This is a genomic window from Deltaproteobacteria bacterium, from assembly GCA_026129095.1.
Classification (GTDB): domain Bacteria; phylum JAGRBM01; class JAGRBM01; order JAGRBM01; family JAHCIT01; genus JAHCIT01.
In genome coordinates, this window is record JAHCIT010000007.1 from 1 (window position 1) to 115343 (window position 115343).

The 115343-nt window shown below is 60.2% G+C and carries 107 protein-coding genes and 1 tRNA gene (1 of these 108 running past the window's edge); 64 read left to right on the plus strand and 44 right to left on the minus strand.

Annotated elements, in window-relative coordinates:
- From KIT79_10810 to KIT79_10820, 3 genes are all read right to left on the minus strand, one after another.
- On the minus strand, nucleotides 1–1665 hold a 1665-nt coding region (locus KIT79_10810; protein MCW5829789.1), incomplete at its 3' end, for an NgoFVII family restriction endonuclease.
- Between the two features lie 951 nt (nucleotides 1666–2616).
- Nucleotides 2617–3705 carry a hypothetical protein gene (locus KIT79_10815; protein ID MCW5829790.1) on the minus strand — a complete coding sequence of 363 codons (1089 nt, stop codon included), beginning with the start codon at nucleotides 3703–3705 and terminating at the stop codon, nucleotides 2617–2619.
- 9 nt (nucleotides 3706–3714) lie between these two features.
- Nucleotides 3715–4809 (minus strand): phosphotransferase family protein, encoded by a 1095-nt coding sequence (locus KIT79_10820; protein ID MCW5829791.1) that lies wholly within the window; start codon nucleotides 4807–4809, stop codon nucleotides 3715–3717.
- Nucleotides 4810–5071: 262 nt separating this feature from the next.
- Here KIT79_10820 and KIT79_10825 point away from each other — a divergent pair, with 262 nt between their 5' ends.
- Genes KIT79_10825 through KIT79_10835 form a run of 3 tightly spaced genes read left to right on the plus strand, consistent with a single transcriptional unit; the run spans nucleotide 5072 to nucleotide 8203 of the window.
- The gene (locus tag KIT79_10825) at nucleotides 5072–6100 is read left to right on the plus strand and encodes a methyltransferase (GenBank protein MCW5829792.1); all 1029 of its coding nucleotides are present in this window, start codon (nucleotides 5072–5074) and stop codon (nucleotides 6098–6100) included.
- Between the two features lie 43 nt (nucleotides 6101–6143).
- On the plus strand, nucleotides 6144–6452 hold the full coding sequence (locus KIT79_10830) for a DUF4212 domain-containing protein (protein MCW5829793.1): 309 nt from the start codon (nucleotides 6144–6146) through the stop codon (nucleotides 6450–6452).
- Nucleotides 6452–8203, plus strand: a complete 1752-nt coding sequence (locus tag KIT79_10835) for a cation acetate symporter (GenBank protein MCW5829794.1) — start codon at nucleotides 6452–6454, stop codon at nucleotides 8201–8203. The genes KIT79_10830 and KIT79_10835 overlap by 1 nt, the downstream gene beginning before the upstream one ends.
- Here KIT79_10835 and KIT79_10840 read toward each other — a convergent pair.
- Together KIT79_10840 and KIT79_10845 are read right to left on the minus strand one after the other, a co-directional pair.
- Complete coding sequence (locus KIT79_10840) at nucleotides 8200–8880, minus strand: fatty acid hydroxylase family protein (GenBank protein ID MCW5829795.1); 681 nt, start codon at nucleotides 8878–8880, stop codon at nucleotides 8200–8202. The two genes, KIT79_10835 and KIT79_10840, sit on opposite strands and share 4 nt — an antisense overlap.
- Nucleotides 8881–8943: 63 nt before the next feature.
- Nucleotides 8944–9825, minus strand: coding sequence for a TetR/AcrR family transcriptional regulator (locus KIT79_10845; protein ID MCW5829796.1), 882 nt, complete (start codon nucleotides 9823–9825; stop codon nucleotides 8944–8946).
- A 230-nt stretch (nucleotides 9826–10055) separates the two neighbouring features.
- Between KIT79_10845 and KIT79_10850 the strand changes: the two genes are divergently transcribed.
- The 5 genes from KIT79_10850 to KIT79_10870 all read left to right on the plus strand — a co-directional run bounded on the left by KIT79_10850 (nucleotide 10056) and on the right by KIT79_10870 (nucleotide 15057).
- Complete coding sequence (locus KIT79_10850; GenBank protein MCW5829797.1) at nucleotides 10056–10631, plus strand: SCP2 sterol-binding domain-containing protein; 576 nt, start codon at nucleotides 10056–10058, stop codon at nucleotides 10629–10631.
- Nucleotides 10632–10686: 55 nt separating this feature from the next.
- Nucleotides 10687–11568: a metal-dependent hydrolase gene (locus tag KIT79_10855; GenBank protein ID MCW5829798.1), complete on the plus strand. Its 882-nt coding sequence runs from the start codon at nucleotides 10687–10689 to the stop codon at nucleotides 11566–11568.
- Between the two features lie 29 nt (nucleotides 11569–11597).
- Nucleotides 11598–12449, plus strand: a complete 852-nt coding sequence (locus KIT79_10860; protein MCW5829799.1) for a metal-dependent hydrolase — start codon at nucleotides 11598–11600, stop codon at nucleotides 12447–12449.
- 99 nt (nucleotides 12450–12548) lie between these two features.
- Nucleotides 12549–13619, plus strand: coding sequence for an LLM class flavin-dependent oxidoreductase (locus KIT79_10865; GenBank protein ID MCW5829800.1), 1071 nt, complete (start codon nucleotides 12549–12551; stop codon nucleotides 13617–13619).
- Nucleotides 13620–13644: 25 nt separating this feature from the next.
- Complete coding sequence (locus tag KIT79_10870) at nucleotides 13645–15057, plus strand: NAD-dependent epimerase/dehydratase family protein (GenBank protein ID MCW5829801.1); 1413 nt, start codon at nucleotides 13645–13647, stop codon at nucleotides 15055–15057.
- Here the strand turns inward: KIT79_10870 and KIT79_10875 are convergent.
- Nucleotides 15054–15950, minus strand: coding sequence for a class I SAM-dependent methyltransferase (locus tag KIT79_10875; protein MCW5829802.1), 897 nt, complete (start codon nucleotides 15948–15950; stop codon nucleotides 15054–15056). The two genes, KIT79_10870 and KIT79_10875, sit on opposite strands and share 4 nt — an antisense overlap.
- Before the next feature lie 40 nt (nucleotides 15951–15990).
- Here KIT79_10875 and KIT79_10880 point away from each other — a divergent pair, with 40 nt between their 5' ends.
- From KIT79_10880 to KIT79_10890, 3 genes are all read left to right on the plus strand, one after another.
- Complete coding sequence (locus tag KIT79_10880; GenBank protein ID MCW5829803.1) at nucleotides 15991–18384, plus strand: hypothetical protein; 2394 nt, start codon at nucleotides 15991–15993, stop codon at nucleotides 18382–18384.
- A gap of 245 nt (nucleotides 18385–18629) precedes the next feature.
- Nucleotides 18630–19574: a universal stress protein gene (locus KIT79_10885; protein ID MCW5829804.1), complete on the plus strand. Its 945-nt coding sequence runs from the start codon at nucleotides 18630–18632 to the stop codon at nucleotides 19572–19574.
- The gene (locus KIT79_10890) at nucleotides 19574–21241 is read left to right on the plus strand and encodes a cation:proton antiporter (protein ID MCW5829805.1); all 1668 of its coding nucleotides are present in this window, start codon (nucleotides 19574–19576) and stop codon (nucleotides 21239–21241) included. Before KIT79_10885 ends, KIT79_10890 begins: the two co-directional genes overlap by 1 nt.
- 68 nt (nucleotides 21242–21309) lie before the next feature.
- Here the strand turns inward: KIT79_10890 and KIT79_10895 are convergent, their stop codons facing one another.
- On the minus strand, nucleotides 21310–21975 hold the full coding sequence (locus tag KIT79_10895) for a DedA family protein (protein ID MCW5829806.1): 666 nt from the start codon (nucleotides 21973–21975) through the stop codon (nucleotides 21310–21312).
- A gap of 85 nt (nucleotides 21976–22060) precedes the next feature.
- Between KIT79_10895 and KIT79_10900 the strand changes: the two genes are divergently transcribed.
- The gene (locus KIT79_10900) at nucleotides 22061–23005 is read left to right on the plus strand and encodes a hypothetical protein (protein MCW5829807.1); all 945 of its coding nucleotides are present in this window, start codon (nucleotides 22061–22063) and stop codon (nucleotides 23003–23005) included.
- A gap of 3 nt (nucleotides 23006–23008) precedes the next feature.
- Here the strand turns inward: KIT79_10900 and KIT79_10905 are convergent, their stop codons facing one another.
- Together KIT79_10905 and KIT79_10910 are read right to left on the minus strand one after the other, a co-directional pair.
- Entirely contained in the window at nucleotides 23009–23377 is a 369-nt protein-coding gene (locus tag KIT79_10905; protein ID MCW5829808.1) for a response regulator, read from the minus strand.
- 93 nt (nucleotides 23378–23470) lie between these two features.
- A complete protein-coding gene (locus tag KIT79_10910; GenBank protein ID MCW5829809.1) occupies nucleotides 23471–24532 on the minus strand; it encodes a mechanosensitive ion channel family protein in 1062 nt (353 codons plus the stop codon).
- A 149-nt stretch (nucleotides 24533–24681) separates the two neighbouring features.
- Here KIT79_10910 and msrP point away from each other — a divergent pair, with 149 nt between their 5' ends.
- Complete coding sequence (gene msrP / locus KIT79_10915) at nucleotides 24682–25620, plus strand: protein-methionine-sulfoxide reductase catalytic subunit MsrP (protein ID MCW5829810.1); 939 nt, start codon at nucleotides 24682–24684, stop codon at nucleotides 25618–25620.
- On the plus strand, nucleotides 25611–26216 hold the full coding sequence (locus tag KIT79_10920) for a sulfoxide reductase heme-binding subunit YedZ (protein MCW5829811.1): 606 nt from the start codon (nucleotides 25611–25613) through the stop codon (nucleotides 26214–26216). Before msrP ends, KIT79_10920 begins: the two co-directional genes overlap by 10 nt.
- 3 nt (nucleotides 26217–26219) lie before the next feature.
- Here KIT79_10920 and KIT79_10925 read toward each other — a convergent pair whose 3' ends face one another.
- Together KIT79_10925 and KIT79_10930 are read right to left on the minus strand one after the other, a co-directional pair.
- Nucleotides 26220–27419 (minus strand): beta-lactamase family protein, encoded by a 1200-nt coding sequence (locus KIT79_10925; GenBank protein MCW5829812.1) that lies wholly within the window; start codon nucleotides 27417–27419, stop codon nucleotides 26220–26222.
- 33 nt (nucleotides 27420–27452) lie between these two features.
- Nucleotides 27453–28703 carry a beta-lactamase family protein gene (locus KIT79_10930; protein ID MCW5829813.1) on the minus strand — a complete coding sequence of 417 codons (1251 nt, stop codon included), beginning with the start codon at nucleotides 28701–28703 and terminating at the stop codon, nucleotides 27453–27455.
- A 181-nt stretch (nucleotides 28704–28884) separates the two neighbouring features.
- On the opposite strand from KIT79_10930, the gene KIT79_10935 reads away from it, so the two are divergent.
- The 3 genes from KIT79_10935 (at nucleotide 28885) to KIT79_10945 (ending at nucleotide 30405) form a co-directional block, all read left to right on the plus strand.
- On the plus strand, nucleotides 28885–29166 hold the full coding sequence (locus tag KIT79_10935; protein MCW5829814.1) for a hypothetical protein: 282 nt from the start codon (nucleotides 28885–28887) through the stop codon (nucleotides 29164–29166).
- Between the two features lie 164 nt (nucleotides 29167–29330).
- Nucleotides 29331–30011, plus strand: coding sequence for a hypothetical protein (locus tag KIT79_10940; GenBank protein MCW5829815.1), 681 nt, complete (start codon nucleotides 29331–29333; stop codon nucleotides 30009–30011).
- A 4-nt stretch (nucleotides 30012–30015) separates the two neighbouring features.
- Nucleotides 30016–30405, plus strand: a complete 390-nt coding sequence (locus KIT79_10945; protein MCW5829816.1) for a hypothetical protein — start codon at nucleotides 30016–30018, stop codon at nucleotides 30403–30405.
- A gap of 4 nt (nucleotides 30406–30409) precedes the next feature.
- On the opposite strand, the gene KIT79_10950 is transcribed toward KIT79_10945, so the two are convergent.
- Nucleotides 30410–31246, minus strand: coding sequence for a hypothetical protein (locus KIT79_10950; GenBank protein ID MCW5829817.1), 837 nt, complete (start codon nucleotides 31244–31246; stop codon nucleotides 30410–30412).
- Nucleotides 31247–31322: 76 nt separating this feature from the next.
- Between KIT79_10950 and KIT79_10955 the strand changes: the two genes are divergently transcribed.
- The 8 genes from KIT79_10955 (at nucleotide 31323) to sugE (ending at nucleotide 37883) form a co-directional block, all read left to right on the plus strand.
- The gene (locus KIT79_10955; protein ID MCW5829818.1) at nucleotides 31323–32174 is read left to right on the plus strand and encodes a crotonase/enoyl-CoA hydratase family protein; all 852 of its coding nucleotides are present in this window, start codon (nucleotides 31323–31325) and stop codon (nucleotides 32172–32174) included.
- A gap of 13 nt (nucleotides 32175–32187) precedes the next feature.
- The gene (rsgA, locus tag KIT79_10960) at nucleotides 32188–33270 is read left to right on the plus strand and encodes a ribosome small subunit-dependent GTPase A (GenBank protein MCW5829819.1); all 1083 of its coding nucleotides are present in this window, start codon (nucleotides 32188–32190) and stop codon (nucleotides 33268–33270) included.
- Between the two features lie 86 nt (nucleotides 33271–33356).
- Entirely contained in the window at nucleotides 33357–33788 is a 432-nt protein-coding gene (locus KIT79_10965; protein MCW5829820.1) for a M67 family metallopeptidase, read from the plus strand.
- Complete coding sequence (locus tag KIT79_10970; protein MCW5829821.1) at nucleotides 33785–34906, plus strand: hypothetical protein; 1122 nt, start codon at nucleotides 33785–33787, stop codon at nucleotides 34904–34906. Before KIT79_10965 ends, KIT79_10970 begins: the two co-directional genes overlap by 4 nt.
- Before the next feature lie 49 nt (nucleotides 34907–34955).
- Nucleotides 34956–35768, plus strand: coding sequence for a ThiF family adenylyltransferase (locus KIT79_10975; protein MCW5829822.1), 813 nt, complete (start codon nucleotides 34956–34958; stop codon nucleotides 35766–35768).
- On the plus strand, nucleotides 35765–36757 hold the full coding sequence (locus KIT79_10980) for a hypothetical protein (GenBank protein MCW5829823.1): 993 nt from the start codon (nucleotides 35765–35767) through the stop codon (nucleotides 36755–36757). Before KIT79_10975 ends, KIT79_10980 begins: the two co-directional genes overlap by 4 nt.
- Nucleotides 36758–36970: 213 nt before the next feature.
- Nucleotides 36971–37240, plus strand: a complete 270-nt coding sequence (locus KIT79_10985; GenBank protein MCW5829824.1) for a helix-turn-helix domain-containing protein — start codon at nucleotides 36971–36973, stop codon at nucleotides 37238–37240.
- Nucleotides 37241–37562: 322 nt separating this feature from the next.
- Entirely contained in the window at nucleotides 37563–37883 is a 321-nt protein-coding gene (gene sugE / locus KIT79_10990) for a quaternary ammonium compound efflux SMR transporter SugE (protein MCW5829825.1), read from the plus strand.
- A gap of 61 nt (nucleotides 37884–37944) precedes the next feature.
- Here the strand turns inward: sugE and KIT79_10995 are convergent, their stop codons facing one another.
- A complete protein-coding gene (locus KIT79_10995; GenBank protein MCW5829826.1) occupies nucleotides 37945–38832 on the minus strand; it encodes a MaoC family dehydratase N-terminal domain-containing protein in 888 nt (295 codons plus the stop codon).
- A 140-nt stretch (nucleotides 38833–38972) separates the two neighbouring features.
- Here KIT79_10995 and KIT79_11000 point away from each other — a divergent pair, with 140 nt between their 5' ends.
- Nucleotides 38973–40622 (plus strand): acyl-CoA synthetase, encoded by a 1650-nt coding sequence (locus KIT79_11000; GenBank protein ID MCW5829827.1) that lies wholly within the window; start codon nucleotides 38973–38975, stop codon nucleotides 40620–40622.
- Between the two features lie 9 nt (nucleotides 40623–40631).
- On the opposite strand, the gene glnD is transcribed toward KIT79_11000, so the two are convergent.
- The gene (gene glnD, locus KIT79_11005) at nucleotides 40632–43571 is read right to left on the minus strand and encodes a [protein-PII] uridylyltransferase (GenBank protein ID MCW5829828.1); all 2940 of its coding nucleotides are present in this window, start codon (nucleotides 43569–43571) and stop codon (nucleotides 40632–40634) included.
- A 116-nt stretch (nucleotides 43572–43687) separates the two neighbouring features.
- Between glnD and KIT79_11010 the strand changes: the two genes are divergently transcribed.
- Entirely contained in the window at nucleotides 43688–44980 is a 1293-nt protein-coding gene (locus KIT79_11010) for an N-acetylmuramoyl-L-alanine amidase (GenBank protein MCW5829829.1), read from the plus strand.
- A 3-nt stretch (nucleotides 44981–44983) separates the two neighbouring features.
- Here KIT79_11010 and efp read toward each other — a convergent pair whose 3' ends face one another.
- Nucleotides 44984–45547, minus strand: a complete 564-nt coding sequence (gene efp, locus KIT79_11015; protein ID MCW5829830.1) for an elongation factor P — start codon at nucleotides 45545–45547, stop codon at nucleotides 44984–44986.
- Between the two features lie 109 nt (nucleotides 45548–45656).
- Here efp and KIT79_11020 point away from each other — a divergent pair, with 109 nt between their 5' ends.
- The 10 genes from KIT79_11020 (at nucleotide 45657) to KIT79_11065 (ending at nucleotide 55737) form a co-directional block, all read left to right on the plus strand.
- Entirely contained in the window at nucleotides 45657–47189 is a 1533-nt protein-coding gene (locus tag KIT79_11020) for a long-chain-fatty-acid--CoA ligase (protein MCW5829831.1), read from the plus strand.
- A 119-nt stretch (nucleotides 47190–47308) separates the two neighbouring features.
- Nucleotides 47309–47590 carry a hypothetical protein gene (locus tag KIT79_11025; protein ID MCW5829832.1) on the plus strand — a complete coding sequence of 94 codons (282 nt, stop codon included), beginning with the start codon at nucleotides 47309–47311 and terminating at the stop codon, nucleotides 47588–47590.
- A gap of 23 nt (nucleotides 47591–47613) precedes the next feature.
- Nucleotides 47614–48276 (plus strand): class I SAM-dependent methyltransferase, encoded by a 663-nt coding sequence (locus tag KIT79_11030; GenBank protein MCW5829833.1) that lies wholly within the window; start codon nucleotides 47614–47616, stop codon nucleotides 48274–48276.
- 10 nt (nucleotides 48277–48286) lie between these two features.
- Nucleotides 48287–49447 (plus strand): hypothetical protein, encoded by a 1161-nt coding sequence (locus KIT79_11035; protein MCW5829834.1) that lies wholly within the window; start codon nucleotides 48287–48289, stop codon nucleotides 49445–49447.
- 57 nt (nucleotides 49448–49504) lie between these two features.
- On the plus strand, nucleotides 49505–50395 hold the full coding sequence (locus KIT79_11040) for an acyltransferase family protein (protein MCW5829835.1): 891 nt from the start codon (nucleotides 49505–49507) through the stop codon (nucleotides 50393–50395).
- An 11-nt stretch (nucleotides 50396–50406) separates the two neighbouring features.
- Entirely contained in the window at nucleotides 50407–51012 is a 606-nt protein-coding gene (locus KIT79_11045) for a DUF1232 domain-containing protein (GenBank protein ID MCW5829836.1), read from the plus strand.
- Complete coding sequence (locus KIT79_11050) at nucleotides 51009–52331, plus strand: family 10 glycosylhydrolase (GenBank protein ID MCW5829837.1); 1323 nt, start codon at nucleotides 51009–51011, stop codon at nucleotides 52329–52331. Before KIT79_11045 ends, KIT79_11050 begins: the two co-directional genes overlap by 4 nt.
- 6 nt (nucleotides 52332–52337) lie before the next feature.
- The gene (locus KIT79_11055) at nucleotides 52338–53816 is read left to right on the plus strand and encodes an anion permease (GenBank protein ID MCW5829838.1); all 1479 of its coding nucleotides are present in this window, start codon (nucleotides 52338–52340) and stop codon (nucleotides 53814–53816) included.
- A 107-nt stretch (nucleotides 53817–53923) separates the two neighbouring features.
- Entirely contained in the window at nucleotides 53924–55078 is a 1155-nt protein-coding gene (locus KIT79_11060; protein MCW5829839.1) for an acyl-CoA dehydrogenase family protein, read from the plus strand.
- A gap of 47 nt (nucleotides 55079–55125) precedes the next feature.
- On the plus strand, nucleotides 55126–55737 hold the full coding sequence (locus KIT79_11065) for a hypothetical protein (GenBank protein MCW5829840.1): 612 nt from the start codon (nucleotides 55126–55128) through the stop codon (nucleotides 55735–55737).
- On the opposite strand, the gene arsC is transcribed toward KIT79_11065, so the two are convergent.
- From arsC to KIT79_11100, 7 genes are all read right to left on the minus strand, one after another.
- A complete protein-coding gene (gene arsC, locus KIT79_11070) occupies nucleotides 55724–56074 on the minus strand; it encodes an arsenate reductase (glutaredoxin) (protein ID MCW5829841.1) in 351 nt (116 codons plus the stop codon). The genes KIT79_11065 and arsC overlap by 14 nt on opposite strands.
- Before the next feature lie 10 nt (nucleotides 56075–56084).
- The gene (locus KIT79_11075; GenBank protein ID MCW5829842.1) at nucleotides 56085–56960 is read right to left on the minus strand and encodes a methyltransferase domain-containing protein; all 876 of its coding nucleotides are present in this window, start codon (nucleotides 56958–56960) and stop codon (nucleotides 56085–56087) included.
- 325 nt (nucleotides 56961–57285) lie between these two features.
- Complete coding sequence (locus KIT79_11080; GenBank protein MCW5829843.1) at nucleotides 57286–57615, minus strand: sulfurtransferase; 330 nt, start codon at nucleotides 57613–57615, stop codon at nucleotides 57286–57288.
- 2 nt (nucleotides 57616–57617) lie between these two features.
- Nucleotides 57618–60137 (minus strand): CHASE2 domain-containing protein, encoded by a 2520-nt coding sequence (locus tag KIT79_11085; protein ID MCW5829844.1) that lies wholly within the window; start codon nucleotides 60135–60137, stop codon nucleotides 57618–57620.
- 24 nt (nucleotides 60138–60161) lie between these two features.
- Nucleotides 60162–60797: a uracil-DNA glycosylase gene (locus KIT79_11090; protein ID MCW5829845.1), complete on the minus strand. Its 636-nt coding sequence runs from the start codon at nucleotides 60795–60797 to the stop codon at nucleotides 60162–60164.
- 148 nt (nucleotides 60798–60945) lie between these two features.
- Nucleotides 60946–62286 (minus strand): bifunctional phosphopantothenoylcysteine decarboxylase/phosphopantothenate--cysteine ligase CoaBC, encoded by a 1341-nt coding sequence (gene coaBC / locus KIT79_11095; protein ID MCW5829846.1) that lies wholly within the window; start codon nucleotides 62284–62286, stop codon nucleotides 60946–60948.
- A gap of 10 nt (nucleotides 62287–62296) precedes the next feature.
- A complete protein-coding gene (locus tag KIT79_11100) occupies nucleotides 62297–62728 on the minus strand; it encodes a hypothetical protein (GenBank protein ID MCW5829847.1) in 432 nt (143 codons plus the stop codon).
- Between the two features lie 176 nt (nucleotides 62729–62904).
- Here KIT79_11100 and KIT79_11105 point away from each other — a divergent pair, with 176 nt between their 5' ends.
- From KIT79_11105 to KIT79_11115, 3 genes are read left to right on the plus strand one after another with little or no spacing between them, the layout of a single operon-like run.
- On the plus strand, nucleotides 62905–63726 hold the full coding sequence (locus KIT79_11105) for an NUDIX hydrolase (protein ID MCW5829848.1): 822 nt from the start codon (nucleotides 62905–62907) through the stop codon (nucleotides 63724–63726).
- Nucleotides 63723–64376 carry a hypothetical protein gene (locus KIT79_11110; protein ID MCW5829849.1) on the plus strand — a complete coding sequence of 218 codons (654 nt, stop codon included), beginning with the start codon at nucleotides 63723–63725 and terminating at the stop codon, nucleotides 64374–64376. The genes KIT79_11105 and KIT79_11110 overlap by 4 nt, the downstream gene beginning before the upstream one ends.
- Before the next feature lie 44 nt (nucleotides 64377–64420).
- The gene (locus KIT79_11115) at nucleotides 64421–66340 is read left to right on the plus strand and encodes a hypothetical protein (GenBank protein MCW5829850.1); all 1920 of its coding nucleotides are present in this window, start codon (nucleotides 64421–64423) and stop codon (nucleotides 66338–66340) included.
- Here the strand turns inward: KIT79_11115 and KIT79_11120 are convergent.
- The 4 genes from KIT79_11120 to KIT79_11135 form a co-directional block, all read right to left on the minus strand.
- On the minus strand, nucleotides 66337–66732 hold the full coding sequence (locus tag KIT79_11120; GenBank protein ID MCW5829851.1) for a hypothetical protein: 396 nt from the start codon (nucleotides 66730–66732) through the stop codon (nucleotides 66337–66339). The two genes, KIT79_11115 and KIT79_11120, sit on opposite strands and share 4 nt — an antisense overlap.
- Nucleotides 66733–66740: 8 nt before the next feature.
- Nucleotides 66741–67175 (minus strand): hypothetical protein, encoded by a 435-nt coding sequence (locus tag KIT79_11125; GenBank protein MCW5829852.1) that lies wholly within the window; start codon nucleotides 67173–67175, stop codon nucleotides 66741–66743.
- Nucleotides 67172–68608, minus strand: a complete 1437-nt coding sequence (locus KIT79_11130; GenBank protein ID MCW5829853.1) for an SPASM domain-containing protein — start codon at nucleotides 68606–68608, stop codon at nucleotides 67172–67174. Before KIT79_11130 ends, KIT79_11125 begins: the two co-directional genes overlap by 4 nt.
- 84 nt (nucleotides 68609–68692) lie before the next feature.
- Nucleotides 68693–69052, minus strand: coding sequence for a cytochrome c (locus KIT79_11135; protein MCW5829854.1), 360 nt, complete (start codon nucleotides 69050–69052; stop codon nucleotides 68693–68695).
- 222 nt (nucleotides 69053–69274) lie between these two features.
- Between KIT79_11135 and KIT79_11140 the strand changes: the two genes are divergently transcribed.
- The 4 genes from KIT79_11140 (at nucleotide 69275) to KIT79_11155 (ending at nucleotide 74452) form a co-directional block, all read left to right on the plus strand.
- Nucleotides 69275–71068: a long-chain fatty acid--CoA ligase gene (locus KIT79_11140; GenBank protein ID MCW5829855.1), complete on the plus strand. Its 1794-nt coding sequence runs from the start codon at nucleotides 69275–69277 to the stop codon at nucleotides 71066–71068.
- Nucleotides 71069–71959, plus strand: a complete 891-nt coding sequence (locus tag KIT79_11145; GenBank protein ID MCW5829856.1) for a YihY/virulence factor BrkB family protein — start codon at nucleotides 71069–71071, stop codon at nucleotides 71957–71959.
- Nucleotides 71960–71981: 22 nt separating this feature from the next.
- Entirely contained in the window at nucleotides 71982–72953 is a 972-nt protein-coding gene (locus KIT79_11150; GenBank protein MCW5829857.1) for an NAD-dependent epimerase/dehydratase family protein, read from the plus strand.
- 233 nt (nucleotides 72954–73186) lie between these two features.
- On the plus strand, nucleotides 73187–74452 hold the full coding sequence (locus tag KIT79_11155) for an outer membrane beta-barrel protein (GenBank protein MCW5829858.1): 1266 nt from the start codon (nucleotides 73187–73189) through the stop codon (nucleotides 74450–74452).
- A 70-nt stretch (nucleotides 74453–74522) separates the two neighbouring features.
- Here the strand turns inward: KIT79_11155 and KIT79_11160 are convergent, their stop codons facing one another.
- Genes KIT79_11160 through rlmN form a run of 3 tightly spaced genes read right to left on the minus strand, consistent with a single transcriptional unit; the run spans nucleotide 74523 to nucleotide 76993 of the window.
- The gene (locus tag KIT79_11160) at nucleotides 74523–75380 is read right to left on the minus strand and encodes an MBL fold metallo-hydrolase (GenBank protein MCW5829859.1); all 858 of its coding nucleotides are present in this window, start codon (nucleotides 75378–75380) and stop codon (nucleotides 74523–74525) included.
- Nucleotides 75381–75386: 6 nt separating this feature from the next.
- Complete coding sequence (locus KIT79_11165) at nucleotides 75387–75842, minus strand: hypothetical protein (GenBank protein MCW5829860.1); 456 nt, start codon at nucleotides 75840–75842, stop codon at nucleotides 75387–75389.
- A complete protein-coding gene (rlmN, locus tag KIT79_11170; GenBank protein ID MCW5829861.1) occupies nucleotides 75839–76993 on the minus strand; it encodes a 23S rRNA (adenine(2503)-C(2))-methyltransferase RlmN in 1155 nt (384 codons plus the stop codon). Before rlmN ends, KIT79_11165 begins: the two co-directional genes overlap by 4 nt.
- A gap of 348 nt (nucleotides 76994–77341) precedes the next feature.
- On the opposite strand from rlmN, the gene KIT79_11175 reads away from it, so the two are divergent.
- From KIT79_11175 to KIT79_11190, 4 genes are all read left to right on the plus strand, one after another.
- Nucleotides 77342–78886, plus strand: coding sequence for an acyl-CoA carboxylase subunit beta (locus tag KIT79_11175; protein ID MCW5829862.1), 1545 nt, complete (start codon nucleotides 77342–77344; stop codon nucleotides 78884–78886).
- 28 nt (nucleotides 78887–78914) lie between these two features.
- Nucleotides 78915–80426, plus strand: coding sequence for an acetyl-CoA carboxylase biotin carboxylase subunit (gene accC, locus KIT79_11180; GenBank protein ID MCW5829863.1), 1512 nt, complete (start codon nucleotides 78915–78917; stop codon nucleotides 80424–80426).
- A 36-nt stretch (nucleotides 80427–80462) separates the two neighbouring features.
- On the plus strand, nucleotides 80463–80981 hold the full coding sequence (locus tag KIT79_11185; GenBank protein ID MCW5829864.1) for a biotin/lipoyl-binding protein: 519 nt from the start codon (nucleotides 80463–80465) through the stop codon (nucleotides 80979–80981).
- Nucleotides 80982–81133: 152 nt separating this feature from the next.
- Nucleotides 81134–81403, plus strand: a complete 270-nt coding sequence (locus KIT79_11190) for a hypothetical protein (protein MCW5829865.1) — start codon at nucleotides 81134–81136, stop codon at nucleotides 81401–81403.
- A gap of 84 nt (nucleotides 81404–81487) precedes the next feature.
- Here KIT79_11190 and KIT79_11195 read toward each other — a convergent pair whose 3' ends face one another.
- The 3 genes from KIT79_11195 to KIT79_11205 all read right to left on the minus strand — a co-directional run bounded on the left by KIT79_11195 (nucleotide 81488) and on the right by KIT79_11205 (nucleotide 84097).
- Nucleotides 81488–82063, minus strand: coding sequence for a hypothetical protein (locus tag KIT79_11195; GenBank protein MCW5829866.1), 576 nt, complete (start codon nucleotides 82061–82063; stop codon nucleotides 81488–81490).
- Nucleotides 82064–82159: 96 nt separating this feature from the next.
- Complete coding sequence (locus tag KIT79_11200) at nucleotides 82160–83359, minus strand: geranylgeranyl reductase family protein (GenBank protein MCW5829867.1); 1200 nt, start codon at nucleotides 83357–83359, stop codon at nucleotides 82160–82162.
- A 21-nt stretch (nucleotides 83360–83380) separates the two neighbouring features.
- Nucleotides 83381–84097, minus strand: a complete 717-nt coding sequence (locus KIT79_11205) for a histidine phosphatase family protein (protein MCW5829868.1) — start codon at nucleotides 84095–84097, stop codon at nucleotides 83381–83383.
- 82 nt (nucleotides 84098–84179) lie between these two features.
- Between KIT79_11205 and KIT79_11210 the strand changes: the two genes are divergently transcribed.
- The 12 genes from KIT79_11210 (at nucleotide 84180) to KIT79_11265 (ending at nucleotide 98762) form a co-directional block, all read left to right on the plus strand.
- Nucleotides 84180–86033, plus strand: a complete 1854-nt coding sequence (locus tag KIT79_11210; GenBank protein MCW5829869.1) for a GNAT family N-acetyltransferase — start codon at nucleotides 84180–84182, stop codon at nucleotides 86031–86033.
- A 59-nt stretch (nucleotides 86034–86092) separates the two neighbouring features.
- Nucleotides 86093–88366, plus strand: coding sequence for a hypothetical protein (locus KIT79_11215; protein ID MCW5829870.1), 2274 nt, complete (start codon nucleotides 86093–86095; stop codon nucleotides 88364–88366).
- Between the two features lie 137 nt (nucleotides 88367–88503).
- Nucleotides 88504–89520 (plus strand): 3-deoxy-7-phosphoheptulonate synthase, encoded by a 1017-nt coding sequence (gene aroF / locus KIT79_11220; protein MCW5829871.1) that lies wholly within the window; start codon nucleotides 88504–88506, stop codon nucleotides 89518–89520.
- 98 nt (nucleotides 89521–89618) lie between these two features.
- Nucleotides 89619–90161 carry a ribosomal protein S18-alanine N-acetyltransferase gene (gene rimI / locus KIT79_11225; protein ID MCW5829872.1) on the plus strand — a complete coding sequence of 181 codons (543 nt, stop codon included), beginning with the start codon at nucleotides 89619–89621 and terminating at the stop codon, nucleotides 90159–90161.
- Entirely contained in the window at nucleotides 90158–90955 is a 798-nt protein-coding gene (locus KIT79_11230; GenBank protein ID MCW5829873.1) for a dihydroorotate dehydrogenase electron transfer subunit, read from the plus strand. The genes rimI and KIT79_11230 overlap by 4 nt, the downstream gene beginning before the upstream one ends.
- A 191-nt stretch (nucleotides 90956–91146) precedes the next feature.
- On the plus strand, nucleotides 91147–92061 hold the full coding sequence (locus tag KIT79_11235) for a dihydroorotate dehydrogenase (GenBank protein MCW5829874.1): 915 nt from the start codon (nucleotides 91147–91149) through the stop codon (nucleotides 92059–92061).
- A gap of 3 nt (nucleotides 92062–92064) precedes the next feature.
- Nucleotides 92065–93015 (plus strand): SMP-30/gluconolactonase/LRE family protein, encoded by a 951-nt coding sequence (locus KIT79_11240; GenBank protein ID MCW5829875.1) that lies wholly within the window; start codon nucleotides 92065–92067, stop codon nucleotides 93013–93015.
- 125 nt (nucleotides 93016–93140) lie between these two features.
- Nucleotides 93141–93995 (plus strand): zinc metalloprotease HtpX, encoded by an 855-nt coding sequence (gene htpX / locus KIT79_11245; protein ID MCW5829876.1) that lies wholly within the window; start codon nucleotides 93141–93143, stop codon nucleotides 93993–93995.
- 111 nt (nucleotides 93996–94106) lie between these two features.
- Complete coding sequence (gene clpX / locus KIT79_11250; GenBank protein ID MCW5829877.1) at nucleotides 94107–95219, plus strand: ATP-dependent Clp protease ATP-binding subunit ClpX; 1113 nt, start codon at nucleotides 94107–94109, stop codon at nucleotides 95217–95219.
- A 34-nt stretch (nucleotides 95220–95253) separates the two neighbouring features.
- Complete coding sequence (locus tag KIT79_11255; protein MCW5829878.1) at nucleotides 95254–96501, plus strand: hybrid sensor histidine kinase/response regulator; 1248 nt, start codon at nucleotides 95254–95256, stop codon at nucleotides 96499–96501.
- Nucleotides 96494–97093, plus strand: coding sequence for a chemotaxis protein CheB (locus KIT79_11260; protein ID MCW5829879.1), 600 nt, complete (start codon nucleotides 96494–96496; stop codon nucleotides 97091–97093). Before KIT79_11255 ends, KIT79_11260 begins: the two co-directional genes overlap by 8 nt.
- Nucleotides 97094–97154: 61 nt before the next feature.
- Nucleotides 97155–98762: a response regulator gene (locus KIT79_11265; protein ID MCW5829880.1), complete on the plus strand. Its 1608-nt coding sequence runs from the start codon at nucleotides 97155–97157 to the stop codon at nucleotides 98760–98762.
- A 7-nt stretch (nucleotides 98763–98769) separates the two neighbouring features.
- Here KIT79_11265 and moaC read toward each other — a convergent pair whose 3' ends face one another.
- Entirely contained in the window at nucleotides 98770–99252 is a 483-nt protein-coding gene (gene moaC / locus KIT79_11270; protein ID MCW5829881.1) for a cyclic pyranopterin monophosphate synthase MoaC, read from the minus strand.
- Nucleotides 99253–99391: 139 nt separating this feature from the next.
- On the opposite strand from moaC, the gene metH reads away from it, so the two are divergent.
- On the plus strand, nucleotides 99392–102883 hold the full coding sequence (metH, locus tag KIT79_11275; protein ID MCW5829882.1) for a methionine synthase: 3492 nt from the start codon (nucleotides 99392–99394) through the stop codon (nucleotides 102881–102883).
- A gap of 3 nt (nucleotides 102884–102886) precedes the next feature.
- Here the strand turns inward: metH and fsa are convergent, their stop codons facing one another.
- The 11 genes from fsa to KIT79_11330 all read right to left on the minus strand — a co-directional run bounded on the left by fsa (nucleotide 102887) and on the right by KIT79_11330 (nucleotide 113174).
- Nucleotides 102887–103531 carry a fructose-6-phosphate aldolase gene (fsa, locus tag KIT79_11280; GenBank protein MCW5829883.1) on the minus strand — a complete coding sequence of 215 codons (645 nt, stop codon included), beginning with the start codon at nucleotides 103529–103531 and terminating at the stop codon, nucleotides 102887–102889.
- A gap of 112 nt (nucleotides 103532–103643) precedes the next feature.
- Nucleotides 103644–104630: an SGNH/GDSL hydrolase family protein gene (locus tag KIT79_11285; protein MCW5829884.1), complete on the minus strand. Its 987-nt coding sequence runs from the start codon at nucleotides 104628–104630 to the stop codon at nucleotides 103644–103646.
- 2 nt (nucleotides 104631–104632) lie between these two features.
- Complete coding sequence (gene mnmG, locus KIT79_11290) at nucleotides 104633–106516, minus strand: tRNA uridine-5-carboxymethylaminomethyl(34) synthesis enzyme MnmG (GenBank protein ID MCW5829885.1); 1884 nt, start codon at nucleotides 106514–106516, stop codon at nucleotides 104633–104635.
- Between the two features lie 60 nt (nucleotides 106517–106576).
- Complete coding sequence (locus tag KIT79_11295) at nucleotides 106577–107389, minus strand: hypothetical protein (protein ID MCW5829886.1); 813 nt, start codon at nucleotides 107387–107389, stop codon at nucleotides 106577–106579.
- 87 nt (nucleotides 107390–107476) lie between these two features.
- On the minus strand, nucleotides 107477–107887 hold the full coding sequence (locus tag KIT79_11300; GenBank protein ID MCW5829887.1) for a hypothetical protein: 411 nt from the start codon (nucleotides 107885–107887) through the stop codon (nucleotides 107477–107479).
- Nucleotides 107888–107889: 2 nt separating this feature from the next.
- Nucleotides 107890–109815: a Fe-S protein assembly chaperone HscA gene (gene hscA, locus KIT79_11305; protein ID MCW5829888.1), complete on the minus strand. Its 1926-nt coding sequence runs from the start codon at nucleotides 109813–109815 to the stop codon at nucleotides 107890–107892.
- 47 nt (nucleotides 109816–109862) lie between these two features.
- The gene (locus KIT79_11310) at nucleotides 109863–110561 is read right to left on the minus strand and encodes a DnaJ domain-containing protein (GenBank protein MCW5829889.1); all 699 of its coding nucleotides are present in this window, start codon (nucleotides 110559–110561) and stop codon (nucleotides 109863–109865) included.
- Nucleotides 110562–110592: 31 nt separating this feature from the next.
- The gene (locus KIT79_11315; protein ID MCW5829890.1) at nucleotides 110593–110916 is read right to left on the minus strand and encodes an iron-sulfur cluster assembly accessory protein; all 324 of its coding nucleotides are present in this window, start codon (nucleotides 110914–110916) and stop codon (nucleotides 110593–110595) included.
- 20 nt (nucleotides 110917–110936) lie between these two features.
- Nucleotides 110937–111335 (minus strand): Fe-S cluster assembly scaffold IscU, encoded by a 399-nt coding sequence (iscU, locus tag KIT79_11320; protein MCW5829891.1) that lies wholly within the window; start codon nucleotides 111333–111335, stop codon nucleotides 110937–110939.
- 44 nt (nucleotides 111336–111379) lie between these two features.
- A complete protein-coding gene (locus KIT79_11325; GenBank protein ID MCW5829892.1) occupies nucleotides 111380–112615 on the minus strand; it encodes an IscS subfamily cysteine desulfurase in 1236 nt (411 codons plus the stop codon).
- A gap of 64 nt (nucleotides 112616–112679) precedes the next feature.
- A complete protein-coding gene (locus tag KIT79_11330) occupies nucleotides 112680–113174 on the minus strand; it encodes an Rrf2 family transcriptional regulator (GenBank protein MCW5829893.1) in 495 nt (164 codons plus the stop codon).
- Nucleotides 113175–113475: 301 nt separating this feature from the next.
- On the opposite strand from KIT79_11330, the gene KIT79_11335 reads away from it, so the two are divergent.
- The 3 genes from KIT79_11335 to KIT79_11345 form a co-directional block, all read left to right on the plus strand.
- Nucleotides 113476–113560, plus strand: a tRNA-Leu gene (locus KIT79_11335).
- Between the two features lie 141 nt (nucleotides 113561–113701).
- Nucleotides 113702–114913 (plus strand): efflux RND transporter periplasmic adaptor subunit, encoded by a 1212-nt coding sequence (locus KIT79_11340; GenBank protein ID MCW5829894.1) that lies wholly within the window; start codon nucleotides 113702–113704, stop codon nucleotides 114911–114913.
- 32 nt (nucleotides 114914–114945) lie between these two features.
- A protein-coding gene (locus tag KIT79_11345; protein MCW5829895.1) for an ABC transporter ATP-binding protein crosses the window boundary here: on the plus strand, nucleotides 114946–115343 show its 5' portion. 265 nt of this gene lie beyond the right edge of the window; 398 of the gene's 663 nt are visible here — the first part of the coding sequence; it begins with the start codon at nucleotides 114946–114948; the stop codon falls past the right edge of the window.

Here is a 115343-nt window from a genome sequence, read left to right on the forward strand (position 1 = left end):
TCCCGCACGCGAAAGATCATCAAGGAGCCCTTCCTCTGCCTTGCTGGCCTTCCGGCTTCCGTCCTTCACATAGGCACCAAGTCCGTACCGGGGGAGTTCCAGCTTATTGATGATGTCGACGATTTTTACCGAATAGAGCTGGGCGTACTGATCGTTGATCTCGAACTTCTGTGTTTTTGGCATCCGGTCCGGGAAATACGATCTCGTGCCGTCACCCATCTCCAGATACTTTCTGCCGTTCTTGGGATCGGTTTTGGCGTAATGCTCTTTCACGAACCCGCGAGTACGGCGAATCAGGAACAGCCGCATGAGGTTGCGCCAGTCTTCGGAATACTCGCTCTTGTCGAACGCCTTCAGCGTCGTCGGATGGCACGAGTGCCTGGCGACAAATGCCTTATCGCCGCCGATCTGCCGGATCGCCCGCTCCGGCCGGATACCAAGATCATCCGTCTCGTTCATGAACAGACCGAGTTGGCTGGAAAGATCCCGGTATTCCTTGTTGTATGGTGTCGCGGTCAGTAGAACGCAGCGGCTCCCGTTCTCATGGATATATTGCTGAAGCCTTTTGAATCTTTTGCCTTCTCGATTTCTCAGATTATGGCTTTCGTCGATGATGACGAGATCGTAGACGTGGTTGATTTCGTCCAGTTGCGTCAGGATTTCGCTCTGGGAGAGCACGCGCGCGGCAATCTTGAAATGCTCCGCGTACTCCTCCCACATTTTCTTCAGGTTTTTCGGGCAGACAATCAGAATTCTCGACCGCTGATCTTCCTGGAAGACCTTCGCAAGTGCCGACGCGACCATCGTTTTGCCGAGGCCGACCACATCCCCGATCATCACCCCGCCGTATTCGTTGACGTGATAGGCGGCTATCTGAACGGCTTTCTCCTGAAACGGCAGCAGGACCCCGCGGAATTCCTGCGGCAATGAAAACGTCCGGACGCCCTCACGCGCCAGCTCCGACAGGTGGTAGGCCATTTTGAGGTAGATGAAGTAAGGGGGGACGATCTCTTCACTCGCCCAGCTATCCTCGATTGCCTGAATCAGCTCTTCCGAAACATCAAAGCATTTCGGATCATTCCATCGATCATTGAACCACTGAAGAAGTTCGGCGCATGCGCCGTTCTCTTCGACCGTAACGTTTAACTCGCCCTGTTTCTCAAGCCCGGACCGGGTGAGGTTGCTGCTGCCAACGACGGCATGGAACGGCTTCACGGAGTGGTCATAATGGAAAAGGTAGAGCTTCGCGTGCAGCCGGTGAGGGTAAAGCTTTACCGAAACCTGCTTATTCTTGAGTTGCCGATAGAGCTGCCGAAGTCCCGCTTCGTCGACGTTGCTGAACGAACCGTAGGAAAGCTGCTCCCGTAAGCTCTTCGCCATCTCCCGACGGAGTTCTTTCAACTCCTCCAGGCCGAGCAGACTTTTCTTCGACATGCCATCGCCAATGATCTCGTCGATTTCCGCAGCGGCGCTGACGTGCATCCCGATCAGCAACCGGCATCGGTTTTCATCGGTGCCAGTCCATGCATCTAATGGTCCCGCGATCCCCCTCCATCCGCGCAGGTTAAAGTAACCCACACAAAAATCCGCTCGCTTTGCGGATTTCAGCCAATCGTTCAGGTTCGGGAGGAGCTTCTTGTCGATATTGTCGAGAATTGTCGGCACAGGTCCCCTCCAACCGCCCATTAACCATTTATGCCAGATCAGATTTTATAACCGAGTAACGCAATGCCTTCAACGATTTCGAAAATTCTTTGGGCTATCCGTTTTTGATTGAGACGGCGGGAGCATCACTTCCGCCCGTGACAGGAGGTGTGTCGGTAAAGACGGGCTTCCGCAGAAAATGGCCTGACCCGTCCAAAGCAACCGGCCCTAGTCTATCAATTAGGACTCGGCTCTAATGTTCGGTCCCAATAACCCGGAAGCGCGACAACCCATGCACCACCTCATGGCGGCTGCCGTGCCGTCTCATATGCCGCAGATAGGCCGGTGACGGGAGTCCGCCGCCACGGAGACGACCCGTCGCCGACAAAAAGCGGAACCGGAACCGGGCCGACGACGAATCCGAGAGGCAGCCTTCAATTTTATCAATCGGTTAAGGGCTAATCAGTGGTACCACCACCCACCACCGACGGAAGCGGCCAGATCCCAAGAAGCTTGGAACCCCTTGAAGCTGCAAGCCTTTCGGCGATCCTGGTTTTAGAGACTTCGGGGGAAAGCAATTTTACCGGCCAAAAGCCCCGACCTCAGCAACACCTGATACCCACCGTGCCCAAACCCAAGCCCCCACCCTCCAACCATTTATTTCTATTGGGGAAAAACTGAAAAGTGGGGGTTAGGTGGGGGCTTTGTGAGTTTTACATCCCTTGGACCCCGGAGTTCTATCGAAGCCGGAAGCCCCCGGACACAATTGTGCCCTTTTCAGGGACACTGATGTGCAAAGGGTCTGACGCTTGAGCGGCAGCTAACTTATGGAAATTACAAATCAGGCCGCTTCGTCAGCTGTCACAAGAAACTCTTTGATGAGTGCATCGGTTTCGTTGATTTCACCCTGATGATCCAGATACAGGGTTCGAAGGTCGTCACCGACGGCCCGCCAAAATTTCAGTATCGAAATCAGAACCCGGCGATTTTCTCCTCGCCCTGTTTATCGCGGAAGCCGACAGGGGTGCCGTCCTCGTCGATCTGGTCGAGAAACTCGGATATTCCAAAACCCGACCGCTCCGCCGGAGCGGAAACACCCGGAGTCACCTCGCGGCACCGGTATTCGGTGAGTCCTTCGGTGATGCGGGTAAGGTATTTCGTGCCGTCGGGTGCTGTCCGCCGGTGCCGCAGCGGGATGAGCGACAGCACCCTGCCTTCCATCTCGTATTCCCGGTCGTCATCGGTTCTTACCCAGACCTTGAGCGAGGTCTGGTAGAAGCTGCTGTCCCATTCGGGCAGAACCCGGGCCTGCCCGATCCGCTGGTAGATCCCGTTTTCGAGAACCATTCCGGTGGCGACCTTGGGCCCCGCGCCGAGCTTCACGACCGACACCATGGCGCCGAAATCGCCGCCGAAATTCATCGGCAGCCAGCGGTACCAGTGGATATTGGACCAGTGGCGCGGTCCCCAGGAGTGGTCCCGGAGGCCGAAGCCCTCGATCTTCCAGGTGCTGCCGCCGATCCGGACCGTGCCGGAGCCGGACATGTGCTGCTCGGTGTGCCCCTTTGCAAATCCGGCGACGTCCGGCAGTGGCGAACCGTTCGCCAGGACGCGGATGCCGCCGTGCATCGGGGAGATGCCGGTGAAATCCAGGCTGATTCCGGCGTCCTCGACCGGATTGTTCTTGAACGCATGGGAGGGGTCCGCCATTTCATGGGGCCGCTCCATGACGTAGAGCTTTCCCTGATAGCCCAGCGTGAGCCTCCTGAACGGCTCGACTACCTGGAACCGCATGCCGCCCGCATTGAACGATTTGTTGTCCGCGATCTTCGGCTTGTCGTGCATGAAGGCCACCCGGCCATCGGGCAGGTAGACGCAGCAGGACATCTCCGCGTGTCCCTCGTTCACCCGGTTGCCGAGCCGGAACCACCCGCCGATCCGCTGCCGCGGATCGATCAGGTTGAAATACATGCTTTCGTTGTAGTTGGGCTTGCCCTCGTCGGGGTGCATGAAATCGTCGTCGGGGTTGATGACGAACTTTGTGAAATGCTGCCGCGCCATGCCTGACTCCTAGTTTCCGATCCGGTCCGCTACCTGGCGGTAGGCCAGATCGGCGAGCAACCGGACCGCCGGGCCGAACATGGCCGCCCGCGACGAACTGGCGTTGCCGTCCAGATGCCGCCTGACGATGCCCTGGATGATCGCCGCCCCGCGAAACATTCCGAAGGCCATGAAATACCTGTAGTCAGGGATCGCCTCGAGCCCCATCTCCCAGGCGTAGAGACCAATGTATTCGGCCTCGGTCGGGATGCCGAGTTCGGCAAACTTCACGCCCATCAGCCCCGACTGGCCGCCCATCTTGCCGGCCATCGGGTTGTTCGGCACGTAGTAGAGCATGGTGTTTGCCGTGAGATCGACCAGCGGATGCCCCAGCGTGGAGAGTTCCCAGTCGAGCACGGCGACGATCTTCGGTTCCACCGGGTGGAACACCACGTTATCGAGCCGGTAGTCGCCGTGCATGATCGTGGTCCAGTCGTCCTTGGGGAGGTGATCCGGGAACCACGCCATGAGCCTGTCCATCGATTCGATGTCGTGGGTCTTTGTGCGGGTGTACTGGTCCTTCCAGAGCGCCACCTGACGGCCCATGTAGTTGGCCGGCTTGCCGTAGTCGGCCAGCCCCGCCGCGTTCCAGTCGATCCGGTGGAGCCTCGCCAGAACCCGGACCATGTCGGAATACATCTCCCGGCGCTCCTCCGGTGCCGCAACCTCCGGCATCGCGGGGTTCCGGAATATCCGTCCCTGTACCGCTTCCATGACGAAGAACGGGGTTCCGATGACGGAATTGTCCTCACAGAGGGCAAAGGTTCTGGGAACCGGCACGCCGCTCGACTGGAGCGCCGTGATGATCCGGTATTCCCGCTCGACGGCATGGGCCGATTTTTCCAGCTTGCCTGGCGGCTTCTTGCGGATGACGTAGTTCCGTCCAGGCGTCAGGGCGGCGAAGGTGGGGTTCGACTGGCCGCCTTCGAACTGCTGCACTTTCAGCGGACCGTGGTAGCCATCGACGTGGGCGGCCATGTACCGGTCCAGCGAGTCCGCATCGAATCTCTGCGACTCCCGCACATCGACCAGTTCTCCGGGCAAGCGTCCCGCCGGTTCTGTCATAAGGTGCCGTCCTCCGTCGCCGGGGAACCTATCATATTGACTGACATGTCAGTCAATCACGGAGCCAGGAATACGAGGAAAATCAGGCTAGGGGAAAAGGGCTGAAAATGGGCCCGTTACCAATTTTACTGCGGGGAACTCGGTTCCCGTGTTCGCAGAGGCCGTCTACCATTGATTTCCCCGCCGCAATGCAGATACACGGAGTCCACAATAATCAGGCCTGCTTGTCCGCAACCGGACGAAAACCACGGGGAATCACGGCATGACCGCACCTCTCGATCCTTCTCACATACTCCAGACCGGATTCGGATTCTGGCCCGCCCGGACGCTCTTGAGCGCCGTGGAACTGGAACTGTTCACGAAGCTGGGCGATGAGGCCCTGACGGCTCCGGAACTGGGCAAACGGCTGGGGCTTCACCCCAGGGGGTTCCACGATTTCTTCGATAGCCTCGTCGCCCTCGGCCTGCTGTCGCGGGATGGCGACGGGGAAAGCAGCCGCTATAAAAACACGCCCCAAACGGCGCATTTCCTCGACAAGAAGAAGGCCGAAAACTACGTCGGCGGAATCCTGGAAATGGCCGGGGCCCGTTTGTACCGATTCTGGGGCGATCTCACCGAGGCGCTCCGGACCGGCAAGCCCCAGAACGAGATCAAGCACACGGGCGCACCGATGTTCGAGGAACTGTACCGGTCGCCGGAACGGCTCGAACAGTTCATGTCCGCCATGGCGGGAATCTCCCGCGGGAACTTTCAGGCGCTCATGGAGAAGTTCGATTTCTCCCCCTACAAGACCCTCTGCGACGTGGGCGGAGCCACCGGCCTCCTGTCCATCCTGGCCGCCAGACACCACCCGCATCTTGAGTGCCTCAGCTTCGACCTGCCGGTCGTTCAGCCCATCGCCACCCGGCATATCGAAAAGGCCGGAGTCGCCGGGCGCGTGAAAGCCGTAGCGGGGGATTTCTTCAAGGAAGGTCTCCCGAAAACTGACGTGATCACGATGGGGATGATCCTGCATGACTGGAATCTCGAGGGTAAAATGCGGCTGATCCGGCTCGCCCATGACGCCCTGCCCGAAGGCGGTGCCTTCATCGCCATCGAAAACCTCATCGACGATGCCCGCCGTGAAAACGCATTCGGCCTGGGCATGTCGCTCAACATGCTGATCGAGTTTGGCGACGCCTTCGACTACACCGGCGCCGATTTCTCCCGCTGGTGCAGGGAGGCCGGATTCCGCCGGACCGAAGTCCTGCACCTGAACGGTCCCTGCAGCGCGGCCATCGCCTACAAGTAGAAGGTTGCCACGGGGCCTGCCCCAAGGTACGACCCTGTTCCTGATGACAGGCCAGCCACCTCCCGATACCCGCTCCTACTGGCGCGAGCATTTGAGACTGATCGCCCTGCTGCTGGCGGTCTGGTTCACCGTGTCGTTCGGATTCGGCATCCTGCTGGCCGACTGGCTCGACCAGTTCCGCTTCTTCGGCTTCAGGCTCGGATTCTGGTTCGCCCAGCAGGGATCAATCTACCTGTTCGTCGGCCTGATCGCCTTCTATGCCGTACGGATGAACCGCCTGGACCGGAAGCACGGCGTGGACAGGTTCGAAACGCCCGCCACACGGCCCCCTGACGGAGGCCCCGCCCACTGATGAGCGTCCAGACGTGGACATACATCATCGTGGGCCTGTCGTTCGCCCTCTACATCGGCATCGCCATCTGGTCGAAAGTCGCCTCGACCCGCGAGTTCTACGTTGCCGGCCGTGGCGTCCATCCCGTCACCAACGGACTTGCCACCGCCGCCGACTGGATGTCGGCGGCATCGTTCATCTCGATGGCGGGCCTGATCGCCTTCGATGGCCGGGACGGCTCCAGGTATCTCATGGGGTGGACAGGTGGCTACGTGTTACTTGCCCTTCTGCTCGCCCCGTATCTTAGGAAATTCGGCAAGTTCACGGTGCCCGACTTCGTGGGCGACCGGTATTACTCCACTACCGCAAGGCTCGTGGCCGTGGTCTGCGTGCTGTTCGTCTCCTTCACCTATATCGCCGGCCAGATGCGCGGAGTGGGGATCGTCTTTTCCCGGTTCCTGAACGTCAGCATCGACAATGGCGTCATTGTCGGAATGATCATCGTTTTTTCCTACGCCGTGCTGGGCGGAATGAAGGGGATCACCTACACGCAGGTCGCGCAGTATTGCGTGCTGATCTTCGCGTTCATGGTCCCGGCCGTTTTCATTTCGCTACTACTGACGGGCCACCCGGTACCGCAGACCGGCTTTGGCGGGAGGCTGCTTGGGAGCGGGGAGTATCTCCTCGACCGGCTGGACGGCCTCACCACCGAACTGGGCTTTGGCGAATATACTGCCGGCAGGAAATCCACCATCGACGTCCTGTGCATTACCGCCGCCCTGATGGTGGGGACCGCGGGCCTGCCTCATGTCATCATCCGGTTCTTCACGGTGCCGAGCGCCAGGGATGCCCGTGTCTCGGCCGGATGGACACTGCTGTTCATCGCCATCCTCTATACCACGGCTCCGGCTGTGGCGGCTTTTGCCCGCGTGAACCTGATCGAGTCGGTCAGCAACACCGCCTACACGGAAACCCCGGACTGGTTCCGCCGCTGGGAGACGACCGGGCTGGTCGCCTGGATGGACAAGGACGCCGATGGCCGCATCGCCTATGTCGCCGGTGACCCGTTTGCCGGGAAACCGGTATTCACCGGTGAAACCGGCAGAAACGGAGAGCGGTTGCTGTCCAACACGGCCAGTCCGGGCCGCAACGAACTTTATATAGATCCTGACATCATGGTGCTGGCAAATCCCGAAATTGCCCACCTGCCGGCATGGGTCATCGCGCTGGTGGCGGCCGGCGGTCTTGCCGCCGCACTCTCGACGGCGGCAGGGCTTCTGCTCGTCATCTCGACGGCGATCTCCCACGACCTGCTGAAGAAGGCGCTCCTGCCCGAGATCACCGACGAGCGCGAACTGCTGTTCGCCCGTGTGGCGGCCGGTGCGGCAGTACTCGCCGCCGCCTGGTTCGGCATTCACCCCCCGGGCTTCGTGGCCCAGGTGGTTGCCTTCGCCTTCGGTCTGGCGGCGGCGACTTTTTTCCCGGTGCTGGTTCTGGGGGTTTTTTCGAAACGGGTGAACCGCGAGGGCGCCATCGCCGGCATGGTAATGGGCCTCGTATTCACCTTCGGCTATATCGTGAAGTTCAAGTTCGTGAGCCCGGAGCTGAACACCCCCGCCCACTGGTGGCTTGGCATTTCACCGGAAGGAATAGGCACCGTCGGCATGCTCATCAATACGGCAGTCATGATCGCCGTCAGCGCCCTGACGCCGCCGCCACCGGACGATGTTCAGAAGATGATCGAGGAAATCCGGCTGCCCGGAGAGCGTTAGGACTCCTGCCCCCGCTTCCACGTCCCGTATATCCAGTCGAACACCGGATAGGTAATGTTGAAATTCCACCGGTGCATGAGTGTGGGATCATGGTGACGCGTGTGCATCTGGCGGAGCGTATTCATGAACGGAAGTTTTCTCAGCCATGAATCTTCCGGCAGATGATAGGCGAGGTGTAGCCACTCGTAGTTGAGGTAGTAAGCCGTGATAGTGAAGAGCAGCAACCAGCCGGCGTTCGAGGAAACAGTGAAGCCCGCCGCCAGCGCCAGTGGCACGCCGAAAACGACGATCACGACCACAAGAAACCACCAGGGGAACAGGACCATGTGGTAGTCCTGCGTCGATTCGGCCGCCATCGCATCATGCCGGTAGAAATGATGGTGCCTGACTGTATGGCGCAGGAAACCCGCCTCAAGGCACTTCGTCTTGTGGTGCATGGGACCGCGATGAAAATGGTACTCGCCATAGTTTCCGATCAGGAATCCGGCCGGGACGATCATCCATTCCCACCACCGGACATTTTCGAGCCGCGAGAGGCATAGGGCCATTGTCCCGAGCCCAATCGAATTGCTGATGATGAGATGCCGGATGCCCGAGTAGTTTTTCGGCAATACCTCGCGCCGGTATTCCTCGCGGAACCGGGCGACAGCTTCCGGGATGGCGGATAAACGCTCCACGGCTAGTATTCTATCAGCGCCCGCCGTCCCACTGGAAGCGGGAAAAGTGAACCGGTTTCAGGCTCAGCCCACCAGTATTTTCGTCACGACGTCCATCGCCTTCTGGAATTCGGCCGGCGGAGTATGGGAGTTGAGGCGTATCTCCAGTACGGCGCCCATGACGGCGATGAGCCGCACGGCGATCCAGCGTTTCCGCTCGGCATCGGAGAGTTCCTCCTCCGGTGCAGGCCGGCCCTGAAGCCGCTCGCGCTCGGCCAGCACCGGGGCCAGCATTTCCGTCACCTCGGACCGGAACTGTTCGTACAGAGGCGACAGTGGACCGGATGGCCTCAACGCCTCACTCACCACGACAAGCGCCATCCGGTCGATCACGGCCATGCCGCCCACGAGGATCCGCGCAAACCGCTGGAGCTTTTCGTCCGGTGAGCCCTCGCGCTCCAGGTCGCGGCGCATCAGTTCGAACACCACGGTCAGGAACAGCTCGCTGTGTGCGGCCAGCACCTCGTTCTTGTTCCGGAAGAACTGGTAGAAAGTGCGTGGGGATACGTCCCCCGCCTTCAGGATGTCTTCTATCCGGGCGTTTTCGAACCCTTTGGCCACGAACACCCTCGCCGCCCCGCGCAGGCTCCGCGCATAGCCAGATGAACTCCCCACTCCCTCCGAGAGGCGCAGCAGAAGGTCGAGCACGTCCGTGGCGTCCGCTTCACCCTGTCCGGTGCCCTCCCGCAGCCGGGGCTGGAGTGCCATGAATTTGAAGATTGCTTCCGGCCCCAGCGGCAGCAGACTGCCGAACGCGACAAGTGCCTGGTGCTTGAGTTCCTCAAGGTGCCGGGCACCCTCGCCCGCCCTGGGGCGCCCTGCAGCCCCGCCTTTTGCATCACGGTCACGCACCAGTTTTTCGCCGCGACGGGCAATATCGAGCAGGGGTTTGGGAAGACGGGCCATCGACCATACTTATAAGCCGATTTTACCTTCAGTTCCAGCCAGAAGGCATGTATAAAGTTAGATAACTAGCTGTAAATAAAAGGACTAATTCCGTCATACGAATTATTTGTCTATAAAGACAATATTGTCTTGACGCAAATTGGCATATTGGTAAAAATAGTTTTTACCTTAGGGTGCAGGAACTCCGCCGATTGCAGAGTCGTGACGCCCCGCTGGGAGGAGAAAGACCAATGACCCCGAAACAACTGCTCGATGAAGTGATCCCGAAGAAGATCGCCGAACTGGCCGGCATCGAGGTGCCAAACCTGGACGCCGAGATGCAGGTAACGATTGAAGGCGATAGCGGCGGCACCTGGACGCTGAGCGCCAAGGGCGGAAAACCGCAGGTAAAGTCAGGTGCGCCCGCCCAGCCGATCGTCGTCGTCAAGACCAACCGCCAGGCCTTCGACCTGGGATTCCAGCGCGGTGGCCAGCAGGCCCTCGAAATGGACATCACCGGACCGGTGCAGATGGCCCTGAAGCTGCTGCCGGACGGCGACAAGATCAACATGATCCGCGAGCAGATGTCGGGCACCCTTCTTTTCAAGGTGACGACAACCGGCGGGGAAGCCCTCATCGGCCTCGGTTTCAACGGCGATGCCGATCTCGCCAACCCCCGCTGCTCCATCGAGACGTCGGAAGCCGAACTGCTTGAGATGCGCGATGCGAGGATGCCGCCACAGCAGGCGTTCATGGCCGGCAAGATCCGCCTGTCGGGCGACCTGTCCCTGGCAATGACGGCCGGCATGCTGCTCGCCCCCATGTGACCTGGCCATCCCGTTTTCAGTCCCCGAGAGACACACGCTCCTTGGAGGAAGCCATATGAATACCCAGACCATGCAGTCCCGCTCCCGTCCCAAACCCCCGCCATTCGCCGGCAGCCCGGTCCGTCAGGCCAGCCCCCTTCCTGACGGCGTAGACATCACGGTTCGCCACCCGCGGTTCGATCTTGCCAGGGACCGCAAGCACTGGATGGACGGCGACCCGCTCATGAGCCGTGTCGTGGACGCGCTTTCCATGTTCTTTCCCGACGGCGAGAAGTTTTTCATCGACTCGGTTGTCCGGTTTCGCAATGAAATCACCGACCCGGAGCTGAAAAAGCAGATTTCCGCCTTCGCCGGACAGGAAGCCGCTCACACAGCGGAACACCGCAAATACAACGTCCATGCCGCCGGGAACTTCGCGCCGAAGGCGGAATACGTAGCCGCGTTCCTGCTCGGTATTGCCCGCCGGTTCGGTTCGCGCAGACGCCAACTGGCTGTAACCGTCGCGCTCGAACACCTGACGGCTACGCTGGCAGACATTATCCTGAACGATCCGGAAACCGCTGCCCGGATGGACGCCGAGCATCGGAAACTACTGCTCTGGCATGCCGCCGAGGAAACCGAGCACAAGTCGGTAGCATTCGATGTCTACAATGCCACTGGCGGCGGGTTCCTGCGCCGCACAGTGCTCATGATCGGGGCAACCGGATTTCTGGTTGCAGCCACCACCGGCGTCGCCGCCGTGCTCCTATGGCGGGATGGCGAACTGCTCAGGCTCCGCAATTTCAGCAGCCTTTATAACCTGTTTTTCGGTTCGCCAGGACTCATTCGCAAGGGAGCGAGAGAATATCTCCGCTACTTCCGCCGGGACTTCGAGCCATGGGGCCACGACAACTCGGCCCTGCTCGCCGCCTGGAAAAACCAGTACGCAAAAGCCTGAAATCCGGCAAAATCACCGGGGAGACCACCATGACTACAACTGCTGCCGCCACCATGCCCGCAAAACAGGCCACCCCGCTTCCGGAAGGCGTGGACATCAAGGTCCGCCACCTCAAGTTCCAGTTCCCCGAGAAGCGGTACTGGCTGGACAACGATCCGTTCGCCACACGGTTCATCGAATCCCTGTCGATGTTCTTTCCCGACGGCGAGACCTTCTTCGTCAAGTCGGTTCTCCACTACCGGGACCGGATTACCGACCCGGAGCTGAAGAAGCAGGTGGCCGCGTTCGCCGGGCAGGAACACATCCACTCGACCGAACACCAGAAGTACAATGCCCGCGCTGCCGGCAGGCACCAGAAGCAGTACGAAAAGGTCGCCGGTTTCCTGCTGAACGGCCCGCACTCCCGGTTGGCCTCTCCACTGGACAAGCTGGCCGTCACGACCGCATTGGAGCATTTCACTGCGATCCTCGCCGATGAGTTCCTCAAGAACCCCGCCTATTCCAGCAAGATGGAACCCGCCCATGCCAAACTGTGGCTCTGGCATGCAGCCGAGGAAACCGAGCACAAGGCCGTCGCTTTCGATGTCTACAAGGCCGTCGGCGGCGGCTATTTCCGCCGGGCTTTCTTCATGCTGGCCGCGACGATGTTTATCCTGCTCGCCGCGATCGGCGTGACCTCGGTAATGCTCTGGCGCGACCGGATGCTGTTCCGCCTCAAGACCTTCACCAGCTTCCTCATGTGGGGCTTCATCCGGCCGGGGCTGTTTGTCCGGGTGCTGGGCAACTGGTTCGACTACTTCAAACCCGGTTTCCATCCCTGGCAGCACAACAACGCCCACTTGCTCGCCGACTGGAAAAAGCAATACGCTGAAGCGGCGTAAGTCGCAGGATTCCGGCCCGTCCCACAGTGGAAACGCCCGCTCCTTACGCTCCTTGCGGGGACTCCAGCAAACGGGAGCCCCGACTGAAAGGGCCCGTCCATGAAGTTCTCCCTCTTTTTTGAAATGCAGATGTCGGACCCCACCCCGGAGTCGGAGGCACGGTGCTTCCACGACTGCGCCGACCAGGCAATTCTGGCCGACCAGATCGGGTACCATGGCATATGGGAAGTGGAGCACCACGGCCTGCGCGAATACTCCCATTCGTCGGCACCTGAAGTATTTCTCGCCTACGTCGCCGCCAAAACCAAGAACATTCGGCTGGGGCACGGCATCACGCTCACGCCCAAGTGCTACAACCATCCGATGCGGATCGCCGAGCGGGTGGCGACGCTGGATATCCTTTCAAACGGCCGGGCCAACTGGGGGTCGGGCAAGAGCAACTCGCTAACCGAACAGAAGGCATTCGAAGGCGACATTCCCAGGCTCCACGACCAGTGGAAGGAAGCCCTCCAGATCATTCCGCGCATGTGGCAGGAGGAAGTGTTCGAGTTCAGGGGCGAATTCTGGAACATCCCGCCGACACAGGTAGTGCCGAAGCCGGTCCAGAAACCCCACCCGCCCCTGTTCGCCGCCTGTTCAAAACCGGATTCGGCCGTCGAGGTCGGCAGGCAGGGAATTGGCGCGCTCAATTTTGCCGTCGGTAACGATGAATACCTGACAAAAAAGGTGAAGGAGTACCGCAAGGCGGTGGAGGGTTCCAGCCCAAAGCACTATCAGAAAAACAACTGGTTCGCCTGCACGCCAGTGGCGCACTGCCAGGACAACGACCGCACCGCCTGCGAAATCGGGATGCGCGGAGCGAGATTCTTCGCGCAGTCGCTCGGCATCTACTACACGCCGCTGAACCGGCCCATCGGAAGGCTTGCCGTTCAGAGAGGTGAGATACCTCCCGACGAACTCACCGAGGCGATGGAAGCGCGGCTCATGCCGGATGCCCCGGCCATGAACGTCGTGGGCGATCCCAGCCACTGCAAGGAGATCGTCTCCCGGTTCCGAGACGCGGGCATCGATGAGCTCATTCTCGTCATGCAGGCTGGGACAGTGCCTCACGAGGAAATCATGCGGTCTATCAAGACCTTCGGCGAAAAGGTCATGCCGCACTTCGCATGACGGCAGGGCCCGGGAGCAAGAAATCATGGCGGCAGCCGTACCGTTGAAAATCGCGATTACCGGAGCATCCGGAAGCCTCGGCGAGGCCATTCTCGACATTCTTCTTCCCGATGACGAAATCGGCGAAATCGTGGCGATCGACCTGGCCCCGCCCCGGCGGAATGCAAGCGCGGCGAAACTCCACCATGTCCGGATGGACGTGCGCGACGCGAAACTGGCGGAAACGTTCAAGGGCCTTGATGCCGTCATCCACCTGGCGTTCATCGTGGAGAAAACCGGCGGCAAGCCACCGGAAGAGGTGGAGTCGATCAACGTCGGCGGGACACAGAACGTGTTTCGCTGCGCTGCCAGCGCCGGGGTCCCTCATGTGGTGTACGCCTCGTCGGTAGCCTCATACGGCATTCATCCCCACAACCGGGGCAAGCTGCTCACCGAGGACACTCCCCGCGTAGCCAGCGAGAACTTCTACTACTCCCGGCACAAGACGGCCGTGGAACTGTGGCTCGACGGGTTCGAGAAAGAGCACCCGGAGATAGCCATCTGCCGCCTGCGTCCGTCGATCTTTCTCAGCGAACGGTCCCATACGCGCAAGGTCCAAACCCTGTTTGCCGCCCCCGTCCAGATCAAGATGACTGGCGTCGATGTGCGGATGCAGCTGACGCATGAAGACGACGTGGCACAGGCGTTTGTGCTGGCGCTGAAGAAGAAGGCGAAAGGTGCCTACAACGTCGCCGCCGAGGGGACAGTGCCGCTCGGTGATCTTGGTTCGGAACTGGGCCGCCCGTCGGTTCCCGTTCCGGGCAACCCGCTGAGACTCGCCAAGGTGGCGGCCAAGTCAGGCTATGCCCCCATGGATCCGGTCTGGTTCGACGTGATGGAAGACGGCGAAGTTACGGTGTCCGGCGCGAAAATCCACAAGGAACTCCGCTGGCAACCGCGGTTTGAGACTTCCGGGGATGTGCTCCGGCAGGTCGCCGGCCGGCCGAATGCGAAAGCCTCCCATGCCCTCAAGTGGTACTGGGGTTCCATGGCCCGCCTCTCGTCCGCCGTTCGCAGGATTCCCATGCCAGCCGACATCGCGGGGCAGGCGCGGGGCTTCGAGGGCGACATCAACCTGGTATTCACTGGCGACCAGCCGGGTGCCTACCGGATCCACATCGGGACCGGCAGCTTTTCCATTCATGAGGGAACGGTCCCGGATGCACGGGCGACAATTCTCATGAAGACGGAAACCTTCCACGACCTGCTGCTGGGGAAGTTCAACAGCCAGTCGGCCATGTTTACCGGAAAGATCCGTGTCCGGGGCGAGGGAGAAACCGTGCTGATCGCCATGGGCTCGATTGACACCTTCCGGCGGCTCCAGAGACTGAAAAGTCCGCTCGGCGCGGGCGCACGGATATACGGAAAATTCCTGCTCCGCGAACTGCCGGCATCCTAGGGCCCAATTCGCGCTTCCAACAGCCGGTAGGGGCAATACTGGAGTGGCGGGTGTCTGCCGGTCGTGTTCAGCGACGCCAGTTCCAGAACCTCCACAGAGTCAAAGCCACAGGAGACGGCAAACCGGCGCGCTTCGTCAATCGTCTCGAACAGCCGGTCGTCGAACCTGGCGCCCACCAGAAGTCCCAGCGCGGATGTGAAGAACCTCGCCATCTGGCGATATGCCCCGTAGAGCTCCCTCGCGTGAACCTCGAACAGGTAGCGGCCGCCGCCGTGCGCCCTGAACAGGCTGGCGATGTTGCCCATCGCCTTCCGCTTTTCGTCCATGCTGAGGTAGTCAGTAACCCCTTCGGTGATCGCGGCAATCTTCTGGCCAGCCCTGAAAACCGGCGGAAGCGTATCGAGAAACCGGCTTCCCAGCAGGTCTACGGTCCCCAGATGATAGTTCGGCGGCAACTCAACACCAGCCAGCGCACGCCGCTTGGCCGCCACCATGTGGGGCAGATCCCCTTCGATATAGATCAACCCGGGGTTCCGGCGGGTGAAGGAGAGGCCCCGTGGAGAGAGTCCGGCGCCGATCTCCACCACGACATCCGGCTGGAGTTGCCGAAGCCGCTCCTCGTATGCCGCGTGACGGATCCAGAGGTAGTCCAGATGATGCTGGACATGCGGCCCAAGTGCTCCCGCCATCGGTGTCAGCCGTTTTACCGCATTGAACATCACCCGGCCCTGGAATGTGTCGAAGTAGCCTGCATGCTCAAAGCCTGCCTGCACCCATGCCTGTGCAGTAAAATGGGCCGTCGGCGCGATGCGTGGATTTCCCTTGGGCTCCGCCATACAGGGAGTATGCACGCCGGCAAAAGCGGCTCCAAGCGCGGCGTTCGCCAATTTCACGGGAGCAGTCGCCTCTGGCCAGTTTCCGGAGTTAGAGTAAATGCCATCGATGGCTGGCACCGCTTCCCCCACCCCTCCGGTCACTGCCGGCGAACGGCTAATCCTGCTCCTTGCCGGGTTTGCAGCCATCAACTGGATGGCGTTCGGCCGCATCTACCTCGGCGAAGACGCCCTGTATTTCCGGGACGCCCTCATCAACCACATTCCGTACAAATCATGGTTCCTTCAGCGGATACTGGCTGGCGAACTGCCGCTCTGGAGCGAGAACATCCGCAGCGGCATACCCTATCTCGCCGATCCGGTTCAGGGATTTTTCTATCCGGGGCAGATCCCGCTGCTGTTTTCCGGCGGACTGCACCCGGTTCACGCCTACGGAATTCTCGCGGGCTTCCAGTTTCTCATCGCCCACGCAGGGTATCATCACCTCACCCGGACCCTCGGCGCGGGCCATTTCAGCGCTTTCACCGGCTCGGCGCTGCTTGCGTACGGACCGATTGCCCTTGAGCTCACCTCGGTAATCCAGTTCCTGTCGATGTTCGCGATCACCGGCTGGCTGTGTGCCGCCCTTGTGCGGCTGCTCCGGAATCCGGGGCGGCTGGCAACTATCAGGCTGGCCCTGTGGACCGCCATCGCCGTCACGACCGGCGACCTGCAGGGGGTTTACCTGTTTGGACTGGTCACCATTACCGCCGCCCGCCCCTGGCGGCGGGCCCAGTGGCGAACTATCGCCAGTGTTTCGGCCGCTCTGGCAGCCGGCATCTTCCTTTCCGCCTGTGCGATCCTTCCCGGCCTTGAACTGTCGGCCCACTCCTACCGGCGTTTTGAAAACACCGAAGACCTTGCCCTTCGCTGGTCATGGAATCCACGTCGCGTGATCGAGTGGGCTGCTCCCGGGCTGTTCGATCCTCCGGCCGAGATACCGGTTCCGTTTGGCAAGCTGGAAACCGGCCCCGGAAGCGGCCACCAGAAATACTGGTTCCCAAGGGGAAGCCCCGGCCTCCTGTTTACAGCACTGATCCCGCTCGCCCTCGCCGCTCTCCGGAGGCGAAAGGAAATTCTGCCACTTACAGGAATGACCCTGCTTTTTCTCATCGCTGCCGCGGGAACCCACACGGGGCTTTATCAACTGCTTCGTACGATACTTCCTGGATGGGACCAGTTCCGCTTCCCCGAGCGGCTTCTTCTCCCGGCTTTCATCTCGCTTGCCGTTGCAGGAATCCTCGCGCTCGACCAGTTGATTGAGCGGCAGAAATCGGATGAACCGGATGGCGGCTGGATACCCCCGCAATGGGTTCTCGCCGGGCCGCTCTTGCTGACGGCCGCCGCCCTGTGGGGAGCGGTCAACACCCGCGGTGCTCTGGCGATGGTTACAGGCATCAATGCCAACGGCGTCTGGGCTGGCTGGGCCTCGGACTGTTTCCGGCTGGCCCTTGCTCCCGTCGTATTGTGCCTGGCCGGGCTCACCCTCTGGCGGAACGTAAGGTGGGCGCGGGGGCTCCTGGCCGGAGCCGTGGCGGTTGAACTGCTCGTCATCTCGCTCCCCGGCCTTAAAACCGTCCCGCTGTCCACTTTCCGCGCCGAACCGGAACTGGTCCGTGCCATCCGTGAAATCCATGCCGCTGGCGCAACTCCCAGCCTCGCGCCCCAGATCCATGTCCAGCTTCCACCTCCGCCCGGCAATGGGGCATTCGAGGAAAACACGGCCCGTCACCAGTGGGAAACTCTTGCGCACAACATCGCCCTCGCCTTCGGCCTGAACAACCCGGAGGGCTACAACTCCTCCGCCCCCGCCGACCGGGAGATGGCAAACCGTCAGGTGCCCGCCCCGGTGATGGCCAGAATCCTCGCCCTTGATTTCGCTGTGCTCCCGCAGGCGGTTTCGCCGGGAAGCGGCTGGACCTGCGGGACTCTCCTTGCCCGTCTCGATGCCCATATCTGCCGCCCCAATGCCCCGCCGGGAGCCGTCCGAGCTCCGCCCCGCTGGGTATTCGAATCAGACCCGGACAAGCTCCGCGAGCGGATGCAGGAGCCCGGATGGAACCCTGCCTCGCTGGAGTTCATCGGCCGTTTTTCCGGGCCATGGAAAGACGCGCCGCCTGTTCCTTCGGGAGAAAGTGGCGAAACGGCTATCCGGGTCATTTCCTGGACACCCGAACGGCGGGTGATCGAAGTCGAACGGGAAAAGGAAGGCCCCACTGTCTTCCGCGACAACTTCTTCCCCGGCTGGAAAGCATTTACCGGGGGGCGGGAAATATCCGTCATCCCGGCCAACGGATTCCAGATCGCTGTCTGGACGCCAGCCGGAAAAAACACCATCGAACTCGTGTACCAGCCCCGAAGTGTTGCCGCCGGCGCTGTCGTAAGTATCGTCACCGCCCTTGGACTTCTGGTCTGGGCAGCCGCCGGGCATCGGCGGAAGGAAATCACCGCCTGACCGAAGGTTGTGCAGGCTCCGATCGAGACGAAGGCGGCAAACTACAATGACCAAGGTGGAAACCTCCAGCTGCATGCGCCACAATATCCAGAAACCGGATACTACCAGCGAGAGATGAAAATTCGCCGACGTTTCAGGGTTACTTCGTCTCTGGATACTCGCTGCGCTATATCACATCTTGTGTTATTCACTCCACGACGTGAAGAGGACATTGGTTTGACGATAATCCCACTGGAGGCAGAGGTATGAGTGAGGATAGAAATGAGCGGATAACCCATCAAAAACCAGATCCCCGAGCTGGCCTCCGGTCGCTACTCATTGCAATCGATTTCACGGCCGCATCTGATCGAATTATTGGTAGGCTTACGCGGCTACCTCTCGCAGAGGATGCGACCATTACGCTGGCACATGTCGTTCCGGTGGGCTTGCATCCGGGTGAACAGCACAATGCCGAACTTGACGCAAGGAAAGCCCTATCGGATGAGGTACGACACATCGCCGAGTTACTACCGAAGTCCATTCGAATCCGGTCAGTCATAAAAACCGGCAATGCAGCATACGAAATCACGCAGATCGCGAAGCGGCAGGCAGCCGACCTGATTGTCATGGGGCGCAGTAGCGGACGTGTCCTTAGAGACACGTTCTTAGGATCGACGGCGGAACGGGTTATCAGAACAGGAAAACTCCCGGTGCTGACGGTACGGTTGGCCCCCCGTACGGCTTACCGGAGACCAGCAATTGCAGTCGATCTCGACGAGACTTTACCCGGTATTTTTACGTGGCTACTGCGAATCCTGCCACCGCCACGCCCACCGGTCGAAGTCATTCATGCCCTTAATTCTCCGTACGAAAGCCTGGCGTACTCCCGCCTTCCCGACGAAGCAGTCACTGCACGCCGTATCCAGCTGCGACAGAGTGCCCTGCGCAAACTTGAAAGCACATTAGCTACCGCCATTACCAAGAAAGGGATTCCGGCGAAAGATGTACCGTGGCGGTTCCATGTCCAGTATGGTTCTCCAAGGACCGTAGTCACGAAGGCTATCAAGCACTGCAACACGGATATCCTCGTACTGGGTACGCACGGCTATTCAGGTCTCGCACATCTATTCATCGGTTCCATCGCCGGCAACCTTCTGCGGGAAGCAGGTTGCGATGTGCTGGTCGTACCACCTGGTTCCGAGTCAGCCTGATGGAGTACGGCGGACTTATCGTTCATCTTGTCACTGCCCTCGGCGCAGCGCTTCTTGGTGCGGCACTGGCATTGCGCCTTCGCCAGCCGCTCATCCTCGGCTACATTGTAGCAGGGATCGCAATCGGCCCTTTCACTCCGGGCTTTATTATGAAGACCGAAGCGATCGCCGAACTTGCCGAGATTGGCATTGTCTTCCTGATGTTCGTCATTGGCGTGCAGCTCTCCCTGCGTGAGCTAGTCCAGGCCAGCAGGATTGCCGTCATTGGCGGTCTTGCTCAGGTCATCACCATGATCGGACTTGGGTATCTGGTGGGGCTGGCTCTGGGCTGGAGCGATATCCAGGCGTATGCCTTTGGTGCAGTCATATCGAATTCTTCCAGTACCGTGCTCGGAAAGATTCTTTCCGATAGGGGTGAAATCGAAAGTCGCCATGCCCGTCTCGGGCTGGCATGGTCGTCCGTACAGGACATCTCCAGCGTTCTCCTCGTGGCGGTCCTTGCCTTCGCGTCTCCCAGTGCCCAGAAAATGGGGTTTCTGCTTGGCAAGACAGCCGTTTTCTTTTTTGTCGTTGTGCCACTGTCCTTCTGGGTACTGCCATGGATATTGCGCCGTGCGTCTGCATCCCGTAGCCGCGAATTCTTTGCACTCGCCGTCATTACGCTGGCACTCGCGATGGCGGGTGGAGCCGCACTTCTCGGAGTCTCACTCGCCCTCGGAGCATTTCTTACGGGTGTGGTTGTCGGTGAATCAGATCTCGCCCATCGTATCCTGGGTGACGCGACACCAATTCGGGATGTTTTTTCCGGAATCTTTTTCGTTTCGATCGGGATGCTGCTTGATCCCCATTTCCTGATCGATTCGCTGGCTCTTGTTCTTCTTACCGTCATAATGATCGTCGTCGTCAAGGGTGGTGTAACCGTTCTGATTGCACGGTGGATGGGATGTTCCCTGCGGCTGTCGGTACTAGTCGGTGCCAGTCTCGCGCAGTCGGCAGAATTTTCTTTTCTGCTTGCGCGCATCGGGCTGGAAGAAGGCGCACTTACCACACCCATCTTCAACCTACTCCTGAGTGCAACCGTGATCACCATCCTGCTGTCACCGCTCGTCAATAGTGCGGCGCCAGCACTGTTGAGACACATCCTGGCCAGACGGCCGGCGAGCGCGGACGATCAGCCTGTTCCACCCTTGGCTCCTTATGTAAATCACGCGATCGTTTGCGGGTACGGCCGTGTTGGCAGCATTGTCTGCTCGCTTCTCGAGAGGCACAAGAAGCCATTCGTGGTCATCGAAGAGGACTTGAGGATTGTCGAGTCCTTACGAGCACGGGGTACCAATGTGTTGTTAGGGGATGCTGGACTACCTGCGGTGCTTGATCACGCATATCTCCGTTCGGCCAGACTCCTTGTTCTCTGTATGCCGGAGAGAATGGCTGCCCGCCGGGCCCTTGAGCACGCACGCGTGACGAGTGAGGCCATCGTCGTGCTTGCGCGATCCCATAGCTACGAGGACCGCCGTTATCTTCAGGAAAAGGGGGCCAAGGAAGCCGTTATCGGAGAGCTTGAGCTGGCGTTTGAGCTTGGCCGTGCAGCTCTTGAACATTTCGAAATAGCTGGCGAAGCAATCGAAAACAGCATTGACGATGCCCGCCGCAGCGTGGACTCGTAAACAATTAGGCGTCTGGACAATTGAAGGGTTCTTTTCTGGACCTGGAAGAAGACGCCGGACGCAGCGACCTAGCCCTTCAGCATCTTGTAGAGGAAATAGAGTGCGACCATCGCCGCGCCGCCGCCCCAGACGATCCGGTTGAAGTGGCGGTCCATGATCGTCTGGACCTTTTCGCCGAACCAGTAGGTGATCCCGCCCAAGATGAAATACCGCGCCCCGCGGGAGGCCAGTGAGGCGAGGAAAAACACCGGCAGGTTCATCTGGACCACGCCGGAAGCGATCGTGAATACCTTGTACGGGATCGGCGTGAACCCGGCGAGCAACACGATCACCGCCCCGTTTTCGTTGTACATTCCGCTCACCCGCTCGAACAGCTCCGGCGTGAACCCCGGTATACGGAAGAAGTAGCCGCTCAGGGCGTCCCAGAACCAGTAACCAAGGAAGTAGCCAAACACGCCGCCGAGCGCGCTCATCACCGTGCTCACCCCCGCATAGTAGAAAGACCGCTTCGGCTGCGCCGTGCCCATCGCCAGAATGAGCAGATCCGGCGGCACGAGGAAAAAACTCGACTCGGTGAACGCGGTCGCAGCCAGAACCGGCACCGCGTATTTCGTTCGCGACTGGGCGAGCGTCCAGTCGTACATCCGGCGGACAATGTTGGGCCGCTCGCCACCCCGCGTGGCGACATGCGCGGGACTGGAGCCGGACTCTGCCGGGATTTCGGGTAGCGTCATGGGACCGGTGGTATAGCCGGTGGGCAGGTAACGGGGGAAGAGGCGCTTCCCCCTTCGCTTCCTCACCGGCTAGGATCGGCGCGCCATGAACGCACCGCGCGATCCCGATGCCATTTCAACCACCAGCGGCGAGGCCCACTATCTTTTCGAAGACCTGACCGAGCACGGCGCGGTCAAGCTGGACTCGCTGCTCCGTATCTGTGCGCCCGTGCACTGGCCGCTGTTCCAGAAGTCCCTGTTCAGCGCCGACTACCGTGCCCGGACCGGCATGGCGGGGATTATCTATTTCATGGAGCTGGAGGCGAGCGACCGGCGGGCCGCCATGCCGCGCTCGGCGCCGGCCACGGTGGATGTCACGATGACTCTCGGCCGCTCGGCGGGCGACGACCCGCGCATCATCAGCCGGGGCGAGATGGTGCTCACCTGCGCGGGCGCCACCGGACGGTTCGATCCGCGCCCAGATATCCGGAATCCCGTCACCGCCGGCCGCATGCGGCTCGACCATGTGCTGACGCGCATTACCGCCCCTCCCGACCAGCGGCGGGTAAGGGAACTGCCTCCAGACCTTGGATTCACCAGGAATCTTCCCGATCGCATCCTGCCGTTCCATACGGCCGAGGAGATTCTCCGCCCACCGGAGCCGTTCTCGTTGAAAGGCAGCGAATACCGGGATCTCCGGGCGAAGTTCTGGGCCTACAACCGCACCGATCCGAACGAGCATGTGCATGCGATGGATTACATCCGTGCCGCCGAAGACCTCGCCACAGACGCGCTGGCCCTGGAAGGCGAGCCGCCGGAAAAATGGTTCTTCAGCCGGGCCTCAGTTCTCTACAAGCGGCCCATGTTTACCGGGAATGCCCATATCCGCGTGGCGCAGGTCTGGCGGACACCGGCAAAAGAACCGGGCGTCTCGGCCGTGACGCTCGCGTTTTTCCCGCTGAAAGCCGCCCGCGATCTCGCGTCCCACGATCCCGGCAAGCCGTCCGTCTGTGTCCGGCTCGTCACCATGCCGAAGCAACCGGCGGCCTGACCGCTATTTCATCGCCAGGACGTGTTTGAAAGCGACGACAAAGCCATCGAGCGTGGATGGCTTCTGGAGGAACACCGCACAGGGGATCCGCGAGATATCCCGCTTGAGATCAAGTGCGCTGTAGAACAGCACTGGCGTCCGCTTGCCCCAGTCGCTCTTGCGGATTTCCTCAAGATAACGCCATCCGTCCAGCTTGGGCATCATGTGATCGAGCACAACTGCATCGGGGCGCCACTCGGCCGCCTTTGTCCGCGCATCTACTCCGTCGATGGCCGTATGCACTTCGGCGTCCGGAACGGCACGCTTGACCGCCATCTCCGCGAACCGCCGGGCCGAACTGTCATCATCCACCACCAGTACTTTCAGAGCCATGCCGGAAGTCTAGTCATCATCCGTGTCACGAACAGGGGAACCGCCCGGAAAAAACCGTGTGCCGGTTTGAAACGGCCTGCCTCCAGCCCCGCGTCAGGATGCCGCCACAGGTTCCCTGTGTACAAAAAGGGTCTGGGTCGGGAAGGCGAAGTCGATCCCCATCTCGCCGAACTTGCGGTAGAGCGCGAGATTGATCTGCTCCTGGATGTCGAGATAGATCTTCATGTCCCGGTCGAGCACGTAGTAGACGGCCTCGAAGTCGAGCGAGAAGTTTCCGAACGCCTTGAAGTGGGCCCGGTCGAACCGCGTCCGGGGGATCGACTCGACGATCTGCTGGATCACCTTCGGGATCTCCGCGAGCTTGTCTGCCGGGGTCGAGTAGACCACGCGGACGCCAAACACGGCGCGCCGCTCCTGCATCCGCCGGTAGTTGTTGATACGGCTCCCCACAAGATCGGCGTTCGACATCACCACTTCCTGGCCCTGCAGGCTTTTGATGCGGGTCGTCTTGATACCGACCTGCATGACCTCACCAGCAACATCGCCCACGACGATGAAATCGCCCACCTCGAACGGCTTGTCGAGCAGGATCGTGATCGAGCAGAAGATGTCACCCAGGATGTTCTGAAGGGCGAGTGCGACGGCGACACCGCCCACACCAAGACCCGCCACCAGCGCCGTGATATTGATGCCGAGGTTGTCGAGCGTCAGCAACAGGACGATCGACCACAGAACGATCCGGCCGATAACGCCAAGCACGCGGAATCCCGTGGCGCTCGTCCCGCCTGCCAGCGGCCGCCGGGACTTGGCGACCACCCAGTGCCGGATCACCATGCTGCCCCACAATCCGACCTGCAGGAACATGAGCAGCGTGGCCGCCGTCGTGACGATCTGCCCCACACGGTCCGGAACTGCTGTCGTCCGGATTGCCACGAAGGCGGAAAAGACCAGCAGGAACCAGTGCCGGGTGTCCAGCACGAGGTCGGCGACAAGATCGTCCCACTCGGTGTCGGTGTTCTGGGCCAGCCCCTTCAGGCGGCTGCCCACCATCTTGCGGGCGAACTCCAGAACGCTGAACAGAACCACCCATACCGGGACGGTCACCGCGAGGTAGTCGTGCTGGGTGCCGGGAAGCAGGTCTTTCAGGAAATCCATCGGTTATCCTCCAAGAATGCCGGGTGAATTGACCCTTACCCAAACAAGAGGCAACGGGCCCTGTCATGGACGTCCATTCTTATAGACAATACCTGTGAAGATGTCCGCAGTTTAAGGCCAGGCTCTCCCGGTATTAAGGAAACATCACGATGAGAAACAGCCGCTTTGGTATCTGTTCCAATGAAATCACCCCGGAACCGGTCTACCGCCGGAGACGCGATCTGCTGAAGGAAATGGGGCTTGCGGTGGCGGCCCTGGCAGCGGGGCTTCCGGCAATCGCCAGAGGAGTGACGCCGCTGGCCAGCGTGAAAAAGGGAGGTCCGTTCAGCACAAGCGAATCGCCTACCTCCTACAAGGACATCACCACCTACAACAACTTCTACGAGTTCGGCACTGGAAAAGGCGATCCGGCCGAAAATGCCCACCGGCTGAAAATCACTCCGTGGTCGGTCCGGATTGACGGGGAGGTGCACAAGCCCGGAACCTATACGCTGGAAGATATCCTGAAACCCCACGACCTTGAGGAACGCATCTACCGGTTCCGGTGCGTCGAAGCCTGGTCCATGGTTATCCCGTGGATTGGTTTCCCTCTGGGCAATCTCATCAAGCAGCTCGAACCCACTTCAAACGCCAAATTCGTTTCGTTCGAAACCAAACTCGCGCCCGAGGAGATGCCGGGCCAGAAACGCAGTATCCTCGAATGGCCCTACCGCGAGGGCCTTCGCATGGACGAGGCCATGCACCCGCTGACGATCCTGGCCGTCGGACTTTACGGGAAAACCCTGCCGAACCAGAATGGCGCGCCCATCCGTCTCGTCGTTCCGTGGAAATACGGGTTCAAGAGCATCAAGTCCATCGTCCGTATCAGCTTCACCGAAAGGCAGCCCTATACCAGCTGGTCGGCCATGACCCCCGGCGAATATGGCTTCTATTCCAACGTGAACCCCGATGTGGACCACCCGCGCTGGAGCCAGGGAACAGAGCGCCGGATCGGCGAATTTCTCCGACGCAAGACGCAACCGTTCAATGGCTATGCCGAACAGGTGGCGAACCTTTACCGCGGCATGGACCTGCGGAAATACTACTGAACGTGTCCGCCCCTTCTCCCGCGTTCCAGAACCGGCTCCGCTGGTTTATTCATGCTGGCTCGCTTGCCCCACTCATATGGACCGCCGCCGGCGCATTTGCCGGTTCGCTCGGCGCGAACCCCATTGAAACCATCACCCACCGGACCGGACAGTGCGCGCTCATTTGGCTCCTCCTGTCGCTGGCCGTGACACCAGCACGCCGGTTCCTCGACTTGCCGTGGCTGATGCGACTCAGGAAGTCTATCGGGCTGTGGGCCTTCGCATACGCTGCCCTGCACTTTTCCACCTACGTGGTGCTTGATCACTTCTTCGACATGGACCGGATAGTGAAGGATATCGTGAAGCGTCCATTTGTTACCGCAGGCACGGCAGCTCTTGTGCTGTTGGTACCGCTCGCCGTCACCTCAACCGCCAAGTGGATGCAACGCCTGGGGAAACAGTGGTCCCGGCTGCACCGGCTCACCTACCCGGCCGCGCTGCTCGGGGTCGTGCACTACTGGTGGCTGGTGAAGGCGGATATCCGCGGGCCGCTTGTCTATGCAGCGGCTCTGGCCCTGCTGCTCGGCCTCCGCATGCTGCCGCACAAGAACGCCTGACGGCTATTGCTGGCCTTCCCGCTTGAGGGCACTTTCCAGCACAGCGCCCCCCATCTGCGGCATCCGGAGGTCGGCCAGCAGGTTCGTCCCGACGCCGCCATTCAGGATCAGCGCGGCGGCGAGTTTCCGTTTCGGATGGGCAAACGCGCCCGATCCGCCAAATCCATAATGCCCGAACGCCCCGCGAGGAATCCCCTTGGTCGTTCCGGCCATGTGGTATCCAAGCCGCCACTGCATGTCGAGCGGCACCACCTTGTCGGTCCCGCGAACCTGAATCTGCGAAATCTTGCTGATGGTGTCCTCCGAGAGCAGGCGCACACCATCGAACTCCCCGCCGTTGGCGAGCGTGGCGTACAGTTTTGCCAGCGACCGGGCGGTGAACACGCCGTTCGCGCCGGGGATCGACGCCTTTACCGCCTCGGGCGAAGAGAAGTCGAACTTGCCGACGCCCCTTGGAGCCAGCGCCTGCGCCATCCGGACGACCTGTGGTATCCGGCCCAGTATCTGGCGCCGCAGATCGGGGCCTTTTTTCTTTCCGCGCTTCCCCTTGGGCTTCGGCGTGGCGGATTTCATGGCCGACACGAGCCGGGACACTCGCAGCAACTCTTCTTCCGGCACGCCGATATAGAGTCCATCGAGCTTGAGCGGATCGGCGATCTCGGATTTCAGGAACTCCGGCATCGTCTTGCCCGAAACGCGCCTGACCAGTTCCCCTACCAGCCATCCATAGGTGAGCGCATGGTAGGCGCTGCCCCGCCCCGGCTTCATCTGGGTTTCGGCGGCAGCGAGTTTCTCGACCATATGCTCCCAGTCGAGCATGTTTTCGGCCCGGTCGATAAGCCGCCGGATGCCGAACAGGCCGGCCTGGTGTGTAAGCACATGACGGACCGTAATGTCCTGCTTCCCTTTCTGCGAGAACTCCGGCCAGTACCTTGAAACCGGCGTGTCGTAGTCGATCAGCCCCCGGTCCGCACAGATGTGCAGCGCGGTCGAGGCGACTCCCTTGGTCGTCGAGAACGAGACCGCCATCGTATCGGCGTGCCAGGGAGTCCCCTTGTCGTCCATGACGCCACCCCAGATGTCCACGACCTTTTCCTTGCCGTGATAGACACAGACAGCCGCGCCGCCCGGAAAATCCTTCAGCATCTTCTCAAGCGTCTGTCCGACGCGCCAGAAGTCCGGATGCAGGTGTCCGTGAATCATGATTGTCTCCTCATTCCCATTGCCCGGTGGATTTCAGGCGGACTGCCTCAAGGCGCCCAGCCGGTCCTGATTCTCGCGCACGGACTGGCCGCGTGCCTTCACGCTCTCTACTGCCGCGCCGCCAATCCGGCCGATCCGCAGGTCGCCCAGCAGGTTCGACCCCACGCCGCCGTTTACGACCATGCCGACCGACAGCCGGCGCCGCGGGCACATGAATCCGCCCGACCCCCCGAAACCAAAGTGGCCAAAACCGTCGCTCAGGGTGCCCTTCGTCGTGAAAGCCGCGTGGTATCCGAGCCGCCACTGCATGTCGAGCGGGATCACCCGGTCCCTGCCGCGAAGCTGGATACGGCTGATCTTGCCGATTGTCTGGTCCGACAGGATCCGGCCGCCTTCCAGATGTCCCCCATTGGCCATCGCCGCATAAAGACGGGCCAGCGACCGGGCGGTGAACACGCCGTTCGCCGCCGGGATCTGGGCGCGGACGATCTCGGGTGCGGAAAAGTCGTAGTGGGCAACCCCCCGGGCAGCCAGCGCATGAAGTATCCGCCTGAACACCGGCACGCTTTCGATCAGCCGGTGCTGGATCGGTGGGCCGCCATCGCGCTTCACGCCGGGCCGGGTGTCGGGCACCACCTTCTTCATGGTGCCCATCGTATCCACCAGCCGGGCAACCCGCGGCAGTTCTTTCTCGGGGACTCCGATATAAAGGCCGTCGAGCTTCAGGGGTCCGGCCACCTCTGACTGGAGAAATTCGCCGATCGTCTTCCCCGATACCCGGCGCACCAGTTCGCCGATGATCCACCCGTAAGTGAGTGCGTGATAGGCGCTCCCCGCACCCGGCTTGATCTGGGTACCGGCGGTCGCCAGCTTATCGACCATGTGGTCCCAATCGAGCATGTGGTCCGCATGCTCAATCAAACGACGGATGCCGAACAGCCCTGCCTGATGGGTCAGCGCGTGGCGGACGGTGATTTCATGCTTTCCGTTCTGGGCGAACTCGGGCCAGTATTTCGCTATGGGAGCATCGTAGTCGATGAGCCCCCGGTCGGCGCAGACGTGGAGCGCCGTCGAGGCAATCCCCTTCGTCGTGGAGAACGACACGGACATCGTGTCCTCCCGCCAGGGCGTTCCCTGCACGTCCATCGTTCCGCCCCAGATGTCGGCAACTTTCTCGCCTTCATGGTAAACACAGACGGCCGCACCGCCCGGAAACTGCTTCAGAATCTTGCCAAGGGTTTCACCCACCCGCCAGAAGTCCGGGTGCAACTGTCCCTGAATCATGTTCGCCAACTCCCCGCTCCATACATGCCAGCCGGTCACCGTAACATCACCGCTGCATCAGCCCGCCTGTCGTGCTATTGTTAACCTGTATTGACGCGTCTCGGCAATCCAGAATTTTACGCCGTTTTACCAAGCAAAACGATTACTGGCTGGAGTCTGAAAGGCAGGAGCTACCCATAAAATGAGCAGTTCCGCAAAAGATTACTTCGTCTCACGGGTAAACACGCTGGCACTGGAACGGACCCGGGAAATCGAACGCAGGCACAACTCCTGCGTGAGCGCCGATGCCGGAGTGAAGGCTCTCGCCAGCCTGTTCCGCCCCGAGCGACTGCCCGCCTCAACCGGAGATCTGGACCGGCTGGCAAAGTCCCTCGTTGACTGGTCGCTTCCACTCGACCGCGATGCTCCGCCCATACAGCGCCCCTACCGCGATGAAGATATCGAAGGCGACTGGAACCAGTGAACTGTTTTTCATTTTGAAACGGCCTTTCCGGCAGTCACAATCCGAACACAACGACGATGCAACAGGCTCATACGATCTCCCCATGGCGGCTTTTCCCTTTTGCGCTAACGGCGCTCCTCATCCTGTCCGCCTGTGGTTCCAAGCCGGCTTCCAAGGCTCATGCCGTGCCAACGATTTCTACGCAGAAGCCCACCGATCTGAAAGGCGAGGAAACGCTCTCCATCGACGTGGAAGCGCCGCCAGTGACGGCTCCCCACGGCGGGTTTCTGTTCCATGCGGGTGGAGCCATGCTGGAACTGGTCCTCGCACCGGATATCCAGCGGCTCTATCTTCTCGACAAGACGGGCCAGCCGGTAAAGCCGCCCGATGACTGCATCCGGTTCTCCCTGATGATGGAATCGGGCGACGTGGCGGATTTCCGGCGCAAGGAGGGCACCTTCGAAACCAGGGAACTGGGGGCCGCAGCCTCCGACGGACTCAAGGGACGGCTGTTTTTTGCCCAGTGCCCCATCGAAGGCGTGAGTTCCGTTCCGGTCGAGATCAATCCGGATGTGCAACGGTTCGCCGCTCACGGCGGACGTATCTTTTACCTTTCAAACATCATCGTCGAGGTTGCTAGTGAGCCAGGCACGCTCAAGCTGTGGGTTTCCAGCCGTGAAACACCCCAGGGACCGGCCGTGCAGATCCGGAGCGTTTCCCTCACGGATGCAGGGGGCACCGACATCCCACTCAAACCGGCGGGCAAGGCGGCATTCACCGCCGTTCGCCCCGAATCCGGTACCGATGGCGTAATCACCGTGGGCACTGCCAGGGAGTCCGTGTCCATCGAAGTCGGCTGGGAATAGCGTGATGAGAAGCCGCACCCTCGCATTGTTATTCGGGCTCATTCTGGCCACTGCCTGTGATCGCGGCCAGGCAAAACCCCCTGAAACCTGCCCGGAACTGTCCCGGGCTCTCGCCAGTGAACTTGCCCGGCTCCAGTCCTGCACAGCGGACAGCGAGTGTGGCAAGCCGGTCCCGACCTTCGGGAGCTGCGGATGCACCTATGATCATGTGGTCCGGAAGGATGCCGACACCGCCACCTATGAGAAGCTCTATGGCGAAATGCAGGCAAAGGAGTGCGCCGAGTCCGGCCTCATGGGCATCTGCGACTGCAAGCCATCGAGCGGTTTTGGCTGCAGCGCCGGCAAGTGCGCCTGGAAGATGAGCGGCACTGCCGGGGGCCTGATCGCCAACTAGCAGCTCATCCGCCCGCGACTTTCTGCCTGAGCACCGAGATACCGTCAGATGGTCCGGCCCTGCCGCCTCCGGTAAGCATCGCCTCTATGTCGCGGTGATCCTGACGGACACCATCGTAAACCACGACGATCGATTCATCTCCCGGCACAAGGAAGTTCGTCTCGCCGAACTCCGTGTAACGGGTCGCCCCCGCCGAAATCACCGCCCACCGGGGCCATTGGGCGAGTGCCAGCAGATCGCCGATGCACTCCAGCGGACCTTCGTCCTGCTGGCTGTTCAGTTTTTCCACAAGCCACCGCTGGAGGCCTTCGTAGAAATAGCCGTAACCCAGGACCGGGCTGTCGATGCCATAGGTATGCAGCCTACCGTCCCGGTACAGGTACGAAGCGATCCGGTAGCTGTCCATCACGCCGCCACGCGCAAAGCGGTCTATGTCGATCCAGTCGCGGCTCAGGCCCTTGGTCGAAATACCCCAGTTCTTCTTCTCGCTGATCTTGCGTGCCCCCGGGCGGCGGATCGAACAGTCGTTGTAGGCGGCAAACCGGCGTGGCACGACCGCCGAAACCTTCTTACCCTCGTAAACGAGATCACAGATAAGCGCGACTTCCGGCTCGATCTGGACATTTCCGCCCCCTTCAGGAAGCACGATCCGGTCATGCGACACAGGGAACTGCCCCAGCCGGTGCCCCGGTGCCCCCGGCAGGTAAAAGGGGAAAACCCCTTTGGGGGAGTTTTCATCCGTTATCCTGAGGTGTGCAAAATCGGCCGCCTCACCCGCCTGCTTGAGGTGACCCGCAAAGTTCCCGGCCACACCCAGCCCGATCGCCTTTTCCAGTTCCATGTGAAAATGCTCCGCGCCTGTTATAGAGAGTCCTGCATGGGCCGTCCAACGGCCGCCAGTACAGGGAGCCCTGCCAATGCCCAATACGATCCAGACCGACCTGTCGGAACGCATTTTCACGATCACGCTTCACCGCCCCGAACGGATGAATGCCTTTACGCTTGAGATGGCCGATGAACTGATCGCCGCCTTCGACGAGGCAGATGCCAACGATGACGTTCGCGCCGTGATCGTCACCGGCAGCGGCAAGGCATTTTGCGCGGGGGCCGATCTCGGGATGGGCGGAAACTCCTTCAATTCCGCAGGCCGGGACACGCTGGAGACGCATCGTGACTCGGGAGGGCGAGTTACCTTGAGGATTTTCGAATCGAGAAAGCCCGTCATCGGCGCCATCAACGGTGCGGCGGTGGGCGTCGGCGCAACCATGACACTCCCGATGGACGTCCGGCTCGCCAGCCGCGACGCCAGATTCGGCTTTGTCTTTGCCCGCCGCGGCCTAGTGCCCGAGGCGTGCAGTTCATGGTTTCTCCCCCGCATCGCGGGCATCGCGCAGGCCATGGAGTGGGTAGCCACCGGGCGCGTATTCCCTGCACAGGAAGCGCTCGATGGAAAGCTCGTGTCGCGCCTTTATGACGCTCCCGACCTCATCCCGGCCGCAAGGATGCTGGCCAGGGAGTGCGCCGACAATACCAGTGCCGTTTCCATCGCCGTTTCCCGCCAGCTCCTGTGGCGGATGATGGGTGCCAGTCACCCGATGGAAGCGCACCGGATCGATTCGAAGTGTATTTTCCATATGGGCCAGACCGCCGATGTCGCCGAAGGCGTCACCAGTTTCCTCCAGAAACGCCCGCCGAACTTCCCCCTCAAGGTGTCCAGGGATATGCCGCCCTTTTACCCGTGGTGGAAGGATGAGCCATTCCGGCCATAATGCCCCTGGACCCATGACTGCCGGAAAATCACAACTCGAACCACTCGGATGGGGGCCGTTTTTCGCAAACGCGGTTCCACCCGCAGGTGTCCGCTTCGACCGGCCCGCCCGGATCACCGGTGTCGAAAAAGGCTACTGGTTCGCCGATTCCGGCGAAGGCGAGCCACACCTTGCCACACTGACTGGAAAATTCCGCGAAACTGCCGTGACTCAAGATGCCCTTCCCGCCGTCGGCGACTGGATCGGCATGGACATTCATCCCGGTGGCGCGAACATTGTCTGGCTTTTCCCGCGACGCACCATGCTCATCCGGAAAGCAGCCGGCAGGGATTCAGCTCCCCAGCTTCTCGCCGCCAACGTGGACACGGCCCTTGTCGTCACCTCGATGGATGATGATTTCAGCCCGGCGCGTCTGGAGCGCTATCTCGCCGTCATCCGTGAAGGCGGTGTCCGGCCGGTCATTCTCCTGAGCAAGGCAGATCGGTGCGATGACCCTGCACCTTTTGAAAAGGCTGCGAAGGAAGCTGCCAGGAACGTGCCGGTACATCTCATCAGTGCGAAAACCGGCTCAGGCCTGGATGACGTGGCAGTGTATCTCACACCCGCCAGCACTACCGTGCTGATTGGTTCGTCCGGTGTCGGCAAATCGACGCTGATGAACAGACTGGCTGGCTCATACATTGCAGCCACCCGCGAAGTGCGCGAGAGCGACCACAAGGGCCGTCACACCACCACCTCACGCAATCTGTACAAACTTCCTTCGGGTGCGCTCATCATCGATACACCCGGCATGCGTGAGCTTGCATTGTGGGAATCAGCCAGCGGGTTGAAGGAAACCTTCGAGGATATCGAACGGCTCGCCTCCGGATGCCGTTTCACTGACTGCACCCATGATACCGAGCCCGGCTGCGCCGTGAAGGCCGCCATCGAGAGCGGGGCACTGGACCGGCGGCGCCTCGAAAGCTGGCACAAGCTCCGGCGCGAGGCCGCCCGTTCCGGTCCGGACGCGAAACAGAAGGCGAAGCAACGTGAAAAGCAGATATCGAAACGGATCAGGCAATTCTACAGGGACCGGGACCAGCGTGACGAGGAGTAGCAGCACCCCTTCCTATCCGTTATCACGAAAGGATAGGTAACGGGTTTCGTTGTTCCTCCCGACCTCCAATCGGTTAGTCTCTTCCCATGACGCTCCACCTCGGCACCATTCCGGTCCGCGAGATGCGCACGCATGCGGAACAGGCCTATCCCCATGAGTGCTGCGGCGCACTCGTCGGGAAACGGAATGAAACAGTGGCAACGATCATACGCGCCGTTCCAATGCAGAACCTGGATACCGAGCGCGCCCACGACCGGTTCACGCTTGACCCCAGGGAACTGATGCAGGTCGAGCGGGCCGCCGACCGGGACGGCCTCGAATTGATCGGTTTCTACCACTCCCACCCGGACCACCCCGCCCGCCCCAGCCAGACCGATCTCGCTTTCGCCGGGCCCTGGCCGGGGTTAAGCTGGATCATCATGAGCGTCCAGAAGGGCACGATGGCCGATATCCGAAGCTGGGTAGTGACTCCCGGCGGAGACCGTTTTGAGGAAGAACCGGTGGAGGCCCCGAAGTGAGAGTGATCCAGCCGGTCCGGTGGAGATATATCGTCGAGGAACGCCCCTCGGCGAGCTGGTCATCGGCTGCCAGCGCCTGGCTTCTGGAACGGATGAACGAGGGGTCGCAGCCGGTGGTCCGCCTGTACGATTTCGCATCGCCCGTGTGCCTGCTCGGCCGTTACCAGCCGGCGGATGTCGAGGTGGACCTGGCCATCTGCCAGCGGAACGGCGTCGAGATCGGGCGCCGGCTTTCGGGCGGGAAGCTCCTGCGTCTTGGCCCGCAGGCAGTGGGCATGGCGATCCTCGTTCCACCGAAAAAGAAGGGTGGCCGGGGCCGGACGCCCCGTGAATGGGCCGAACGGGTATCTACCGAGGTCATCGGCGTCATGAATGGCGCGGGTCTGCCAGTAACGGCGGGTGAGCGGGGGCAAGCGGTGTTCGTCACAAAAGAAGGTGGCCGCGATATCCGCTATCCAGTGGCATCATTCGGCATCCTGGGGACATTGCCGGGCGGCCTTCTCATAGAGACATTCATCATCACGCGAACGGCGACCCCATCGCTATCGCCCAACCGCCGTGCCGAGATGGAGTCAATCGGTGATTTCTGGGGCGACCCGGCGGCGATGCCGCCCGCACTCCAGAGCCGTCTTGATACGCTGGACCGGCCGGCATTTCTCTCGAACCTCGCCCGCGCACTGGAACGTATTCTCGAAGGACCGCCGGACGCCCGCCCCTGGACCGGTTCCGAGCGCGAAGCAGTGCAGCAGATGGAACGGGAGCAGTTCGACTGCGACAACTGGCGGATCGGCCGCAGTGCCCCGGCAAGCGTGAACGGCGTCGTCACGGCGCTCACCCGGTCCGGAGCGCTCCGAGCAGCCGTCGAAATCCGCGAGGGCCGCATCTGGGATATCGTCGTGTCAGGTGAGTTTCGCCTGCCCGAGGGAACTATCGAGAATCTTCACCGGGCACTACGGGGAGAAGCGGCACAGCGGGACCGTGTTGGCCGTATCGTCCATCGCGTTCTCGATCCTGTACCCGATGGCTACAGCGATCTTGAGCCCAACGAAGCGATTGACGTCATCACTCTCGCCTGCGAACGGGCGCGTCCCGTCCCCGTGCCACGGGGAAGAGAATAACCCACTCTTTTCGGCCAGCCCGGGACGGTGTGCTACGCTCCCCTCCGGTATGTTGCCGCGTCCCCTCCACGATACCGCTGAAACGGCCCTGCCGCTGGCCGGTCTCGAAAAGCGGCTCGCGGAGAAGTCGGTTTTGCTGGTCGGCGCGGGTGGCCTCGGGAGCCCGGCTGCGATGCTGCTCGCCGCTTCCGGTGTGGGCCGCCTCGGCATCGTGGACAGCGATGTGGTGGACCGCTCAAACCTTCAGCGGCAGATACTCCATAAGGACTGGCTGGTAGGACGGCCCAAGGTGGAGTCGGCCCGGCAGATGCTCACCCGGCTCCGCCCTGACCTCACGGTGGACACCCACAACCTCTGGCTCAACGCCTCGAACATCGGCGGGATTATCAATGCCTACGATGTGGTCATCGAGGGGTCGGACAACTTCGCCACCAAGTTTCTCGTGAACGACGCCTGTGTCATCGCGGAAAAGCCGTTCGTCATCGCCGGTATCCTGCGCTTTCACGGCCAGCTCATGACCGTCCTGCCGCACCGGTCGGGGTGCTACCGCTGCCTGTTCGAGGCACCGCCACCTCCCGGCGAAGTGCCCGGCTGCTCGGAGGCCGGAGTCTTGGGCGTCGTGGCTGGCCTGATGGGCGCACTGCAGGCGACCGAGGCGGTGAAGCTGCTGCTCGGCATGGGTCAGCCGCTCGCCGGAAGGCTCCTTACCTGGGATGCCCTCCGGGCGAGCTTCCGCGAGGTCCCGGTTCCACGCAACCCAAACTGCGCCGTCTGCGGCGAGAGCCCCACGATCAGGGAACCCCGCGATTCCGAACTTCACTGCGAAGTCCTGGCGGCGCGGATGGGAGAAACAGCGACGTGAACAGAACTCCGAAAGCCCGTGTCCGTACCGGTACCCTTGCGAGCCTCCTCGTCTTTTTTCTGTCTGTAGCGCTTTTTTCCGCCGCCGCGGCAAGTCTGAGCGAGCCGAGCGGACAGGGCTCGATCGACTGGACGGGCGGCTTCATTCACGCGGGCGGCATGGCATTTCCGCCAGAAACCGCCGCCAATGCGGCACAAGCGCGGCTCATGGCCATCCGCGCAGCCAAAAACGATGCACAGCGGAACCTTCTCGAAGTAACGCAAGGGGTGCGCGTCTCCTCCGGCTCCACGGTGAGGGAGTTCATGGCCGAGAGCGACAAGGTAACAGTGACAGTCAATGGCGTCGTGAAGGGCGCGATCGTCCTGGAGGAAACTGTCACTGATGACGGTGCTGCCGTCGTCCGCCTCAAGGCCCCCATCTGGGGGAACATGGCCGAAGCCCTTTACGATCACCTTTCGGGCCGCAAGTCCCGCCGATATCCGCTACGCGACGAAAAAACGGAACCGGGCGAGTGGCCACTGCTGCGCGATCTCGTACGCCACGCGCTCCTGCGGCTGGTTGGCCCCGCAACGGCGCGGGCCGACGTGCCCCCACCCGGCGGTACGCCAGTTCGCCCGGAGCCACTTCCGGGCACCAAGACCGGGATCGTGCTCGACCTTTCCGACATCATGGTGAAACCGGAGCTTTATCCCGAGATCAGCGACCAGTCAGGGCAGCCGATCGTTTCCCCACGGCTCCTTGACAGGCAGGTGGCGGTGAGCCGGGGCGGCGTGTCGTATATCCACAACATCGGGGATGCGGCGAATCTGGGGCGCTCCGGGGACGACCCGCTGGTCATGAAAGCCGTTAATTTTGCCGCCGGCACTGAGGCCGGGATCAAGGTTCAGCTTGCCGATGGCATGGGGATGGAAACAGCCCGCAAGGCCCTCAAGGATCCTACCCAAGTGCTGAAAAGCGGGATCACGGTAGCCTACCGCGTGACGTGGTAGCCGCCACGGCTGAACACGCTTCACCACGGCTCACCACGCCTCAAAACACTCCGCAACGCAAGGCCCACCTCAACGCACCGCATTATAAAGCGCCCGCCACCAAGGGCTGGCCGAACCTATTAATTCTTTCTAATATACTGATATTATTAAACTTTACTCACCGCGTCGAATCTTTATTGACGCAGTTGACGCGACGTGTTAGTGATTCATTACATGAGGTCACCGGATACAGAGACATCACTGGCCGAAACGGCCGATGACTCCGTGCCGGAGCCGATCACACCCCCCGGTTCCGCCATCTTCAACACCAAGCAGTTGATGGAGAAGCTGGACCTGGAAGTGACTCCCGACTTCGTGACCGAACTGGCCCGTGACCACCGTATCCCGGCCTTCAAGGCAGGGGCCCGCTGGCGGTTCCGGAGCGAGGATATCGGCAGGATCCGTCAGGAAATCCGCAAATACCTGGAACGCCAGGGCGGCTGACGGGACCGGCAAGAGGACTGATATAGCGGCAACCCGGACTTGTCCGGACCGGCCGCGAACACAAGTTAAGCCTGTGCGGGGTGAATGGCCCGAAATCCCCACTACCCAGCCGGGGGCCAAAACCCCCGGTCCCACATCAAACCCCGCACAGGGCCGGCTGCCGCAAGGCGCGCCGGACCCGCCATAAAACCGCAGGACCCCTCACAGGGGATCTGCCGGATCAAAAACCAAGCACACCTGTAAAACTGTCTCCGGGCCATCTCATGTCTGGCGGATGCGGTGGATATCTACGAAGATGTCTCCCCGCTAAGGAGCACAACTCATGGCCTGGACCTATCTGTTTGTCGCCGGAATACTCGAAATAGCGTGGGCCGTCGGCCTCAAATATTCGGACGGCTTTACCCGCCTGAACGTGACCATTCCCACTGTGACCGCCATGGCAGCCAGTTTCTATTTCCTCGCACAGGCGATCCGCGTGCTCCCGATCGGCACCGCCTATGCCATCTGGACCGGCATCGGCGCCGCCGGGACGGCGGTGGCGGGCATGATCCTCTGGCAGGAGTCCCGTGAAGTGGCGCGCCTTCTGTGCCTGCTGCTCATCATTACCGGGATCATCGGACTGAAACTGACGGCGAAGGGATAAGACAGAAAACCCTCCGGGCCGTTTCCGGCGCGGAGGGTTTTCCTTGAAAGAGCAGCGGTGCTTACGCGAAGAGCTGCACGCGGGCGTTCGAGACGACGACAAGCTCGCCGCCGTCGGGGCCCTTGCGCTCCTTGATCTTCGCCTGGCAGATGATCTCGGTGGGCGATTCCTTCCACATTTCGACCTTGATCGTCTCGCCGGGGTAAACGGGCGAGGCAAAGCGCACCTTGATCGACTTGAACTTCTCCGGGTTGTTGTCGGCGCAGGCCTCGATCACGGCTCGGCCCACGTTACCGAAGGTGCACAGGCCGTGGAGGATCGGCTTGTCGAACTTGCCCATCTTCGCCATCATCGGGTCGATGTGCAGCGGGTTCTTGTCCCCTGACAGCCGGTAGAGGATCGCCTGGTGCCCCATCGTCGGGTATTCGATCACGGCATCGGGAGCACGGTTTGGCGCCTCATTGCCGGGCTCCGGGCCCTTCTCGCCGCCAAAACCGCCTTCGCCGCGGATGAATGCCGAGAAGGTGTTTTTGAGGATTTCCGTCCCGCTCTCGTCCTTGGTGATCGCGTCAAGGACGAGCAGCGCGCCCTTGCCCTTGTCATAGACGCCGGTGACCGTGCCGATCGTGGTCGTCTTGGCCTTGACGGGAAGCGGGGCCTTGAGGATTTCAGTGTACTGCTCGCCGTGGAGCAGCATCATCGGGTTGAACGACAGGCCGGGCATGCCCATGAGGCCGCCCATCGCAGGGAAGGCCGGGACGACGCCGTAGGTCGGCAGCACCTTGAGGCCGTTCTCGTAGGTGTACTGGAGAACCTTCTTCTTGTCGACCGGGTCCTGCTGGTAGCCTACCCCCACACCGAGGGCGTAAAGGATGATCTGGTCCTGACCCCACGAAAACTCGACGGGCTTCGTCTGGGCGCCTTTCACTTTGGCTGCATCAATCGGCATGAGCGGTTCCTCCAGGAATGTTTTTTGGTGCCTGATTGCTGCCGGTCGATATTGACTGGCGAGTCAATCGGCGGGCATGGTCATACCCCGTGACGGGGAGATTGTAAAGCAGTTTCCCCGCCCGGTCTGGAGGAGCCCCCATGTCCCAGTTCAACTTCGCCAACACCTGTGAAGCCGTCGCCGATGCCTTCCCGGAGCGGGATTTCATCCATTTCCGCGACCGGGTGGTCACTTATGGGGAGTTCCGCAGCCGCTCGCGGAAACTGGCCAACTATCTGCGTTCCAGGGGTCTCGGGAAGGTCCGCGAGCGCAAGGAACTCCAGCTCTGGGAGTCCGGGCAGGATCATGTCGGGCTCTATCTCTATAACGGCAACGAATATCTCGAAGGAATGGTTGGTTCCTATATGGCCCGGTGTGCGCCATTCAACGTGAACTACCGTTATGTCGCGGACGAACTGGAATACCTGCTCAATGATTCACGGGCAAAGGCGCTCGTCTATCATGCCCGGTTTGCCCCGGTGCTCTCGCAGGTACTGCCGAAACTGCCAGACCTGAAGGTCCTTCTTCAGGTTCCTGATGACAGTGGCAACAAGCTCCTGTCGGGAGCCGTTGATTACGAAGAAGCGCTCGCCCTTGCACCGGACACAAAACCGGACTGCACTCCATCGCCGGATGACCTGTACATCCTCTACACGGGCGGCACGACCGGCATGCCCAAGGGCGTCATGTGGCGGCAGGAGGATATCTTCTTTGCCGCGATGGGTGGCACGCTTCCCACCGGTCAGAGAATCGAGTCGATCGCCCAGATGGTCCAGCTTGCCAAGGGACTGGGCCCGATGCTCCGGGCCCTGCCAGCACCACCGTTCATGCACGGCGCTTCCCACTGGGTCGCCTTCACGACCCTGCATGGCGGCGGGACCGTGGTCATTCAGGATAGCCCGGAGCGTTACGACCCAGACGAGATCCTTACCCTGATCGAGCGGGAAAAGGTGACTGTGACGCTCATCATCGGCGATGCCTTTGCCGTGCCACTGGTCGAACAGATGGACAGGAAAGCCTACAACCTGAAAAGTCTCAAGATCATCGGCTCCGGCGGGGCTATTCTTTCGCCGAAGTGGAAGGCGGAACTGAAAGCCCGCTTCCCCGGCACCATGATCCGCGATGCAGTGGGATCTTCCGAAAGCGGAGCCCAGGGCATCGTGGTCGAATCGAAAAACCCCGAGGACGGAAACCGCTTCCAGCTCGATCCCCTGTCGGGCATCGCCAGCGAGGATCTGAGTCGCATCCTGACCCCCGCTGACCGGGAAACAGGCTGGATGGTACGCAGGGGTCTCATTCCGCTCGGCTATCTCAACGACGAAGCCAAGACGAAAAAGACCTTCGTCACCATCAACAATGTCCGCTGGTCGGTGCCTGGCGACCATGCTGCCTATGAGCCGGATGGCACGGTACGCCTGTTCGGCCGCGGATCCCAGTCGATCAATTCGGGCGGTGAAAAGATCTATCCCGAAGAGGTCGAAAAGGCCCTGAAATCCCATCCCGCTGTCTACGATGCCGTGGTGGTTGGAACTCCACACCCCAAGTGGGTCGAGCAGGTGACCGCCGTTATTCAGCCTCGTGGCGACGGGCGCCCCTCTGTGGATGAGCTCAATACCCACTGCGCCAGCCAGCTTGCCAAATACAAGCTGCCCAAGGCCGTTGTTTACGTGAACGAAATGGTGAGAAGCCCCGCAGGGAAAGCTGACTACCGCTGGGCGAAAAAAACCGCCCTGGAAAAACTCGAGACCTGACTGGGCGGCCTACAGCTGGTCCATGTCGCCGGGAAGAGCACTTTCCGTCCGCACACCCGCCGGACGTACAAGGCCGGGGCCGAGTGCCTCGCCACCCTGCCCCCCGCTGTCCTCCAGCACGAACTTGAGCTGGTTCATGATCTTCGTGATCCGTTTCTGATCCCGTATCTTGTGTCCAAAGATGTCGGTGACATAGAAAGCGTCATCCACCCGCTCTTTCTTGGTGGTGATCTTGGCAAGGTGGATGGACAGCCCCAGATCGGTCATGGCCTGGGCAACGGCATGCAGCAGCCCCAGCCGGTCGCCTGCCGTAATGTCGATGATCGTATGCTCACGGGATGAGTCATTGTCTATTTTTATCTTCACCGGAATCTGGAACGGTATCGGGCTTGATCTCATCCCCTGCTGGCTCTGCGAAAGCATGCTGGCCACGCGCCTGCGGCCGGTGATGGCCTCATCTAGCATCGTTTCCAGCCTGTCCCAGCGTTTTGGATCACCCGCGTATTTTCCATACGGATCGCGCACCCAGAATACGTCGAATACGGTGCCATCCCGGCGGGTATTGATGTTTGCCGTGAGAATCGACAGCCCCGCTGCCGAGAACACGCCCGTCACTTTGGCAAACAATCCCTTGGCATCCAGCGTAAAGATGGCGACCTCAGTATATGGCGTGCCAGCGATCTCCTTGCGGTATAGCCAGAAACTCCGTTCGCGGAATGGCGCACCGGGATTTTCATCTCCGCGGGCACTTGCCCTTGTCTTGGCATCCAGCACGAACTGGACATGCTCGGCGATCTGCTCGGTCCCGGTGGCAAAAAAATACCGGGTCGGAAAGAGCCCCAGTTCCGTTTCAACCTCCGGACCCGAAAACTGCTCATGCAGAAGGTTGAGCACGGCGGATGACGTGCGGGCTATCTCGCGCTGCACGTCCGATTCGTCATACCGGCCCTTGTCGATGGCAACCGCCGTAATGTCGTGGAGACGTTTGGTGAGCTGGTGCTTCCACTCGGTCCACAGGTCTGGCCCGGTACCCCGGATATCACAAACCGTCAGCACATAGAGCATGTCGAGCATCTCGCGCCGCCCGCACATGGCGGCAAAAAGCGAAATCTGGTGCGGATCGTTGATATCCCGCTTGAGTGCCACATGCGGGTAATCCAGATGCTTGAGAACAAGCCACTCGATATCATCCACGTCCTGAGGCGGCAGGCCCATGCGACTGCATGCCGCGCGGGCTTTCGCCGCCCCCTTCACGGCATGGTTTCCACCCATATTCTTGCCAATGTCGTGGAAAAACAGGCCCAGCGACAGGACATGAGGCCGCTCACAGGACTGGGCCAGTTCACACAGCTCAGGATAATCCTGCCGGTAATGACCAAGCGTGAAGTGGCGCAGATCCTTCATGCAGAACAGCGTGTGCACATCGGTCGTGTAGACATGATAGGCGTCATGCTGGACGTGACAGGCGATAGTTCGCCACTCGGGCAACACGCGGCTTAGCAGCCGCAACATGTGCATGTCCTTCAGGATGCCGTGAAGCCGGGTTTGTCCGGTAAACAGGTCGCGGAAGGCATACTGCGCCGCCTGGTTCATCGAAAGGTCCGCTCCGCCGGTCAGCGAGTTGAGATAGATCATCTCTTTCGCCACTCGGGAAACGTCCTTGTTCAGCAGCTGCGAGTGCCGGAAAATCTCGATCATTGCCTCCGGCCTGCGTTCGAGCACATCACGGCTGGTAAAGGATAGCTCTCCGTTCACCAGATGGATGCCATCAGCAATATCCTTTGGCCGGCTCAGCTTGGCCTTGAGACGGGAGCGTATGGTGGGGGTACGGCCATATTCGGCAATCCGTTCCACCGTTCGACTGACAACGTCGTTCACCGTGTTTGCCATGAGGTAGAAGCGGCGCATGAACCGTTCCACCCCCCGCCGTCCGTCCTTGTCCGAAAAACCGAAATACCGGGCGACGCCTTCCTGGAGTTCAAAACCGAGACGGTCGGATTTCCCGGAACCACTTAGGTAGTGAAGTTCGTTACGTGTCCGGAGCATGAAATCATAGGCACGCTGAAGCTGGACCAGTTCTGTCTGGTTGAGAAAACCGCGCCCGGCCAGTTCTTTCAGGGTATGGGTTCCAAACTTCACAAAGCTGAGCCACGAAAGCACCTGAATGTCCCGCAGCCCGCCCCGGCCCTCCTTCACATTGGGCTCCAGCAGGAATACCGAATCTCCGAACTTCTCATGCCGCTGCCGCATCAGATCAATCTGGCGCTCCACGAACTTGTCAGGTGCCTCACGAAGGACTTTCTGCAGGATTCTGCTTTCATACTGCCGGTAACAATTCGGATCGCCTTCCAGAAACCGCGACGCACACAATGCCGTCCGCACTGTCTCATCGGATCGGACCATCTCTTCGCACTCGGTAATCCGCCGGACCGAGTAACCGACCTCGAACTTCAGATCCCACAGCCAGAAGACGATCTTTTCGACCAGTTTTGCCAGGGGGCCGCTATCCTTGTCGGTACCGACAAACTGGATATCAATATCGGAAAGCGGGCTCCGTTCGTTGCGGCCATAACCACCAATCGCCATCAGGCACCATGACAGGGGGGGCTCCGTAACGGTTTTTCTCGCCTCGGTCACCAGAAAACCCAGCAACTGGTCGATGGTTTCCGCGTGGAGACGGGTGACAAAGCGGCCCGAGGCACCTTCATCATGTGCCTTGCGAATCAGCATCCGGCTTTCCTGCAGAAACCGGCTCACGACCGGAACCGGTCCGCCGCCATTCAGCTCACCCGTCTCGATGGAAGGCAATGCGACCTGCGGATCAGAGGCCGACCGCTCGGGATCATCCTGATCGAGATCCCGCCAATCGATCGGAAGGCCAACTGCGGTATCTACCGGCAGATCGGCCTGCACCGCTCCGGAACCACTGATTTCTGTTTTTTCTTTCATTTCCTTAATGCTGGTGACCCATCTGGTCGAACCCAGTGTGGTACCGGCAAGGCTCGGCTGTCCATGAGCCGGAAAACCCTGTCCTGACCATTCAAACATTCTACACTGTTCATTCAATGGCATCGGACCGGCGACAAATCCTGAAGCTGCTGGGGTTCTCCAGCGCGGCATTTGCCTTCCGGAATGGACTCTGGACACCACAGGTCCATGCCCAAACACCCTCGGCAACCGGGAAATCTGGCGGCCCACCCCGCCCAGTTTCGGTGGAAAAGCTGACCTATACCCAGTCGGCCGGGTATTCACGAATCGTCATCGAGTGCAGTGGCGAGGCGGAGCTTGCCATGCAGGAACTCCCCGCCGACCCTGAACACCAGAAGTCCGACCGTGTGCTCGTGGATATCAAGCCCGCCAGACGCGGGAAGGCCCTTCCCGCCGAATTCAAGATCGAAAATGGCATCCTGCTGGGAGTCCGGACCGGTCAGTTCGACCGTGATACCGTCAGGGTTGTGCTCGACTTCCGGACACTGAACAGGGTCGGCATGACCAGGATGTTTGATCCGTTCCGCGTGGTGCTCGATATCGACGGCCGCAACATGGAGGATTTGCTCGCTGGCCCCGCCAGTCACGAACCACCGGCCGACATGGACGGCGAGGGCCTCTCGGCCCTTCTGGGTGGAAGCGGAAAGGCCATCTCTCCCGCAGCAACCGGGAGCGCCCGCCCTCCCCGGATCATCCTGGATCCCGGTCACGGAGGGAAGGATCCCGGTGCAGTCGGGCCCGCAGGACTCCAGGAAAAGGAAGTCGCTTTGCGTGTGGCTGACGAGACGGGCGAGCTGCTCACCCGTGCCGGGTACCGCATCAACCTGACACGCGAGAATGACCGGTTCCTGGAACTCACCGAGCGCACCGCATTCGCCAACAAGCAGGGTGGGGACCTGTTCGTTTCCATTCACTGCAATGCCGCCAAGAACCGCGAGGCCCGGGGTATCGAGACCTACTACCTGAATCCCAAGGTGGACAAGTCCCGGGCGCTTCTCATCGCCAAGGAAAACTTCACCAGCCTTGATGCCGTGCAACGGACCGGGAACAGTTTCGCCGATGCCATTCTCTCCGACCTCGCCTTCAGCATGAAGGAAGGTGAGTCCAGGTCGCTATCGGAGCAACTGCTCGAAACGCTATGGGACAAGGCATCAGGGTTCCCCGGGACACAGAACCGCGGTCTTGGACACGGGCCGCTATATGTTCTGATCGGCGCACGGATGCCGTCATCACTTGTGGAGCTGTCGTTTATCTCGAACCCGGCCGAGGAAAAACTGCTCCGCAGCACGACTTACCAGAAGGCACTCGCCGAAGGGCTCGCCAGCGGGATCAGAGGATATATGGATGCAAACCCGGTAAAGGGCGGCTGAAACCTACGCCCGGTCCAGGTATGTCCCCTCGCGGGAGTCCACGGTAATCACGTCATCCACATTGATGAACTGCGGCACCTGGACAACGAGGCCGGTTTCCAGCTTGGCCGGCTTCTTGGATGCCGAGACAGTGGCGCCTTTCAGCGGCGGGTCAGTTTCGATCACCTTGAGGTTCACCTTGTTGGGGGCACTGACCTGGATCGCCTTGCCCTCGTGAAGGGCCACCTGGACCTTGATGCCCGGAAGGAGGTAGTTCACCACATCACCCAGGGTTTCCTTGTCGAAGGAGAACTGCTCGTAGTTCTCCGAGTTCATGAAGTGGTATTCGCCCTGATCTTCGTAAAGGAACTCCGCTTCGATACGGTCAAGAAAAACCTGCTCCATCCGCTCATCGGGACGGAACCGCTGTTCAAAGGAGTTGCCATTCACGACGTTGCGAAGGCGGGTCTGGATCATCCCGCGCAGGTTGCCGGGAGTGTGGTGGTGGGTCTTCATCACCAGGCACAGGTTCCCCTCAACCGTGACCAGCATTCCGGGTCTCAGATCGATCGCTGCGATTACCGACATTGCTCTTTTCTCTCCGCTCCGGATAATTATCCGGCCTGGTAAAACCGGCGGTGCCCTTAGCCCCCGGCGGCGGGGGGCGTCAACCCCCGCTGGAAGGAGCCGTACGCGCATGCTTCTCAGCGAACTTCCCAGGCGCAGTGCCAGGCTGGAGCCCAACATCGCAGCCGGGCTGGACCGGGGCCGGCAGATCACGAACCGTCAGTGGCGGGAACGGATGCTCGTCCAGGCCGCATGGCTGCGGGCGCATGGGTCAGGGCCGGGGAAGCGGGTCGCGGTTCTCTCCTACAACCGTATCGAGATGCTGGATCTCTACTTTTCGATCCCGGCCATCGGCGCAGTTATCGTTCCAGTGAACTACCGGCTCAAGGCGTATGAACTGGAATACCAGTTCTCCGATGCCGAAGTGGACATCCTGTTCGTCGAGAAAGCACTGTGGCCCGAGGCAAAGACCGCTCTATTAAAGATCCCGCGCAAGGTGACTGTGATTGGACTCGATTTCAGCGGAGATGGCGTGCTGCCATATGAGAATACGGTTTCCGGACCACCGCTCACCGATCTGCCCGTATTCAGCGAGCATGAGACAGCACTCCAGGCATATACCTCCGGGACTACCGGGAGGCCCAAAGGTGTGTTGCTTACCCACCGGAACATGCTGGCCAACTCATGGACCGGATGCATCGAAAAACGCATCTATCCCGGCGAAAAACTCCTGCACTCGGCGCCACTCTTTCATCTGGCCGCCATTTCGTCATTCTATTCGACTGCACTTATCGGCGGAACCCATGTCTTTCTGCCTGCGTTCGATCCCAAAGCCGTCGTTGACACCATCGAGAAAGAGCGCATCACCTTCTGCCTGTTTGTTCCAACAATGATCAACATGCTCCTGGAAATGCCGGGCATCGAGAAGCGCGATTTTTCGAGCCTCAAGATCATCAGCTACGGAGGATCCAGCATCCCGGTGGACAGGCTCCGCAAGGCGATCGAGGTGTTTGGTTGCGGCTTCGTGCAGGGCTACGGGCAAACCGAGGCTGCCCCGATCCTGACCACGCTCCGCCCCGAGGAGCATGTTCTGGATGGCCCGCTGTCGAAACGGCTGGCTTCTGCCGGCCGCGAGGCGGTGGGCTGCGAGGTCCGTGTGGTGCGGCCCGACGGATCAGATGTCACTCCCGGTGGTGAAGTGGGCGAAGTCGTCGGCCGCGGCGACAACATCATGAAAGGATACTGGAAGCAGCCGGAGGCGACTGCCGAAACGCTCCGTGGCGGCTGGCTCCACACGGGCGATCTCGGCTGGATCGACGAGGACGGATACATTTACATCGTTGACCGCCTGAAGGACATGATCATCTCGGGGGGAGAAAATATCTACCCTCGGGAGATCGAGGAACTGCTCTACACTCATCCGAAGATACTGGAAGCCGCGGTCTATGGAATCCCCGACCCCAAGTGGGGCGAAAAAGTCATCGCTGCCGTTGTCCCGCGAGCGGGACAGTCCCTGACACCGGAAGAAGTCGGCAGTTTTTGCAAGGACAACCTCGCCAGCTACAAGAAACCCCGCGAGGTGCTGATCACTGATATCCTGCCACGCAATGCCGCTGGCAAAGTGCTCAAGACGGAACTTCGGGCCCGGCATGGCGGTGGCTGACGGCGGGTTGCCGGTATTCCCTTGCCCCGGCCATCCGGTCCCGATAGTGTACGCCCTCAAGCTATCACTGCCTGCCGCCGTACCAGACGACTGGCAGGAGGCTGAAAGGAAATCACCCCATGGCGCGCTTTGACGATCTCCTCAACGGTTTCATGGGACAGGGTGCGGACACCGGAGCCCCCGGCACTGACGCAGGAACGCTTGGAGACCTGTGGGAACGGATCCGGAGACTGACTCCGGCCAAGGCCATGCTGGCCGCCCCTCTTTTGTTTGCGACTGCCGGCATTGCCGTCCTGGGCCTGCTCGCTGCGGCGATTTTCGGTGCAGCCGCACTTGTTCTCCTGGAAACGCTGCTTGGGAACAGCCCGGCTCCGGGCCCGGCAGCCCAAACCGTTCACTAAGCTTCTGAAATAACAGTCAGCCATTGACCTTTGCCTCCCCTTATCCCGGCCTCCAGCCGGACCTGATTGCCCGGCATATCCCGTTTGCCGGGAACGAGCCTGTGCTTGTGCTGGAGCTGTGCAATACCACGCCGCTCTGGGCGCCAATGATTTCCACGCTTCAACCAGAAGCACGGTTCGTGATTTTCACCCGGCAACCGGAAGCAGAAACCTCGGCTCGCGCATCCGCAGACAGTATTGCCGGGAAAACCCGGTTCCTTCGTGCTGACTGGTACACCGGAAGCTGGGAAACGCGGCTCCCGCCGGAATCTTTTCACGCCATCTGGGTTCCATTCGTGACAACCGGTGCGGCCGTCGCAGCACAGGAGCGTCTGATTGGCCGCCTTGCGTCCAAACTGCGGCCCGGTGGTGTTCTGCTCTGGGGTGCAGAACTCCGTGCCGCCACACCGGAGCTGGAGAGCGATTACGAGCGGCGGCTGCATGAGTGGCGGCAGGTGCATATGAATATGCCGGCGGATCACGATCCAGCCGCCAAGGGAACTGGCGAACATCTGGCCGGGAGCGAGGTCTTCCGTCCCCGCTGGGAGCAACTCCGCCATTGGATCGAGCAGACAGGACTCTCGAATGTCGAACTGCTCTGGAAACAGGAACTGGCTGCCGTCGTCACGGGCATGAAAAGGGTATAAGGCCAAGGGCATGACACGGATCGAGCGGTTGTATGCGGCGGTTGGACTCGCCTGGCTTCTGGTAGCAGCGCTGCTGGGCTTTGCCATTGCACTGTTCGGTCCTGAACTGATCCCTTATCCCGTTCTCAAGTTCCATATTCATGCAGCCGTGCTCGGCGGAATCCTTCACCTCTGGTTTGCGCTCCTGTCCGAACGGATGGGGGGGCTGTTTCCGGGCCATGGAGCCGGCTTTACGCTGCTGGTGCTGACACATGGGGCGATTGGCGCATTCACAGCGGGCCTTGTGTGGAAAACGGCCCTCCTTGCACTGGCGGCCATCCTGATAATGGCTGCACTCCTTGCTGTTCTTCTGCTCTCATGGCGGGCTTTCCTGAAGCACGGCGGATTCCGGCCTGAAAACGGTGGTCTGCGTCCCCATGCCGGAGCCCTGCTGCTCGCCACCGGTGCGATTGCCGCATTTTCGGGCGCCGCCTGGATGGGCTGGCGCATGTCGCAGGAAGGTTTCCTGTTTCCGCTCAAAACCGCCCATACGATGCTCGGGGTATTCGGTGGCCTTGTCATGGCCGCCCTCTCTATTGACCATCTCCCCTCTCCCGGCGATCCGCCCCATGTATGGGGATGGCAACCGGTGACAGAACTGGTAATGACCGGTCTTGCCGCCGCCAGTGCCGCCGTGCTTGGCCTCTACGGACAGGCTGGCCGGATGGATATTCCGTTCCTGATGCTCGGCGGGGTGGCAGTGCTTCATTTCGTATCGCTGCTTCCGCGCAAATCGAGCGAACAGATCACCGCCTGGGCGATCAGCATACTTCTGCTGACCGGAGTCATCCTGCTCCACCGCTTCCACGACGGCGGCGGCGAGGATGTCCGCCGCGCAGCCCACCATGCGATCGTGACCGGCTTTGTGCTTCCACTGCTTCTGGGACACGCTTTTGGCGCTGCAGGAGCATTCGGCCCATCAGCCGTGGCATCCATCCGGCTTGTCACGGGCGGTGCGGGACTCCTCGTCATCGGATTTATTGTGCGTTCCGCCGGTCTGGCTGGAGCCGAGACCCTGCTCATGGCAGCCGGTTTTGTCACCGCCGCTTCGGTTGCCTTTGGCGCCAAGGTATTTTTCGAGGCCCCCGGAGATTCCGCGGAGCATGATCTTCCGGCCAGCCGGGGAGCCTGATATGGCTGGTTCCGGCACCTGCGGACCGCTAGACTTTGCCGGCGGAAAGGTTCGCCCATGAATGACGACGATCCAGTGCGCGACGCCTTGGGACGCCTGAAAGAAATGGCTGGCAAGTGGCTGTCGCCGGAAGTTCCGGTGGATGACAAGCTGCGCGAGTTCAGCGAAATCCTCGGCGCTCCACTGAATGAGGCAGACGATTCCCGGACCGATCTTATTGACCCCGACTTTGTGAAAGAACAGTACGGCCGTCTTGAAACCTGGGGGCGTATCTGGTTCCGGCAGGAGCTTTCCGGAACGGAACACATCCCCCCGGCTGGTCAGGGTGCTGTACTGGTATCAAACCACGCAATTCTCGCACTTGATTCGCTGTTTCTGTTCGAGCGCATTTACCACGAAACCGGCCGTATCGTCCGGCCCACGGTAGACAAGAACAGCATCCGGGTGCCCTATTTCCGCCAGTGGATGCAGAAGCTGGGCGCGGTTTATGGATCCCGCGAGAACGCGGTCCACCTGTGCAAGTCCGGCGAACTGACCCTCTCCTACCCCGGAGGCGCCCGCGAGGCACTCAAACCCACACGGGACCGCTATGCCCTTTATTGGGAAAAATCACTTGGATTCGTCAAGGTGGCTGTTGAAGCAGGGGTGCCGATCATCCCTGTGGCGAGCATTGGCGGTGACGATGCATATGTGAGCCTGCTCGAAGACAATGTGCTGGTGCAGCGGCTGCTCGGCACCGACAAATACAAAATGCCGCTTTATCTGGGACTGGGCCTCCTGCCGTTACCTGTTAAACTCCGTTTCGTCGTCGGCGAACCTGTCTATCTCAATCTCCCGCCGTGGAAGGCTGACGACGACGATGCCCTGTGGGAAATCCAGAACTCCATCAAGGAGAAGCTGGAACTGATGATTGAGGAAGAACTGGTCAGAAGGGGCAGGGGCATCTAGCCTTCTGATATATGACTACCAAAACCCGTAAACCGGCTTCCAGGCGGCCCCACAAGGGTCAGGTGGTCCACACAACGGCACTAACTGTTGAGAACGAGCCACTACCACGACCTGCGGCCGAGGAAACCGGAGCTGTGGCGGCTGGCGGAGACTTCTATCAGAAATGGCGGGCGAATTTGCGCCAGTGGGTTGCGAAGCGAAATACACCACCACGCCTCGCTGATGTCATTCTCGTTCTGCCCGATTTTGTTCATCTTCTGGTGAGACTGATGGCCGACGAGCGGATGCCCCTGAGGGAAAAGCTCATTATCGGCTCGGCACTGGCTTATTTCGCCCTGCCGATTGATCTGGCTGCCGAGATCGTGCTGGGACCAATCGGCTACCTGGATGACATCCTGCTTGCCCTATTCATCCTCGACCGCATGGTGAACAAGATTGATGCCAGTATCCTGCGCGAGCACTGGGCTGGCGATGGCGACGTTCTGCTGGCGATCCGCTCGGCTACCGGAAATGTACAGGAAATCATCGGCCCCGGTTTCCGGGGGAGATTCGCACGGATATTTTCCTGGATCAGTTCCTCTGAAAGGAACAATGGCAGCCGAAAGGAGCCCGCGTGAGCCGGCATGCATTTTCCGGGGTCGTGGTTTTTCCCATTCTTCTCCTCGCCTCCGGCTGCATTCTGGGGTCGGCACGGCCACCACTCGGTGTCTGGGTTCCGGCCGAGGGGGAAAGCCGCCCCCTCAACTCGGCCGATGAAACGGCACTGCTCGCCGAACGGGCCCGCGAGTCGGGGATTACTGACCTTTTCGTCCAGGTGTTCCGGGGCGGCCGGGCATGGTGGCCATCCGACCAGTTTGAACGTGGACCATACGCCGGCCTTGATCCGGTCGCCGATCTCATCCAGCGAACCCGGCCCCACGGAATCCGGGTACACGCATGGATCAATGTCTACAGCCTGAGTACCCGGCCATCGGCAAAAGCCCTGAAACGCTTACCTGAATCCGCCTGGACCCGCGACAACCTTGGCCGGAGCGTCGTCGCCTACAGCGGCGAATCGCGGGAGTCGCTGGAGGCCGATATCGATTCACCCGGCCTCTGGCTGGACCCCGCCTCACCTGACGCACAGGCATTTATTCTGGCCGCTGTGGACGAATTGACAGCACGCTATCCGCAGCTCGCCGGTATTCACCTTGATTTCGTGCGCTATCCCTATGCCCTCCCCATGAAGCCAGCCGCGAATCTTGCGCGTGGCATCGAATTCGGATTTGGTGATGCCGCCATCGAGAGATTTGAGAAAGAGACTGGAATGGAGGTTCCATTCCAGGGAGTAACCGGCGAATCCGCCCGGAAGTTTGCCGACTGGCGACGCGAACAGATCACTCAGCTGGTTCATGAAATCCGCAAGCGTACAAAAAAGAAGATGCGGCTGTCGGCTGCCGTACTTGCGTGGCAGGACCGGGCATATCTGTCGTCATTCCAGGACTGGCGCCGGTGGCTGGAGGAAGGTGCAATCGATTTTGCCGTGCCGATGGCCTACTCCCGCGACGACCGGTTCTTCCGGTACCTTGCCACATCCTCCATGGCGACCCGTCCGCCGGGGGAGCCCCCGCATGCACGGGTCTGGGTGGGGCTCGGCGCATGGGATATCGGTGCTGACCCGGACGCCTTCCACACGCAACTTGATATTGCGGCTGCGGTGCAGCCCGACGGTGTGGTGCTGTTCTCTTATGACAACATTGCGAAGAGCCCGGCGCTGATCGAAATACTCAGGCGATGGAACCGGGGCGAATCTGCCCCTCCCCCACCCGGCACCCCAGAGGAACCCAAGTCCCTCATTGACTACATTGATTGGGACCAGCGGCAATACCGCAAGCAGCAGGAAGCAGAACGGGTAAAATCGGGCAGCCCGCCATCCAGCCACGAGACACGGCCCTAACCGCCCATGTACCCTGAAGAAACCAGCACTCCGGCGGCCAATGCGTCACTCCGGGTGCTGGTGTGCATGGGAGCCGGAATGTCCGTGTGGCTGCTGGCAGCCACTGCACTTGAGCCATCGGCTGCAAAAATGGCTGGGATCCTCGCTGCGGTCATTCTCCTGTGGATTACGGAATCGGTTCCGCTGGCCATCCCGGGAATCGTGGGAACCGCCTTCGCCGCCAGCATTGGCATCGTCCCGGTCCGCGATGCCTTTGGCCCTCTAGCCGACCGCAATCTCCTGCTTTTCATAGGCAGTTTTCTGTTGGCACATGCCGTCGAAAAGCACGGCCTTTCACAGCGCATCGCTTACGGAGCCCTCTCCCTGAACATTGTCGGCGGATCGCCACGCCGGGTGTTCTGGACGATTTCGGCAGTCAGTTTCCTGCTGTCAGCCTGGGTGTCGAATACCGCCACCTGCGCCATGATGCTGCCCATAGCGGTCGGGATCATCACCCGCATCCGGGCCGGCAAGGGAACCCCCGCCGCACGGGACTTCGCCTTCGCACTTGCATTTACCTGTACCTTCTCGGCCAGCATCGGCGGCCTCATGACCCCCGTCGGCACACCGCCAAACCTCATCGGGCTCGCCCAGCTCGAACGGGTCGCGGGGATCACTGTCACCTTTCCGCACTGGTTCGCCACGGTTTCGCCGCCCGCAATTGCCATCTGGATGCTCGGTATGCTTGTACTCGAACGGTCATTCCTGAAAAGCCCGGAAAAGCTGGAGTTGCACCCTGCGTATGCAAGGGAAAAGTTCAACGAACTGGGCCCGATGGGTTCCGGCGAGCGGTGGACGCTTGCCATGCTGCTCTGCACCGTCTCGGCTTGGGTGATTCCACCCGGGATTGTGGCCACAGGCATCGGCGGCAAGGAGTTCGGGGAGTCGCTTACGCGACTCCTGCCCGAGGCATTTGTCCCGCTTCTTTTCACATTTCCGCTGTTCGCAGCCGGCAGCCGGCGAGACAGCCTGGGTTCCAGGCGGCCGGTCCTCGACGCCCGGGATTTCGGCTCGCTCGACTGGAATACCATCTTCCTCTATGGCGGCGGCTTGTGTATCGGTGCGCTGATCGACAAAAGCGGACTCGCCAGTGTCATCAGCACCGGGTTTACCCGGCTGCCCATTTCGTCGCCCCTGCTCATTCTTCTCGCCGGAGTGACTCTCGCGGCCGTTATGAGCGAGTTCGCCTCAAATACCGCATCAGCCAATATCATCGCGCCGATACTTGCCGTTGCTGCTGGCGCGTTCGATATCCCGGCAGATCACCTGATGCTGGCCGCCACTGCCGCCTGCACCCTCGGTTTTCTGCTGCCGGTATCCACCCCGCTTAACGCAATGATCTATGCGACGGGGGAAGTCCCCTTGAGACGGATGATCAGGTACGGTCTCGTCATGGATATTATCGGCATCGTGGTACTGACCGCCTGGTTCCGGCTGATGATGTAACGGTCTGAATGATCTTCAGCCTCGCCAGAGTTCCCGCTTGCCTTGCTCCGGCTGAATAGTCATTCATTCAGGGGCATAACCGGCCCGTCCAAGGAGTTTTCAAGAAGATGCACCACCCCCTGCTGACCCCCGACCATGAAACCTTCCGCCAGACAGCACGGCGATTCATCGAGAAGGAAATCACCCCCTTCGCCGAGGAGTGGGATGAGGCGGGCTGGTTCCCTTCTGAGATATTCCAGAAACTCGGTTCACAGGGGTTTCTCGGTGCCCATTATCCGGAAAAATTCGGCGGCTCTGGACTCGACTTCAGCTACTCCCTCGTGCTGGGAGAAGAGCTAGGAAAGGCAGGACTTGCAGGGCTCTCGATGGCTGTCGCTGTCCATGTCGGCATGGCAAGCCCACCGATCTACAAGTTCGGCTCCGACTATCTGAAAGAGAGATACCTTCCTCATGTTTGTGCCGGGACCAAGATAGCATGTCTGGGGATATCCGAACCGGACGCCGGTTCCGACGTGAATGGTATCCGGACCTTCGCCAGGAAGGACGGCGATGATTACGTCATCAACGGCACAAAAATGTGGATCACCAACGGAGTCCGGTCGGACTTTGTGCTGCTGGTAGCCCGTACCGAGCAGACGGACAGCCACAAGGGACTGACCCTGTTTGTCGTGGACAAGGACTCACCGGGGTTTACCGTATCAAAGCAGATCAAGAAGGTCGGGATGAAATGCTCCGACACGGCGGAACTGGTGTTCGATAACGTGCGCGTTCCCAAGACCCATGTCGTTGGCGAGGTCGGTAAGGGATTTTACCAGATCATGTGGGAACTCCAGTCCGAACGGATCATTGCCGCCGCGACATCGGTGGGCCGAATGGAAAAATGCTTTGAATACGCGATCCGGTACGTGAAAGAGCGGAAAGCCTTCGGCAGGCAAGTCATTGACTACCAGGTGACACGCCACAAGCTCGCCGACATGGCGACGAAGATCGAAACGCTGAAGAACTTCACCTACAACGTTGCACAGGCATGGATAAAGGGAGAATATCCCGTCAAGGAGATATCCATGATCAAGCTGCTGTGCGGGACGTGGGGCTTCGAAGTCGCCGACATGGCCCTGCAGATGCATGGGGGAAATGGTTATACGATGGAATACCCAATCCAGCGTTACTGGCGGGATTCACGCCTCACGCGAATCGGCGGCGGTACCGACGAGATCATGCACGAGATCATTTCCCGGGAAATCCTGAAGGAATGGGAGTAACCGCCGCTCCCTTCCTTTCCCTTCTGCCGCCTATACTGGTCACCGGGATGAAGAAACCGATGCTTCTTCTGCTCTGCCTCATTGCAATCCGGCCCGTTGCCGCAGCCGACGGGACATTGCTGCAGGGGAATGGGGTAGACCTTACGCTCCGTCAATCCGAAGCGCCGCTGACCGACCCTCAGCCGCCGGGCGCACAGGCCCCGAACCTGAGCTTGCGCATGCAGACGACGGACCGTTTTACCCTTGGGCTCCGTGCGGAACTGGAACGGCTTAACTTCATCGCCCCTGCCACTACCGAGAATCTGGGCTCCAGTTTCACGTTCATCGAATATCGCCCGCAGTGGACTGAACACAGGCTGTGGGAACATTCCGTGACGCTGCTGGCCGGGAGCCATATCCGGAGCAGTTCACTCTCACTTGCCCCAGCGCTGAGAGCTGAAACTGGGCTCAACTACCTGGTGTCCGAGAACTGGCGGATCAAAACCAGGCTGGATTGGGATATGGCAGGGGGAAGCCGCTACAACGGCCTTTTCGCAACCGACCGGATCACGTTCCGGATCGGGGTCGGTTACCAGTTCTCGCAGCCACCGCCAACGACTCCCCTGCCCGTTACCGGCAGCGGGCCGCCAGCAGATAACGGCGGTCCTACAATACCTTGAGCGCGTCTTCCGGCTTCGGCCGTCCCAGCGCCGCCTTCTTCCCGTTCACGACGATCGGCCGCTGGATGAGGCGCGGGTGCCTTACCATCGCGGCGATGAGTTCCTTGCGGGTTTTCTTCGGATCGGCAAGCCGGAGTTTCGTGTACTCATCCTCCTTGGTCCGAATGGCCTCGCGCGGCTCCATGCCAAGGAGTTTCAAAAGGCTATCCAGTTCGGTTTCGGTCAGCGGCTCCTTCAGGTAGTCACGGATAACGGGGGCAGCCCCTTTCGACCGGAGCAGGTCCAGCGTTTTCCGTGACGTGGAGCATTTGGGGTTGTGGTAGATCGTGACCGGCATGATCACTCCTTTATGCTGCTGGCTTTCTTGCGTGTTGCGCCCTTGCCTCGATCATCAGCACAACCGGCCCGTATTGCTTGCGTTCACCGGGGACAAGCCCAGACGCCCGGAACATGCCGTCCAGTTCGCTCTCGTCAAAGAACCGGAGGCCGGAGAACCTGCTGGATAGCCGTTCAGCGGCACGGATCCACGGTGTTCTGGAAGTCCGGGTAGTAAGCAGACAGAAGGCGCCGCCTTTCTTCAGCAAACCACCCACAGCCTGCGTAACGGCCGTTGGATCAGGGAAAAGATGGAATGCCGCCATACAGGTCGCATGACTGAACTGGGCCCGCTTCCGGAACGGCAGGTTCTGGACGTCGGCACGAATGTAGATGACGTTTCCAATACCATCGGCCGCTGCCAGCTTGACGGCTTCCTTCAGCATGGGACCGGAAATGTCCACACCTATTACGTCACCTGTAGCGCCCTTGGCGCCGTCCCCGGCCACCAGTTTGGCCAGCGGGCGGGTATACAGTCCCGGCCCGCAGGCAAGATCCAGCAGACGATCCCCCGGCTCCAGCCTGAGCCAGCGGGTGACAGTGCGAAGCTCTTCGTCGAACGTGAGCCCTGGCGATACAGCCCGGACCAGTTGCGGACGCCACTGTTCTTCATAAATCCGGGTAATAGGTGCCATCTCCATCAGCCGCTGCGACGGTGATGGACGACGTCTGCCATTCATGACGAAATCAGGCACCCCATCCCGTACCGGATAGGCCCGGCTGCAACTGGAGCAGCGAAGCTCTCCGTCAATGAGGCGGCCGTTCCGGGGGAGAGGCGACGGACCCGCAGCCAGTTCCTGATGCCCACAAGCGGGACAGGCGAATATATCCAGTAGAGAGAGTTTCATGGCGCTAAAAGTGTGACCCCGCTTACAACCGGCCTCCCTGCAACTGTTTCATTCCTGTCATGCAAAAGAAAAGCGCCTGGCACGGGTTTTACCGGCCCTTTACGCAGCCCCCGTAAAGGGACGTAACCTTGCACTGCCTGTAAGTTGGCTCACAGGGTATCCGGAATGGCCGCGCTAGACTGTAAGCAAGTCCGGGCACGAGTGCGGAAGGAAGTCCGCCCACGCAGATACCCCAAGGCACTCCGGTCCGGATGGTACCCAAACCCTTCTTCCCTCTACCCGAGCGGTCGTGTTGAGCCACACGGCCGCTCACCTTTTCGGCTGATCAGTACCGGGGCATATCGGGATCAATTTCCCGGGCCCATCGTTCCACACCGCCAGCGAGAGACCATACTTCCTTCATGCCCAGTTGCTGCTTCAGGAAAGCGGCCGCATTCAGCGACCTCACCCCATGATGGCATATGGTAACAACCGGCAGGCCGGGCGGGATATCCGGCGCGACATCTTCAAACCGGGAAAGCGGGAACAGGCTGGATCCAGGTATCCGGCAGATATCGAACTCATGCACTTCGCGCACGTCGCAAAGGAATAGTGGCCGCTTTTCCTCAAGCCACGCCTTAAGCTCGGCTGGCGTGATTTCCCATCCTGAGGCCATATCTATTTCGACTTCGCCACGTAGGCGCCGTCCCAGTTCTCGGGCGGCGGGGAAACGAGATATTCCTTCGTACGCTTCAGGAAAACGCCAGCAGGCCCATCCTTGGGGTTCATGGAGAGAATCTTCTCAAACAACTCGATCGCGCCGGGGAAATCACGCCCCATGTGCCGCTTCATCGCCTCATCCCAGATTGGCATTATGTCAGCCAGGACTCCGGTTGTCGTTCCCTTTTTCCCAAACAGCTCGTAAACCTTCACCGGCTTGGTCTTCCCCTTGACGACAAGAAGATCGAGGAACCTGCAATCAATAGCGTCCTTGGCCTGATTATAGGTCTCCTCGCCAATCATCAGATAAATCCCGTACGCCTTGCACTGGGATTCAAGACGTGCGGCGAGGTTCACCGTGTCGCCCATCATCGTGTAGTTAAACCGCGACTGGCTGCCCATGTTACCGATGACCATCGGACCGGTATTGAGCCCGATCCGCATCCGGACCTGAGGGAGCCCCTGCTTGACCCATTCTTCGCGGAGTTCCGCCAGCTTGACCTGCATGTCGATGGCGGAATGGCAGGCGCGGACGGCGTGATCCTCGAACGGGATCGGGGCGCCGTAGAACGACACGATGGCATCGCCGATATACTTGTCCACGGTCGCGTCATACTGGTAGGCGATATTGGTCATTTCAGTCAGAAAGACGTTCAGGAAACTGACCAGCTCTTCTGGCTGCATTTTCTCGGAAAAAGTGGAGAACCCCTCGATGTCCGAGAAGAACGCTGTCAATATCTTCTTTTCCCCGCCGAGCTTCAGCGCACCGGGATCGTCGGCGAGCTTGGTCACCATCGCCGGGTGCAGGTAGTAGCCAAAGGCGCTCTTGATCTGGCGTTTCTCCTTCTCCTCCGTGGCATAGCGGTAAATCGTAATGGCCGAGTAGCTCGCCACCACCGAGAACAGCGGGAAAATCAGGTTGAGCCACACGCCGCGCTGGAAGACATAGAAATTGAGCCAAATGACCCCCGCCATGACGAACACCGTGATCAGGGCGCCCGAAACCGCCGACAGGCGCGGGACAATCACCGCCATCAGGATCGCGATCACCAGCATGATGAACAGGTCCTGGACGTAGGTGACCGGATTCGGAGCGAACTTGAAATCCTGGTTCAGCAGGTTGTTGATCACCGCCGCATGGATCTCGACACCTGGGAGCGCCTTCTCGAATGGCGTTGTCCTAAGATCGTACACGCCGATAGATGTCGCCCCGAACAGGACGATCTTGTCCTTGAAGGTTCCTGGCGGGTAGTTCCCCGATACGGCGTCGGCGAAGCTGATGTGCGGATATGTCCCTTTGCCGCCGTAGTAGTTGATCAGAAGCCGGCCGCGATCATCGGTTGGGATCAGGATATACCGGTCATCCTGATCGGGACCGATCCCTACCTGCGAGATCAGGTTCCCGTAGTTGTCATATTCAAACGCGATCGCCGCCTCCGGACTATATCGTTTCAGATAGGTCAGGGTCGTCTCTACAGCCAGCGATGTGAACACATCCTCGTCGTGCCGGAGGAATACCTCATGACGGCGAATGATTCCGTCCTCATCCTGTTCGGCATTGAAATACCCGAAATGGGCACCCTTGCGTGACAATATTTCCAGGTTCGGAAGCACACCGATGGCGGACGGTATGGCGATATAGGGGTCGTTCGCGGTGCGTTCCCCCCGTTCGATCGCATTCATCACCCGGCTGGGGTACTGGAGCTCAAATCCCTTGACGATCTGCTCCATCGGCAGATCGCCGATTTCGGCCTTGTCCTTGAACATGACATAGCCGAGCACAATCCGGTCACGGTATTTCTCAATGATCTGGGCGAATGCCTCGTCCGATCCAAAATTGGCTGCTTCCTCGATTTCCTTCTGGAGCCGTATCCGGGATTGTTCTACCAGCCCCTGCTGGCGCCTGAGGTCTGCCATCAGCGCCTCGAACTGGCTGCGCGGCGTCTCATCGGGGAGTTGCTCCAGCAGCCGGTTCATCCGGGCATCCAGGTCGGACGGGAGCAGGATCTTGTCCCTGAAGTAGGTTTTTTCCAGCCGTGTCACCAGCTCATGGAATACCGACTTGACCGTCTGGTCATTGGGATCAGGTTCGGCGAATACGGCGTCGAACCCCAGCACGGCCGCGCCATCCTCCATGATGTTCTCGATGCCCCGGCCGATCACCCGGCGCTGCCAGGGCCACCGTCCCAGTTCCTTGTTGGCCTTCTCGTCGATCGTCACGATCACGATACGCGGATCGGCCGGACGGGTACCGGTCATGAGGAACCGGTAGTCGTATGCCTTGCTCTCAATCTGGTTGATGAATGAAAGCCCCTGCGTCTGGAACAGATAGTGAAGCGTGTTGACGGGGTGCATCACCTTGAGCACATAGACCGCCGCCAGAACCAAGAAGACAAAAAATGAGAGTTTGGCGGGAGACAGTCCCAGCCACTTGCGCAACACACTCCGGCCGCTGCTGCCGCTACCCTTGTCTGCCATTTCCCCGTATCCCCTTGCCGGTGCCTATTGTGGCGCCTTGAGCCCCAGTTCCCGCATGACTGCCTTCAGATCCTCCCACGCGAACTTCTTCTGGTTCGGATCCCTGAGCAGGTAGGCGGGATGAAATGTGGGCATCACTTTAATACCCCCGTCGAACTTGTGCCACCGGCCCCGGATCTTGGTAATACCTTCTGCTGTATTGAGCACGAACCGGGTGGACGGCGCCCCCAGGGTGACAATCACCTCGGGACCGATGGCCCGTATCTGCCTCAAGAGGAAGGGGGAACAGGCCGCCGTTTCATCGGGCTCTGGGGGCCGGTCCTTCTGGAACCTGAGATCGACCGTCGGACGGCATTTGACGATATTGGCAATATAGACATCTTCGCGTTTTAACCCCATCGCCTCGATCATTTTGGTCAGGAGCTGACCCGCCTTGCCAACAAAGGGGCGCCCTTGCAGGTCTTCGTCCTTGCCCGGACCTTCACCGATGAACATGAGCCGGGCGCGAGGGTTGCCCTCGCCGAATGCTATCTTTGTCCGTGTCCCGGCAAGCTTGCACCGCTGGCAATCACCCAGGTCAGTCTGGATATCCTCCAGGGTTTCTCCTCTGGTAGTTGCTCCCGATTCAGTAGATGTCTCCGGCTCGCGCAACTTGTCCATCGTTTCTGGCTGCCCACGCCCGTCAGATACGGCTAGCCCTGATCCGGACCCGGCTGCCAGCGGAGCCACATGAAGCCAGTCGATGCCGATCGACTGATAGTATTCAGCCGTTGCGAGAAGACGCTTTCGGTCAGCGGTCACCGGTCCGTCAGCTCCTATTCCGGCGCCGGCCGGACACCGGTCGCCGCGAAACCGGAGGCTTGCTCCGGGCAGGAGCATCCGGCTTCGCCTGCTGCCGGGAAGCAGGCTTCTGATAGTGGCGCAGGATGCGCTGCCATATCCCTGCTGCCACTTCCAGCTTGGAGCCGAATGGAAGTTCTTCCACCTTCCCATCAGGGCTGAACAACGTGACTGCATTGGTGTCTGTATCAAAACCCGCATCGGAACGGGAAACATCGTTCGCCACCAACAGGTCCAGGTTCTTCTCCCTGAGCTTGGCGCGGGCATAGTCAGCAAGGTCGTGTGTTTCGGCCGCAAAACCGACCAGGTACTGGTCCCTTTTCGCCGCACCGATAGCCTTGAGGATGTCAGTTGTCGGCTCCAGATCGATAACCGGCATTTCCTTCTCGCGTCGTTTGAGCTTGCGCCTGGCAGGTTCTGCCGGACGGTAGTCGGACACCGCCGCTGCCTTGACCACGATGTCAGCGGAAAGAAAACCGGCCATGACCGCCTCGTGCATCTCGGCGGCCGTGGTGGTCTGGACCAGTTTCACGCCAGCAGGAGGGGGTATTGCGACCGGCCCGCTGACCAGCGTCACCTCGGCACCATGGCGCGCCGCCATCTGCGCCATCGCGTAGCCCATCTTCCCCGATGACCGGTTCGACAGGAACCGGACCGGGTCAATGGCCTCACGAGTCGGCCCGGCCGTCACCAGCACACGTACGCCCTTCAGGGGCTTGGCGGTCAGCGATGAAGCAACCGCTTCGACAATTGCGTCCGGCTCGGCAAGCCGGCCGGTGCCAGTTTCGCCGCAAGCGAGGTCGCCGCTCCCCGGCGAAACCAGGATAATACCCCGGCTTTCCAGTGTCCGGCAGTTGGCCTGGGTCGCCAGATGGTTCCACATCTCGACGTTCATGGCCGGGGCCATGACCACCGGCACCGTAGCTGCAGCCAGAACTGTTGAAAGCAGATCGTCGGCAAATCCCCAGGCCGCCCGTGCAATGCGGTTGGCCGTGGCCGGAGCAACCAGAATGAGATCCGAATCCCGGGCCAGCCGTATGTGGCCTATCTGGCTTTCCTCGGTGAGATCAAAGAGGTCGCTGGCAACGGGATTTCCCGACAACGTTTGGAATGTGAGTGGACGGACGAATTCCTGGGCGCTGCGTGTCATCATTACCTGCACCGATGCACCAGCCTTCTGGATAAGCCGCATGATTTCGACCGCCTTGTAGGCGGCAATACCGCCCCCCACGGCGAGCAGTATCCTCTTCCCCCGGAGTGCGGGATCACCGGTAATGGCAGCGGCCGGGGAAGCTGGCTTGGATTTCATCGGGCCCCGGCTAGCTCTTCACCCGTTCGGCGATGGAGTCGAAATAGCTTTGCACATGGTCGGTGCTTTTCTGTTCCAGCGCACGGCGTATCTGTGACACCGGAAAGATGAAGCCCTCCTGGGGATGGGCAATACAGAGTTCCTTGAAACCCTCGTTATACCGCCAATCACCGCCGAAGGTCCGCCTGATCACTTCGCCCAGGTAGAAACCCATTTCCTCAATTGTCGGATCTGAAAGGGTATTCTTGGCATAGTTGCGTTCCAGCACGGTGTCGATCGCTTTCAGGGTCGCCCGGCCGAAGTCGAGTTTTTCACCTGTCGCCTTTTCGTGATCCCGGGCGTAGGCATCGGCTTTCTCTTTCGCATGGGTGGCAAGCCGTTCCGGGCTGGCGGAGGCGAGATCATGCGACTTGCGGCTGAACATGACTGCCAAAACAGCCACTACCGCTACAATTCCAACCAGGACCAACAGGGTCGTCATGTCCATAACGGCGAGTTACTCTCCCTCAACTCCTTGTATCACTGGCCATTTTCACGGGCAATGGGCGTTGGCTACCATGGGCGGGCACCAAAACCGGCCTACCCGCAACTCGGCATGGGAGGCCAGGAGATACAACCATGCCTGAATCCATACCGTTTGCATCCACAGTGGTTCTCCTGAGACCGGGAATGGATGTGTTCCTGATGAAGCGGCACGGCAAAAGCGGCTTCATGGGCGGGGTGCATGTATTTCCGGGCGGCAAGGTGGATGAGGATGACCGCGCTGCGGACTGGACTGAAGTCATCGGGGCGGCAGCCGTCAGCCCGCTCACCACAAAAGTTCCCGGCCTCACTGAAACCGACGCACGGGCACTCATTGTCGCCTCCATACGGGAAACCCTGGAGGAAGCGGGAGTGATTCTGGGCGGACCGGCTCCGACGGGACTGGAGGCAGTCCAGCAGAAACTGAACGCCAGCGAAATGCGGTTCCTGGACTGGGTACGCGAGACAAATGTCCGCCTCGACACTGATCGACTGGCCTTTTTCGACCACTGGATCACACCACCCATTGAAAAAAAACGGTTCGATACATTCTTCTTCGCCGCTGCCATCCCTGAAGGCCAGACGGCGACATCGGTCAGCCGGGAAACCACCGAAGGAGTCTGGATGCAGCCAGCCGAGGCCGTGGACCGCTATCGCGCCGGAGAGATCACGCTGGCACCCCCCACCTGCACGACACTGCTGAGACTCTCCAGGTTCCGTGACCCCGGCGAGGCCATTGAAAGCCTCCGCCGCCGCCCCGTCGCCACCATGCTCCCCAAGGTATCGCAGGAAAATGGCCAGATGATTCTCATGCTGCCGGGCCACCCCGGCTATGGCCCACATGAAGGCGAACTGGATCCCGAAGGGCCATCCTGCGTCCGCATGAACGGCGGGAAGTGGTTCCCGGAAACCCGATGAAGCTCCAAAAACTCCGGGTGGCACGGAAACCCCATCCGCTCACAAGGCCCGGTTCCTTTTTCACCGTGGAAGGCTACCGCCTCGTGAACGACTACGGCGGCGGCAAGCGGTCGAAAAGTTATAATTGCGAAAGCGTCCACCGGCGGGGGACCGACGGTGTCGCGATTCTTATCTATCGCCGGGGCCGCCGTGGTCAGACCGAAATTCTCCTCAAGGAATGCATCCGGCCGCCAATACTGCTTCGCGCCCCGCGCGTTAGGAAGAACCGACCCAATCCCCCGCTCCTTCTGGAAATTGTGGCTGGCTCAAGGGAACCGGGCGACCAGACACAAACAGATCTGAAAAAGCGGGCCGCCGCCGAAATTCTCGAAGAGGCAGGCATACGGGTAAAGCCGGCGCTGGTTATGCCTATGGGGTTACCGGTTTTCACATCTCCCGGCGGCCTCTCCGAGGAAGTCCACATCTTCCAGTGCGATGTGACGGGTCTTCCTCAATCGGGAGCGCAAATGCACGGTGCCCATCCGCTCGAACTCCACGCCCCACTACACTGGATTCCCCTGGAAACCGGACTCCAGTGGCTCAGGTCCGGAAAAGTCACCGACGCCAAGACCGAAATTGCAATCAGACGATTTGTGGAATGGGCGAGGTAACTGATCCGTCGCCTTTATAACCGCCTCCGGTTATTAGGTACGGAATGGACCTGATCGTCGGGATGTTCCGGCTACTCCGAACACCGTCGGCTTGGCTGTTGGCGGCAGCCTTGGGGCTTACTGCCCATGCGATTCGCTTCAATCCGGCATCCGGGTTTGTCACCGGCATTGACAACAATCACCAGATTGCCATTCTCGAATGGTTCTACCGGTCGGTCGCCCTCAGTGCCGGTCCGCTTCACTCGCCCGACTTCTACTATCCTGAACCGGGGATGCTCCTGACCTCGGAAGTCCCGGTGGTGCAGGGACTGGTTTACACAGCCCTGCGGACTGCAGGCGCCAACAATTTTCTTGCGTTCAATCTGGCACTTGCATTGCTGCTGTACGGAACAATGGCCGCCGCCTATGCGGCCTTCCGCTACGAGCGGTTTTCCCCCGAAGCATCAATTATCGCGGCGATATTCTATGCGAATTACGATGCCTGGCTGGTCTATCTTCCGGGGTCCATGTGGTATGGAGGCGGATTTGGTCTGCCGCTCGCCTGGATGGGTCTGACCTGTTACCGGCGAGGCGACCACCGCGGAGCGTGGTGGCTCGCCGCATCTCTGGTAGTCCAGTTCCTTGCAAGCATGACGCTGGCCATGGCGGCCCTTCTGCTTGCCGGCACCAGGGCAGTTTCAGACCCGTATTTGCGCCGCCGTTTCCCGGCATTTTGCGCCGCCTGCATCCCGGTCGCCTGGTGCGGGCTCGCTTATGCCAACGCAGCCAGCCAACTGGCGCCATACCCTGCAAGGCTCGGCCTTGGCTTTCTCCTTTCCCAGCAGTTCTTCTACCGGCTCGATTTGTCCAATTTCGTCCCGTGGATTGGCGACTGCTTCGCCTCCGGGTTCAGTCACTTCATTCGCTGGCCCAGTTCCCACGATGCCTTCTCACCGTTCCTTATTCTCTGGACGGCATTTGCATCCATCGCGTGCTGGCAACACCGGACAAGCCGGCAAGCGACCAGCCATACGCTGCGAGTAACAGCCGTAGCCCTAGCCTGCCTGATCGCATTATCTGTGACCGTGCTGATACACTGGAAGCTGTCTGCACAGTTTGGCCTCCCGATCTGGTTCTGGATTGCGACGTTTTGTTTCTGGACCGGCATTCTCTGGACTAGCAAGCGGCTAACAGCTGCGGCGACAACCGGTCCTGCCAGTGAGCTTCTTACACTGAACACAATAATGGGACTGTCGTTTCTCACAGCATTGGGCCCAGTGATTTTCGTGTCGGGTGCGCCGGTCGCAGCCGGACCGGCTGCATTCCTTGATCTTGTGGTTCCGGGCTTTGCCCAGATGCGTGTCACAGCGCGCACATTGCTGGCCGGCGGCTTTGCCCTGTGCATGTTGCTGGCGATGGCCGTGCACAGGTTCTTGTCCCATCGTGACTGGGCCAAAACAGTCGCCACACTCTTGGCCACCGGGCAACTGCTCATGGTTACCCACCGGCTACCATGGCCTGACCCTGCTGGCCGGACGACTGATATTCGTATTCATGCAGAAGCCTGCCCAAGCTGCTCCGATATCGCACTCGGCACCGTACCGCTTCCGTACCAATGGATACTGGCGCACGGGAAAGCCCCACTGCTGGAACTTCCCGCCAGCCAAGGATTCGTGGATGATCCTGATCTCAACCATGACACCATCTACCTGTTTTACTGGCTTCTTGATGGAATACCCCGGCTCAATGGTGTCACTTCAAAAGCGCCTCTGTCTTACCGGCGTTTCGCTGAACAACTGGGCCATTTCCCAGACACCACGACCCTCTCCAGTATCCGCGAACGTGGCGCACGCTGGCTGGTCGTTCATGGAGACCGGTATCCACTGAATGAATGGAAACGGATTCAGGCCGCACTCGATCCGCCGCCTGAAGGGCTCCGCGTGGAACAAAAATGGGGACCGGTCTGGCTCTTTCGGGTAGATTAGCCGTTGCCAGGACCGGGGCCGAGCCGCCGTTCCAGCGCTTCGATCCGCTCCAGAATCCGCGTCATAACGGCCCGATCAAGGCGAGGTTCCTGAAAAACATTACGGATATCCTTGATCGTACGCTGAAGCTCCAGCGCGTCTTCCTCGAACCGGACGACGTGACGGGCCGTAAGATCGTTCTGGTTCATGACGTGCCGGAGCTGGCCGAGCACATCGTCGCGGATTCCTTCGGTAGTGGTGTGATATTTTTCAAGCCGCTGCTCAACCCCATCCAGCCGGGCGTTAAGGCGCGTCTCGGCCCGGCCGATACGGGAGATCGCCCACAATGCCGCTCCCGCTGCCACAACCGACATGGCCCCAACCGACGCCCCCAGCAGAAATCCAGCCTCCATTTGTTTCCCTATCGTTCCGGAGAATGGTCATCCGGGTCGAGACGCCGCTCAATCACTTCAATGCGCTCAAGAATCCGGTTCATAACAGCCCTATCCAGACGGGGTTCCTGGAACCCATTGCGTACATCCTTGATCGTGCGTTGCAGGGCTACCACGTTTTCCTCGAATCTTGTGACGTGCCGCAGAGTCTCTTCTTCCAGCTGGCTGATCCGACCGACAATCAGGTCATTCTGACCCATAACATGGCGAAGCTGGCCAAATACATCATCGCGAATACCCTCGGTCGTGGTGTGATACCTTTCGAGCCGCTGTTCGACACCATCCAACCGGGCATTCAGACGTGTTTCAGCCCTGCCGATCCGGGAGATCGCCCACAGTGCCGCTCCTGCTGCCGCGGCAGCGAGCGAAACCAGAACGATGAATATCATCGTGGCCAGGCTCATACGCGCCCCCGGAAAATACACACAGTCGGCGCAGTGAGACACGGGTCAGCAAATACCCGGTCCAGCATCTGCTGGCGGACCTGGATCGCTTTTGGTGAATTCCACACCGTCTCGAATGGATCACGCGAGAGGTCCCCGATATATTCGCTCAGTTCGTCATGGTAGTAACACATACGAACCTGCCCATCCTCGGCCACCACCGCTCTGGACCACGGAACCATGCATTTCTCCGGGTGCTGGTGGCGCTCGTTCATATGGGCGGAGATTACCTTCTGTTCATCAGTCAACTGCTTTGAGAGAAACCCCTGCCCCACGAAATTGACAGGCAGCGAGTAAAGCTTGGCCCGGCGATAGGCCTCAGTCAGCAAACGATCATGTTCGACAGGATCAATTTTCAGCTGGGCTGCATAATCGAATACATATTCGCCGCCGCCCGGCATCACCCGGCTGGCAGTCCAATCGAAGGTGGGGCCGGGGTTCATGTGAAACAGGTCGACACCGTCCACACCCAGCCGGGCGGCCAGATCAATAAACTCGGGCAGTTCAGGCAATGCCTCGCGCGTAATACACATGTTGACTATGAGGGTCGGATACTTCCGTCCCATGCTTTTCTTCAGCTGCTGAAGATTCCCTATGTTTTCGACAATCTTGGCGAACCCGGGCCCCCGGAGTTTCGCATGTGTTTCGGCGCGGGCAGCATCGAGACTGACATTGATGCAGTCCACACGGCGGCCTTCGATGAGGCGCCGGGCCAGTGGTTCGTCCAGCGTGATGCCATGAGTATTGAACCGGACTTTCGTGGGAGGATCTACCAGCCCTAGCACGTCATCAAAGTAGCGCGCATAAGTCGGCTCGCCCCCACAATGAAGGTACAGGATGTCCAGGTGCCGGAAGACCGGCACGAGATTCACCAGCACGTTCGGACTCATGTCGAATTCATCGTTTTGAGTTCGCTTGTTCCGCTCGCAGATGCCGCATGGGGGATTGATGTTGCAGCGGGTGGTAAGCGCCAGCGTCATTTCTTCCGGATACGAGGTGACACGCGTGATGCCAGCCTCGAACTCTTCCCGCAACCGGCGCCGGTTCTGTTCAGGAGCGGCCAGGCGGGATTCTGCGCTCACCCCGATGCTGCCAGCACGGGTCTGCCAACCGGCAGTTTCATCCAGCTTCTGCTCCAGCTGGTCCAAACGTTCCATCATCTTGGCCAGATGTGGCCGCAGGAAGGCACCCGGTTCGTCTGGTCGTGTGCCGGTTTCCGCCGCCACTGAACTACCAGTATGATTCAGGGATTCCCTAACCTGCTGATGGACCTGATCGAACCGGTCGTGCATCCGGGTTTCAAACCGCCCCACGCGTGAAATGATGAACAGCGCGGTCCCCAGGATCAGGAGCACCAGTCCGAAACCGGCAGTAACGATCAGCAACTCGTTCATCTGTAGCAAAGCGTAACGCCCCCTGCACAGCCGAAACAACCGGATTGGTGCAGACCCCGCTTTGACAACATTGTGATACGTGATTCAGGGGGTCGAAGCGCCTTCGGGACTGTCCTGGCTAGTAGCATTCGCGGCCTTTTCCGCTGCCTGGGCGAACTCCTCCGCCGTGCCGCTCAACGAGCGGATAAAGTGGATGATCGACCATGTCTCCCGGGGCCGCAAATGCTTCCAAGAGGGCATCCCCTTCATGGGACGGCCCATCTGGATCGTGAGATAAAGTTCCGTGTCGGATCTCGATCGGCTCCACTCCGGCCGGTTGAAGTGTGGAGCCGTCGGCCGCATGGCGATCGTCGGGCCAGGTGCTCCAGTGGCGCTGTGGCAGGCCATGCACGCAAGCTGATACGTTTTCTTCCCGGCATCGAGGCTTTCCTGCGTAAGGGGCACGGGATTGTAGCTGCTGCCCAATCCCTGCGATGGAACTCCATGCTCCGCAGCATCCCCCGAAGCTAAAGGCTCAGGGCGAGGCTGGCAGGCGAAGAAAAGGGAAGCCGCAATCAAGAAACCAAGAGAGGGGAACCGGTTCATGGCACATTTACATAAAGCCTGACTGTTATCCCGTCAAAACAGGTATGGCCCTGCCCAGCGGGATTTGATACGTTAACGCCCATGTCCGGAACCCTTACGGAACTGATCATCGAACGGCACTCGAAGTCGGGCGAGCAGCCCGCCATTCGTTTCTGGAACGGCAAGGAATGGATCTCTCTTACCTGGTCGGAATTTATCTGGCGGGTGGCAGAGATCGGTCTCGGCCTTGAGGTGACAGGTCTCAAGCGCGGCGAAGTAGTGAATATCCTCGCGGCCACCGGCTTCGACTGGGCAGCCATTGATCTGGGAACGCTGGTCGCCGGAGGAGTTAGTGTCGGCCTGTATCCGACCCTCACTCCTGAACAGGTACGCTATCAGCTCGATCATTCGGATTCCGTCTGCCTGTTTGTCGAAAACCAGGCACTCTATGACCGGATCAGGCCCATCCTCAGGGAGCTTACCAAGCTCCGTTACATCATCGCCATCAATCCTGTCACCGATCCTGCCGAATCCCGGCTCATGCCGCTGGAAGCGGTGCTCAGCAAGGGCGCGAACATGAATGCCCGGGACTCAACAACCTGGATGCACCGGGCCAACCAGGCATCACCCGACGATCTGGCTGTCCTGGTCTACACGTCAGGAACCACCGGCCCGCCCAAGGGGGCGATGCTCACGCACCGGAATATCCGGGCCTTCGTGGACCGGATTCCCGAAATGCTGCCAATCAAGGGAACCGATCACACAGTCGCTTTCCTGCCAATGGCACATGTGGCCGAACGCGTAGTGGGCCACTACGGCCGGCTGAATACCGGGGCATCGGTCACCTTTGCCCGTTCGCCGGAGACACTGGTGGAAGATATCGGCCTCGCCAAACCGGACTTCTTTGGATCAGTCCCGCGCATATTCGAGAAAATCCATGGGAAATTTGTCGAGGGACTGGAACGGATGCCACCGGAAAAACGGCGGCTTGCCGAATGGGCCGTGGATATGGGCCGCCAGCACAGTCGCGTTATCCAGCGGCGGGGAAAGCCGGGCTTGTGGCTCTCGATCCGTCACCGGGTCGCCAAGGCTCTCGTTCTCGGCAAGCTCAAGGACAAGCTGGGCGGCCGGGTCCGGTTCCTGATCTCAGGAGCCGCTCCCATCAGTTACGACCTGCTCGAGTTTTTTCATGCTTTCGACCTCTTGCCACTGGAGGTTTATGGACTGACCGAATCGTCGGCCATTTGCACCGCCAATACTCCGGATGCCTACCGGTTTGGATCCGTTGGGAAGGCCATACCAGGCATCGAAATACAGATTGCCCCGGACGGTGAAATCCTCATCAAGGGCGATCTGGTATTCAAAGGATATTTCAAGGAGCCCGGAGCGACAGCCGAAACGTTTCGTGACGGATGGCTCTGCACGGGCGACATCGGTGAGCTGGATTCAGATGGTTTTCTGAAGATCACCGATCGCAAGAAAAACATCATCATTACCGCTGGCGGCAAGAACATAGCCCCGGCGGGCATCGAGAACCTTCTGAAATCCCATCCGCTGGTGGGACAGGCCCTCTACCACGGCGACCGGCGCAAGTTCCCGAGTGCGCTTATCGTCCTGGACCCGGAAGCTGCTCCGGCCTGGGCGAAATCCCGGAACCTGCCTCCCACTCTAGCCGAACTTGCCCGCCACCCCGATCTGCTGGCCGAAATCGGCACACACGTCGAAAAGGTGAACCAGTCGCTTGCCCAGTACGAACAGGTCAAAAAATGGATGGTTGTCCCCGAAGAGTTTACCGTTGACAACGGCCTGCTTACCTCGACCCTCAAGGTCAGGCGCAAGGAAGTGGAAACCCGGTACCGGGAAGTGCTGGACGGCTTCTATCAGGGCGAACACTGAATGAGGCTGGTCTCATTTGATGTAAAACGCCGGGCAGCACTCAGGCGGGCTGGCTTCTGGAAGGATTATCTGGTCGCCGGGCACCGCAACGATCTGGTGGGCGAATCAGGCAAACTGGCATTCTTCATGGTTCTGGCTTCGCTCCCGTTCGCGCTGCTGGTATTCACCGTCATCAGCCTTCTCCCCACCGAGGGGATGGAAACCGTGCTCGTCGACACGCTTGCCCGTCTGGTCCCCCGCCCGGCAGTGCCCGTTCTCAAGCAGAACCTTGTCAATACGCTGTCAACGAATGCGGGAGCTACTGTCTGGGTAGGGGCTCTTGGGTCAATCCTGATCGCCGCACGTGGAGTTGCTGTCTTTGAAACCAACATCAACCGCGCCCGCGGAACCACCGACGAGCGTTCCTATCTGCGGGCCTGGTTTGAGCGCATCGTCATTTCCGCAGTTCTCGGAATGCTCATGTCTGCGGCACCCTTGATCCTGCTCTCCGGCTGGCGGATAACGGAGTTTCTCGCTTCCCAGCTTCATACACCCCAGCTCACGCTGACACTCTGGCATGTGACACGTTATGCGGTCGTCATCCTGATGGTGACACTGGCAGCGTCGGTCCTGTATGCCGTCGGTACTGCCAATGACCGGCCCTGGCGATGGTTTACCGCCGGGACACTGATGGCTACTGCCGGCTGGCTTTCGGGTTCACTGATATTCAAGGCCCTGCTCGGCCGCTTCCGCGACTATAACGTGATCTACGGATCGCTGGGCTCGATATTCATCACCATCACCTGGATATACATGAGTTGCCTGTTCTTCATTGCTGGCGCCTGGCTGGATGGTTCGCTCGACAAGGCCGTCAACGGCGAGACGGCCCCGACCCCGGCGGCAATTGCCTGACGGGTATGCTATCGGAACCACCGTGGCCAGAAACCATTTCGTCACCGGCGCGGCCGGTTTCATCGGGTTCCATGTCTGCGAGCGGCTGCTCAGGCGCGGCGACCGCGTGATCGGTTTTGACAATCTGGACCCGTTTTATCCGCGGATCGTCAAGGAAGAAAACCTCAAGACACTCGAGCGGCTCGGGGACTTCCACTTCTGCGCAGGTGATATCCGAAGCCACGAGGATCTCGACGACGCCATTCGCGGCCAGCCCAAGATCGATACCATCGCCCATCTGGCCGCCCGTCCCGGCGTGTCCAATTCGATCCTGAACCCGGCCGAATGCATGGATATCAATGTGCAGGGCACGGTTCAGGTATTCGAGCTGGCCCGACGGGTCCGCCCGGATGTTTGCGTGGCGGCCTCCTCGTCCTCAGTTTACGGCAACCAGACGAAAATGCCGTTCGAGGAAGAGGATACCGTAGACCGTCCCATTTCGCCCTACGGTGTCTCCAAACGGGCCTGCGAACTGCTGGCCTATACCTACTGGCTCAATTTCGGGATTCCCTTCACGGTCATCCGCCCGTTCAGCGTGTATGGCCCGCGTGGACGGCCCGATATGGTGATATACAAGTTCGCCTGGCGGATGCGTGAAGGAAAGCCCATTCCGGTCTGGGGCAATGGCAGCCAGAAGCGGGATTTCACCTTTATCGGCGACTTCGTCGACGGATTTGTGGCAGCCCTCGACAAGCCGCTCGGCTATGAGATCATCAATCTCGGCGAAAACCGGCAGGTCGTATTGAACGATCTGATCACGGACATGGAGAAGGCCCTGAACGTGACAGCCATACGCGAGCACCAGCCAGCCCGGACTTGGGACATTCCGGCTTCATGGGCATCGGTGGACCGGGCCCGGAAGCTACTCGGTTACGAACCCAAGACAGGCATCCGCGACGGCCTCCAGCAATTTGTTGACTGGTTCGCTACACTCAAAGAACCGGTCCGGATATAGCAGTCTGTGGCCTCCCCATTGCCTCCTAATGCTTGATTTCTGACCACACTGGACCGGCTACGCCTCGGATTTAGGCACGCCCGGGACACTTCTTCAAGTAGCCACTTCGTCACTATTTAATTTACATCAATAAATTCAGAGTGTTATAGACATCAGGGGGCTATCGAACTGTTGGTACCGGTTTTGTAACAGAGCCTGAACCAACGTGCCTGAAGGAGGCAAAAGGGAAACACATGAAGAACAGAAACACATTCCTAACGATCCTGACCGCCGCGTGCCTGTCGCTCGCGGCTACCGTGCATGCCCAGGAGACAAAATCTCATAGCGACGCAATGGCCGCCGCCGGCCACACTCAGCACAGCGCATCGGTATCTGGAGGCGAAGGCCTTGGGGGCTTTACCTTTACCGGATATGTCGATGCCCTCGCCGCTTATTCGACGGCTAGCCCCAACTTTCGTGGCGGCACCCGAATTGGGAACCCGCTGCTGGCAGGTTCGTCAGGTGGGCTCAACCTGATGAGCCCTACAGGGCTTCGTCCATGCCGTGCTAACACTAGTACCTGTCGTGACAACGACCTGACATTCCTGGCGGGTGAAGTCCTCCTGCAGATGCAGAAAGACTTTGGTGGCAAGGGCATCGCCGCAGCGACATTGTCCTTCGCGGAAGCCGGATCCGGAACCGCTGGGCCCAATGAAACCGGTAGCACGGCCTTTGCTCTGACTGTCGAAGAGGCATATGCCGGTATCAATATCGCGGAGAACCTGAACTTCTACATGGGCCGGTACATCGCACCCATCGGAATCGAATCGGTATGGTCCAATGCCCGGAAAAACATCACCATGTCGAACCTGTTCGCCGGTTCCCTGCCATTCTACTACACCGGCGCCATGCTGGCCTACGAGCCTGAGTCCGGGCCGTTCTTCAAGGCGATGATCTTCAACGACGCCCTCGGCACCAACGATGATGGTGGAGTCGACAAAGGGTTCAGCTTTCTTGCCGGCATTACCCAGGAGAATATGTACGCCGGTCTGACCTGGGTGGCGAGTCCATCCACGCAGGCGGGAACCCGGAAGACCGACTGGTGGCATCTGTTCAACCTGGATCTCACCTTCACGGCCGACAAGGCATCCATCGCATTCGAGACGGTTTATTCGCGCAACTTTGTATCCGGATCTGACCAGCAGTGGATCGGTGCGATGGCAATCGTTGGATTCAAAGCTACAGATGCAGTCGAAGTCGGTCTGCGAGCCGAGTATAATTACCTGGATCCGGAGTTTGCTGCTGCAGTTGGCGTGGATCCGGCCACTTTTGGTGGTGCCCCGCTGGGATCATTCAAGGGTATGGGGCTTTCGCCATTCGTGATCTACACGGTAACGGACGGCCTCTTCGTCCGCGGTGAATACCGCTATGACGTCGAAAACCCGTTTGGGGGCAGCAAGAAGGGTGCGGAATACGGTCACGCGCATCTTCTTGGCCTGAACCTGAACGCCACGTTCTAGCCTGACCTTTACGGCCAAAACGAAACCCCGCCCGGCAACCCGGGCGGGGTTTCTGTTTTCGACACATCGTTCAGATGGTTTTCAGGAAATCCTCGAGCTGGCGGCGCATCGAGCATGCGGGCAACTGCATCCTGTCCCCATGCCCCGGCAGTACCCATTCAAAGGAATAGTCCAGCAGTTTCTTCAGCGACCGTTTCTGCTCGGCCCAGGAATACCAGGCGACGCCGGGCGATGCTCCAAGACCATTGCGTTCACGGCTCCACCAGAGATGATCGCCGGAAAACAGGTATTTGCCGTCAACCAGCAGTGCGAGATGCCCTTTGCTGTGCCCCGGCACCGGAATGGCCACAAATCCCGGGGCCAGATCAACGTCGGCAGTTCCTTCCAGCACCCGCTCGGCGTCCGGCTGGGCTGAAAGATCATCATGATGGATGGTGCGCTCCGCTCCGAACTGACGTGCGTATTTCCCGGCATCGGCCACATCGTCACGATGGGTCAGGAAGATGTGACGCACACCACCCGCCTCCTCAAACTTTTTGACCAGATGGGGAACAAACCGCGGCGCGTCCACCAGCCAGTTTCCCCTTGGGTGCTGGATGAAATAGCTGCTGCCACCAAACGAATCTTTTGAAGTAAATCCGCAGTAAGACACCGGTCCATCAATGGGGAGCGGGAAATCCCCGATCACCTCGCGGGATTTGTTCTTGCCCAGTGTGCCAATGGAACCTGTCGGACAGGCCAGCATGGCCCGCGTGGCAGCGCGGGTGTCCGTTTCCCGCGACGGCTGCATGCATACGAAGGAATGGTCAGCCACCTCGTCAAAGGTTTCCGGTGCAAGCTGCCGGCAGGTGTCGCAGTTGATGCAGGTCGAGTCTACGAAAAAGTCGCCGGGGATATTCTCCGCCACGGCCCTGGCGCGGCTGGCCATGGTTTCCTAGCCCCCGCTGCCTTGACCGCCACCTGCCCCCTTCACGACGAACTCGGTGAACGCGACACGGGCATCCCCGGTCCACAACTCCATCTGGTAACGGCCGGGCCCCTGTATCCCGAACTGCCGGGGAGTCAGCTTCGGCCCCGCTATGCACACAACAGAACGGTTTGGGTCCACATCAATGGTCGTGGAGTTGATTTCTTCCCTTGCTGTCTGTCCATCGGGCCCGCTGATCACCGCGAGATAAAGCTTGTGAACCTCGCTGCTCCCGAACGGGGAAGGACGCCGAATTGCCATGCTCATGGGTTCATCAATGGCGAATTCGCTGCGCACATTATCCAGTTCGCACATGGGATTCCGGAATGTCCCGAATTCAATCACGACACGGGAATCCACGGCCGGTCTGGAACACGAAGGAAACACCAGCCCCGCCAGCACCAGTAACCAGTATCTTTTCACCGCGGCACCTTCACTTTTCCCGTTTCGATACCCTTCAACATGCCGCAAGCGGCCGAAATATCCCGCCCCCTCGGCGTCCGGACACGGGCGTTCATGTGATGGGCGATCAGGTAGTTCTGGAACTCCTGAACCTGTGCCGGTTCTGGCGTTTCAAGATCGGGACCAGGAAAAGGATTCCACGGCAACAGGTTGATCTTGCATGGAATATCTGCGAGCAGCGCGGCGAGCCGCCTGGCATCGTCAAGTGTGTCATTCAGTCCCTTAAGCATGACGTATTCTATCGTGATCTTCCGGCGGCCATCGAGCGGCACTTCGCGGAGCGCCTCGATCAGCCTAGCGATCGGCCATTTCCGGTTGATCGGCATGATCCGGTCGCGAACCTTGTCGGTGGTCGCATTGAGCGACACGGCCAGATTTACATTCGTGATCTGGCCGAACTTGCGAATCTGGGGGACGAGGCCCACGGTCGAAACCGTCACCTTGCGCGCCGATATCTTGAAGCCGAAATCATCGGTCAGCACCTCACAGGCTTTGGCCACCTTTTCCAGGTTCTGGAGCGGCTCGCCCATGCCCATGAACACGATGTTGGAAAGCCGCCGCTCGGGAAACAGCTCTCTCATGGCAAGCTTGACATGAAGCACCTGTCCAAGGATTTCCCACACTTTCAGGTTCCGCCGAAGCCCCATCCGCGCCGTCAGGCAGAATTCGCAAGCCATCGCACAGCCCGCCTGGGAGGAGACACACAGTGTCATCCGGTCGTCTTCGGGGATGAGTACCGATTCGATGAACTCCCCGTCGTCCATCCGGAACAGGAACTTGGTTGTACCGTCCACCGATTGTTCGCGCCGTGCTTCCTCCGGCATGCGGATTTCCGCCAGTTCTGCCAGCCCCTCACGAAACCCCTTGGCAAGGTTCGACATCTGGCCAAAATCAGTAATCCCCCGGTCATAAATCCAGAGCATCAACTGCCGGGCCCTGAACTTTTCCTTGCCCAGCCGGGTCAAATACGCCTCCAGATCGGAGGGGGAAAAATCGAGCAGATTCACCCGGCCCTCTTCAGGTTTAATGCCGGTAGTAGCAGGTGGTTCGGCCAGTTCGTTCAGAAACGTGGCATCGACCACCGCTGGGGCCCCGGGGCGAGTTTTCAACATCTGGTCGGTGGTCGCACTCACGTTACGGTTACCCGGACTCCCATAAATCCTGCCAGAAGGCCACTTGGAACATTTTGGACATTCCCCTGTGGAAAACAACCTGATTGGAAGAGTTGCCCGCCAGCATACCAGAATGGTTTCCGACGACGTAGATCACTTGTACCTATTGGCCCAATTGCGTAGCGTTCTTCGCACTTTACGGTTCTTCTTTTCGCCCGACAGGAACCTTGACCGGCGAGTCAAGCGGCGGTTATTGACGCGGGCCGTCGGCGGGGTATTCCGGGTTCCATCCCGGGCGGCCAACGTCGCGCAATCCATCATTCCGGCAGAAAGAGATTCCCCATGACAATGGAAGCGAAACTGAAACTCCTGCGCGAGCGCGAGGCTTTGGCCGAGGCCGGCGGCGGCAAGGATCGGATCGAGAAGCAGCACAAAGCCGGGAAGCTGACAGCCCGGGAACGGATCGAGTTTTTCTTCGATCCCGGTACCTTCGTCGAACTGGACAAGTTCGTCGTCCATAACTGTTCGGATTTCGGCCTCGACAAGGAAAAATACTACGGCGATGGCGTCATCACTGGCTACGGCCTCGTGAACGGCCGGCTAACCTATGCTTTTTCCCAGGATTTCACCGTATTCGGAGGCTCACTCTCCGGTGCCTTTGCCCGCAAGGTCTGCAAGATTATGGACCTCGCCATGCAGAATGGCGCCCCTTTTGTGGGCCTCAACGATTCGGGCGGCGCCCGCATCCAGGAGGGAGTTGATTCGCTTGGCGGATATGGCGATATCTTCACCCGGAACGTCCACGCCTCGGGCGTCGTTCCCCAGATCAGCGCCATCATGGGTCCCTGCGCCGGCGGTGCGGTCTACAGCCCGGCTATGACCGATTTCATCCTGATGACGGCCAAGTCGGCCTATATGTTCGTGACCGGCCCGGATGTCATCAAGACGGTAACTCATGAGGAAGTCACCAAGGAGGATCTCGGCGGCGCGCGCGCCCATTCGACACGCTCAGGCGTCTGCCACCTGACGGCGCCGGACGACAAACAGCTTCTCGCCCTGATCCGCGAACTGCTATCCTACATGCCTCAGAACAACCGCGAGGACCCGCCGGTAAAGCCCACCCGTGATGACCCCAGCCGGGCAACGACGGAAATCAGCCAGATCGTGCCAGATGAGGCGAATATCCCCTACGACATGAAGCAGATCATCCGGGCGGTGGTTGACGACGGCGAGTTTCTGGAAATCCAACCGGACTATGCCCAGAATATCATCGTCGGCTTCGCCCGCGTGAATGGCCGACCGATCGGAATCACTGCCAACCAGCCCGATCATCAGGCAGGCGTCCTCGATATCAACTGCTCGATCAAGGGAGCGCGGTTCGTCCGGTTCTGCGACGCGTTCAACATCCCTCTCGTCACTTTTGTGGACGTCCCCGGCTTCCTGCCCGGCACTACCCAGGAATACGGCGGAATCATCAAGCACGGAGCCAAGCTCCTGTATGCCTTTATCGAGGCCACGGTACCCAAGATCACCATCATCACCCGCAAGTCTTATGGCGGTGCGTACGTCGTGATGGCCTCAAAGCACTCGCTTGCCGACGTAAACTATGCCTACCCGACGGCCGAAATCGCCGTGATGGGGTCGGACGGCGCTGTGAACATCATCTTCCGTGACGAGCTGAAGAACGCCAAGGACCCTGTTGCCGAAAAGAACCGGCTGGTGGAGGACTACAAAGATAAGTTTGCCAGCCCCTACAAAGCAGCTGAGAAGGGCTTCATCGACGAGATCATCCATCCGGCCGACACGCGCAAGAAGATTGCCCAGGCGCTTGAGATGCTGAAGAACAAGGTGCGCGTCAATCCTCCCAAGAAGCACGGGAACATCCCGCTCTGAACCGGATACTGGAGCCAAACCACGAGTCATGAGCACCAAGAAAATAAAGAAACTGCTGGTCGCCAATCGCGGCGAGATTGCCATTCGCGTCATCCGGGCGGCGCGGGATCTTGGTATCCCCACGGTAGCGGTCTATTCCGATATCGACAGGACCGCCCTCCATGTGCGCATGGCCGACGAGGCGTACCACATCGGTCCCACCGAGAGCGCCCAGAGCTACCTCAGAGCGGACAAACTGATTGACGTAATGAAAAAGTCGGGCGCGAATGCCGTTCACCCCGGCTACGGCTTCCTTTCGGAGCGGACCCACTTTTCCCGCGCCGTGATCGACGCCGGGTACATATGGGTCGGCCCCCCACCAGATGCCATCGATGCCATGGGTTCCAAGACGGCCGCCCGCCAGCAGGCGACCAAGGGTGGCGTGCCGGTGGTTCCGGGAGACAAGGAGCCTATTCGCGATGCTACCGATGCCCGCAAGACTGCCAAGACCGTCGGCTATCCGATCATGGTCAAGGCCGTAAACGGCGGCGGCGGCAAGGGGATGCGTGTCGTACGATCTGACGCCGAACTGGACGGCGCATTGGCGCTCGCCCAGAACGAGGCCCAGGCATTTTTCGGCGACAGCTCAGTGTATATCGAAAAGTACATTGAAAACCCCCGCCACATCGAAATCCAGATCATTTTCGACGAACATGGGAATGGCGTTCACCTGTTTGAGCGCGAGTGTTCCCTCCAGCGGCGCCACCAGAAGGTTGTCGAGGAGTGCCCCTCTCCGTTTGTCCGGCCCGATGTGGCCGCCAAAATGGGCGAAGACGCCCTCAAGGCCGGCCGCGCCGTTGGCTACACGAATGCCGGGACGGTCGAGTTCATCATGGACGCGAACCAGAACTACTACTTCCTGGAGATGAATACCCGCATCCAGGTCGAGCACCCCGTGACCGAAATGGTGACGGGGGTCGATCTGGTGAAAACGCAGCTTCTGGTTGCCCAAGGCGAAAAATTGCCGTTCAGGCAATCCGATATCGTCAAGCGCGGGCACGCCATTGAGTGCCGTATCTGCGCCGAGGATCCCGCAAACAACTACATGCCGTCACCAGGCCTCATTACCCACCTCCAGAATCCGGAGGGTCCCGGTGTCCGGGTGGACAGCGGTGTCTATGAAGGGTGGGAAGTCCCCATGTCCTACGACCCGATGATCGCCAAGCTCATCACCTGGGGCAGCGACCGCCGGGAAGCCACCCAGCGCATGCGCCGGGCCCTGCTCGAGTATAAGATCGGCGGCATCACGACCAACATTCCCTTCCACCTGGCGCTGCTGGAGCATCCCGATTTCGGCACCGCCGCCTTCGATACGCACTGGCTGGACAACAAGTTCAAATTCCAGGCCCAGCCGGCGCCAAGCGACGAAATGCCCCTCGCCCTCGCCGCCGCGGCCCTTGCGCGCAAGGATTCAGCCGTACCCGCAGCACAGCCTGATGGGGGCTCCAGCGGGAGCATGTGGAAGATCGTAGGGCGCGAGGCCCAGCTCCGCCGGCTCTAGAACGTACTCCCCACGGGAAGGACAGGTTTCAACAGCATGCAACTGCAGATCGAATGGAACGGCAAACCGGTCACCGTACAGCTCCGGCCAAGGGACAACGGCACATGGGAAATGGAAAGCGGCGGCAAGATGTTCGCCGTGGATGTCCGCGCGATCACCCGCAACCTTTATCACCTCATCCTTGATGGCCGCAGCTACGACGTTCAGGTGACCAGTTCCGGATCCGAAGTGATCCTGAGCCGCCGGGGCGGGAATATCACCCTCAAGACACCAGACGAACGCAAATGGTCCGGGTCGGCTGCCGGTGGCGGCGCATCGGACGGCACCATAGCCGCCCCCATGCCCGGCAAGGTCGTGAAGTATCACATAAAGGTTGGCGATACAGTTCAGGCCGGACAGGGTGTTGTCATCGTCGAAGCAATGAAGATGCAGAACGAACTGAAAAGCCCTGTGAATGGCAAGGTCGTGAAACTGGGCCCCGCCGAGGGAACCGCCGTCGAATCGGGTATTCTGCTGATTCAGATTGAGCCGGACTCTGCATCCAGTCCCTCCTAAAATATATTATTCCCAATAATTACAGCGGCTTATAAGCATCTCCCATAACATTCTTGCAAATCGGGTAGCCTCCACTACTGTCATTTGCACGAGAGAACCGGCTTCCATACATACAGGGATGTCCGGAAAGAAAGAGGAGGTCTATACGACCAATGAAAGCACGTTCGACTGCAACCATCCTGTCACTTCTCGGCGCAGGCCTGATGGTACTGCCGGGCTGTCCGCCCAAATCCGAAGAAGCCGCCCCGCAACCGGCAGCGGTCCCGACACCGCCGCCTCCGCCACCCCCGGTTGAAGCCCCGCCACCCGCTGAGGAAGTTGTTCCAGCTGAGAGCGCCCCGGCAGAAGGCACTGCACCCGCAGAAGGTGCCGCTCCGGCGGAAGCCCCCGCCGGCAATCCGGCTGGCGGACTGACCCCCTGATCCCACACGGTTTCCTGAAACAGGAATCCCGGAAGAACGCTCGACTCTGCAAGGAGCCGGGCGTTCTGTTTTCTGGCCATTCTTTCAGGTGAAGTGGAACTCGTTCTGCTGGGAAACGGGAAGTCCCGCGCACCGCTCACGTATGACCGTCAGCCGTGTCCCCGTTTCCTTCCGGAGCACAGCCAGCTTGCTGCTCACCTCGCCGCTCTCGCCAGCCGCACCGCCCGCACTTTCCCGAAGCTTGACGAGAATCGGCCCGGTCAGCTCCGCCGAGCGGATCAGGCCATCCAGAAGCACCTGGCGGAATGACTCCACCAGTTCCACGGCCTCCTGCGGCTTGTCATGCCCGCTGTCCAGCCATGTCTTGATCTGGACCATCGCACGCGACGACCAGGCCCGGTTGAGGCTGCCTGTACTTTCAAGGGCTTTTTCGGTCTCGATCATCCACTCGGCAAGGCGGTCCCGGTCACCGATACTGAGCAGGGGGCCCGAAACGGCAGTATCGGCTGGCTCAGCCGCGGCATCCCCGCCGCCAGTCCGGGGCCTACGCTGGCGTGGCCGCTTGGCGGCCGGGACCGTCCCGGCCGGAAGAGTTTCCTTGCCCCTAGCCCATAGCCGATAGCCCAGAATGCCGGTTACAACGCCGCCGGCAAAACTCATCAACAAAAAATATCCAACCGGTGTCAGCACGGATAAAGGGTTCCCGCACGCATCCTGTTAACCGGCAGCGGCGCGAAAAGTCCACCACCGAACCGGCTAAAATCCCAGAATCACCTTCCGGTACAGACTGAGCGGAAGGCCCCGTCCGTCGCCGATCAGGACGCTGGCGAACTGGTTCCGGATTTCCTCGTTCTCGACGGCCAGCTTCATGCTTCGTTCAACCAGTCGCGGGAAGCGGAACATCCGCTGCATCCGGTAGCCCATGGACATGGTATGGCCAAACCGGCGCATGCATTCCTTCCCGTAAGGATCAAGCTCCTTCTTTGTGTAGTTTCCCCCGGCTCCGTGTACCGTCAGGATCATCCCGGCGGCCGCCTCGCCGGACTCCAGAGCGTATTCGATCCCCTCACCCGTGAGCGGGTGAATGAATCCCGCCGCATCGCCCGCAAAGATCACCCGGTCGGCGGTGAACGGGTCGTAGTAGGATCCGAACGGGAGATAGTGTCCGCGAGGCTTCCCCTCACAGGTGGCGTTCTTCAGTTCCACCTGCATGCGGGGATTGAGCTTCACGAAGTCGTCGAACAAGTCCGGGAGCTTGCGACCCGACTCCTTCAGATAGTCCTCACGGATACCGAGCCCGACATTCGCCCGGCCGCCCTCCAGCGGAAACAGCCAGCCGTAGGCCGGCAGAAGCTGCTTGTCCCAGGATATTTCGAACGCCCCCGCCGAATCGGGCGCGACCCCCGAGTAGTACGCCCGGATCGCCCAGGCCCCATGCTTCGCTGTCCTCTTGTCCAGTTTCAGCTTGCGGCGGATGATGGAGTTCGCCCCGTCGGCTGCAACCAGCACCTTTGCGGCGTATTCATCCCCGCCCTCGGCTGTACAAATGATCTTGCCATCCTCGCGCCGGACTCCGGTCACGCGGCAACCCGACTGGAGCCTGGCGCCGGCATCAAGCGCGTTCTGGAGAAGCATGCTGTCCAGTTCGTAGCGGGGAACCACGAAACCCTGCCCGCCAAAGCACTCCTTCGGCATCTCCAGTTCGGCCAACGTACCAAATGGGGAAATCATCCGGACGGAGGTAATGCGGCGGTATTTCCCCTCGATTTTCTCGCGTAGCCCGAGCCGCTCGATCATCCGTGTCGAACGCGGCGTGAGGCCATCGCCACACACCTTGTCACGGGGAAAGCGGGACTGATCCAGCAGGAGCGGGCGCAATCCGGCCCTCGCCAGAAAGTACGCTGCCGAGCTGCCAGCAGGACCGGCACCGGCAATCAGCACATCCACTTCAGGCATTTCCCCTTCCCTTCCGGTCCCTCACCCTACCTTAAGATGCCGGGCAGCGGCGAACTCCCTCAGAACAAGCGACCCATCGGGGCGCACGTCGGTAGTGGTGATAGAGCCGTTCCGGACGTACCGGGTAACACGCACCGGCGGCCCGGTCCGGCAGAACCGGTCGGCCAGATAGGTGATGACATATCCATGACAGAATACCGCTATTGAATCGCCAGGATCGTGACTTTTGATGATGCCGCTGACCGCACGGGTGAGGCGTGCGTGGAACTCCGCAGGAGTCTCTCCGCCGCGGGTAAGGCCCCGCTCCCACCGGTAATACATGGTGGGAATAACTGTCGCGCCGAGCACAAGAACCTTTACTCTATCCGGCAAAAGCGGTGCACCCGTCACCCCACGGATAAACCGCCAGGTCAGTTCGTCCTCCGAGAGTTTCCCCGCACGCACCTCCCGTAGGTCATCGGTGACCGTGATTTTATGGCCGGTAATGCCCGCCAGCGCCTCGGCCGTCTCGCGGGCGCGAATCATCGTGGAAGACCAGACCGACTTGATCGGTCGGCGGGCCAGCACCTGGGCGGCGGCCTCGGCCTCCCGGCGGCCCTTTCCCGAAAGCGGGCCCTCTTCCTCCTGTCCCAGCACCCGGTTCAGGAGGGCAAGGTCTGGGCCTCCTTTTGTTGTGCGAAACTGGTCACGCAGCCGCGCCGATTCCATCTCACCATGCCGGATCCAGTAGATACGCAACGGACGCCCCCTCCGGCTGCCATCCTGACCGCCGGTGCGGGGAATTCTCAAGAGCGGCGAACGTGTTAGACTCCCGCCATCCATGCCACCCGATCTTTCACCCCATCCCAAGACCGTCTCCGCCCTGCAGGCGGTGGAGCGCATCCAGCCGGGCGAACGGGTCTACCTGGCCACGGGGGCGGCCGTGCCGGGGGCTATCGTGCAAGCCATCGTCGAAAGTCCCCGTCTCGCACCGGATATCGAAGTGGTTCAGCTCTTTACGCTTGGCGATGCTCCCTACCTAGGACGTCCCGGCCTCCGGTCGTCGGTTTTCTTTGTTGCCAGGAACAGCCGGGATGCAGTGAACAGCCAGGCTACATCTTTTTTCCCGGCACATCTTTCGGAACTGCCCGCCCTCATGCGCCACGGGCCGCTGGCCCCGGACGTGGTGGCCGTCTCGGTGACACCGCCCGACCCGCACGGTTTCGTCTCGCTCGGACCGTCGGTGGATCTCTCGCTTGCCGCCATGGAACCGGCCCGCCTCATCATCGGTCAGGTCAACCGCTTCCTGCCCCGTACCCGCGGCGCGGCGCTACTACCGGTACAGAGGTTTCACCTGCTGGTGGCGGCCGATGCTCCCCTCCCCGAGTACCAGGAACAGAGCGATCCCCGAATTGTCGCCGATGCCCGGAAGATTGGCGCGATCCTGGCTGACCTTGTACCCAAAGAGGCGACTATCCAGTGTGGCATCGGAAGCTGGATCGGCCATTCACTGAGAATGCTCGCCTCACATAAGAGCCTGTCCATCCACACGGAGCTGTTCTCTGACGGGCTCACGTCACTAGTCACGGCGGGAACCGCCGTGTCAGGAACCGCCAGTTTCGCCATCGGCTCGGCAGAACTGTACCGGTTCATCGGAACTCCGGACGGACCGGAGTTCGAGCCGTCGGATGATGTGTGCAGTCCGAAACGGATTGCCGCAATACCGAAAATGACCAGCATCAATACGGCTCTCGAAATCGATCTCACCGGCCAGGTCTGTGCCGACTCCCTTGGTGGATACTTCTATTCCGGTCCTGGCGGATTTTCCGATTTTCAGCGGGGAGCGGCCCTTTCCCCCGGCGGCTGCCCGATCATTGCCCTGAGGTCCACTGCCATCGGCGGCCGTCACAGCCGGATCGTACCGTCGCTGGCCGCTGGCGCAGGTCTCGCCGCCGCACGTGCCGATATCCACTGGATCGTGACCGAGTGGGGTGCAGCCAATCTGCACGGAAAAAGCATCCGCGACCGGGCCCTGGCACTTACCGAACTGGCCCATCCCGACTTCCGCCGCGAGCTGATGAACACCGCCCGCGAGCGGCGGCTGGTTTATGTCAAGGACCAGCTCCCGGCCGGTACCGAACGACGCTATCCGCACGAGCTGATCGAGAAAGTCCTCCTGAAGGACGGCAGCACGGTGCGGATCCGTCCCCTCCGCCAGTCGGACGAGGAACGGCTGCGCGAACTTTTCTATTCTGGCTCCGAAAACTCCATATACCGCCGCTTCCACACCGCCCTACGTTCGTTTCCCAGTGACCGGCTGAGGCTGTTCTTCGACCAGGACTATCACAGCCGCCTGAGCCTTGGTGTGTATGAGACTGAAGACTCCGACGAAGCCCTCATCGGACTTGCCAGCTACGCCCTCGACCGCAAATCCCGTTTTGCCGAGATGGCCGTGCTGGTCCGTGACGACCGGCAGAAGCTGGGACTGGGTCCGATTCTCACCGAACGGCTCATCCGGATAGCCCGAAGCAAGGGATTCAAGGGACTCACCGCCTATATCCAAGCCGATAACCGGCCGATGATGCGTCTTGTGGAAACCTCCGGCCTGCCTTTCCGCAAGGAACTCAGCAGCGGTATCTATGAAGTCTGGATGCCATTCGCGCCGGAGCCGCCGGCAAAGGAGACACGCGGCTGAAACCGCTGAATACACTGATCCTTGTACTGGCCGTTTTCTGGCTGTTCGCCCCGGCCTTCGTGAACGGCGAAACCCTCTGGTCGCGGGATATCGCCGTCAACCACCTGCCGAATCTCGGCTACTGGATGCACCGGGTAGCCGGGGGAGAACTTCCCCACTGGAACCCCTATTCCGGAGGCGGCATGCCCTATGCCGCTGACCCGGTGCAGGGGACATTCTACCCGCCAAAGCTGCTCATCCTGGCGACGAGCGACCCCGTAACCGCCTACAACTGGATCATTGCGCTGCACATGCTGGTTGCGGCGCTGGGCCTTGAACGGCTCCTTCGGGGTGCCGGTCTTGGCGCATTCGGAGCACTGGCCGGGGCGCTCATCTTCCTGTTCAGCGGGCCTATGGCAGCCGATACCCGGCAAACCCAGTTCATGTTCGCCCTTGCCTGGATGCCCTGGATGCTGGATGCTGCCCGGTGCCATCTTGCGGCCGGCGACTGCCTTTCGGGCCCGCTGCTTTCTGTATACGGCGGCCTGATACTCCTGGCTGGCGAACCGCAAACTTTCCTTGTCGCGTGGGGCACCGTGCTCCTTTACTGGTTCTGTACACCCGCTCCTATAGAACCGGGATCTCCGCGGAAAACACTCGCCACCAGCATTGGCAGCGCAGCCCTGTGGGGATCGCTCGGTATTGGGCTCAGCCTCATCCAGTGGGTTCCGGCCTGGATCATCGCGCAGGAGTCATCCCGTGCGACAGCGGGACTTGGCTATGCGGCGGCCGCCGAATGCTCCTTCCATCCGGTACGGCTCATGGAACTGTTCCTGCCACAGGTATTCGGCAGCGACATACGGGAGATGACCGCCTGGAGTCCGAAATTCTCCTGCAGCGAGCAGATGCCGGTGTTCTATTTCCATTCGTTGTACACCGGCATTGCTACCCTTGCTCTCCTGCCGCTGGTATTCGTGAAAACACGCGATGCGCGGCCGGTGGCCGTCCTCAAAACTTTAGCCCTCTGGCTCACGGGGCTGTCACTGGTGATCTCGATGGGACCATCCAGTCCCATTGATCTCTACCGTATCCTTTACGACTGGTTGCCATCATGGAACCGGCTCCGGTTCCCGGAGCGGCTACTCCCATGGACGGCACTGGGGTTATCGGTCCTCGCAGCCATCGCCGCGAACCGATGGGAGACATCGCTCCGACTTCGGGACAGGCGGCGGTGGTACCCGGCTGTGGCTGCGGCAATTCTTCTGGCAATCATTGTTCTGCCTCCCTGGACGGCGATTTTCTCCAAACTGGACCCCCGTGCCTTCACATGGGCCGAGCCGGTGATCCTCCATGCGGCTAGAGACGGCCTCGCCGCTGCCCTCCTCTCCCTCGCAGTGTTTGTGATCACCGCCTTACGCTGGCCCGGCACGGCGGGCTTGCTGCTACCGGTTCTGCTGTTCATGGACGCTGGCAAACAGGCGGGGCGGACGATGGACTTCTGGCCCGACCCGGCGTTCATCCGGACCGAGCCGGAACTCGCCTCTCATCTCCGCATCCTGAACAGTTCCGGCCCGGCACCGCTCCGGTACGGTCCTCCCGGTGTACTGGTTACCCCTGCCAACCAGTATCGGGTGGCCGATCCGGTCACTCTGGCCGCCGCCAAGAACGCTGCCCTCGCCATCGACCAGGGGATTCTGTACCAGGTATCGGCCACCGCCACCGGCAACACACTGAAGTCGGCACGGCTGGAACTCGCCGAGCATTTTCTGGATCCTGTCCTTTACGAACGGCTCCACGGGGCGTCGGTCATCGTCGCCGACCGGCAGTTTCCGCTGGAGAGCAAACAGTTCCACGCCGTTCATGAAACCCCGCAGGTAACAGTCTACCGGAACGGCGGGAACTCTTCCCGCGTGATCTGTCCCAGCTGGTGGGACAGCCTTCCCGATAACGAGGGAACTGTGCGGTTCATGGCTACCCCCGCCAGCCAGTTCGATCCCGACACAATGGCCGTCGGTCCGTTTGCCTCGGCCGGCACACGGGACACGCCAGCCGTAACCTGCCGTCTCGTCTCCTGGTCGGAGGAGCGGTACGAGATAGAGGTGACACAAACTGACGATGCGCCGGTTGTCCTGCGTGAACTGTTTACCTCCGGATGGACGGCAAGGCTCGAAAATGTCCGCCCGCTCGACATCCTGCCTGCCAACCATCTCCACCAGGCGGTGGTGGCTGGCCCCGGTAAGCACCGGATCATTTTTGAATACCGGACGCCGGGGCTTCTGGCGGGGGCCGCCGGAACGCTACTATCGCTCGTTCTCTTGGGACTGCTTGCCGTCCGACCGCGCCAGACGCACTGAATCGCCCTTAAGGGCACGCCTCAGGCAGCCGATTTTGACGCCGTGCGGCCATCGGCTACGTTAGGCGGCCTTACGGTACGGCCCATGGGCTGGAAATTACAGGGCTTTGAAGCCCTCAGAGGACGGTAGCGACCCACATGATCGTAGTATTCAAGCCGGATGCGACCCAGGAACAGGTTGACCAGGTGGCCGAACAGGTCACAGGCATGGGGCTCCGGGTCCACTTCAACAAAGGCGCGGAGCGGACGATCATGGGAGCGGTTGGCGACGACCGCAAGCTCCAGAGCGCCAACTGGCAGAGCTGGCCAGGCGTCGAGCAGGTGATCCCGATTCTTGCCCCGTACAAGCTGGTGAGCCGCGACTTCCAGAAGCACGATTCATCCATTGACGTGCGCGGCGAGCGGATCGGCGCGAAGGACAAGATGCAGGTGATGGCGGGTCCGTGCTCGGTGGAGAGCGTCGAACAGATGATGCACCTGGCCGATGTGGTGAAGACCGAGGGCCTGGGGTTCATGCGTGGCGGCGCCTACAAGCCCCGCACCTCGCCCTATGCCTTCCAGGGACTGGAGAGCGAGGGACTCGACATCCTCATGGAAGCCAAGAAGAAGACCGGCCTCCGCATCGTAACCGAACTGATGGACCCGCGCGACATTCCGCTATTCGAGGGCCGGGCCGACGTGATCCAGATCGGCGCACGAAACATGCAGAACTTCCGGCTGCTGAAGGAAGTGGGGCAACTGAAGACCCCGGTGCTCCTGAAGCGGGGCCTCGCCAATACGCTGAAGGAACTGCTCATGGCAGCCGAATACATCGCCGCCGGCGGCAACCTGAACATCATCCTGTGCGAGCGCGGCATCCGCACGTTCGAGACCGACACCCGCAACACCTTCGATGTGAGCGCCATTCCGGTGCTGAAGGAAAAGACGCATCTCCCGGTCATCGCCGACCCCTCGCACGCCGGTGGGCGCTGGGATCTGGTGGAGCCTCTGGCACTGGCTGCCGTCGCCGCCGGAGCCGACGGCCTCATCGTCGAGATTCACCACCAGCCGGAGAAGGCCCTCTGCGACGGCGACCAGGCGCTAAAGCCACCCAAGTTCGTCAAGCTGATGGAGAAGATCCGCGCCGTCGCCAAGATCGTCGGCCGCGACGCCTGAGGATACGCCGCTTCCCCTCCCGAAGTGGAGTAACTGGCGAGCCGAAAGGCCACTTCCCCGCCTTGCCCCCTGCCCTTCCTCTCCGGAATACTCCCGCCGTGAGCGCCGATCCCGAGTCGAGGAATCCGCCGGTTGAGCTCTCCCGCATGCGGGAACTCGACCTCGACGAGATCATGCGGGTCGAAAGGCTGTCGTTCAGCTCCCCCTGGAAACGGGACATGTTCCTGGAGGAGCTGAACCGGCACCACTCAGTCACCTGGGTGGCGCGGGCAGCGGGACTTTCCGCCAGACCCCTGATCGGTTATGTGATGTTCTGGCTGATCGCTGATGAACTGCATATCCTCAACATCGCCGTCGATCCCGACTGGCGGCAGATGGGGATCGGCACCAGGCTCATGGAAACGGTGCTCACCGCCGCCAAGGGGCATCAGAGCGCGCTCATCGTGCTGGATGTCCGTCCGGCCAACCGGGCGGCCCGGAAACTCTATGAGAGATTCGGTTTCAGGACCGTGGGCGTCCGGCCGCAGTATTATTCGGACACCGGCGAGGATGCGCTGGTGATGGTGCGCGAGGCCCCGTTCGAGCCCATGTGCCCCGGCAAACCGGCCGGCGGCAGTCCAGCAAGCGAAGGGAACCCATGACCGTCGAAACTCCTGTTACCGCAAGCTTCCAGTCGGCCCGTCGTCTTTCGCCGGGCAATGACCCAGCCGGAGCCATGTACGAGATCAGGTTCCGGATGCTATCCGGCCACCAGCCGGCCCGTCCGGGCCAGTTTTATATGGTCCGCCCGGCCATCGGCTCTGCGCCGCTGCTTCCCCGCCCGCTTGCGCCGTTTCTGGACACCAGGGACGAGATCGCCTTCGGCATCCGGGTGATAGGCGACGGCACACGGCGCATGATCGCTGCGATGAAAGGCGAGCCGTGGACCGTACTGGGGCCTTACGGCAACGGATTCGACGCGCCCGTCACTCCCAGGGAAAAGATATGGCTCGTGGGTGGCGGCATCGGCGTGCCCCCGCTCGTTCACCTGGCCAGCCAGTATCCATCTGACTACACGGCGATCATCGGCGCGAAAACCGGTGGTGAACTCCACTGGACCCGGCAGTTCGGCGGCGCGGGGGTGTTCCTCTCGACCGACGACGGCTCGGAAGGTTTCAGGGGGACGGCGGCAGACCTGCTGCGCCATCTTCTGTCCAGGGCCACCAAGCCCGACCGGATCATCACCTGCGGTCCCCACCCGCTCATGGCGGCCACGGCTGCCATTTGCCGCGCCGCCAACATCCGGTGCGATGTATCGCTTGAGGAACGGATGGCCTGTGGTACCGGAATCTGCATCAGCTGCGTTTGCCGTATCCGCACGCCAGACGGTAACTACCGCCATGCCCGCGTCTGCGCGGAAGGCCCTGTTTTCCCCGCCGAGGAGGTTCACTGGTGAGCCCGAAGAAAAAAGCCAAGGCCCCTGCCCGCAAGGCGGCATCCAAAGCCAGAGGGAAAAGACCGGCTACGAAGTCCGTCAGCCGCCCGAAGACACGGATCACCGTGAAAGCAGCCCACCGGCCTGCCGAAAAGCTCCCGCCGGTGGATCTCACCGCGCAGGTCGGAACCCTGGTGTTCAAGAACCCGGTCATGCTCGCCTCCGGGTGCGGCGGCTACGGCCCGGAACTGAAGGAGTTCTACGAGCCGTCCATCCTGGGCGGCATCGTCGTCAAGAGTCTCTCGCTGAAGGCCCGGCTGGGGAATGCTACTCCCCGCACCGTGGAAACGGCCTCTGGCATGCTGAACGCCATCGGTATCCAGAGCGGCGGTATTCATGACTTCATCGAGACAAAGCTCCCGGCGCTCACCGGCGCCCGGACCGTCGTCATCGCCTCGATCTTCGAGGAAACCATTGGCGGCTATGCTGAACTGGCAAAAGTTCTGGACCATGTGGAGCGCGTGAACGGGATCGAGGTGAATCTTTCCTGCCCGAACGTGGAAAAGGGCGGGATCGTGTTCGGCACCGACCCCTCACAGGCGGCACTGGTCATCGAGGCGGTCCGCCGGGCCACCACCAAGCCGGTCTGGGCGAAGCTCTCGCCGAATGTCACCAGCGTGGTGGATATCGCCAAGGCGGTGGAGAGCGCAGGTGCCGACGCCGTGACCGCCATCAACACCCTGCAGGGGATGGCCGTTGACTGGCGCGCCCGGAAGCCGGTCCTCGCCAACCGGACAGGTGGCCTGTCAGGCCCGGCCATCAAGCCTGTGGCTCTCAGAATCGTGGACGAACTGAAGCGCTCCGACCTCGGGATTCCGATTGTTGGCGCTGGGGGAATCTCCAGCGCCGAGGATATTTGCGAGTTTCTGGCGACGGGGGCTTCGGCGGTGCAACTCGGTACGATCAACTATCTGGACCCCAAGGCCGCGCCCCGGCTCATCACCGACCTTAACCGGCTGCTGGCGAAGGAAAATATCCCCAGTGCCCGGAGCCTCGTCGGGGCAATCTCCGGGGGCTCGATGAAACAGATGTCCCGTGATCTCGCCGAATTTTTCAAGAGCTTTTAGCAAATGAAGAACGGCCTCTACGGATCACGGAAACGGCTTCCACCACCGAAGCTCATCCCCGTTCCGGCCGCCAAGCCCGAGGATGTTGTCGTCGATACCGACGGTTCGCTCATCACCGGCACCGAGGACGGCCAGATATTCCGGCTGGACCCCGTCACGGGCAAGGCAGTCCGGATCGCCCGCACCGGCGGACGGCCCCTGGGGATTGAATTCCTTCCGGACCGAAAGCTTCTTATCTGCGACAGCAAGCGGGGACTGCTGGCGGCCGATCCGGCCACCGGCAAGGTCGAGGTTCTACTGGACAGGGTGGGTGGCCGCCAGATGCGGTTCTGCAACAACGCCGCCGTCGCCAGCGACGGGACTGTCTACTTCAGCGATTCATCGCTCCGGTACGGCATCGACCACTACCGCCGCGATGTGATCGAGAACCGGCCGAGCGGCCGGCTCCTCCGGTTCACACCTGCAAAAACAGTCGACGTGTTGATTGAAAATATCCCGTTTGCCAATGGCGTGGCACTGGCACCTGACGAATCGTTTGCCGTCGTTGCGGAAACCGCCGGATACTGTCTGACCCGTTACTGGCTGAAGGGCCCCCAGACCGGCCGGAGCGATACCTTCGCCGCCGACCTGCCGGGGATGCCGGACAATCTCTCCACCGGCTCGGACGGACTGCTCTGGGTGGCGCTCGCCTCGCCACGGGATCGCCGGCTCGAATCGATCCTGAAGCTCCCCTATCCCTTGAGAAAGCTGCTCTCACGGATACCGGAATCAGTCGGTCCGGCTGTGGCGCGCAGCGTCCTGATGATGGCGTTCGATTTTTCGGGCCGCTGTGTACACAACCTTGAAGGTGATGCCGGTTCCTTCCATATGGTCACTGGTGTGCGTGAATATCAGGGAACGATCTACGCTGGCAGCATTGTCGAAAGCGCCATAGCGGCGTTTCGGTTCGCCTAATTCCTCAAGCATTTTTAATAGTTACATCCCTTGCCGCCTCCGCCAGCCGTGCAAATATTCAAGCGGCGGAGCGGGTTCACTGGCTGGCTACCAGTTGTTGTACCGCTACCCGGAGGACTACCCTGATGTTCGCAAACCGGCTCAAGACCTTTCTTCTTCTGGCAGGACTGTCGGCGCTGCTCATCTATGTAGGCGCGCTGCTCGGCGGAGAGACCGGCCTCATCATGGCATTCGGCATGGCCATCCTGATGAATGTGGGAAGTTACTGGTTTTCCGACAAGATCGTCCTGCGTATGTACCGGGCCCGCCCGGTTACACCGGAACAGGCACCGCGCCTCTATGCGCTCTGCGAGAAACTGGCAAGGAACGCGAAGATTCCGATGCCGCGCATCTACATCATCCCCGAACAGACGCCCAATGCCTTTGCCACGGGCCGCAATCCCGAGCATGGCGTCGTGGCGCTCACCGAAGGCATCATGAACATGCTGAACGAGCGTGAACTGGCTGGCGTGATCGCCCACGAGATGGGGCACATCAAGAACCGGGATATCCTGGTACAGACCGTGGCGGCCGTCATCGCAGCAGCGCTCCAGTTTCTCGCCCACTTCGCCATGTTCTTCAGCGGCGGCCGCCGCGACGAGCGGGGAACGCATCCGGCCATTGCCATCATCATCATGATCCTGTCGCCGATTGCGGCCCTGCTGATCCAGTCCATGATTAGCCGTACCCGCGAATACATGGCCGATTCGACTGGCGCGGCCATCGCCCAGGATACACAGGGACTCCAGAGCGCGCTGATGAAGATCGACAACTACGCCCGGGGCGTCCCGATGCAGCATACCCATGAGGCGACCGCCCACATGTTCATCATCAACCCGCTCGCGGGGGGTGGCCTCGTCAAGCTGTTCTCCACCCACCCCGCCACCCAGGAGCGGGTGAAGGCCTTGCAGGAGCTCGATATCCGTACTGTGCAATTGTAAGAGGAGACGCCGGGCACGTCTCTTATGCCCCGCCGCGTCAAATATTTTTCGGATTGCGAGCCGATGCCCCGTAGCCGCTGAGGCTGCTTCAGGGGTAAAATACCTCGACGTATGCCTCCGGTGACGCCACCCACCCGGCCTGCGCCGCCACAGCGGCCCGCCCCTGTACAGCTCACGCCACGGCAGATATATACCCACCTCGACCGGTTCGTAATCGGCCAGGACACGGCCAAGAAGGTCGTCGCAACCGCTGCCTATAATCACTACAAGCGGCTCTTCCACTCCGACCGGCGCCCCGAATACCCCATTCGCAAGTCGAACATATTGCTGATCGGCCCTACTGGTTGCGGCAAGACACACATCGCCCGCAACCTGGCCCAGATACTCGACGCACCTTTCACTGTCTGTGATGCCACCGAATACACGGAAGCCGGATACTATGGAAAAGACGTGGAGGTGATGGTCGCCGAGCTGCTGTTCAAGACCGGCGGCAATGTGGATGCAGCCCAGCGCGGAATCATCTTCATCGACGAAATCGACAAGATCGCCCGGCGGACCGGGAATATGCGTACCGGGGCGGGCTCCCGCGACATCGGCGGTGAGGGAGTCCAGCAGGCTCTGCTCAAGATGCTGGAAGGGCAAAAGATGTTCGTCCCGATGAACGTGACGCAACACTGGAACCGGCATGATTTCGTCGAAGTGGACACAACCAACATCCTCTTTATCTGCGCGGGTGCATTCAGTGATCTCCGGCCGGAACTGGAAGCCCGGCCCATCGGGTTCAGCACCGGCGGCAACGAGCAGGCACCCCAGACGTTACGCCGCAACCGGATAACAAACCGGGAACTCTCCAACTACGGGCTTATCCCCGAACTGCTGGGGCGCCTGCCGGTGGTGGTAGAAATGGACCCGCTGACCCGGGACGAGATGATCCGGGTCGTCACGACTCCACCAGACTCCATCCTGAACGAATACACCCAGCTGCTTGCCATGGATGGTGTCACGCTGGATATCCGGCCCGAGGCAGTAGAAGTGGTTGTGGACTGCGCGATAGGGCAGCGGGTGGGTGCCAGAGGCATCAGATCCATCATGGAAGTGCTGTTCCGGGATGTACTATTTGAGGCGCCCGAACGGACCGGAGAGACATTTGTTGCGACGGGTGAATGGGTCAGGGAGCGAATCGCCGGAATGCAGGGACCGGATGGCGGATTATCCGTGTCCTGATCCCCTCGCTTCGCAGTACAACGGAGAGAGACAAGTGACGGGGCTGGAGGGCAAGCGGATTCTGTGCGTCGATGACGAGCCGGCGAACCTGCAGCTTCTTGAGCGGGTATTCCGCCGGGCTCAGGCCGATGTACGTACGGCGGCAGATGCTGGCGCAGCACTGGACCTGCTCGGCCAGTTTGAGCCGGATATCGTCGTCACCGATCTCAGGTTACCGGACCTTCAGGGGAAGGATCTGGCTCTCCGGATCCGTGCGTCGCGTCAGATGCAGAACGTCCCTATCGTTGCGATTACGGCCTATGACGACCCGGTTGCCCGTGCCGAAGCCCTCGCCGCCGGATGCAGCGGTTATCTGACCAAGCCGATCGATGTTCGCACCATTACTGCACAGCTTGCGTCGTTCCTGCCTGGACAGCCGGGCGCATCCCCCCCACCTCCACCGACCAGCGAGGAAGTTCAGAGCCTGCGCCGGATGGGTGGGGATCTCGTGGATCGTCTCTATGCAAACATTTCCGAACTACGGGCCAAGAACGCGGAACTGTCGGCCCTCCAGGACCGGCTGGTTGAAGCCCGTACCCGCAGTGCCTTGGGCGAAATGGCGGCCGGCATCGTCCATGAATTCCGCAATCCGCTGTCCTCGATTTCCGGACTGGCCGGTGTGGTCGCCCAGGATCTGGCCATTGCCGGCAGGGACACCAAGTTTGCGGATCTGATCCGCGATCAGGTGTCGCGGCTGGAGCGGCTCTGCACCCAGCTTCTGGGGTTTGCACGCCCGGAAACTCCCCGCACGGAACAGTTCGACATTACGGACTGGCTGGGGCGGGAAATTGAACGGCTCAGGCCCGGATTCCCCGCCCGGTGGACACCCCAGAGCCCGGTGATACCGGGCAAGATGCTGCTGGTTCAGGGTGACGTGCACCACCTGGCACAAATAGTCCTGAACCTGGTCCGCAATGCCTTCGATGCCGTGGAAGATGGCGGAGACGTTCTTATCGCTCTGGAGGCTGTGGACGGGACGGCCCGGCTGACTGTGCAGGATACTGGCTGCGGGATTGAGCCCGATTCACGGGAAAAACTGTTTCAGCCCTTCTTTTCAACCAAAGGTGGCAATGGAACTGGCCTCGGGCTGGCGGTCTGCAAGCAGCTCGCCGACCGCAACAACTGGGAACTTTCCGCAGAGAGCGAACCCCGGCGACTCGACCGTCCCGGTAGCGGCTGGACCCGTTTCACCCTGAGTCTTCCACTGGTGCAACTGCCCCGGCAGGGAGCCCGTCATGAATAATCATGATGCCGTGGTGGTGATTGGCTCTTCCACCGGCGGGCCCCAGACGCTCCGGGCTTTTCTGGCGGCACTGAAGTCACCACTCCCCTGCCCCCTCATTATCGTCCAACACATGCCCCCCAAATTCACATGGGGCTTCGCCCGTGGGCTCGATCGAATCTACTGTGGTCATGTAGTAGAACTTCAGCAGGATGAACACCTGACCCCGGGCACCGCCTATGTCGCTCCTGGTGGCTACCGGGCCACCGTATGCCTCCCCGGTGAAAAGCCAAGATTTCGCATAGAACCCCCTTCGGCCGAAGACCGATTCGCACCAGGCATAGACCCCATGTTCAAGAGTGCCGCCGAACGCTTTGGCCGAAACACGCTGGCGATCATTGTTTCCGGAATTTCCACGGGACTGGTCATTGATGGAATAGAAGGATGCCGTTCGGTCAAGGAACGCGGTGGCGCCGTCTTCGTGGAGAACCCCGATACTGCCGTGTGCGGCGGGATGCCACGTGAATGTCTTCCCTATTCTGACCGCACCCTGGCGGGTGCAGATATGGCCCCGGCCGTCGAGGGCTGGCTGCTGGGGAGGATCACCAGTTGAAGAAGCAGACAGAATACGGGTATTTTGGCGTCAGTATGCATGACTACGGGAGCCCTCTGCCATGAACTTTCTCGTGGTTGACGACGAGGCGGTACATCGCCTTGCAGTGGGCGAAATCCTGCGCCGGGCCGGGCATCAGGTTACCGAAGCCGCCGACGGACTCCTGGCAACCGAATTTGCCACCACTCAGAAGTTCGACTGGGTGTTGATGGATATCCGGATGCCCCGGCTGGACGGTATCCAGGCGACGGAAGCTCTCCGCCAGATTGATCCGACCTCCAAGATCGTCGTTATTAGTGCCTTCGTGGATAGTGCCGTTCGCTCCCGGCTGGAGCAGCTTGGTGTTCACAAGATCCTGAACAAGCCAATTTTGCCCGAATCGCTCATCGAAACGGTCATGGGCGCAACCGGAAAAGACCGTCCTCCGCGCATCCTTTATATTGAGGATAACCCCGAGAACCTGCTGCTCGTCCGTCGGATTCTGGAGCGGAAGGGGTACGAAATACTGGCCGCCCAGTCGGGCCTTGCAGGGCTTGAGCTGGCCGCCCAGTCCCAGCCCGATCTCATCCTTCTCGATATCAACCTTCCGGAATTGGACGGTTACGCCCTCGCTTCCCGGCTGAAAAATACGGAAGGACTGAAGGACACGCCCATTATTGCCGTCACCGCCAATGTTATGGCGGGCGACAAGGAACGTTCGCTGGTCGCTGGATGCGACGGGTACATTGAAAAGCCGATCGATGTCGCCGCCTTTCCCGAACAGGTCAAGGCATTCCTTGCCGGCAAACGCGAGAAGATTGAAAATGTGGAAACCGAGAGCCGGTTCCTCAAGGAGTTCCGCGCCAATGTTGCCCAGCAGCTGGAAAACAAGATCCGTGAACTCGGACGGGCCAACGATGAACTACGCGAACTCGACCGTCTGAAGGGCGAGTTCCTGCAGAATATCTCCCATGAACTCCGGACACCTCTCACCCCCATCAGCGGGTATCTTGAGATGATGCTCACAGGTGAAATGGGCCCTCTGACCCAAAGCCAGCGCGAGGCGCTGAATGCGATTGAGCGGTCAGCCAAGAGACTCTCGGAGCTGATCGACCGGCTTCTGGACTTCACTCGGCTGGCATCAGGCCGGGCAGAAATAGCGCTGAAACCGTTCCCCGCCACCGAATGGATCTCCCAGATCCGGGGACAGATCATGCCGCTGGCGAACGAAAAAAAGATCTATATTGGCTTCGATAGCGGCGACGCCCCTGAAATGCTCTATGGCGACCGGGAGCGGCTGCTTCAGCTCGTGCTGAATTTGCTCCAGAATGCGGTCAAGTTCACACCGCCGGAGCGGAAGGTATTTTTCAGAATCAACCAGGCCGAGGCTGCTTCATTACTGGCCCGGTACGGGAACTTTCTCGGACAGCCGCTTACGCCCGGAACCAAATGGGTGCATATCGAGGTCGGCGATGAAGGGATCGGGATTTCATCTGAACACCAGCGCAGGATTTTTGACCGCTTTTACCAGGTGGATGGGTCACTTACCCGGCGGTTTGGAGGCATTGGCATGGGGCTCGCGCTGGTGCGGATGATCGCCGAATCCCACGGCGGGCAGGTCTGGGTGGAAAGCGAACCCGGTTCCGGAGCCACATTTCATGTCATTCTGCCAATAAAGAGTACAACTTGAGGACTGTCTAACTATTTCTGCGTTTCCAGTGCCCGCTTTTCCCTCCGGATTTTTCCAGCAGTCCTATATTCTTTATCACAATTCCGCGCTCAACGGCTTTCAGCATGTCGTAAACCGTCAGCGCCGCTATTGATACAGCCGTGAGGGCTTCCATTTCGACGCCGGTTTCACCCATGGTTTTCACGGCTGATTCAATGGTGACGACACCGTCACGGCCAAGCGAGGCGTCCACCTCCACACCCGTGACCGCTATGGGGTGACAAAGGGGAATGATATCCGGCGTCCGTTTGACGGCCTGAATACCGGCCAGAATCGCCACCTGCAGGACATCTCCTTTTTTTGCCTGTTTCGACCGGACCAGTGCCGCCGTGGATTTCGACAACTGCACCAGAGCCTGAGCCCTTGCGACCCTGACAGTTTTCAGTTTCCCGGAAACATCTACCATCCGGGGCTTTCCGCCGGAACTGATATGAGTGAGCTTGCGAGTCATGGCCCCTATGCGTAGTGGATTGATGCTGGTAGCGGCAAGGTGTGGAAACCACGCCCGGAAGTGATTATAAGTTCCTCCCCGCCCGTGCTGGCCGGGCAGTTCCCGCGAAATGCCGCCAGCGAGGTAATCCGCCTTCCCCATGCCCCCTGAATCCCGCTTTCTGGAAGCCCTGAAGTCTCGCGTACTTGTATTCGACGGGGCGATGGGGACGATGATCCAGACGTACCACCTCACCAAGGACGACTTTGGGGGACGGCAGGGTGCGAACGATTACCTCGTTCTGACCCGCCCTGATGTCATACGGGAAATTCATGCCAAATACCTTGAGGCGGGGGCCGATGTAGTCGAGACCTGCACGTTCCAGTCCACCCGGCCACGGCTTGAGGAGTGGGGTCTCGGCGACAATGTGGCCGAAATCAATATCCGGGCCGCCGAAATTGCCCGTGCCGAAGCTGACCGGTTCTCCACTCCGGACCGGCCGCGTTTTGTGGCTGGTTCCATGGGACCGACGGGCTTCCTCCCCAGCTCATCCGACCCATCACTCTCGAATATCACCTTCGACCAGCTTGAGGAGATATTCCGCGAGCAGGCCGAGGCGCTGGCCAGGGGTGGCGTTGATACATTCCTGATCGAAACATCACAGGACATCCTTGAAGTGAAGGCCGCCATCGCCGGATGCGACCGTTTCCGCCGCGAAAGTGGCCGTTCCGATATCCCCATCATGGCCCAGATCACACTCGATCCTTCGGGCCGGATGCTCCTGGGCACCGATGCTGCGACGGCACTGGCGATCCTTGAAGAACTGCCGATCGCGGTCATCGGGATGAACTGCAGCACCGGCCCGCATGAAATGCGTGAATCTGTCCGGTATCTGGGCGAGAACTCATCCCTCCCGGTCTCCGTCATTCCAAATGCCGGAATGCCCGAAAACATTGACGGGGAGGCACACTACGGGCTGAAGCCGGATGCGCTTGCCCACGAACTGCGCGATTTCGTCGGAAAACACGGCATCAGCATTGTTGGTGGATGCTGTGGCACCACTCCGGAGCATATCCGTGCCCTGAGCGACTCCGTTCGCGGGCTTACGCCCGGCAAGCGGCCCAGGTTTCACCTTCATGTGGTTGCCTCGCCCATCAAGCCACTCCGGCTGGATATCGACAATCCCCCGGTTGTGGTGGGTGAGCGCCTGAACGCCCAGGGTTCACGCAAGGCCAAGGAGATGATGCTGGCCAAGGACATTGATGCGCTCGTCACCCTCGGCAAGGAACAGGTGGACGATGGCGCGCACATGCTGGATATCTGCACGGCCATGACCGAAGCGCCGCTCGAAAAGGAGCTGATGCTGGAACTGGCGCGCCGGCTGTCGCAGGAGACAGACGCCCCGCTTATGATCGACTCCACCGAAGCCGACGTGATCGAGGCAGCACTGAAGGTCATTCCTGGACGTGTGATCGTGAACTCGATCAATCTCGAAGGCGACGGTTCCAGGGTAAGAAAGATTGCCCCCCTGATCCGCAAGTTTGGCGCCGTAACCGTTGCCATGACGATTGATGACTCCGATCCCGAAGTCCGCGGCATGGCCAAAACCGCCGCACACAAGCTTCAGGTCGCCCGCAAGATCACGGATATCTGCACACGGGAATATAATCTGGACCGGGATCAGCTCGTTTTTGACGTACTCACGTTCACACTGGCCACAGGAGAGGCGGAGTTCCGCAGGTCGGCCACAGAAACCATTGAGGGCATCCGGGCGGTAAAGAAGGAACTGCCCGGCGTATTTACCGTACTTGGTGTTTCCAACGTGTCGTTTGGCCTGACGCCTCCGGCACGGAGAGTCCTGAACTCGGTTTTTCTCTATCACTGCGTACAGGCCGGGCTCGATCTTGCCATCGTGAACGCCAAGGAGATCATCCCCTATGCCGAAATACCCAGGGACGCGCGCGATATTGCCGAAGATCTGGTATTCGACCGCGCCGACGACGCCCTGCCCCGCTTCATCAAGCACTTCGAGGGCGCGGCTGGTGCCCCTGCTTCCGATCCCCGAAAGGCAAAAATCGACCCGTCGCTTCCGGTCGAGCAGCGTATCCATGAGCACATACTAAAACGGGTCAAAGAGGGGGTGATCGAGGCGCTGGAGGAGGCCCGAACCCAAAAGGGTTACTCCCCGGTCGACATTATCAACAAGATACTTCTTCCGGCCATGAAGGACGTCGGCGACCGCATGGCCACGGGCGAGATCATCCTGCCGTTCGTTCTCCAGTCAGCCGAGGTGATGAAGCGGGCCGTCTCGCACCTTGAGCAGTTTCTCGACAAGGACCAGTCCGTCACGAAAGGGAATGTCGTTCTCGCTACCGTTTATGGCGATGTGCATGACATCGGAAAGAACCTCGTCAAAACCATCTGGTCGAATAACGGCTACACGGTGCATGATCTGGGAAAACAGGTACCGCTCAATACAATTCTCGCAAAGGCCCAGGAGGTTGGCGCCGTTGCGATCGGGCTCTCGGCCCTGCTCGTCACCACATCGAAACAGATGCGGTTCTGCGTTGAGGAGCTGGAAAAAATGGGGCTCCCCTTTGTACTGATCGTGGGTGGTGCGGCCATCAACCGGGAGTACGTGGCCCGGATTTCGATCACCGACGGGGAGAGTCCATACCGTAATGGTGTTTTCTATTCGAAGGACGCCTTTGAGGGACTCAGGCATCTCAACGCCGTCGCTGATCCGGAAGCAAGGGTGTCCTACATCGGCGACAACGTCAGGGACAACCAGCAGCGTTACTTCCAGTCACTGAAGCGTGCCACCAGCGCCAAGGCGCATGTGGGCAGCGCCGGGAAAACGAGCAGTATCCGCCGTGATGCACCCGTTCCGATACCACCGTTCTGGGGATCGAGGGTGCTCGGCGAAATCCCGCTTGCCGAGGTTTTCCCGCTCATCGACCGGAAGGCGCTGTTCGGCCATTCGTGGGGTGTGCTCAAGCGCAAACGCAGCCAGGAGGAGTACGACCGGGATATCAGGGAGACTTTCGAGCCACTGCTCCGCGATCTCCAGGACCGGGCCATCCGCGAGAAGATCCTGCTACCCAAGGCTGTCTATGGCTTTTTTCCCGTCTGGTCAGACGGGGAATCGCTCGTGATTTTCGATCCCGTAGTTCCGACCCGGGAACTGGGCCGTTTCAGCTTTCCACGCCAGCCCGAAGGCGACCATCTCTGCCTGGCCGACTATTTTTCACCAAAGGATCGCGGCCAGAAGGATGTCCTTGCCCTTGATGTGGTAACTGTCGGCGACCGGGTAAGTGAAATCTGCAAGGAATATGACGCCAAAGGCGACTACTCGATGAGCCTCTACCTGCATGGACTGGGCGTACAGACCGCCGAGGCCATGGCTGAATGGGTACATCAGCGCGTGAAGGCTGATCTCGGTATTCCAGGCGGGCAACGATATTCGTTCGGCTACCCTGCCTGCCCCGATCTCACCCAGCAGGGCCTGCTGTTCAAACTGCTTGGTGCGGAACAGGCCATCGGGACCGTGCTTACCGAGGGTTTCCAGATCGTTCCGGAAGCCTCTACAGCCGCTTTTATCGCCCACCACCCGGAAGCAAAATATTTCAGCGTCCGGGACGGAGTCGAATAGGCTTCATTTGGGCGTTTTCCTGGCGTCGGCCAGAAACTGTGCAAGACCCGTGTCGGTCAGCGGATGCCTGGCAAGCTGCTTGATGACCTTGAGTGGACAGGTAGCCACGTCGGCACCGATCATCGCTGATTGAAGCACATGAATCGGATGGCGGATCGACGCCGCCAGTATCTGTGTTCCGAAACCGTAATTGTCGTAAATTGTCCGGATCTGTCCGATCAACTCCATGCCGTCCTGGGAGACGTCATCGAGACGGCCGATGAACGGGCTGATGTAGGTAGCCCCCACTTTTGCAGCCAGGAGTGCCTGGGTCGGTGAAAAACACAGGGTAACGTTGGTCTTGATCCCTTCAGCAGTAAATATCTTCGTGGCCTTGATCCCTTCCTCGATCAATGGAACTTTCACAACAATGTTCTTGTGGATCTTCGCCAGTTCGCGCCCTTCCGCCAGAATCCCGGCGCAATCAACAGCCGTCACCTCGGCGGAAATCGGCCCGTCCACCAGCTTTACAATGTCATCCAGTACATCGCGGAACTTCCGGCCGGTTTTGGCAACGAGTGACGGATTGGTGGTCACGCCATCCAGTACACCCAGCGCATTGGCTTCCTTGATCTCCTCGATATCGGCCGTATCAACGAAAAACTTCACGCATCATCCTCCCCGGCATCAGGCAAAAACCCGCTGGACATTGAGCCTATGGAGCAGAAGGCTCGCCCGCAAGCGTTCATCCGATTTTTTCCGAATACAGTTTTCCACAGTTTCAGTCGGAACTGCCGGGGGGCGGAGCCGGTGTGTTACCCCATTCAAGCGGCTTGTACTGCAGCGCCGCGCTCAGGCTCACCATGAAGCGCGTGGCCAGGTAATCAGCGGCCTCAGCAGTCGGCAGCCACCCACCCGGCTGGTACGGACTCGGAATCTGCACGGAAAGCTGCTTGCCGCCTTCCTGCACCTGACATCGGGCGGCCCGTGCGATCTGGTCGGCCACATGCGTATGCAGGGCTGAATCCACAGGTACCACTACAACGCATGGCAGCGGCAACGGAAAGTTCTTTGCCAGCGTCGACAGTTCATCAATCAAGGGCGCGAGTGTCTGGCTGTTTTCATGCAGATCCGTCCGTGACTGGCGGCGCCGATCACTCCAGTAACCCCAGCGGCCTGTGAGGCGGGATCTTAATGCGCCGCCCCAGTAAGCCAGCGTAGCATTACCTGCGGGCGGCCGAAGGTCGTCTTCCGAAAGGACAAGAACCCAGTCAAAGGGCTCGCCTTTCCGGATCTGGTGCAGCAGTCTTTCCAGTGAAAGGCGGACGTTGTAACCCGGCACACCGGCATTGTGCACCCGGATCTGTTCATTGTAGGCACGAAAGTAGGCGACGCCCACATGTGCCGGAAATGTTTCGGCTGCTTCGAGACCCTCGCCAAACACCCACTCATCTCCAAACACGAACAGCCGATGAGTTACGCCGGTTTCTGTTTCTTCCGGACCCACACGGAAACCTTCGCCATCGGTAATGATCCGTACAGGCTTTCTTCGCCTGGTAAACCCCTCAAATTGCATATCCAGATAGGGCTGGACTGCAAACCGGTATGACCGGTCCGGCTTGATCCGAAGCAGCCGCTCCTCAGGTCGCGGAGGAAGCCCGAGTCCGGCAAGCCATTCGGCTACGCCCCAAAGCAATACAATCGATGCAATCACCGCTGGCACGATGCGGCGGCGACTGGTTCTCTGCGGCACAACCACTTCAGTCACCGCTACCGGAGCGCACCCTGCTGGTGAAGGTAAACCATGAGCACATTGATGGCTGCAGGCGTAATGCCTGATATCCGGCTGGCTTGGCCGAGCGAGCGCGGGCGGATTCCAGACAGCTTCTGCCGGACCTCGGTCGAAAGCCCGCGGATTCCGGCATAGTCGATCCCGTCGGGAATAATGACGTCCTCATACCGGCGCGACCGTTCGACCTGTCCTTCCTGCAATTTCAGATAACCGCGGTAGGTCGCCTCGACTTCAAGGGCTGTCTCCACCCACCGGCGGCCGGCCCCATCCAGATGACCGAGCGCATCCTCGAAATCGTCAACCAGCGCCACTGTCCTGCGGTAGTCAAACTCCTCCCGCCGGAGCACGTCCCAGAGTGTCTGGGGCTTGCGGATATCAGCCGCGCCCAGTTCGCGGAACTGCCGCCGTATTTTTTCGCTCGGCGTGATTACAGTACGTTCCAGCCGGGCTGTCTCACGCTCCAACGCATCGCGCTTCCGGAGAAACTGCTCCCATTGGGCATCACCGACCGTTCCCAGTTTATGGCCGATTTCGGTCAGCCGCAGCTCCGCATTGTCCTCCCGGAGCAAGAGACGGTATTCGGCCCGGGATGTGAACATTCGATATGGCTCGTCCACGCCACGCGTCACGAGGTCATCAGCCATGACACCGAGGTAAGCCTGATCGCGGCGGAGGACCAGCGGATCGTCCCCCCGGACATACTGGGCGGCGTTGATACCGGCGAGAATACCCTGACCGGCTGCTTCCTCATAACCCGAAGTGCCGTTGATCTGTCCGGCATGGAACAGCCCCGGAACCTTTTTTACCTCGTAAGTGGCCTTCAGTTCCGTCGGTGGCACGTAGTCATACTCAACCGCATAGCCCCAGCGAACGACTTCCACATTCTCAAGACCGGGGATAGTACGCAGGAACCGTAGCTGCACATCGGCTGGCAGCGAGGTTGAAAGGCCGTTCGGATAGACCTCAATGGTATCGAGCCCGTCTGGCTCCAGGAATATCTGGTGACGGTCCTTGTCACGGAACCGCACTACCTTGTCCTCGATCGAAGGGCAGTATCTGGGCCCGATGCCCTTGATTACCCCTGTATAAAGCGGTGACTCATCCAGCCCGCCCATGATCTCCTGATGGGTCAGTTCATTGGTATAAGTAATCCAGCAGGGAAGCTGATCCCGGTCAATCCGGTCCGTCATGGCCGAAAAGGGCCGGGGGGGAATGTCGCCATCCTGACGCTCCAGAACGGCATAGTTGATCGTCCGGGTATCGAGCCGGGGGCAGGTACCAGTCTTAAGCCGTCCCACGGGGAGCCCCAGTTCCCTCAGTGAATCCGACAGCGTCCGGCAGGGTTCATCACCCACACGGCCGCCACCTGTCTGCTGGCCACCGGTATGCATGAGGCCGTTAAGAAATGTCCCGGTCGTGACGACAACTGCGCTGGAGGCGAACGTCTCCCCGGCTTCGGTTTCCACGCCGGAAATCCTGCCGCCCCGTGTGATCAGGCGGCTCACCATCGCCTCACGTACCGTCACGTGCGGCTCGCCAGCGAGCCGCCGGGTCATTTCGTAATTATAGAGCTTGCGGCAACACTGGGCCCGAGAGCCCCAGACCGCCGGACCTTTGGAAAGGTTGAGCGTCCGGAATTGTATTCCGGCTGCATCAGTAGCGCGGGCCATCTCGCCGCCCAGTGCGTCGATCTCCTTGACGAGATGCCCCTTGCCCAGGCCGCCGATGGCCGGATTACAGCTCATCAGGCCAATCCGGTCCTTTCGTGATGTGATGACCAGGACGTTCAAGCCCATGCGGGCTGGCGCAAGTGCTGCCTCAATCCCCGCATGGCCGGCCCCTATGACAATGACATCGAACATCGGCCCTTAAGGTTCACAATGCCGTCAGGCGGGTCAAGCTGACAGGAAACCGGTCATCCCCTATGGAATTTCCGGCGAGGGGGGTATTTCCTGCGGGTTTGCCGGGCCCGAAGGAGGAGGTGCTGGCTGCTTGAACGGACCAAAGTCGGGAGCATTGGGGTCCGGCAGTGGCTCTTCGGGAATTGGATCGGGGTTTACCTGCCCCGGCTTCGGCGCAGGCTGCCTGGGTTCAGCCTTCCGGGGCTGCTCGCCCTCTTCAGACGGGGCGGGAGTCGAGTGCTGGATGCCCTCCCCAACCGGCCCCAAGGGGGCCGGGAGTGGTTCGCTCCCCGCTGGCAGAATCCGCAGGGTTGCGTCCTCGTTCTCAACCGCCCTCCGGGCCTCATCACGGCGCTCCTGCTCACGACGTTCAGCCTCCAATTGGGCCTCGGTCTTGGCCTTGCTCGGAAGCTGCGAAGCGAACCGGAATGTGTAGATGATTCGCGTACGCGGGCAATCACACTCGGGGAACCTCATGCGGTTGACCAGCCGCATGAACTCGTCCTCGAAATCCTTCAGAACATAGTCTCGCTCGATCATGGTAACCGATTCAACGTCACCATCCGGTGAAATGACCAGATCAAGCCGGTAGAAGTTCATGAAATGCGGGTAGTCGGCTTGCACCCGGAAATAGAGATCACGAAATGGCTGGGCCTGTTCCTGAATTGCCTTTTCAATCGCTTCAAAGCTGCGCGGCCCGGTGATGTGCTTTGAATAGGGCGTGACGATCTGAAGCTTGCGGGATGCACAAGAGGCACTGGCGAGCAGCAACAGGACAAGACCGAGCAAACTGCCAGCACGGCGCAAGGAAATGAAGTAAGTTACTTTATTCACGCCTGCATGGTGTCCAAAACCGTCCAAACCGTCAAGCGGGTATTTCCGAATGAGCGGGATTTAATGGGGATATGTGGAAAGGCCGCCCTACCGGATCGAAACCACTTCGATTCCGTCTGGAGTGCTGCGAAGAAGAAACCGGATGGGATCGTCCGGATCCTTTTCAACGATGAGTTCGTCCGCCACGAACACCCCGTCCAGACCCGTTCCAAAATGCCGCTTGCCGTGACATTCCACGATGATGTCCCCCACAGGCACCATTTTGCCGCCCCGGTACGGAAGCAGCCGGACCCGATACCCGGCCCCCGGAAGGCAGTTATCTGGCCAGTGGTTTGGGCTGATCTGGACTTCCAGTTCGACTCGGCCCCGCCGTTTCATGTCTGCCGCCGCATCCCGCAACTGGTAGCGGATACGGGTAGCCATGTCGCTCACAAGCGTTTCGCATCCGGTCGCCATAAAGAAGCAAGCAAGGGCGACAACGGACGCGGCTTTACGCATGGTCAATTTGCCGGCTTTGGGGGAGTCCCTTGAGCCACTGCATGGCCGCCCAGTTCGTCTGCTTCCTTCACAAGCCTGGAACTGGCGAGCGCAGTGGCTTCCTGCCCGCCGAGTGCGTCCTGGATGGATGTGTTAATAAGTTCTTCCGCAAGTCCATGCGTGGCGAGATCAAGTTCGTCTACCATCGCCTGGAGAACCGCCCGGTCATTGCCCTGCAGGGCCGCTTTCACGGTCATCAGCGCCTGCTGGACTCGCTGCATCTCGGATTGCGAGAGCCGGACACCGCCCTTAGACAGCGCCTTCTCGGTAGCCCGGACCATTGTCTCCGCCTCGACTTTCAGCTCCACAAGCTGCCGTATTTCAAGATCCTCCTGCGCATGGGTGATAGATTCCGTGAGCATCCTCTCAATGGTATTCTCGTCGAGCCCTGAAGCGGGCTCCACTTGGATTTGCGCCGCCCGGCCAGTACGTAACTCCTTGGCAGTAACTTTCAGGATGCCGTTGGCGTCCACGAGGAAAGACACCTCGATCCGGGGAACCCCGGCGGGAAGCGGGGGGAGATCGCTCAGCTCGAATTTTCCCAGAAGCCGGCAGTCTTGGACCAGTTCACGCTCGCCCTGGTAGATATTGATCGCTACCCTCGTCTGCCCATCCACGAATGTCGTGAAGTTCTCTTTCGCCAGGGACGGGATGGTCGTGTTCCGGTGGATCAGTTTGGCCATCGCACCGCCCATTGTCTCGATTCCGAGCGAGAGCGGGATAACATCCAGCAGCAGCAGGTCATCCCGGCCTCCGGACAGGATCTCGCCCTGCACGGCCGCCCCAAGCGCAACCACCGCCTCGGGATTCAGTTCCGTATGCGGTTTGCGGCCAAAAACATCCTCGACGAATTTCCGTACGAGCGGGACACGGGTGGACCCGCCCACCAGCACTACTTCGTCAATTTCCTTGGGGCTCACCCCGGCATCATTCATGGCCGCCCGCACAATCACGCCAGTACGCTCCACGATCGGCCGGATCACCGCCTCGAACTGGCTGCGCGAAACGGTCTGCCGGTAACTGAAATCGCCGGTTTTCACTTCAAAAACCGCGCCCTGCTCGTCCGACAGCCTGATTTTCACGCGTTCGCATTCGGCAGCAAGCACGGCACGTCCAACGGCCGTATCCAGCAGATTCCGGCCCGTTTCACGCTCACACTCCTCATTGATCCACCGGGCAAAGGCATTGTCGAAGTCATCTCCGCCCAGCTGAGTGTCGCCGTTGGTCGCCTTCACCTCGAACACCCCGTCCCGGAGATTCAGGATGGAGATATCAAAAGTCCCGCCACCCAGATCATAAACGGCAATGAGGCCCTGTTTTTTCTTGTCCAGGCCATAGGCGAGCGCGGCTGCTGTCGGCTCGTTGATGATACGGATGACATTGAGCCCCGCAATCTCCCCGGCAATCTTCGTCGCCTGCCTCTGGCTGTCGTTAAAATAGGCCGGGACCGTAATGACGGCATCTTCCACCGGCAGCTTGAGGACAGATTCGGCACGGTCCTTCAGTTCAGCAAGAATGAGCGAGGACGCCTCCACAGGATTCAGCTTCCGGCCTCCGACGACAAAATTGACCATCTCCTTGTCCGTCGGCTCGACCGAATAGGGAAGCTGCTTCGCTATCTCTTTGACTTCCTCATAGCGTTTCCCCATGAACCGCTTCACCGAAAACAGCGTCAGTTCGGGATTCAGGATCCGCTGTGCCCGCGCCCGTTCACCGACCATGATCCCGTCACCCGTGAAGGCGATCATGGAAGGCAGCAGCGGATGCCCGTCACAGTCTACGAGTATGCGCGGTCCGCCCTGATCGGAAACCGCCACAAGGCTGTTCGTCGTTCCAAGGTCAATGCCTACAACCGGGGCCTTTTCCTTCTTGCCCTTGATGGCCGACATGTCGATCATGATGGGACGGGCCATTCAGTAAACCTCTATCCGGCTTTTCAGCCGGCCTTTTGTGTGAGCCGTGCGATATCCTCGCGCATCCGGTACAAGTACTGACGCACCTGCCGTATCTGCGCCAGTTCCGCATGAATCGATTTGCGGAGATCCAGTGCCCCAGCTCGCCTGCCGGGATCATGCAGACCGTGTTCGTGCCAGCGCCGAACGACACGATCAACTGCTTCCTGGTTTCCGGTTTCGCTGGCTGCCAGCCGTGTCTCAAACGCCTGGAGCGCCGCTTTCGCCTCCACGCCACCTTCCATCAGGGCCTCCTGAAGCTCGAAGTAGTCCTCAGCGAGTTCCGCCGGAACCTGCCCTTTTGCCGCCGTCTTCCCCGCCTCCAGCCCCAGTTCCTTCCCTTCCAGGACAAGCAGGTAATCCAGACGGCTATCCGGGTTCCGGAGTGTCCGGTAAGCGTCATTCACCAGCGCCGAGCGATGCATGGCATTTTCGAGCTGCCCGGGCTTCCGGGTATAGCGGTCCGGATGCAACCGTCGCGACAGCTCGTAAAACCGTTTCTCACCCTGCTTCGTATCGAAGTCAGGCGACCGGGGAACCCCCATGACCGTAAAATAGTCCTCATCGCCCCGGAGCGGCTGCACGGCTTCACAGGATGGACAGAACGCGTCGCTGCCGGCGACCGAATGGCCGCAGAACTCACAGGCATACAGGACCGTCTCGTGGTTAGTTGATGGCCTCATTGGAAAGACGGCCGGCGAACCACACTTCTCCCTATGCCGCGAACGATTCGCCGCAACTGCAGTTCTTGCTGGCATTGGGGTTATTGAAAACAAAACCGGAACCTTCGAGTCCATCCGTATAATCGAGCTGAATCCCCTGAAGGTAGAGAGAACTCTTGGGGTCAATGAATACCTTGAAGGCACCGGTATCCTGAACCCGGTCATAGGCACCAGGCTCCTTCTCGAATGCCAACCGGTAACTCATTCCCGAGCAGCCACCCCCGACAACAGCCACCCTCAGACCGGCCGCACCGATCTGCTCCTTTTCCATGAGCCGCTGGACCTGCTGCACGGCCTGGTCGGTCAGGGTGATAATCTGGTCGCTCATCGCCCGTCTCAACTTTCCTTCTTGGTATCCTGACCCTGTTTCTTCAGGTAGTCGTTGATAGCGGCCTTGATGGCGTCCTCGGCCAGCACCGAGCAATGGATCTTCACCGGCGGCAGTGCCAGTTCATTCACGATATCGGTGTTCTTGATCTTGAGCGCATCGTCCACGGTCTTGCCCTTCACCCACTCGGTTGCAAGCGAGCTGCTGGCGATGGCGCTCCCGCAACCGAAGGTCTTGAACTTGGCATCCTCAATCCGGCCGTCTTTCACCTTGATCTGCAGTTTCATGACGTCACCGCATTCAGGCGCGCCGACGACACCCGTGCCGACGTTGTCGTCACCCTTGTCCAGGGCGCCCATATTCCGGGGGTTTTCGAAGTGGTCAATTACCTTGCTGCTGTATGCCATATGCAATTCTCTTTCTTTGGCGTCACCTTAATATGGGTCGGAACTCAATGGGCTGCCCACTGCACCGACTTCAGATCAATCCCTTCCTTGTGCATCTCGTACAATGGCGAAAGATCCCTCAGCCGCCGCACGGCGCGGATCACTTCGTCCATCACAAAATCCGTTTCCGCTTCGGTCGTAAAACGGCCCAGGCCGAACCGGATGGATGTATGGGCGAGTTCTTCTCCCACGCCGAGCGCACGGAGCACGTAACTCGGCTCCAGACTGGCCGACGTACAGGCTGAACCCGAACTCACCGCCACATTCTTGATCGCCATCATCATCGATTCGCCTTCCACGAAGGCGAACGAAATGTTCAGGTTGTTCGGTAGCCGGTGGACTGGATGGCCGTTCAGGTAGATCTCGTCCAGTTCCTTGCGGAAACCATCCCACATCCGGTCCCGAAGCTTGCGGAGCCGTCCGCTCTCTTCTTCCCACACCTGTGCCGCCTTGGCCGCAGATGCACCAAAACCCACAATGCCCGGCACATTCAGCGTTCCCGACCGGATGCCACGCTCGTGACCGCCGCCATGAATGACCGGCGCGACGCGCACACGGGGGTTGCGACGCCGGACATAGAGGGCACCCACGCCCTTGGGGCCATACATCTTGTGGGCCGAGAGCGACATGAGATCAATGCCCATCTGCTGGACATCGACCCTGACCTTGCCGATCGCCTGCACAGCATCGGTATGGAAGATAACGCCCTTTTCCTTGCAGAGCCGCCCAATCGCCTCGATATCCTGAATCGTGCCGATCTCGTTGTTGGCGAAGATCACCGAAACCAGGATCGTGTCCTTGCGGATTGCCCCCGCGAGCTGCTCCAGCGAAATGCGTCCGGTGGAATCGACATCGAGGTAGGTCACCTCGAAACCCTTTTTCTCTAGGTATTTGCACGGATCAAGCACCGCCTTGTGCTCGATCTTCGTAGTAATGATGTGCTTGCCCTTCTCGCCATACATCTCGGCGGTGCCCAGCACGGCAATGTTGTCCGACTCGGTCGCCCCGGAGGTGAATATGATTTCCTTCGGGTCGGCCCCTACCAAGGCGGCAATTTCGCCGCGGGCCTTTTCGACGGCAGCCTCGGCGGCCCATCCGTATGCATGGCTACGGCTTGCCGCGTTGCCGAACTCCTCGGTGAAATACGGCAGCATCACCTTGAGCACATCGGGATCAACAGGCGTCGTTGCGTGGTAGTCCATGTAGACCGGCACGCGAACCCCGTTTTCCAGTGTCTTCATCTCCGGCATGAGTCCAAAATCACCTTTCGCTGGCTGTCCCTGCTGGACGTCCGAAAACCCAAAATCAGTCAGCGGCGGCGGCGGCCCCAGGGTTACCTGCCGCCGGCCGCTGCCCTTCCTGAACCGGGTCAGAAACGCCCGCGAAAATTTCCCCGAGCGTCGTCGAGCCGAGAACATCCTTCACCCGGCCATTCAGCCGCCGCATGGGTCCGACAATCGTGCAGTGGTTGAACTGGATGCAGGTCTGGGTACCCTTGCCATCAACCCCGCCAGGACGGGCACATTCGATCATTCCCAAAGGACCATCCATCGCCTCAATGAACCTGGCGAGGCTGACCTGGTCCAGATCCGTGGAAAGACTGTACCCGCCCAGGATTCCCTGGTGGCTCTGTACGTAGCCTTCCCGCTTCAGTTTCTGCATGATCTTTGAAACCAGATCGAACGAAAGGTGGTACCTGTCGGCTATTTCACGGGCACTGGAGTAGGTCCCTTCCGACTGGGAAGCGATATGCTTGAGCGCGATGATCGCGTATTCAGTTTTCTTGGTGAACTGAAACATTTCGCGTTCCCTTTTCCTTTCGGCGGGTCCAATTTCCTCAAAACCCGACCTTAATTGTCCGAGATCAAGATGAATCCTGTGGCCAAGGTTGTCAAGATAGGACTGGATTTGTCTTTGATTAAGTGGGCAGCGCATTTATCTAAGTAATTACAGCTAGTTATATGGCCTCTGATTGACTTGAGAATAGCCCTGACAGACCATTCCGTAGGGAAGAAGCCGACACTGGATTCCTCATGGTATTTCCCGTATTGATTAGAGGCTTTCACCGGTATCACTTGCCGACAGACGCGACAGAACATGCGCGAGAGTGGTGAAATTGGCAGACACGCAGGTCTTAGAAGCCTGTGCCGCAAGGCGTAGGGGTTCAAGTCCCCTCTCTCGCACCAGCCTTAACTCTGTGTTTGCCTTGAATAGCGGGGCGTCCAGTTCAGAAAACATCCTGTTAAACCAGTCCCGCGTGGCCGGTACATGCCCGTTTATGGGTGCGCTTCGCTGGAAACCACCGGATTTTCGGCTATGAAGTCCCCATGACCGATCAGCTGTCATCGGATCTCAATTCGCTGCGCATATCACGCGATACTCCCCCTCCCCGGCAACGGCGCCAGTTGGGCTGGGTCATACCCATAGCCGCCGGAATTGCCGCAATCGTCATACTGGTCCCAATCGCCCGCCGGATCGTCTTCAAGACCAATGTGGAAGTGACCGAGGTTATTTCTGCATCCCCCGCCCGGGCTTCAGTGCTGCTGACAGCGAGCGGCTATGTGGTTCCTCAGCGGGTTTCAAAGGTCGGTGCCAAGATCACCGGCCGGATTGTCAGGATCTACGTCCGCGAGGGCGACACGGTTAAGGAAGGCGACCTGATCGCCGAACTGGAAGACGCGCAGGAACGGGCGGCCATTACGGTAGCCCAGGCACGAGCGGCTTCAGCCGAGGCGCGCGTACGGACCGCAGCCGCACAACTGCTGGAGGTGGACCGCCAGACGGACCGGCAGCGCCGGCTCGCCGAAGAAGGGGTCACCGCCTATGCGACGGTCGAGGATCTGGAAGCGCGCCGCGATTCGCTTGTCGCTGCCAGGGATGCTGCACAGGCCGAACTGGATATGGCCCGTGCCGAAGTAAATGCCCTCCGTACGACGCTCTCGTACATGCGGATCGAGGCACCCCTGAGCGGTGTCGTCATCGCCAAGCCAGCCGAGCCGGGGGAACTGGTCGGGGTAATGGCGGCCAATATTGCCGAAATCGCCGACATGTCCAGCCTTATGGTCGAAGTCGATGTCCCTGAGCGGCGGCTCGCCCAGGTAGTTCCGGGCAATCCGTGCGAGATTGTGCTGGACGCATTTCCCAACCGGAGACTCCGCTGCAAGGTGCATGAGATCAGCCAGCGGGTCGACAAGGCAAAAGCCACCATCACCGTCAAGGCGGCATTCGTGGACGAACCCAAAGGCGTTCTGCCTGACATGTCGGCGCGTGTGGGATTTCTCACCGAAGAACTCCCCGAAGATATCCGGAACAAGCCCGACGAACTGCTTGTCCCCAAGTCGGCTGTTGTTGGCGACCGGAACGATGCAGCGGTGTTTGTTATCCTGGATGGCAAGGCACGGCGTACCCATATTGCTTTCGATGAAGAGCGCGGAAACTATTACCGCCTCGTCGAAGGACCGACACCCGGCACCCGCATTGTCGACAAGCCGCCGCCGGGTCTCGCTGACGGACACCCAATCAAGGAGTCACTCCCGTGAATGCACCCGCGCAACAGACTGACAGCAGGCCGATGGTGGAACTGCAAGGCATCACCAAGACCTACCACCGCGGAGACGAAGCCCTTACCGTCCTGCACAATCTCGACTTCAGCCTCCCCAAGGGCGGTTACGTCGCGCTCATGGGTCCATCCGGTTCCGGCAAGTCGTCCCTCCTCAACATCATTACCGGTCTTGACCGGCCGACTGCCGGCACAGTCCGGGTTGCTGACCATGTATTGACGGATATGGAAGATGGCGGACTGGCCAGATTCCGCGCAACGACGCTAGGGCTTATCTTCCAGACCTTCAACCTCCTCCCGGTGCTGACTGCGCTGGAGAATGTCGAGTTGCCCCTGCTCCTTACGCACCTGCCCGCAGCCGAACGGAAAAAGCGGGCTGAAACCGCTCTCCGCATTGTGGGCCTTGCCGA

Excerpts from the sequence above, each read along its gene's own strand:
- KIT79_11075 (MCW5829842.1), bottom strand. The coding sequence starts at position 56,960 with ATGAAACTCTCTCTACTGGATATATTCGCCTGTCCCGCTTGTGGGCAT.
- KIT79_11330 (MCW5829893.1), bottom strand. The coding sequence starts at position 113,174 with ATGTTTCAGTTCACCAAGAAAACTGAATACGCGATCATCGCGCTCAAG.
- moaC (MCW5829881.1), bottom strand. The coding sequence starts at position 99,252 with ATGACTCGCAAGCTCACTCATATCAGTTCCGGCGGAAAGCCCCGGATG.
- KIT79_10835 (MCW5829794.1), top strand. The coding sequence starts at position 6,452 with ATGAGCGTCCAGACGTGGACATACATCATCGTGGGCCTGTCGTTCGCC.
- KIT79_11115 (MCW5829850.1), top strand. The coding sequence starts at position 64,421 with ATGGACCTGATCGTCGGGATGTTCCGGCTACTCCGAACACCGTCGGCT.
- iscU (MCW5829891.1), bottom strand. The coding sequence starts at position 111,335 with ATGGCATACAGCAGCAAGGTAATTGACCACTTCGAAAACCCCCGGAAT.
- hscA (MCW5829888.1), bottom strand. The coding sequence starts at position 109,815 with ATGTCGGCCATCAAGGGCAAGAAGGAAAAGGCCCCGGTTGTAGGCATT.
- KIT79_11185 (MCW5829864.1), top strand. The coding sequence starts at position 80,463 with ATGCAACTGCAGATCGAATGGAACGGCAAACCGGTCACCGTACAGCTC.
- KIT79_11065 (MCW5829840.1), top strand. The coding sequence starts at position 55,126 with ATGAAGAAACCGATGCTTCTTCTGCTCTGCCTCATTGCAATCCGGCCC.
- KIT79_11235 (MCW5829874.1), top strand. The coding sequence starts at position 91,147 with ATGCTCGCCTCCGGGTGCGGCGGCTACGGCCCGGAACTGAAGGAGTTC.
- KIT79_10930 (MCW5829813.1), bottom strand. The coding sequence starts at position 28,703 with ATGATTCAGGGACAGTTGCACCCGGACTTCTGGCGGGTGGGTGAAACC.
- KIT79_11110 (MCW5829849.1), top strand. The coding sequence starts at position 63,723 with ATGAAGCTCCAAAAACTCCGGGTGGCACGGAAACCCCATCCGCTCACA.
- KIT79_11195 (MCW5829866.1), bottom strand. The coding sequence starts at position 82,063 with ATGAGTTTTGCCGGCGGCGTTGTAACCGGCATTCTGGGCTATCGGCTA.
- KIT79_11155 (MCW5829858.1), top strand. The coding sequence starts at position 73,187 with ATGAAGAACAGAAACACATTCCTAACGATCCTGACCGCCGCGTGCCTG.
- KIT79_10905 (MCW5829808.1), bottom strand. The coding sequence starts at position 23,377 with ATGGCTCTGAAAGTACTGGTGGTGGATGATGACAGTTCGGCCCGGCGG.
- KIT79_11000 (MCW5829827.1), top strand. The coding sequence starts at position 38,973 with ATGTCCCAGTTCAACTTCGCCAACACCTGTGAAGCCGTCGCCGATGCC.
- KIT79_11130 (MCW5829853.1), bottom strand. The coding sequence starts at position 68,608 with ATGAACGAGTTGCTGATCGTTACTGCCGGTTTCGGACTGGTGCTCCTG.
- KIT79_10850 (MCW5829797.1), top strand. The coding sequence starts at position 10,056 with ATGACCCCGAAACAACTGCTCGATGAAGTGATCCCGAAGAAGATCGCC.
- KIT79_11265 (MCW5829880.1), top strand. The coding sequence starts at position 97,155 with ATGAACTTTCTCGTGGTTGACGACGAGGCGGTACATCGCCTTGCAGTG.
- KIT79_11160 (MCW5829859.1), bottom strand. The coding sequence starts at position 75,380 with ATGGCCAGCCGCGCCAGGGCCGTGGCGGAGAATATCCCCGGCGACTTT.
- KIT79_11300 (MCW5829887.1), bottom strand. The coding sequence starts at position 107,887 with ATGCGTAAAGCCGCGTCCGTTGTCGCCCTTGCTTGCTTCTTTATGGCG.
- KIT79_11090 (MCW5829845.1), bottom strand. The coding sequence starts at position 60,797 with ATGGACAAGTTGCGCGAGCCGGAGACATCTACTGAATCGGGAGCAACT.
- KIT79_10820 (MCW5829791.1), bottom strand. The coding sequence starts at position 4,809 with ATGACAGAACCGGCGGGACGCTTGCCCGGAGAACTGGTCGATGTGCGG.
- KIT79_11190 (MCW5829865.1), top strand. The coding sequence starts at position 81,134 with ATGAAAGCACGTTCGACTGCAACCATCCTGTCACTTCTCGGCGCAGGC.
- KIT79_10830 (MCW5829793.1), top strand. The coding sequence starts at position 6,144 with ATGACAGGCCAGCCACCTCCCGATACCCGCTCCTACTGGCGCGAGCAT.
- KIT79_10865 (MCW5829800.1), top strand. The coding sequence starts at position 12,549 with ATGAAGTTCTCCCTCTTTTTTGAAATGCAGATGTCGGACCCCACCCCG.
- KIT79_10845 (MCW5829796.1), bottom strand. The coding sequence starts at position 9,825 with ATGGCCCGTCTTCCCAAACCCCTGCTCGATATTGCCCGTCGCGGCGAA.
- sugE (MCW5829825.1), top strand. The coding sequence starts at position 37,563 with ATGGCCTGGACCTATCTGTTTGTCGCCGGAATACTCGAAATAGCGTGG.
- KIT79_10895 (MCW5829806.1), bottom strand. The coding sequence starts at position 21,975 with ATGACGCTACCCGAAATCCCGGCAGAGTCCGGCTCCAGTCCCGCGCAT.
- KIT79_10950 (MCW5829817.1), bottom strand. The coding sequence starts at position 31,246 with ATGGAACTGGAAAAGGCGATCGGGCTGGGTGTGGCCGGGAACTTTGCG.
- KIT79_11080 (MCW5829843.1), bottom strand. The coding sequence starts at position 57,615 with ATGGCCTCAGGATGGGAAATCACGCCAGCCGAGCTTAAGGCGTGGCTT.
- KIT79_10955 (MCW5829818.1), top strand. The coding sequence starts at position 31,323 with ATGCCCAATACGATCCAGACCGACCTGTCGGAACGCATTTTCACGATC.
- KIT79_10860 (MCW5829799.1), top strand. The coding sequence starts at position 11,598 with ATGACTACAACTGCTGCCGCCACCATGCCCGCAAAACAGGCCACCCCG.
- msrP (MCW5829810.1), top strand. The coding sequence starts at position 24,682 with ATGAGAAACAGCCGCTTTGGTATCTGTTCCAATGAAATCACCCCGGAA.
- rlmN (MCW5829861.1), bottom strand. The coding sequence starts at position 76,993 with ATGTTGAAAACTCGCCCCGGGGCCCCAGCGGTGGTCGATGCCACGTTT.
- KIT79_11140 (MCW5829855.1), top strand. The coding sequence starts at position 69,275 with ATGTCCGGAACCCTTACGGAACTGATCATCGAACGGCACTCGAAGTCG.
- KIT79_10900 (MCW5829807.1), top strand. The coding sequence starts at position 22,061 with ATGAACGCACCGCGCGATCCCGATGCCATTTCAACCACCAGCGGCGAG.
- KIT79_11260 (MCW5829879.1), top strand. The coding sequence starts at position 96,494 with ATGAATAATCATGATGCCGTGGTGGTGATTGGCTCTTCCACCGGCGGG.
- KIT79_10965 (MCW5829820.1), top strand. The coding sequence starts at position 33,357 with ATGACGCTCCACCTCGGCACCATTCCGGTCCGCGAGATGCGCACGCAT.
- KIT79_11210 (MCW5829869.1), top strand. The coding sequence starts at position 84,180 with ATGCCACCCGATCTTTCACCCCATCCCAAGACCGTCTCCGCCCTGCAG.
- htpX (MCW5829876.1), top strand. The coding sequence starts at position 93,141 with ATGTTCGCAAACCGGCTCAAGACCTTTCTTCTTCTGGCAGGACTGTCG.
- KIT79_11175 (MCW5829862.1), top strand. The coding sequence starts at position 77,342 with ATGGAAGCGAAACTGAAACTCCTGCGCGAGCGCGAGGCTTTGGCCGAG.
- efp (MCW5829830.1), bottom strand. The coding sequence starts at position 45,547 with ATGTCGGTAATCGCAGCGATCGATCTGAGACCCGGAATGCTGGTCACG.
- KIT79_10870 (MCW5829801.1), top strand. The coding sequence starts at position 13,645 with ATGGCGGCAGCCGTACCGTTGAAAATCGCGATTACCGGAGCATCCGGA.
- KIT79_11230 (MCW5829873.1), top strand. The coding sequence starts at position 90,158 with ATGACCGTCGAAACTCCTGTTACCGCAAGCTTCCAGTCGGCCCGTCGT.
- KIT79_10910 (MCW5829809.1), bottom strand. The coding sequence starts at position 24,532 with ATGGATTTCCTGAAAGACCTGCTTCCCGGCACCCAGCACGACTACCTC.
- KIT79_11120 (MCW5829851.1), bottom strand. The coding sequence starts at position 66,732 with ATGGAGGCTGGATTTCTGCTGGGGGCGTCGGTTGGGGCCATGTCGGTT.
- accC (MCW5829863.1), top strand. The coding sequence starts at position 78,915 with ATGAGCACCAAGAAAATAAAGAAACTGCTGGTCGCCAATCGCGGCGAG.
- mnmG (MCW5829885.1), bottom strand. The coding sequence starts at position 106,516 with ATGTTCGATGTCATTGTCATAGGGGCCGGCCATGCGGGGATTGAGGCA.
- KIT79_10985 (MCW5829824.1), top strand. The coding sequence starts at position 36,971 with ATGAGGTCACCGGATACAGAGACATCACTGGCCGAAACGGCCGATGAC.
- KIT79_11105 (MCW5829848.1), top strand. The coding sequence starts at position 62,905 with ATGCCTGAATCCATACCGTTTGCATCCACAGTGGTTCTCCTGAGACCG.
- KIT79_11145 (MCW5829856.1), top strand. The coding sequence starts at position 71,069 with ATGAGGCTGGTCTCATTTGATGTAAAACGCCGGGCAGCACTCAGGCGG.
- KIT79_11045 (MCW5829836.1), top strand. The coding sequence starts at position 50,407 with ATGACTACCAAAACCCGTAAACCGGCTTCCAGGCGGCCCCACAAGGGT.
- KIT79_11020 (MCW5829831.1), top strand. The coding sequence starts at position 45,657 with ATGCTTCTCAGCGAACTTCCCAGGCGCAGTGCCAGGCTGGAGCCCAAC.
- KIT79_10885 (MCW5829804.1), top strand. The coding sequence starts at position 18,630 with ATGAGTGAGGATAGAAATGAGCGGATAACCCATCAAAAACCAGATCCC.
- KIT79_11040 (MCW5829835.1), top strand. The coding sequence starts at position 49,505 with ATGAATGACGACGATCCAGTGCGCGACGCCTTGGGACGCCTGAAAGAA.
- KIT79_11060 (MCW5829839.1), top strand. The coding sequence starts at position 53,924 with ATGCACCACCCCCTGCTGACCCCCGACCATGAAACCTTCCGCCAGACA.
- KIT79_11010 (MCW5829829.1), top strand. The coding sequence starts at position 43,688 with ATGGCATCGGACCGGCGACAAATCCTGAAGCTGCTGGGGTTCTCCAGC.
- KIT79_11025 (MCW5829832.1), top strand. The coding sequence starts at position 47,309 with ATGGCGCGCTTTGACGATCTCCTCAACGGTTTCATGGGACAGGGTGCG.
- glnD (MCW5829828.1), bottom strand. The coding sequence starts at position 43,571 with ATGAAAGAAAAAACAGAAATCAGTGGTTCCGGAGCGGTGCAGGCCGAT.
- KIT79_11310 (MCW5829889.1), bottom strand. The coding sequence starts at position 110,561 with ATGAGGCCATCAACTAACCACGAGACGGTCCTGTATGCCTGTGAGTTC.
- KIT79_10825 (MCW5829792.1), top strand. The coding sequence starts at position 5,072 with ATGACCGCACCTCTCGATCCTTCTCACATACTCCAGACCGGATTCGGA.
- KIT79_11055 (MCW5829838.1), top strand. The coding sequence starts at position 52,338 with ATGTACCCTGAAGAAACCAGCACTCCGGCGGCCAATGCGTCACTCCGG.
- KIT79_10880 (MCW5829803.1), top strand. The coding sequence starts at position 15,991 with ATGCCATCGATGGCTGGCACCGCTTCCCCCACCCCTCCGGTCACTGCC.
- KIT79_10890 (MCW5829805.1), top strand. The coding sequence starts at position 19,574 with ATGGAGTACGGCGGACTTATCGTTCATCTTGTCACTGCCCTCGGCGCA.
- KIT79_10975 (MCW5829822.1), top strand. The coding sequence starts at position 34,956 with ATGTTGCCGCGTCCCCTCCACGATACCGCTGAAACGGCCCTGCCGCTG.
- coaBC (MCW5829846.1), bottom strand. The coding sequence starts at position 62,286 with ATGAAATCCAAGCCAGCTTCCCCGGCCGCTGCCATTACCGGTGATCCC.
- rsgA (MCW5829819.1), top strand. The coding sequence starts at position 32,188 with ATGACTGCCGGAAAATCACAACTCGAACCACTCGGATGGGGGCCGTTT.
- KIT79_11325 (MCW5829892.1), bottom strand. The coding sequence starts at position 112,615 with ATGAAGACACTGGAAAACGGGGTTCGCGTGCCGGTCTACATGGACTAC.
- KIT79_11035 (MCW5829834.1), top strand. The coding sequence starts at position 48,287 with ATGACACGGATCGAGCGGTTGTATGCGGCGGTTGGACTCGCCTGGCTT.
- KIT79_11085 (MCW5829844.1), bottom strand. The coding sequence starts at position 60,137 with ATGGCAGACAAGGGTAGCGGCAGCAGCGGCCGGAGTGTGTTGCGCAAG.
- clpX (MCW5829877.1), top strand. The coding sequence starts at position 94,107 with ATGCCTCCGGTGACGCCACCCACCCGGCCTGCGCCGCCACAGCGGCCC.
- KIT79_11240 (MCW5829875.1), top strand. The coding sequence starts at position 92,065 with ATGAAGAACGGCCTCTACGGATCACGGAAACGGCTTCCACCACCGAAG.
- KIT79_11340 (MCW5829894.1), top strand. The coding sequence starts at position 113,702 with ATGACCGATCAGCTGTCATCGGATCTCAATTCGCTGCGCATATCACGC.
- KIT79_10945 (MCW5829816.1), top strand. The coding sequence starts at position 30,016 with ATGAGAAGCCGCACCCTCGCATTGTTATTCGGGCTCATTCTGGCCACT.
- KIT79_10995 (MCW5829826.1), bottom strand. The coding sequence starts at position 38,832 with ATGCCGATTGATGCAGCCAAAGTGAAAGGCGCCCAGACGAAGCCCGTC.
- aroF (MCW5829871.1), top strand. The coding sequence starts at position 88,504 with ATGATCGTAGTATTCAAGCCGGATGCGACCCAGGAACAGGTTGACCAG.
- KIT79_11125 (MCW5829852.1), bottom strand. The coding sequence starts at position 67,175 with ATGAGCCTGGCCACGATGATATTCATCGTTCTGGTTTCGCTCGCTGCC.
- KIT79_10925 (MCW5829812.1), bottom strand. The coding sequence starts at position 27,419 with ATGATTCACGGACACCTGCATCCGGACTTCTGGCGCGTCGGACAGACG.
- KIT79_10815 (MCW5829790.1), bottom strand. The coding sequence starts at position 3,705 with ATGGCGCGGCAGCATTTCACAAAGTTCGTCATCAACCCCGACGACGAT.
- KIT79_10935 (MCW5829814.1), top strand. The coding sequence starts at position 28,885 with ATGAGCAGTTCCGCAAAAGATTACTTCGTCTCACGGGTAAACACGCTG.
- KIT79_10855 (MCW5829798.1), top strand. The coding sequence starts at position 10,687 with ATGAATACCCAGACCATGCAGTCCCGCTCCCGTCCCAAACCCCCGCCA.
- metH (MCW5829882.1), top strand. The coding sequence starts at position 99,392 with ATGCCCCCTGAATCCCGCTTTCTGGAAGCCCTGAAGTCTCGCGTACTT.
- arsC (MCW5829841.1), bottom strand. The coding sequence starts at position 56,074 with ATGCCGGTCACGATCTACCACAACCCCAAATGCTCCACGTCACGGAAA.
- KIT79_11200 (MCW5829867.1), bottom strand. The coding sequence starts at position 83,359 with ATGCCTGAAGTGGATGTGCTGATTGCCGGTGCCGGTCCTGCTGGCAGC.